Here is a 113,217-nt window from a genome sequence, read left to right as displayed (position 1 = left end):
GCGGGCACCGGAGAACGGCGGAGCTCCTCCACGATCGGGTCGTCGGTGCCGTCCGGTTCGACGACGATGCGGGCGGTGACGGTCGCGAGCCGCGCGTGCCGGTCCAGCAGGTCCGCGGCGCCGGACAGTGAGCCGGGCGCCCACCAGGAGTCGTCGTCGCAGAAGGCCACGTAGGGCGTGCGGACCCGGCGCACCGCCAGGTTGCGGCCCACGGCGCCGAGGTTGCGGCCGGGGCTCAGCAGCTGGACGTCCGGGTGGCGGCGGGCGACGGCCGGGGAGGTGCCGTCGGTGGAGCCGTTGTCGGTGACGATCGCCGGGGGCCGTTCCGGAAGCTCGGCGAGCCGGTCGAGGGTGCGCAGGAGTTCCGCGCGGCGGTTGTGGGTGATGACGACGACCGTCGTGCGGGGGTCGTTCATGCGGCTGTTCCGTCGAGGGTGCGGGCGGCGCGTTCCAGGTACGGCGGCAGCGTCCGGCGGTCGCGCAGCGCGGACGGCAGGCGTGCCAGCGTCTCGCGCAGGGCACTCCGGGCGGCCTTGTCGTGGCGGGCGGCGAGGGCCAGATCGCGGGTGCGGGCGAGCGCGTAGGGCAGGGGGCGGCGCAGCCAGGCGGTCAGCAGCGCGTTGCGGCGCAGGACGGCGTCACAGTGGGCGCGGGGCGCGGGGGACGGGTGGTGGTGGGCGACGACGTCGGGGCAGTGGGTGACGCCCCAACCGCGGGCGGCGAGGTCGTAGGCGAGCGGGGTCTCCTCCCCGCCGAAGAAGATCACCCGGTGGAAGCCGCCCGCGTCCAGGTAGGCCTCGCGGCGGGTGACGGCGGCGCAGGCGAGGAAGCCGAGCACCTGGGTGCCGGGCAGGTCGGTGGCCGGGCCCAGCGGGGAGCCGGCCAGGACGTCGTCGAGCGGGTCGGGGGTCTCCTCCGGGCCGACGAGGATGCGGGCGGCGATCAGGCCGAGCCGCGGGTGGGCGTCGAAGTGGCCGGCCGCCCGGCTCAGCGCGCCCGGCGCCCACCACGAGTCGTCGTCGCTGAAGGCCACGTACGGGGTGTCGAGGGCGCGGACGCCGTCGTTGCGGGCGAGGGCGCCGCGGTTGCGCGGGAGGGCGAGGACGCGCACCTGGGGGAAACGGCGGGCGAGCATGGCGCGGGTGTCGTCGGTGGAGGCGTTGTCGACGACCAGGACGGGGGGCCGCTCGGGCAGGTCGAGGAGGTGCCGCAGCACGACGGCGAGACCGTCCGAGCGGTCGCGGGTGGCGATCACGATTCCGACGCGGGCGTCACTCATGGGCATGGTCGAGGAGGAGGGGAAGGGGACGGGGGGTGGGGCCGGGTTCCGGCAGGGCGTCGAGGGCGCGCAGCACCTCGTCGGGCCGGATGCGCAGCAGCGCCGGGTCGGCGGTGCGGCCGTGCGGGTCGCCGTCCGGGCCGGGATGCCACAGGGCGCGGTGGCGGGGACCGCCGGGCGGGCCCCAGCGGCTCGGCGGCACCGGACCGAACAGGGTGACGGAGGGCGTGGCGTGGGCGACGGCGAGGTGCGCGATGCCGGTGTCGCCGCTGACCACGGCTCGGGCCTCGGCGACCAGGGCGGACAGCTCGTCCAGGGGCGGGGCGCCGGCGGACAGGTCGGCGCCGGACAGGCCGGCGAACTCGGCCAGCCGGGCGACCAGTTCGTCCTCGCCCGGTCCCCCGGTGGCGACGACCCGGTGGCCTGCCGTGCGCAGGGTGCGCGCGACGGCCGCGTACCGCTCGACGGGCCAGCGGCGCGACGGCGCCCCCGCGCCCGGGTGCACGACGACGGCGCCGGGCGCCGGGGACGTGGCGTGCGGGCGGGGCAGCAGCAGGTCTCCGGGGTCGGCGTCGATGCCGTAGGACCGCAGCAGACGGCACCAGCGGTCGCGTTCGTGCTCGTCCGCGTACCAGGCGGGGCCGTCGATCTCCGGCGTCTCCGGGTGTGCGAAGGCGAGCAGTCGCCGTGGGCGCAGTCCGGTGAGGAGGCGGTGGCTGGGCGGCCCGTTGCCGTGCAGGTCCACGGCGACGTCCGGGGGCGGCCCGCTCCAGTCGAGGCGGTGCGGTACGGCCCGGCCCGGCGCGGAGGCGGGCAGCAGCCGGTCGACGGCGCCCGTGGCCGCGGCGACCGGCGCGAGCCCGGCGGGCGCGGCCAGCACCAACTCGTGCCCCGGGAAGGCACGGCGCAGCGCCCGCAGCGCGGGAACGCCGGCCAGCAGATCACCGAGGCCGAGCGCGCGCAGGACGAGGATACGGGGAGAGGCGATGGTCATGGGGCGCCTGCCACAGGGGGTACGGGAACGGACAGGACGGGGGCGGGGGCGGGGGCGGGGCCGGCCGCGGGCACGGACACCGGGCGGGAGGCGGGGGCGAGCACCGGGCGAGCCGCGGGGACGGGCACCGGGCGGGAGGCGGAGGCGAGCACCGGGCGGGCCGCGGGCACGGACACCGGGCAGGGGGCGGGGCGGGGCACCGGGCGAGCCGCGGGGACGGGCACCGGGCGGGCCGCGGGGACGGGCACCGGGCGAGCCGCAGGCACGGACACCGGGCAAGGGGCAGGGCCGCGCACCGGGCGAGCCACAGCCACGGACACCGGGCAAGGGGCAGGGCCGCGCACCGGGCGAGCCACAGCCACGGACACCGGGCAAGGGGCAGGGCCGCGCACCGGGCGAGCCACAGCCACGGACACCGGGCGGGCGGCGGGGGCGGCGGGGGCCCGGCACCCGGCAGCGACGCGGGCACTGCACCCTCCGGGGACAGCGACATCACGCCCGGCGGCTACGGCGGCCCTGCGCCCGGCAGGGGCAGCGGCACCACGCCCGGCGGGGGCCTGGCGAGGGTGACGGGGATGTGCGGCGTCCCTCGTGTTCGTCGCGGTCGCCGCCGGCGTCACGGTCCCCGTCGCGGTGGTCGGCGTCCGGGCGGTCGGCGGCGTCACGTCGTGCCTGCCGCGCGGGTGAGCAGGGACGTCGAGGAGCGGCCGTCCAGGTACGGCAGCAGGACCGCCTGACCGCCCCACTCCTCCAGCAGCGCGGCCTCCGGGAGGTCGGCGCCGGCGTAGTCGCCGCCCTTGACCCAGACGTCGGGCCGCAGTGCGGCCAGGAGACGTTCGGGGGTGTCCTCGTCGAACACGGCGACGGCGTCGACGCAGGCGAGCGCGCGCAGCACCCGCACCCGGTCGGCGAGCGGATTGACCGGACGGCCCGCGCCCTTGCGTCGCCGCACCGAGGCGTCGGAGTTGACGCACACCACCAGGCCGTCCCCGAGCCGCCGGGCCGCCTGGAGCAGTCCGACGTGCCCGGCGTGCAGCAGGTCGAAGCAGCCGCCCGCGGCGACCACGGTGCCCTGGGCGGCGCGGATCCGGGCGGCGAGGGCGAAGGGGTCGTCGCCCGGAGACGGCTCCCCCGGCGGCGAGGCGTCGGAGGGCTCGGCGGTGACGGCACCCGCGCCGCCCGCGCCGACGAATCCGGTCGCCTCCGCGACGGCGCCCTCGACGGCCTCCCCGACGAGCAGACCGTCCGCCAGCAGCCCGGCCGCCGTCGCCGCGAACCGGTCGCCCGCACCGCAGGTGTCCGAGCCGTGCGCGGCGGGCGCGGGGAAGAGCAGGGGATGCTCGCCGTACGTCAGCAGCGCGCCGCGCGCGCCGAGGGTGACCGTGACGGCGACGGCCCGCCAGCGGCGTACGAGTTCGGCGGCCTCCCGTGCGACGCGCCGCAGGTCGTGCTCGTGCCCGGCGTCGTACGGGTCGGGCCCGTGCCCGGCGTCGCGCGGATCGGTGTGGTGCCCGGCGCCGTACAGGTCATGCCCGTGCCCGGCGCCGCGCGGATCGGTGTGGTGCCCGGCGCCGTACGGGTCGGGCCCGTGCCCGGCGCCGTACAGGTCATGCCCGTGCCCGGCGCCGCGCGGATCGGTGTGGTGCCCGGCGCCGTACGGGTCGGGCCCGTGCCCGGCGCCGTACGGGTCGGGCCCGTGCCCGGCGCCGTACAGGTCATGCCCGTGCCCGGCGCCGCGCGGATCGGTGTGGTGCCCGGCGCCGTACGGGTCGGGCCCGTGCCCGGCGCCGTACGGGGCAGGCCCGTGCCCGGCGGCGCCGCACAGTGTCCCGGCCTCCTTCTCCGCCGGTGTGACGAGCCGCGTCCCCGGCACCGGCGGCCCGCCGCGAGGGTGCGGGTCCCAGACGAGCGGGCGGCGTTCGGCCAGCGTGTCGCGCAGGGCGTCGGCGGTGCCGCGGCCGTAGTCGGAGACCAGCACGGCGCCCGCGCGGCGCACCGCGTCGCGGGCGGCCTCGGTCGCCTCCCGCACCCGGCCGCTGCCGCGGTCGAGGCGGGCCACCGGACGGCCCTGCGCGAGGACTCGGGTCTTCTCCGGCAGCGGGCCGGTCAGCGGGACCGGGACCAGCCGCAGCCAGGGATCGAGCAGACGGCGCAGCTCACGGCTCGCCGGGTCGTCGCCGAGCCCGGTGACCAGCGTGACGTCGCGGCCGTCGCGGGCGGCGAGGTAGGCGGCCAGGGCGGCGCCGCCCGGCCGGAGGCGTTCGGCGCAGTCGGCGACCACGGGCACGGGCGCGTCGGGCGCGAGCCGGTCGGCGTGCCCGGTCACGTCCCGGTCGAGCAGCGCGTCGCCGACGACGAGCAGCGGGGCCGGTCCGCTCACGGCATCCCCCTCTCCAGTGCCGCGTCGAACGCGGCGCAGATCATGTGCACCGCCACGAGGTGCAGTTCCTGCACGGTCGCCGCGGAGGCCGCCTCGACGCACAGCGCCTCGTCGCTGCCCGCGGTGAGCGGGTTCGGCGCGGGACCGGTCAGCGCCCACACCACGAGGCCCGCCGCACGGGCCGCGTCCGCGGCCGACGTCAGGTTGGCGCTGGCGCCGCTGGTGGACAGCAGCATCAGGACGTCGCCGGTGCGGCCGTGGGCGCACACCTGGCGGGCGAACACCTCGTCGACGCCGTAGTCGTTGGCTATGGCGGTGGTGCTGGAGGTGTCGGCGTGCAGGGCGATCGCGGAGAACGGCGGCCGGTCGGTGCGGTAGCGGCCGACGAGTTCGGCGGTGAGGTGCTGGGCCTGGGCGGCGCTGCCGCCGTTGCCGGCGGCCAGCAGTCGTCCGCCGCCGCCCAGCACGTCGGAGAGTCGCCGTCCCCACCGCTCGGTGACGTGGGCGGAGGCGCGGAACGCACCGAGTGCGTCGAGGAGTTCGTCGCAGTGTTCGGTCACGGGCGGGTGCACGGTCATCAGGCCACCTCCTTCGACAGCGGGTGCGCGGCGAGGACCTGGCGGTAGACCTGTTCGGTGCCGTCCGCGACCCGCTGCCAGGTGAAGCGGGCCAGGACCCGGTCGCGGCCCGCCGCCCCGCAGCGGCGCCGCAGTTCCCCGTCGGCGAGGAGTTCGCGTACCGCCGCGGCGATCGCCCCGGGGTCCCCCGGTGGCACCAGGCGTCCGGTGCGCCCGTCGGCGACCGTGTCGCGGTGTCCGCCGACATCGGTGGCGACGACGGGCACGCCGCACGCCATCGCCTCCAGCGGCACGATGCCGAACGGCTCGTAGGCCGGGGTGCACAGGACGACGTCGGCACTGCGGATCAGGGCGGGCATGCGGGCCGGGTCGACGGCACCGAGGAGCCGTACCCGCTCCCCCGGACCGGCCCGGTCGGCGAGCCGCCGCAGCCGCCGTGCCTCGGGGTCGGCGCCGAGCCGGCCGGGCTCGGGGCCGCCCGCGACGAGGAGTTCGGCGTCGGGGATCCGGCCGAGGGCCCGGATCGCCCGGTCGAAGCCCTTGCGGGGGACGAGCCGGCCGCAGGCGAGCAGCCGGTGGCGCGCCCGGCGGGCGGGAACACCGGTGTCGCCGTCGCCCGTGGGGCGGAAGTGGCCGGTGTCCACGCCGCACGGCACGACCGACACCTGCCGGGGCGGCACGCCCAGTTCGGTCAGCTCGTGCACCTCGTCGGTGCAGGTGGCCAGGACCCGGTCGCAGGTGCGGCCGAGTTGCCGTTCGATGCCGATCCGCTCGTGCGGGCTGGTGTCCCGGCGCCCCTGGTGGCGGCGCTTGACGGTGCCGAGCGCGTGGAAGGTCTGGACGACCGGGACGCCGTGGCCGTGCGCGCCGAGCTGGGAGGCCATGCCGGACATCCAGAAGTGGGCGTGCGCCACGTCGGGCCGGTCGTGGCCCCAGACGCGGGCCAGGTGCGCGCCGAAGGCCGGCATGTGCGGGAACAGGTCGTCCTTGGGGAGGGGCGAGGGCGGTCCGGCCGGTACGTGCTCGACGACGGCGCCACCGGGCAGCCGCACCCGGTCGGGCAGGTCGGCCGCGTTCCGGCGGGTGTAGACCGTGACGTCGTGGCCGCGTCGCGCCAGTTCCTCGGCGAGGCGGGCGACGTACACGTTCTGGCCGCCGGCGTCGGGGCCGCCGAGCGCGGCGAGCGGACTCGCGTGTTCGGACACCATGGCGATCCTCATCGGGTCACCTCCTTCAGCAGCCGCTCCCAGTCGTCCAGGAAGCGGGTCAGTCCGTAGCGGGCCAGGGCCGCCGCCCGTGCGCCGTCGCCGACCGCGCGGGCGTGCAGCGGGTCGGCGACGAAGTCCCGTACGGCGTCGGTGAGCACGTCGATCCGGTTGGAGACGACCCCGGCGCCGTCCGGCACGGCCTCGGCGACCTCGGTGGTGGCGAGCGCGACGACGGGCATGCCGAGGTGCATCGCCTCCAGCAGGGACAGGCCGAGGGACGTCCAGCGGACGGGGTGGACGTAGACGCGGCGCCGGGCCATCGCCGCGTGCAGGTCGCGCTGGGCGAGTTCGAAGGTCTGGGTGTTCGGCAGCCGCAGCCGGTCGGTGGCCATGCCGAAGACGTCCAGCGGGGCCGCCTCGGCGAACACCGGCAGCAGGTCGGTGCCGGTGGTACGGCCGCGCCGGACGGGCTCGTTGACGACGACGGCCGCCCGCTCCAGCTCGCCGGTCCAGCGGTGCCCGGGGTCGACGACACCGTGCTCGACGACGGTGGTCTCGGTGGAACCGGCGTCCCACATCAGGCGGTTGAAGTGGGTGACGTGGACGAGGGTGACGCCGGGGACGGCGGCGGCCGGGTGGCGGGTGTCGGGCACGTCGCCGTGCGGGGCGTTGTGCTCGACGTACACCAGGGGCGGGCGGCGGCCCAGCCACTCGTCCACCAGGGCGAGTTCGTGCGGGCGTTGCAGCACCGCCACGTCGACGTCCGCGTCCCGCAGCTTCTCCGGCGGCAGTTCGACGACGGAGTCCGGCCAGTCGTACGTCCGGGCGCGGCCCAGGCCGTCCGGTCCGCGGCCGGGCGTGACGGGGACGAGGTAGGTGTGCGGGCCCTGCACGAAGGACGTGGTCCACGACCCGTGCACGTGCCAGAGCAGGATCCTCATGTCTCCCCCACGATCTTGTCGACGGCGGCGACCACGTCGTGCGCGGTGACCGTGTCCAGGCACGGATGGCCGGGCACCGGGCAGGTCCGGGCGCGAGTGCCCGCGCACGGGGCGTCCTGGTCGCCGAGCAGGACGTACGGCACCCCGTACGGCCGCCAGCGCTCCGCCGGCACGACCGGCGCGAACAGGGAGACGACGGGGGTGCCGACGGCCGCGGCGAGGTGGGCCGGGCCGGTGTTGCCGGTGACGACGGCGGCGGCGCCGGCGAGGACACCGGCCAGTTCCGTGGCGTCGGTGCGGCCGGCCAGGTCGAGGGCGTGCTGCCCGGCGACGTCGGCGGTCAGGCCGCGCTCGCCGCTGCCGCCGGTCACCACCACGCGGTGTCCGGCGGCGGCCAGTTCGCGCACCGCCTCGGCGGCGCGGCCGGGGCTCCAGGTGCGGGCGGGGACGGCGGCGCCGGGGTGCACCACGACGTACGGGCCGGGGCCGGTCAGCCGGGTCGTGCACGGCGGCGGGAGGACCCGCAGGCGTCCGTCGTCGGCCGGCGGGAAGCCGGCCGCCTCGGCGAGGTGCAGGGCGGCCTCCGCCTCGTGGGCGCGCGGGGCGCGGTGGTGGCGCACGTCGAGCAGCGAGCCCGGGTAGTCCTCGCTGTCCGCGGCCATGTGCGCGACGCCGGCCAGCCGCAGCAGCAGTGCGGTGGGCAGCGGGGACTGGTGGAACGAGGTCAGGATCAGCGCCGTGTCGGCGTCGATCATGTCGATGAGCTGCTCGATCTCGCCGCGGCCGACGGGCGGGGGCGTCAGGCCCACCCAGGGCGCGTCCCAGACGAGGACGTCGTGCACGCCGGGCAGCAGCCGGGCGGCCGGTGCGCCGCGCGGCCCGCACAGCAGGGTGACCCGGTCGGCGCGGGCGGCGACGGCGCGCACGGCGGGTCCGGCGAGCAGCACGTCGCCGAAGCTGTCGAGGCGGGTGACCAGTGCCTTCATCGCGTCCTCCGGCCGGTGTCGAAGGCGTTCGCGATCGGGCGTTCGTCGGCGATCACGCGCCCCCGCGGCGGCCCGGCCAGCACCGCCCGCACGGCCGTGGTCAGGTCCGGCGCCACGTGGTCGGCGCGGGCCGTCTCCTCGGGGCGGGTGCGCGCGTTCGGCACCAGGATCCCGTGGGCTCCCGCCCGGCGGGCGGCCTGCACGTCGGCCTCGATGTCACCGACGACGACGCAGCGCTCGGGCGGGGTGCACAGCCGTCCGCACGCCCACAGCACCATGCCGGGCTCCGGTTTGCGGCAGTGGCAGCCGTCGTCGGGGCCGTGCGGGCACACGGCGAAGACGTCGAAGGGGCCGAGGAGGTCGTCGACGCGCCGGTTGACGCGGCGGACGTCGGCGGCGGTGAGCAGGCCGCGCGCGACGCCGGACTGGTTGGTGACGACGCCGGTGCGGATGCCGTGGGCGCGCAGCAGGCGGAGCGCCTCGCGGGCGCCGGCGACCGGGCGCACCCGCTCCGGGTCGGCGTTGTAGGGGACGTCCTCGACGAGGGTGCCGTCGCGGTCGAACAGAACGGTCCGCACGGCGGACGGCCCGTCGAGGGTGCCTGCGGACGGCCCGTCGCGGGTCACGGCGGGGTCGGGAGTGGTCTCCTGGGTCACGGCGGACGGCCCGTCGCGGGTCACGGCGGGGTCGGGAGTGGTCTCCTGGGTCACGACGCCACCTCCGGCCAGGCCGGGGCGGAGCGGTGCCGCCACCGCCCGCCGAGCCAGTACCAGGTGGCCGCGGGCGGAATGAGCGCGCTGGTCGCGAGCATGGTGACGACCTCCTCACGGGTGCGCGGCCCGGGGGCGATGCGCGCCCACGCGAACTCGCCGGTGCCGACGGCCCAGCCGGCCGCGCAGGCCGCGGCCGGCCGCCGGTACCCGGCGGCGGCGAGCAGGCACGCGGCGGCGCCGGCGGCGGTGACGGCGAGGTGGGAGCGCAGCCGGCCGCGCGGGGCGTACGCCCTCTCCCACCAGTCGGGGCCGTGCAGGCGGCGCATGAGCGCGTCGTCGGCGTTGCCGCGCTGGGCGTGCAGGGAGACCCAGCGGGAGGCGGGGCGGACCGGGTGGCGCGTCGTGCGGCGGCCCTGCCGGATGCGCCAGCCGGCGTCGAGGACGCGCAGCGCGAGGTCGGCGTCCTCGCGGAAGGCGCGCCGGAAGCGCTCGTCGAAGCCGCCGACGTACTTCAGCGCGTCGGTTCGGTAGGCCATGTCGGCGGTGATCCAGCGGGCCTGCGCGAGTCCCGCGGTGCCCCGTTCCCAGTCGGTGGGGCGGCGCTCGCCGGGCAGCGGTACGGCGATGACGCCCTGGACCCCGGCGGTGTCCGGGGAGGCCTCGGCGAGGTCCTCGGCGAGCTGGGCGCACCAGTGCGGGCCGACCTGGACGTCGTCGTCGAGGAAGGCGACCCAGGGCGCGGTGACCCCGCGCAGGCCGGTGTTGCGGGCGGCGGCCGGGCCGCGGCCGCCGCTGTGCAGCACGACGGTGCGCTCCCGCAGGTCGCCGAGGACGCTGAGGGGGTGCGCCAGCGCGGCCGGGTCGGGCGCGGGACCGGGCCGGTCGTCGACGACGAGGATCTGCTCGGGCCGGGGTCCGGTCGCGGCGGCGAGGGCCGCGAGGCAGTCGGCGAGGGTGTCCCGGACCAGGGTGGGGATCACGACGGCGTAGTCGGTCATCCGAACGCCCTCCCCCGGCGTACCGCGTACGGTCCGACGGCGAGCAGGTCCACGGGCGCCGAGCCGAAGCACTCCAGGGCGTCGCGCGGGTCGTCGACCATGGGCCGGCCGGCGGTGTTGAGGCTGGTGTTGACCACGACCGGCAGTCCGGTGCGCCGCTCGAAGGCGGCGAGCATCCGCGCCACCAGGGGTTCGTCGCGCTCGTCGACGGTCTGGATGCGGGCGGTGCCGTCGACGTGCACCACGGCGGGGACGCGGTCGCGCCATTCGGCGGCGACGTCGTGCACGAACAGCATGTACGGGCTGGGCAGCGGGCCGGTGAACAGCTCGCCCGCCCGCTCGGCGCGCACCATGGGCGCGACCGGGCGGAACTCCTCGCGGCCCTTGACGTGGTTGAGCCGTTCCAGGTTCTCGGCGCGGCCCGGGTGGGCGAGCAGGGAGCGGTGGCCGAGCGCGCGCGGCCCGTACTCGCTGCGGCCCTGGAACCAGGCGACGATGCCGTCCCGGGCGAGTTCCTCGGCGACCGCCTCGGCGATGTCGTCGGGGCGCTCGTACGGCACGGCCGCCCGGTCGAGCCAGGCGCGCAGTTCCTCGTCGCTCCAGCCGCGGCCCAGGGCGGCGGTGGGCATGGGCCGCGGGACGTCCTCGTTCGCGGCGAGGTGCAGGGCGCCGCCCAGGGCGGTCCCGGCGTCGCCGGCGGCGGGCTGCACCCACACGTGGCGGTACGGGCCGCGCGCGGCGATCTTCGAGTTGGCGACGCAGTTGAGGGCGACGCCGCCCGCCATGGCCAGTGCCTCGCCGCCGGCCTCGCCGTGCAGCCAGTGGACGAGTTCGAGCAGCACCTCCTCCAGGACGGCCTGGGTGCTCGCCGCGAGGTCGGCGTGGTCGCGGGTCCACGGCTCGCCCGGCGCGCGGGGCGGGGCGAGGACGGACCAGTCGACGCCGCGGGCGCGGAAGCCGCCGTCGCCGGTGGCGTGGACGTGCTCGCGCAGCCGGGGCAGGAAGCGGGGGGTGCCGTAGGAGGCGAGGGCCATGACCTTGTACTCGTCGCTGCTGCGCAGGAAGCCGAGGTGCTCGGTCAGGTCCTCGTAGACCAGGCCGAGGGAGTCGGGCAGCGCCTGCGCGGCGAGGGTGTCGAGCTTGCCGTCGCGGTAGCGGCCGGCCAGGTGGGAGGCGGCCTCGCCGCGGCCGTCGAGGACGAGGACGGCACTGTCCGGGTACGGGGAGGCGGGCGCGGCGCTGGCGGCGTGCGCCACGTGGTGCGGGACGAAGACCACCCGGTCCGGGTCGAGGCCGGGCAGCGCCTCGGCGAGGAACCCGGGGGCGCGGCGGGCGTACTCGAGGCGCAGCGGGTCCCAGGGGTCGTCCAGGCCCAGGTCGCGGGCCGGGCGGGCCAGCTCGGGGTCGAAGGAGTAGGCGACGGCGTCGAGTTCCTCCGGCCGCAGGCCCGCCTGGCGCAGGCACCAGCGCGCGGACAGCTCGGGCAGCTCCCAGGCCGAGAAGGGCAGCGGGCGCTTGCCGTGCTTGCGGCGGCTGAACCGCTCCTCCTCGGTGGCGGCCACGGTGCGGCCGTCCACCACCACAGCGGCGGCCGGGTCGTGGAACAGGGCGTTGATGCCAAGGATGTGCATGGCGCGGGCTCCGTCACGGGCGGCGTGTGCGTGCTGTGCGTTGCGCCGGGTGCCAGGGAGAAGCTGCCTCAAACACTTGGAGACAACTCGCCATAAAAGCCGCACCGATTTTCACTCCGGGTGACTGTCGGATCACCGGACCCGCGCCGTGCGTTCGAGGGGCGCGGGACGGGCCCGTCCGGGGGCGCTCGGCGGGGGCGCGCGTGAGCCCGGACAACCCGGTGAACTGCCGGTGATACCGGGTCGAGCAGCCCGGATTCCCTACGATCGGGCCGTGGCCACCTTCCTCCTCGAACGCACGGCGCCGCTCCCTCCCCACGAGGCCTGGCGGCGCCTGACGGAATGGCCTCGCCACGGCGAGGTGGTTCCGCTGACCCGAGTCACCGTGACGACTCCGCCGCCGACGCGCGTGGGCACGCTCTTCGTGGCCCGTTCGGGCATCGGCCCGCTCGCCTTCGACGACCCCATGGAGGTCACGGTGTGGCGCCCGCCGACGCCGGACACGCCGGGCCTGTGCCGGCTGGAGAAGCGGGGCCGGGTCGTGACGGGGTGGGCCGAACTGGAGGTCGGCCCGGGACCGGGCGGCCACAGCCGCGTGCGCTGGCACGAGGAACTGGACGTCCGTCCGCTCCCCGGCCTCCTCGACCCGGTGGTCGCGCGCACGTCGCACCACGTCTTCGGCCGCGCGGCCGACCGCCTGCTACGACGCCCGTGACACCCGCCCCGGACACCGCCCGCCTCACGGCCGCGACACCGGCGCCGGAGCCGAGCCGTTCCCGTGCGTCGTCCGATCGCGGCCCGCACGGCAAGCACCTCGCACTGCTGGGCCGTAGCCGGAGGGCCGCTGTCGACCGCCCGGCTGGGCGCACTGCCGGTGATCGAGGGGACCGTGATCCTCCTCCGGGCCGAGCGCCTGCCCAGCGGCGCCACCCCCAAGCCGGTATGGCTGTGGTGGTCGGGCACCGACGCCATCGCTGCCCAGGTCGACCTGCTCCGGCAAGCCTTCCTGCGGCGCTTCGACATCGAACACACCTTCCGCCTGTTCAAGCAGACCCTGGGCTGGACCTGTCCGAAGATCCGCACCCCGGAGGCCGCCGACCGCTGGGCCTGGCTGCTCCTCGCGGCCTTCACCCAGCTCCGGCTCGCCCGCCCGCTCGCCGCTGACCTCCGCCGGCCGTGGGAGAAACCGGCCCCGACCGACAGACTCACCCCCGCCCGGGTCCGCCGCGACGTCCGGCACCTCCGCCCGAAGGCCATCTGTCCCGCCGGAGCACCGAAACCCTCCCGCCCCGGTCCCGGACGACCACCCGGACGCAAGAACACCCGGCCGAGCCCACGCCACGACGTCCACACGGTCCGCAGAACAGGCATCACGCAACCGAAAGCGAAGAAGTCGCTCCTCGGTGCACGGGACCGTCGTGGTGGATCGGGGTGGGGGTTCCGGTGAGGGGCCGGCCGGTGCCGCCGCGCCGGGCGGCGACGATCTCCGCCGCTATCGACAGGGCCGTCTCCTCCGGGGTGCGGGCGCCCAGGTCGAGGCCGATCGGTGAGCGCAGGCGGCGCAGTTCCGCGTCGGTGGCGCCGGCTTCCCGCAGCCGCCTGTCACGGTCGAGGTGGGTGCGGCGGGAGCCCATCGCGCCGACGTAGGCGACCGGGAGGCGCAGCGCCAGCCGGAGCAGCGGTACGTCGAACTTGGCGTCGTGGGTCAGCACGCACAGCACCGTGCGGGCGTCCACGGGCGTCCGCTCCAGGTACCGGTGCGGCCAGTCGACGACGATCTCGTCGGCCTCCGGGAAGCGGGCCCGGGTCGCGAAGACCGGCCGCGCGTCGCACACGGTGACGTGGTGGCCGAGGAACTTGCCGACGCGGACCAGGGCCGCCGCGAAGTCGATCGCGCCGAAGACGATCATCCGGGGTGGCGGAACGCGGGACTCGACCAGGACCGTGAGCGGCGTGCCGCAGCGCGAGCCCCGCGCGCCGAGCTCCAGGGTGCCGGTGCGGCCGGCGGCGAGGAACGCCGACGCCTCGGCGGCGACCGTGCGGTCCAGGTCCGGATGCCCGCCGAAGCCGCCCTCGCGCGTGCCGTCGGCGCGGACCAGCAGGGCGCGGCCGGTGAGGTCCGCCGGGCCCGACACGACCCGCGCCAGCGCCGCCGCCCGGCCGTGCGCGGCGTCGGCGAGCGCGGAGACGAACACCGGGCGGGCCGGGTCGGCGGCCGGTACCGGCGTGACCAGGACGTCGATGACGCCGCCGCAGGTCAGGCCGACGGCGAAGGCGTCGTCGTCGCTGTAGCCGAAGCGTTCGAGGACGCTTCGGCCGTCCCGCAGGGCCTGCCGGCACAGCTCGTACACCGCGCCCTCCACGCAGCCGCCGGAGACCGAGCCGACCGCCGTGCCGTTGGCGTCCACCGCGAGGGCGGCGCCCGGTGCGCGCGGGGCACTGCCGGTGACCGCGACGACGGTGGCCACGGCGAAGTCGCGCCCCTGCGCCACCCACCGGTCCAGTTCCTCGGCGATGTCCAGCATCTGACGGGCTCCTCGGCTCTCACGCGGTTCCGGTGAGGTGCTCGGGCCGTACCGGTGTCCGGTTCAGCTCCAGTCCGGTCGCGGCGCGGATCGCCGCGAGGACGGCCGGGGTCGACGACAGGGTGGGCGCCTCGCCGACGCCGCGCAGCCCGTACGGGGCGTGCTGGTCGGCGAGTTCCAGCAGGTCGACGGGGATGGCGGGGGTGTCGAGGATGGTGGGGATCAGGTAGTCCGTGAAGGAGGGGTTGCGCACCTTCGCCGTCACCGGGTCGACGACGATCTCCTCCATGACGGCGATGCCCAGCCCCTGCGCGGTGCCGCCCTGGATCTGGCCGACGACGGACAGCGGGTTGAGTGCCTTGCCGACGTCCTGGGCGCAGGCCAGCTCGATCACCTTCACCAGCCCGAGTTCGGTGTCGACCTCGACGACGGCGCGGTGCGCGGCGAAGGAGTACTGGACGTGGCCGTTGCCCTGGCCGGTGTGCCGGTCGAAGGGTTCGGTGGGCCGGTGCCGCCACTCCTCCACCGCCTCCACGGCCTCCTCCCCGAGGACGTCCGCCAGGTCGGCGAGGACCTCGCCGCCGTCGGTGACGACCTTGCCGCCTTCGAGCAGCAGTTCGGCCGTCGCCCAGGCCGGGTGGTGGGAGCCGAACTTGCGGCGCCCGATCTCCAGCACCTTCTCGCGCACCAGCTCGCAGGCGTGCTTCACGGCGCCGCCGGTGACGTAGGTCTGCCGCGACGCGGACGTGGAACCGGCGCTGCCCACGCCGGTGTCGGCCGGGCGGATGGTGACCTGGGCGACGCCGAGCTCGGTGCGGGCGATCTGCGCGTGGACGGTGACGCCGCCCTGGCCGACCTCCGCCATGGCCGTGTGCACGGTGGCGACGGGCTCGCCGGCGACGGCCTCCAGGCGGACGCGGGCGGTGGAGTAGTCGTCGAAGCCCTCGGAGAAGCCGACGTTCTTGATGCCGACGGCGTAGCCGACGCCCCGGACGACGCCTTCGCCGTGCGTGGTGTTGGACAGTCCGCCGGGCAGCTGCCGTACGTCGACGCCCTCGCTGGACTCCCACGCGCGTTCCGGCGGCATCGGCATCGCCTTGACGCGGCGCAGGAGTTCGGCGACCGGGGCCGGGGAGTCGACCGGCTGCCCGGTCGGCATCAGGGTGCCCTGTTCCATGGCGTTCAGCCGGCGCAGCTCCACCGGGTCCATGCCGAGCCGCGCGGCCAGCTTGTCCATCTGGGCCTCGTAGGCGAAGCACGCCTGGACCGCGCCGAAGCCGCGCATGGCGCCGCAGGGCGGGTTGTTGGTGTAGAGGGCGAGGGCCTCGATGTCGACGTCGTCGACCCGGTAGGGGCCGACGCCCAGGGAGGCGGCGTTGCCGACGACTGCCGGGGACGCGGAGGCGTACGCGCCGCCGTCGAGCACGATCCGGCACTTCACGTGCGTCAGCCTGCCGTCCGCGGTGGCGCCGTGCTCGTAGTGCAGGCGGGCCGGGTGGCGGTGGACGTGGCCGAAGAAGGACTCGAAGCGGTTGTAGACGATCTTGACGGGCCTGCCGGTGCGCAGGGCCAGCAGGCAGGCGTGGATCTGCATCGACAGGTCCTCCCGGCCGCCGAAGGCGCCGCCGACGCCGGCCAGCGTCATGCGCACCTTCTCCTCGGGCAGGCCGAGCACCGGGGCGATCTGCCGCCGGTCGGAGTGCAGCCACTGGGTGGCGATGTAGAGGTGGACGCCGCCGTCCTCCTCGGGCACCGCGAGGCCGGACTCGGGTCCGAGGAACGCCTGGTCCTGCATGCCGAAGTGGTAGTCGCCGGTGACCACGACGTCGGCCCGCCGCGCGGCCCCGGCGGCGTCGCCGCGGACGACGGGCTGGCGGTGCAGGACGTTCGGGTGCGGGACGTGCCGGGCGTGGTGGTCGGTGCGGTGGTCGTGGACGAGGGGCGCGTCGGGGGCGGTCGCGGAGGCCTCGTCGGTGACGACGCGCAGCTCGCGGTACTCGACCTCGAGCTTCGCGGCGGCGCGGCGGGCGGTCTCCGGGTGGTCGGCGGCGACGATCGCGACGGGCTCGCCGTGGTGGCGGACCTTGCGGTGGGCGAGGACGGGGGTGTCCCGGACCTCCAGGCCGTAGTGGGTGACGTCGGCCGGCAGGTCGTCGTACGTCATGACGGCGTGCACGCCGGGGATCGCCAGGGCCTCGGCGGTGTCGATGGAGACGATCTCGGCGTGCGCGACGGTGGAGCGCAGGATCTGGCCCCACAGCATGTCCTCGTGCCACAGGTCGGACGAGTACGCGAACTCGCCGGTGACCTTCAGGGTGCCGTCGGGCCGGAGGGTGGACTCGCCGATACCGCCCTCGGTGCGGGACTGCTGGGTGAGTCCGGTGGGGGCGCCGGCGGGGGTGCCGCCGCGGGCGCCGGTGCGGGCGCCGGTGCGGGCGCCGGTGCGGGTGTCTCCCGTTCGGGCGGTGCCGGAAGTGGGGGTGGGCACGGTTCAGGCCCCCTCGCTCTGCCGGGCGGCCGCGAGGCGGACCGCGTCCATGATCTTCTCGTAGCCGGTGCACCGGCACAGGTTGCCCGAGAGGGCCTCGCGGATGTCCGCGTCGGTGGGGTCCGGGTTGCGCTCCAGCATCTCGTCGGCGGCGACCAGCAGGCCGGGCGTGCAGAAGCCGCACTGGACGGCGCCCGCGTCGAGGAACGCCTGCTGCACGGGGGCGAGAGCGGTGCCCTCTCCGGCCCGGGGGACGCCGTCCCCCGGCTGCTCCGGGCCGGTGCCGCCTGCGCCCGTCCCCCGGGAACGCCGGGCGGCGTACTCCGCCAGGCCCTCCACGGTGAGGATCTCGCGGCCCTCGGCCTGGCCGGCGGCGACCAGGCAGGCGCACACCGGCACGCCGTCCAGGCGGACCGTGCACGAGCCGCACTCGCCCTGCTCGCAGGCGTTCTTCGAGCCGGGCAGGCCGAGCCGCTCGCGCAGCACGTACAGCAGGGACTCGCCCTCCCATACGTCGTCGGCCTCCTGCGGGCGGCCGTTGACGGTGAAGGTGACGCGCATCAGGCTGCTCCCTCCGTGCCGGCGGCGGTGGCGCGGTACGACTCCCAGGCCCAGGTCAGCGTGCGGCGGGCCATGACGCCGACCGCGCGGCGCCGGTAGTCCGCGGTGCCCCGGACGTCGTCGATCGGGTTGCAGGCGGCGGCGCACAGGCCGGCGAACTCCTCGGCGACCGACGGGGTGATGATCCGGCCGTTGTCCCAGCAGCCGCCCTCCTCCAGGGCCGCGGCCAGGAACTCCTCGGCGGCCCTGGCCCGGACGGGGGTCGGGGCGGCCGAGCCGATGCCGATGCGGACGGTACGGGTGCGCGGGTGCAGCGCGAGGCCGAAGGCGCAGACGGCGATGACCATCGCGTTGCGGGTGCCGACCTTGGAGTACTGCTGCGGGCCTTCGGCCTTGCGCACGCGCACGCTTCTGATCAGTTCGTCGGGGGCGAGTGCGTTGCGTTTGACCCCGGTGTAGAACTCGTCGACCGGGATCAGCCGGGTGCCGCGCACCGACTCCGCCTCGACCTCCGCACCGGCCGCCAGCAGGGCGGGGTGGGCGTCGCCGGCCGGGGATGCGGTGCCGAGGTTGCCGCCGACACTGCCGCGGTTGCGGATCTGCGGGGAGGCGACCGTGTGCGCGGCGAGGGCGAGTCCCGGCAGTTCGGCGCGCAGGTTCTCGATGATCCTGGTGTAGGGGACGGCGGCGCCGAGCCGGACCGTCTCCTCGCCGGTCTCCCACTCGTGGAGGTCACCGATGCGGCCGAGGTCGAGGAGGTACTCGGGCCGGCGGTGGTCGAAGTTGATCTCGACCATCACGTCGGTGCCGCCCGCGATCGGCACGGCGGTGGGGTGCTCCGCCTTCGCGGCGAGCGCCTCCTCCCAGCTGGCGGGGCGAAGGAAGTCCATGACGGCCTCTCGTTCGTCTCGGGGGCGTACGGATCGAGCCGGATCCGGTGCGGCGGGCTGGGCTCGTCATGTGCTGTTGACGCGGAGTGCGGTCAGTACACAGCGCCTTGCTCCACCGGGGTCAGTCACGGAAGACATGAAGGAGTTGGCTGGCCACGGCGGTCATCTTGTAGATTCATATGAACAGAGGACCTCAGTAACCTCATCGTCTTCCCACGGAAACGCGGGAAACAACCCGGCCAACGGCCACGCGGCTCGCGCACCGGCTCGCGCCGCGCCCTCCCCTGTCCCCACCCGGACCCTCGCAGGTCTCGAGACGAAGATCGGCGGCGACGAGAATGCGGCTGCGCGCACTGCTGGACACCGACGCGCTGGGCCTCAGGCTGCTCGGCGGCGAGGACGAGCTGGACCGCACCGTGCGCGGCGTGATGACCACCGACCTGCGCGATCCCAGCCGCTACCTCTCGGGCGGGGAGCTGGTGCTCACCGGCCTGGCGTGGCGCCGGGACGCGGCCGACTCCGAACCGTTCGTGCGGATCCTGGTGCAGGCCGGGGTGGCCGCGCTCGCGGCCGGCGAGGCCGAACTCGGGAACGTGCCCGAGGACCTGGTCGTGGCGTGCGCACGGCACCGGCTGCCGCTGTTCGCCGTGCACGAGTCGGTGGCGTTCGCGACGGTCACCGAGCACGTCGTGCGCCAGGTGTCCGGCGAGCGCGCCGGGGACCTGGCGGCCGTGGTCGACCGCCACCGCCGGATGATGACCTCGGGACCGGCGGGCGGCGGCCCGGACGTGGTCCTCGACCTGCTCGGCTCCGATCTGGACCTGCGGGCCTGGGTGCTGTCCCCCACCGGCCGGATCGTCGCGGGTCCGAAGAGCGCGGCCCCCGCGCCGCCCGCGGACGTCTGCGCCCGGCTGGCGGCCGAGCACCTCGCCGCGTCCCGCACCGGTCGGCGCGGACCCCACCGGGTGACGCTCGGCCCGGCGACGTACTCGCTGTTCCCCGTGCGCAGCAGCGGCCGCGCCCCGCACGCCTCGCGGGACGTGCGGGAGACGGTGCTGTCGGACTGGCTGCTGGCCGTCGAGGCGGACGCCGCGGACTGGCCCCCGGAGCGGCTGGACCTGCTCCAGGGGGTCACGCAGCTGATCGCGGTCGAGCGCGACCGGCGGGACGCGGCGCGCACGGTACGGCGCCGGCTCGCGCAGGAGGTGCTGGAGCTGGTGCAGACGGGCGCGGTGCCCGCCGAGATCGCCGCCCGGCTGAGGGTGGCGGCGCCGGTGCTGCTGCCCGGCCTCGGGGCCGCCCCGCACTGGCAGGTCGTGGTGGCGCGGGTCGAGTGGGAGCAGCGGGGCGCCGGGGCCGGTGCGGAAGGGTCCCCGGGCTCGGGCTCGGGCTCGGGTGCCGCGCCCCCGGCCTCGGCCGAGGACGGGGGCGGGGGCGGGGGCGGGGGCGGGGGGCGTCCGGCCGGCGAGATCGACACCGGCCCGGTCGCCCAGGCGCTGCTGGAGGAGATCCTCGTCGACCCGGTGTCCACGGGCGTCGAGCCGTCCGCCCGTATCGCCGTGGCCCACGCGGGCGACGAGGCGGTCGCCCTCGTTCCGCTGCCCGCCGTCTCCGTCGAGCACGACGGCTCCGAGGCCGGGATCCTCGCCGAGGCGCTCCTGGAGTCCGTGCGCGAGCCGCTGTCGGCCGGTCTCGACGACGACGGGCGGGTCACGCTCGGCGTCAGCGCGGCCGTGCACTCGGCGGAGGGCCTGCGCGGCGCGCTGGAGGAGGCACGGCACGCCCGCCGGGTGGCGGCGGCCCGGCCTGGCCGGGTGTGCGCGGCCGGGCACCAGGAGCTGGCCTCCCACGTCCTGCTGCTCCCCTTCGTCCCCGACGACGTCCGGCGCGCCTTCACCGCCCGCCTGCTGGACCCGCTGCGCGAGTACGACCGCCGCCACCGCGCGGAGCTGATCCCCACCCTGGAGGCGTTCCTGGACTGCGACGGCTCCTGGACGCGCTGCGCGACCCGGCTCCACCTGCACGTCAACACGCTGCGCTACCGGGTGGGGCGGATCGAGCAGTTGACGGGCCGCGACCTGTCCCGGCTGGAGGACAAACTCGACTTCTTCCTGGCGCTGCGGATGAGCTGAGGCCGGCGCGGGAAGGAACGAGGCGGCACCAAGTGCCGCCCGCGTCCCACGACTTTGTGAAATCCTTCACCCAGCCCCTTGGCCCGACGTGGTGATTGGTGCTGGAATGCGGCCACCACTCAACAGCTCGATGGCGTGCTCGGGGAGGGCAATGTGGCGTATACCGCCATGTCTGGTAACGGAACGACCGCTGGTGACGATCCCCTCCAGACCGCGGTATGGCGGTTGCGCTCACGCGCCTGCTGGGCCGATGCGGCGGCGCTGCTGAGACCGGACACCCCGGCGACCGCGCTGCAGCGGGCGGCGCTCATGGTGGAGAAGTGCCTGTACACCGAGCAGGGGTGGGAGGAGGCCGAGGACGCGCTGCGCACGGCCGAGGCGCTGGCCCAGGACGACGAGGAGCGGGGCGCCGCCGCTTGTGAACGCGGGCAGCTTGCGTACGCGGCCACGCTGCACGGAGTGCGCGACCGGGCCGATGAGGCGCGGGCCGCGCTCGGGCGGGCGGCGGCGCTGATTCCGCCGGGGGCGGCGGGGCGGGCGGTGCTGGACTTCCGGCGCGGGCTGCTCGCCGAGAACCTCGCCCACTCACCGCAGGCCGCCCGTGCGGCGTACCGGCGGGCGCACGCGGGGGCCACCGCGCACGCCGACCCGCTGCTGCTGTCGTTCACCTGGCGGCACCTCGCCGGGCTGGCGCTGCGCGACGGGGAGCTGGCGGAGGCGCGGCACGGTTTCGCCGAGTCGCTGCGCATCCGGGAGGAGCTGGGCTACCTGGTCGGGACGGCTCCCGCGCTGGCGTCCCTGGCCGACGCGGAGGTGGAACCGGAGGCCTCGCGGCTGCGCGAGGAGGCGCGGCGGCTGTACCGGCTGCTGGGCGGTGTGCCGACGTGGCTGGCCCGGCAGCTGGCGCCTCCGGCGGCGACGGCATGACGCACCTGCCGGGCCGAAGATGGGACTGAGAGGAAGCTGAGAGGTTTCTGTGCCAGTCTGGCGCCGCCCCGACCCCCCTTGGAGGAACGCCTGATGAGCACCATCAACGGCCTGCCCGCCCATGTTCTCCTGGTCCATCTCGTCGTCGTGCTCGTGCCGCTGACCGCCCTGGCGCTCGTGGTGGGCGCCATATGGCCGCAGGCCGCTCGCCGTATGGGCCTGGTGCTGCCGTTGCTGGCCCTGGTGACGCTGGGGAGCGTGCCGCTGGCCACGGAGGCCGGTGAGTGGCTGGAGGAGCATGTCACCACCAGTGCCCTGATCCGGCGCCACACCGAGCTGGGCGACGGGCTGCTGCCGTGGGTGGTGGGCCTGTTCGTGCTGGCGGCGGTGGTCTGGTGGACGACCCGCCGGACGCCCGCCGAGGGGAGCGCGCCCCGCTCCGCGACGATCGTGCGCGTGGCGGCCCTGGTGCTGTCGGTCGTGGTGGCGGCGGGCGCCGTCGTCGACGTCTACCGCATCGGCGACTCCGGCGCGAAGGCGGCCTGGACGGGCGGCTTCTCGAAGTCCGCGACCGATTCGGGCGACGGCGACGACTGACCACGCCCCCTCCGACGCCGGTCCGCACCCCCCGGTCGGACCGGCGTCGGCGTGTCCGCACCCCCCGGTCGGACCGGCGTCGGCGTGTCCGCTCCCCCGGCACCGCCCGAATCCGACGGGCCGCGCGGGACCGGGCCCGCCCCGGGCAGCACCGGCGCCCGGCGGGCCGTGCCCGTGAACGTCAGGGGTGCCGGATCGATCAGGAATCGAGAAGCCCGGTCAGCGAAGCCGCTCTAGCCTGATCGCCATGGACATCACCATTCACACGGCTTGGCTTCCGCACGACGACCCGGACGCGTCGCTCGCCTTCTACCGCGACGTCCTCGGCTTCGAGGTCCGCAGCGACGTCGGGCAGGGCAGGATGCGCTGGATCACGGTCGGCCCGGCCCGTCAGCCGGGCACGTCGATCCTGCTGGCACCGCCCGCGGCCGATCCCGGCATCACCGAGGACGAGCGCCGCACGATCACCGAGATGATGGCCAAGGGCACCTACGGCTGGATCCTGCTGGCCACCCCGGACCTCGACGCCACGTTCGAGAAGGTGCAGGCCGGTGACACCGAGGTCGTCCAGGAGCCGACCGAGCAGCCGTACGGCGTCCGCGACTGCGCGTTCCGCGACCCCGCGGGCAACCTGATCCGCATCCAGGAGCTGCGCTGAGCCGTGCGGGTGTCGATGCGGCCGTGCGGGCCGGCATCGGGACCACCCATGAGGAACACGGCGGCGCACCGGTCCCACGGGCCGGTCCACACCCGGAGGGAAGGGTTCTCATGTGTCAGCCCGAGTGGCGGCAGGCACGCGTCCAGGCGCAGCGCCTGGCCGATCTCGCGCGGCTGCGGCGCGTGCGCGACCGGATCGACAGGGAACACGCGCAGCCGCTGAACGTGGAGAAGCTCGCCCGTGATGTGAACATGTCCGCCGGGCACCTGAGTCGGCGGTTCCGGGCCGCCTACGGCGAGTCGCCGTACGCGTACCTGATGACGCGTCGCATCGAGCGGGCGACGGCGCTGCTGCGGCGGGGCGACCTCAGCGTCACCGAGGTCTGCTTCGCGGTCGGCTGCGCGTCGCTGGGCACGTTCACCACCCGCTTCACCGAGCTGGTCGGCATGCCGCCCGGGGCCTTCCGGCGCCGGGCGGCGGATACGGCGGCCGGCCGTGCCGACGCCGCGGGTGCGGCCCGCGACACGGGGTCGGCGATCATGGTGGAGGGGATGCCGGCCTGCGTGGCGAAGCAGGTCTCGAGACCGGTCAGGAATCGAGAAGCCCCGGCGCCCGCGCAGCCCCTGGCGTGATGGTCATGGCTACCACCACCTCCGCCGCCGTCGGCACGTCCCTGGCATCCGTCACCCTCGAGGTGGCCGCCCCCGCGGCCGCCCGCCGCTTCTCCGGCGCGTTCGGCGTGGACACGTACATCCGGCTGCGGGCGTCCGAGGCGCCCTCGACCGGATTGCGCGGCTTCACCCTGGCGCTCACGGTGTCCCGGCCGGCCACCGTCGACGGCTACGCCGGCGCCGCCGTGGACGCCGGCGCCACGGTGCCGAAGCCCGCCGCGAAGTCGCTGCGGGGCTACGGCGGCGTCGTCCGGGCCCCGGACGGGACGAATTGGAAGATCGCGGCCTCGGCGAAGAAGGACACCGGTCCCGCCGCCCGCGAGATCGACGAGGTCGTCCTGCTGATCGGCGTCGAGGACGCGAAAGCCGCCAGGCAGTCCTACGTCGGCCGGGGCCTGACCGTGACCAAGAGCTTCGGCGGCAAGTACACCGAGTTCGCCGCCGGCCGGTACAGCCCCGTCAAGCCGGCACTGTACAAGCGCCGCGGCCCGGCCAGGGACCTCGGCGTCCCCGCCGACGGCACCGGCTCGCACCGCATCGTCCTCGCAGCACCGCCGGCGCCTTCACCGACCCGGACGGATTCGTCCGGGAGGCTGCCGCGCCGCTCGCCCCCCCCACGCCGTCCTGACCCCCGTCCCCGCACTCCCGCCCCGCCCGACCCCCGTACGAGAGGAACGCGCCATGCCGTCCACGAAGTCGTCCGCCGAGGACTCCGGCACGCCCGCCGAGAAGTACAGCGGCTTCACCGCCGAGGAGCGGGCCGCGATGCGGGAGCACGCACGAGAGGAGAAGAAGGCCGCGGCGCGGCGCGGTTCGTCCCGGGCGGAGAAGGAGGCGGCGGCGGAGCGGGACGTGCTCGCGAAGATCGCCGAGATGCCGGAGGCGGACCGCCTCCTCGCCGAGCGGATCCACGAGATCGTCAGGACCGCCGCTCCGGACCTCGCGCCCAGGCTCTGGTACGGGATGCCCGCGTACGCCCGGGACGGCAAGGTCGTCTGCCACTTCCAGAGCGCGGAGAAGTTCAAGTCGCGGTACGCCACGCTCGGCTTCAGCGACCAGGCGGCACTCGACGACGGCTCCGTGTGGCCGATCGCCTACGCCGTGCGGGAGCTGACCGCGGCCGACGAAGAACGGATCACCGCGCTGGTCAGGAAGGCGGTGGGCTGAGGCCGGCCGGGGCAGGACACCCGAGCGGGACCGGTGGCCGACGACGCGGGCGCGGGTCTCCTGCTCGGCGGCCCGGCGGGCGTGCCCCGGTCCGGGGAGGAGATCCGCCCCGAACGAAGCGGAGCCGGCAGGGCGGCAGCCTTCGGGCCCGCGCACGGTGCCGTCCGGCCGGGTGGCTCGACGGCGATCGGTCGCCCGGTGCCGGCCCGCGGAACGCCACGCCGCGCCATGCCGCGCCCGCGCCCGCCGCGCGGCGGGTGCGGGTGCGGGTGCGGGCGCGGGCGCGGGCGCGGGGTTCAGGGGTGGCGTGGCCGGGTGGGTGGCGGGGCGGCGAAGTGGTCGCTCACCACGGTTGCCAGCACGTCCGGATCGCCGGCGATCAACGCGTCGAGCAGCGCCGTGTGCTGCGCCGCGTCGGCGAGCAGTTCGGCGCGGACACGGGGCGTCGGAGGGCCGCCGAGCGGCCACTGGACGCGGCGGTGCAGGTCGTCCGCGATCCGGACGAGCTGCTCGTTGCCGGACAGGGCCAGCACCGCCCCGTGGAACGCCCGGTCCGACTCCGCGTAGGCGGCACGGCAGCCGGAGGACGCCGCGCGGACGGTCGCCTCGGCGAGCGGCCGCAGCCCGGCCCAGCGCTCGACGGGCACCGTACGGGCCAGCCGCGTGATCACCGGCGCCTCGATCAGCGCCCGTATCTCGGCCAGTTCGGCCAGCTCCCTGGCCCCCCGCTCGACCACCCGGAAGCCGCGGTTGGGCACCACCTCGACGGCGCCCTCGGTCGCGAGCCGCTGCATGGCCTCCCGCACCGGCGTCGCGGAGACCCCGAACCGGTCGCCGAGCGCGGGTGCCGAGTACACCTCGCCGGGCGTCAGCTCGCCGGTGACCAGCGCGGTGCGCAGCGCGTCGAGGATCTGCCCGCGCACGGAGGCCCGCTGGACGACCGGACGGGAGCGGGGCAGCGGCGTCTCACCGTGCGTGTGCTCGCCCCGGGCGGCCCCGGATCCGGCCCCGGCCGCGCCGCCCTGGAACCGCTCCCGGCTCCGGTCCCGGTGCCGATCCTGACCCCGGTCCCGGTTCACGTCCGCAGCCGCCGGCTGCGGCGGCACCCGGAACCCGCCCGCGCCGGCTCCCGGAACACCCGTCTCCGCGGAGCCCTGCGCTCTTCGGCTCACGGGGGCCTCCTCCGGACGTTTCGGTACTTGAGGTCATTACGGCGAGTTGTCACTCGCCCGTCAAGCACCATAGGCGCCCAGGCCGTCAGTTCAAATTACGACCCCGCCGGGTAAGGTAAGGCTTACCTTTCATCCGCTTCCCGATCGGTGGTCCCGCATGCCCGCGCAGCCGTCGCCCCTCACGGACGCGTACACCCGTCTGACCGAGGTCTTCCCCGGATTCGCCGTCCGGGAGCTGGGCCCGGGCGAAGAGGCCCCCCGAGGCGGCGGATGGGTCGCCGCCGCCGCGCTCGCGGCGGGCGGCGCCGAACTCGACGCGTTCCTGGCCCGGGACGACGCCCAGGTGCGGCGCGACTACGGCCGCCCGGCGCGCCCCGACGTCCTGGCGAGCTTCGGCCTGCACCGGTACGCCTGGCCCGCCTGCCTGCTGATCACCGTCCCCTGGTTCCTGCACCGCAGGGTGCCCCGCTTCCCCGTGACGCACGTCTCCTACGACCGCACCGCCCCCGGCCTCTCCGTGGGCCGCATGGCGGTGCGCCCGGCCGGCTTCGCCTGCCTGCCGGACGACCCGGCGGCCGCCCTGCCCGGCGCGCGGGTGGTGGCCGGCGAGGAGGAACTGCGGGAGCGGGTGCGGGCCGCGGTGGCCGAGCACCTGGAACCCGTCCTCGCCGGATTCGGTCCGCGCATGCGGCGGCGCGGCCGGGCCCTGTGGGGCACGGCGACCGACGAGGTCGTGGAGGGCCTCTGGTACGTCGCCCACCTGTTCGGCGAGCAGCGGCGGGCACGGCGGGAGCTGGAGGCGCTGCTGCCGGGCGCGACCCGGCCGTACGTCGGCTCGGCGGCGTTCCGGGAACTGGCCGGACCGGACGGCGAGTCGCTGCCCACCCGGGACCGGGCGAGCTGCTGCATGTTCTACACCGTGCGCCCCGAGGACACCTGCGCCACCTGCCCGCGCACCTGCGACGCCGACCGGGTCACCAGGCTGCTCGCCGCGACGAGTTGAGGGACCCTCGGGTACGAACGCGCCGGGTATCCCGTAAGATCAGCGGCGAACGGGACCGCCCCACGGTTACAGGTGATTCACAACTTCCTCACTTGCCGCAGGAACTTTCCGTGGAACCACTCGTACGGGTAGTCTTATTCGAACTCAACTCCCGCCCCTCAAGCGGCAGTTCGAGCAGAACGCCGCCCTGGGCACTCCCTTGCGCTTCCTTGGCGGCCTCTTGCCCCGAAACCCCATGAGGGCCGGCGGGAGTGGGCCACTATGGCGGGCGTTACGCCCTATCCCAATGCAAGGGACCCTGATGAGACTGACCGACATATCGCTCAACTGGCTGCTTCCGGGCGCCGTACTGCTCCTGGGCATGCTGGTGGCGGTGGCGGTGCTCACGCGCAGCAAGCGGTCCGGGGAGCACGCGAAAGCAGAGGACTCGTGGGAGCGCAGCGAGGAGCGCCGCCGGCGCAAGGAGGCCATATACGGCACCGCCTCCTACGTCCTGCTGTTCTGCTGTGCGGCGGTGGCCGCCGCGCTCTCCTTCCACGGACTGGTCGGCTTCGGCGAGCAGAACCTCGGCCTCTCCGGAGGCTGGGAGTACCTGGTGCCGTTCGGCCTGGACGGTGCGGCCATGTTCTGCTCCGTCCTCGCGGTGCGTGAGGCCAGCCACGGTGACGCGGCCCTCGGCTCCCGGATCCTCGTATGGACGTTCGCGGGCGCCGCTGCCTGGTTCAACTGGGTGCACGCGCCCAGGGGCCTCGGCCACGACGGTGCCCCGCAGTTCTTCTCCGGCATGTCCCTCTCGGCGGCCGTCCTCTTCGACCGCGCGCTGAAGCAGACGCGCCGGGCCGCGCTGCGCGAGCAGGGTCTGGTGCCGCGTCCGCTGCCGCAGATCCGCATCGTCCGCTGGCTGCGCGCCCCCCGCGAGACCTACAAGGCCTGGTCGCTCATGCTCCTGGAGGGTGTGCGCAGCCTCGACGAGGCCGTCGAGGAGGTCCGCGAGGACAAGCGGCAGAAGGAGGAGAACCGGCTGCGCCGGCGTGAGGCCGACCGCCTGGAGCGCGCCCAGCTCAAGGCCATCAGCCGGGGCCACCGCGGCTTCGTGGGCCGGGGCGGACGACAGGTCGAGGCGCTGGAGCCCGCCTCGGCCTCTACGGAGCCTGCCCTATCGGCGCCGGAGTCCTTGCCCGTACGCGCCAGGCCCTCGCTGCAGCCCGTCCGCAAGGCCGGTACTGAACCGGTCACCGTCGACCTCACCGCGGAGGACGACACCATGGCTCTGCCCCGCCTCGACTCCCTCGAGCGCAAGCTGAAGGACCTCGAGCAGCAGTTCGGCTAGCAGCGGTCCGGCCGACCACGGCCTCATGGGAAGGGGGCGTGACCTTCGGGTCACGTCCCCTTCCCGTTGTTCACGCCCTCTTCCCGTGCACGTCCGCATCCCGTGCACGTCCGCTTCCCGTGCACGTCCGCTTCCCGTGCACGTCCGCATCCCGTGCACGTCCGCTTCCCGTGCACGTCCGCATCCCGTGCACGTCCGCTTCCCGTTCAGGCCGCCTCCGCCGCCAGTTCGAACCACACCGACTTGCCGACCCCGTGCGCCCGTACGCCCCACGCGTCGGCGAGGGACTGCACCAGGACCAGGCCCCGGCCGTTCGTGCCCTCGTCGCGGTCCGGCACGCGCATCCGGGGCCGGCGGGCGGCGAAGTCCCTCACCTCCACCCGCAGTCCGCAGGGTCCGACGGTGGCCGTCAGGACCGCGTCGCGGTCGGTGTGGACCAGTGCGTTGGTGACGAGTTCGCTGGTGAGCAGCTCCGCTATGTCGGACCGCCCGGGTCTGCCCCACTGCCGCAGCAGTTCCCGCAGGGCCCTGCGCGTCTCGGGGACCGCCTTCAGGTCCGCGTGTCCGAGTCTGCGCCGGAGCCGGGACGGCTCCGCCTCTTCCGCGCGGCCGTGGGCCGCCTCCTGAGCCGTGGTGATCGAGGGAACCCCGACCGCCGTGGACCCGCCCCCTCGTGCCTGCCTCTTCATGTCCCCCGCCCGCGTGCCGAGTCCGGTCCCCTCCTGGTCGAACACGTTCACGGGATCCATGCCCGATCGGGCAGACGGCAGTCATGCCGTCCGCCTCACGGTGGGGCATCCGGCCGCGGGGGCAGGGATTTCGGACACGGGACGACGCCGGAGGCGGCGATGTCCGGGCCGCCGCGGAGACCGCCGCCGGCCCGGGGCGGCGGCCGCCCCGGGGACCGAGCGGACGGGCGGGCGCCGGAGGACACCGGAACGTCTCCCGGCCGGATCCCCGCCGCCGCCCGCCACCGGCCTCCCACGGCCGTCGAAACTGGCCGGAATCCATCGCCAGCAGCGGCGGCGGCCGGGCGGAGTCAGGGGCGCGGGATGTTGCGGAGGTTGGAGCGGGCCATCTGGACCATGCGGCCCACACCCCCGTCCAGCACCATCTTCGACGCCGACAGGGCGAAGCCGGTCACCATCTCGGCGCTGATCTTGGGCGGGATGGACAGCGCGTTGGGGTCCGTGACGACGTCGACGAGGGCGGGTCCCTTGTGCCGGAAAGCGTCCTTCAGGGCGCCCGCGAGCTCCTTGGGCTTCTCCACGCGCACACCGTGGGCGCCGCAGGCGCGGGCGACGGCCGCGAAGTCGGGGTTCTTGGCGGTGGTGCCGTAGGCGGGCAGCCCGGCGACCAGCATCTCCAACTCCACCATGCCCAGCGAGGAGTTGTTGAACAGGACCACCTTCACCGGCAGGTCGTACTGCACCAGGGTCAGGAAGTCTCCCATCAGCATGGAGAATCCGCCGTCCCCCGACATCGACACCACCTGCCGGCCGCGGTCGGTGAACTGGGCCCCGATCGCCATCGGCAGCGCGTTCGCCATCGAGCCGTGGGTGAAGGAACCGATGACGCGGCGGCGGCCGTTGGGCGAGATGTAGCGGGCGGCCCAGACGTTGCACATGCCGGTGTCCACGGTGAACACCGCGTCCTGGTCGGCCACTTCGTCCAGGACGGCGGCCACGTACTCGGGGTGTACGGGCACGTGCCGGTCGACCTTGCGGGTGTAGGCGTTCACCACGCCTTCCAGCGCGTCCGCGTGCTTCTTCAGCATCCGGTCCAGGAAGCGGCGGTCGGTCTTCTCCCGCACCCGCGGGAGAAGACAGCGCAGCGTCTCCCGGACGTCGCCCCACACCGCGAGGTCCAGCTTCGAGCGCCGGCCGAGGTGTTCGGGCCGGACATCGATCTGGGCGATCCGCACGTCGTCGGGCAGGAAGGCGTTGTACGGGAAGTCGGTGCCGAGCAGGATCAGCAGATCGCACTCGTGGGTGGCCTCGTAGGCGGCGCCGTAGCCGAGCAGGCCGCTCATGCCGACGTCGTACGGGTTGTCGTACTGGATCCACTCCTTGCCGCGCAGCGCGTGCCCGACCGGGGACTTGATCTTCCCGGCGAACTCCATGACCTCGGCGTGCGCGCCCGCCGTGCCGCTGCCGCAGAAGAGGGTGACCTTCCCGGCCCGGTCGATCATGTCGACCAGCCGGTCGATCTCGGCGTCGCCGGGGCGGACCGAGGGCCGGGCGGTCACCAGGGCGGTCTCGGCGGCCTTCTCCGGGGCAGGCTCCGCGGCTACGTCGCCGGGCAGGGTGACGACGCTGACGCCGGACCGGCCGACCGCGTTCTGGATGGCGGTCTGCAGCAGGCGCGGCATCTGCCGGGGGTTGGAGACCATCTCGCTGTAGTGGCTGCACTCGCGGAACAGCTGCTCGGGGTGGGTCTCCTGGAAGTAGCCCAGGCCGATCTCGCTGGAGGGGATGTGCGAGGCGAGGGCGAGGACCGGGGCCATGGAGCGGTGGGCGTCGTAGAGGCCGTTGATGAGGTGGAGGTTCCCGGGGCCGCAGGAGCCGGCGCAGGCGGTCAGCCTTCCGGTGATCTGGGCCTCCGCTCCGGCGGCGAAGGCGGCGGTCTCCTCGTGGCGGACGTGCACCCAGTCGATGGCGGCGTTGCGGCGCACCGCGTCGACGACCGGGTTGAGGCTGTCGCCGACGACTCCGTAGAGGCGTTGCACACCGGCGCGGACGAGGATGTCGACGAACTGTTCGGCAACGTTCTGCTTGGCCATGGCGCTCTCGTGCCCCTTCGCTCTCCGACGATCCCCGCGTCCATGAATGCACAGCCGGGGCGCTCACGCCTCCCAGACGGCCGCCGCCGTGCGGTCGTCGGCGTAGCCCTTGACCCTGACCTGGGTGTCGGCGAGGAAGGCGGCGAGACCGGGCGGGCTGGACCCGGCCCACCGGCCGGTGAGGTAGCGGCACAGGTCGGGTTCGCCGCGCAGCGGCTCCGCGAGTCCGTCGGTGCACATCAGGAGCGTGTCACCGGGGCGGGCGAGGGAGGCGCGGAAGCGGAAGGGTTCGCGGGGCGGCTGCGGGGCGGGCTCGTACGGGTTCGGCGGGGTGGGGATGCCGAGGTCCATGGTGAGCCGGTCGCCCTCGGGCGTCTCGGCTGGCGACGAGCCGAAGCCGACGACCGGTTCGCCGCTGACCTCCGCGACGCGCGGCTCGAGGTCCTGCCACTCGCCCTCCCGGAGCCGGAACAGGCCGCCCGCGCCGACGCCGAAGAACACGCGGATACGGCAGTCGGGGTCGGCGGGCAGCAGCAGACAGCGCAGGGTGGCCGAGTACGCGTCCGGTTCGACGCCCTGTTCGGCGGCGCCGGCCCGGAGCTTGCCGAGGCTGCGGTCGGTGAGACGGTGCAGGCCGGACTTCAGGTCACCGCGCCGGGCGGCCCGGATGTCCTGGGAGAGGCGCGCGTGACTGCGGCCGACGGCGCGGGCGATCCAGCGGCAGGCCTCGGCGGCCGCCCGGTGCGCCTCCGGGGCCGCGCGGACGCCGGTCGCCATCGCGACCAGGACCAGGGCCTCGGCTCCGGTGCCGAAACGGGCGGTGAGCAGGGCGTCGCGGCGCGGCTCGCCCCGGTAGCGCGCGGAGTCGCCGCGCAGCGAGACCGCGCGCAGGGTGCAGACGCCGTACCGCGCGCCGTCCAGCACGGTGTCCGGTACCAGGGCGTCCGGTTCGTCGGGGTCGGCGGCCGGCAGGGCGGTCGGCTCGGGGTCGTAGGTGGGCGGGCCGGAACCGATGTGGTCGACGGGGTGCGGGGGGACGGCGAGTGCGGCCGGTGGGGCTCCCGGGGCCCGTGGGGGCGAGGGGGTCGGTGCCATCGGGGCGGCGGCCTGACCGGAGGAAAAGAAACCGGCCTCGGGGGCAGGGGCTCCGGGGGGTCCGGTTTCGGGGGCGCGGGGATCCGTCTCGGGGGCAGGGGAGCCGAACGTGCCCGCGCCGTGCGAAGTGGCGCGCTGCGGCGGCAACGCCGCCGGTCCGGGCGGCGCGGCGGGCGAGGGTTCCCGCCCGGCGCGCGGGTCCCCGGCCCCGGCGCCCGGTGGAGTCCCCGGCCTCGGGGGCAGCCCCGGCTTCGGCGGCGTCCCCGGCGGTGGGGGCGTCCCCGGCCGCGGAGGGGTCTCGGGCCGCGGGGGTGTTTCGGGCCGCGGGGGTGTTTCGGGCGCCCCGGTCCGCTGCGGGGGGACCTTGTCCCCGTCCCGGTCTCTTTCCCCGTCCCGGTCTCTTTCCCCGTCCCGGTCTCTTTCGCCGTCCCCGTCCCCGTCCGCGTCGTGCACGCCGGTGCCGCCCCCCACGGTGCCCGCCGCGGAGGCGAACCGGTCGTCCAGGGAGTCGCGCTCGGCCGCGGGGCCCGTGTCCTGGGTCGATTCCTCGTACAACTGCCGCCACCAGTCGTCCTCGTGACCGGTGGGCCTTCCCCCCTGCTGGCTCATGCCCTCAATTGTCCACCGCACCGGCCCCGGGAAAACGGGGCATCGGGAAAATCCGCCTCCCCGGCGCCGGCCTGCCGCGCCGCCGCGGCAACGGGAGCCCGGTCAGGGCGCCAGCCCGGCGGCTCGCAGGTGCTGCACGGCGTAGGAGCGCCAGGGACGCCAACTGTCGGGGACGTCCAGGCCCGGCGGGGCCACGTCGGGGTCGCCCAGGGCACGGGTGCGGACCACGGCGACCGTGCGGGCGTCCATGGCGGGCAGGGCGAGCAGCACCGCCTGCGCCTCGTCGCGGTCGGCGCCCGCGTCCAGGTGTACGGCGCCGTCGGCGAGGGCGGCGGCGAGGGCGCCCAGGGTGCCGTGCGGCTCGGCCTCCGCGAGGACGGCCGGTTCGGGGAAGAGGTGGGTGAGGCTGCCGCTGGGCGCGTCCAGTGCCTTGCCGTACCGCCGCACCAGGTGCGCGGCCGCCGTCCGCCCCACCAGGGCCCGTACCGCGAGCTCCTCCGGGTCGGCGGCGCCGGGCGACCTGAGCCCCGGGCGGGCGGCGACCAGCGGGGCGAGCCGCTCGTCGGCGCCGAGCCGCTCGTCGACGGCGTACGGGTCGGCGTCCAGGTCGAACAGGCGCCGCAGCCGCTGCACGGCGGTGGTCAGGTCGCGGGGGTCGGTGAGGTGCAGGCGGGCGTCCAGCCAGCCGCCCGGATGGGCGGCCGAGCCGGACACCGGGCCGCCGGCCCGTTCGTCGACCGCGGCGATGCCGGTGCCGTGCGGGAGGCGGAGGGTACGGCGGTACGTGCGCCGCCCCGGCGTCCCGCTCACCTCCTCGACACCGGGCACGGCCTCGCGCTCCAGCAGGTCGAAGACGGCGCCGGACCGGTACGGGCCCCGGTGGGCGAGCCGCAGCGGTATCGCGCCCGCCAGGACGGCCGCGCGCCGCGCGGTCCGGCCGCCGCGCGGCGACGCCTCCCGCAGCCCGCTCGGCGTCGAGGCGTACACGGCGCGCATCGTGTCGTTGAACTGCCGCACACTGGCGAAGCCGGAGGCGAACGCTATCTCGGTGACCGGCAGGCCGGTGGTCTGCAGCAGCAAGCGCGCGGTGTGCGCCCGCTGGGCGCGGGCGAGGGCGACGGGCCCGGCGCCGAGTTCGGCGGTGAGCTGCCGCTGCACCTGCCGGGCGCTGTAGCCGAGCCGGGCGGCGAGACCGGCGACGCCCTCCCGGTCGACGACGCCGTCGCCGATCAGCCGCATGGCGCGGCCCACCACGTCGGCGCGCGCGTTCCAGTCGGCCGAGCCGGGCACGGCGTCCGGCCGGCACCGGCGGCAGGCCCGGAACCCCGAGCGCTGCGCGGCGGCGGCCGTCGCGAAGAACCGGACGTTGCACCGCTTCGGGGTCACCGCCGGGCAGCTGGGCCGGCAGTAGATGCCGGTGGTCTCGACGGCGAAGAAGAACTCCCCGTCGAACCGGGCGTCCCGGCTGCGCACCGCCTCGTACCTGGCGTCCTCGTCCGTCATGATGTCCAGTCTCGGCGCCTTCGGTACCGCACGGCCAGCGGAAATCGGACGTCACGCTTCACTGCTCTGGTCCTCCCTGCTCTGATCTTCCCTGCTCTCGTCTTCGGTGCTCTCGTCTTCAGTGCCCCGGTCGCGGGTCCGCGGTGGCGGCGGGCAGTTCCACGGTGACGCGGATCCCGCCGGCGGGGCGCGGGGCGATGGTGAGCGTTCCGTCGTGGGCGTGGGTGATGGTCTTGACGATCGCCAGGCCGAGGCCGACGCCCGCGTGGTCGGTGCGCACGCGCTCGGTGCCGCGCCGGAACGGTTCGGTGAGGGTCGAGGTGAGCTGTGGGGCGAGCTTCTCCCCGGTGTTCTCGACGGTGAGCACCACGGTGCCCGGGCCGAGGCCGGTGTTCACCCGCACGGCGCCCTGTCCAGGCAGGTTGTGGACGATCGCGTTGTGCACGAGGTTCATGGTGAGCTGCAGCAGCAGCGCCCGCGATCCGGCCGTGGGGGCGATGTCGCCGCAGGTCTCGACGGTGACGCCGTGCTTCTCCGCGAGGGGCAGGAGCGTCTCGGCGGCTTCTTCCGCCATGAGGGACAGGTCGACCCGTTCACGGGTGAAGGACCGCTGCTCGGCGCGGCTGATCAGGAGCAGCGCCTCGGTGAGGTCGATCGCCCGGGTGTTGACCGCGTGGAGGCGGTCGAGGAGTTCGCCGGTGTCGTGGTCCGGGTCCGTGCGGGCCACGTCGAGGAGTGCCTTCGAGACGGCCAGCGGGGTGCGCAGTTCGTGGGAGGCGTTGGCCGCGAACCTCCGCTGTTCGGCGACGTGTGCTTCGAGTCGCGCGAGCATCGCGTCGAAGGCGTCGGCGAGTTCGCGGAACTCGTCCTTGCGGCCGGGCAGTCGGATCCGGTGCGAGAGGGATCCGGTCGCGGCGGTGCGGGTGGCGTCCGTGATGCGGGTCAGCGGGGCGAGCATGCGGCCGGCCAGGATCCACCCTCCGAGGAGACCGAAGAGCAGCAGGAACGCCAGTACGGCGGCTGCCCTCGGGGCGAAGACGTCCAGCAGGACCGACCGGATGGGGAAGACGCCGTTCGTCAGTTCGTCGTCGCCGGGGTTGATCAGCATCGCGCGGTCGGGGACGTGGCGCAGGAGGAACGCCCACACCGCCGCCAGCAGCAGCACGCCGGCGAGCACGAGGAACCCTGCGTAGCTGAGGGTGAGTCTGAGGCGGACGCTCGGTCCGGGCGTCCTATCCACGGTCTCGTCCCCCGTCTACGGGCTCAGGCTGGGCGTCGATGCGGTACCCGACGCCCGGCACGGTGGCGATGACCCAGGGTTCGCCGAGCCGCTTGCGCAGGGCCGAGACGGTGATGCGTACCGCGTTGGTGAAGGGGTCGGCGTTCTCGTCCCACGCGCGTTCCAGGAGTTCTTCGGCGCCGACGACACCGCCCTCGGCGCCGACGAGGACTTCGAGCACCGCGAACTGCTTCCTGGTCAGCGCGACGTAGCGGCCGTCCCGGTGGACCTCTCGGCGGAACGGGTCCAGCCGCAGGCCCGCGATCTCCCGCACGGGAGGCCTGTGGTGGGCACGTCTGCGGTCGAGGGCCCTGAGCCTGAGCGCGAGTTCCTGGAGTTGGAAGGGTTTCGTGAGGTAGTCGTCGGCGCCGAGCCCGAACCCGGAGGCCTTGTCGTCGATCCGGTCGGCCGCGGTGAGCATGAGGATCGGCATGCCGCTGCCGGAGGCGACGATGCGTGCGGCGATCTCGTCGCCGGACGGTCCGGGGATGTCGCGGTCGAGGACGGCTATGTCGTAGGCGTTGACGCTCAGCAGTTCCAGGGCGGTGTCGCCGTCCCCCGCGATGTCGGCGGCGATCGCTTCCAGGCGCAGGCCGTCGCGAACGGCTTCCGCCAGATACGGCTCGTCCTCGACGATCAGCACACGCATGCCGTCGAGGCTACGAGCCGCCGCGTATCGGCGGCATATCGAAAACCCCATACGCGCCGGCAACACCGGGCTGCCTTGACTGGCGGCATGACGCGAAACCCGTCACCGGCCCGCCCGGCGACCCGCCGCCCCCTCCGCCCTTCCACGACGTACCGGAACCGGCCGTCCTGGCGCGCCCGCGTCCGCCGGGCGGTCGGCGGAGTCCTCCGGCCGGGGCCCTGGAAACGCGGCCCGGTGTTCGCCGCGGCGGCGCTGCTGCTGGGTCTGATCCTGCTGCTGCACGCGGAGATCCCGAACCGGATCGGGGGTCTCGGCAGCCTGGTGGAGACCTTCCTGCCGTGGTTCGGCCTGATGGTCCCGGTGCTGCTGGCCGGGGCGCTGTGGCGCCGCTCCGCCTCCGCGGTGGCCGCGCTGCTGCTGCCGGCCGTCGTCTGGTTCGACCTCTTCGGCGGGCTGCTCGGCGACAAGTCCCGCCCGGGCGGCGACCTCACCGTGGTCAGTCACAACGTCGGCGCCGACAACCCCGACCCGGCCGGCACCGCCCGCGACCTGGCCGCCTCCGGCGCGGACGTGCTGGCGCTGGAGGAACTGACCCCGCGGGCCCGGGGCACCTACGAGCGGGAGCTGGCGAAGACGTACCCGTACCACACGGTGCAGGGCACGGTCGGGCTGTGGAGCAGGCTGCCGCTGTCGGACACCCGGCCGGTCGACGCCGGGATGGACTACGGACCGCTCGCGGCCACCAAACCGGCCGACGTCAAGCCGGCCGACAACCGGGCGCTGCGCACCACCGTGGCCACGGGCCGGGGGCCGCTGGCGATCTACGTGGCCCACCTGGGGTCCGTACGGGTGAATCCCCGGTCGGGTTTCGCGACGGCCCAGCGGGACCGGGGCGCGCGGGCGCTAGGCGAGGCCCTCGCGGCCGAGCGGAACGGGCGGGTGGTCCTGCTCGGCGACCTGAACGGCACCCTGGACGACCGCGCGTTCGCCGACCTCACCGCACGGATGCGCTCGGCCCAGGACGCGGCCGGGGACGGCTTCGGCTTCACCTGGCCGGCGAAGTTCCCGGTGGCGCGGATCGACGAGATCCTGGTCCGCGGCGTTGCGGCGGACAGCTCGCGGGTGATGCCGACCACCGGCAGCGACCACTTGCCGGTGGCGGCCCGAATCAGCTGGTGAACCGCGCATCCTGCCGGACGGCAGGCAGCCCGGGGGCAACGGGCGCGGCCGGCGGTGAGGGCGGTCGCGCCCGGCGGTGAGGGCGCGGCCCCACCACCGGACTCGCGCCCTCACCACCGAAGTCGCGGCCCCACCACCGAAGTCGCGGCCCCACCACCGGAGCCGCGGCCTCACCTCACCGCCGGTTTCCCCGCTTCGCCTCCATCGCCGCCCTCCCCTCGGCGCCCCGGCGCTTCCACTCCCGGCGCAGTTCGGCGCGGACGCGGGCGTCGGTCTTGGCCACGATCCGCTGGTTCTCCCGCATCAGCTTGCGGTAGCTGTCCAGCCGCCGGGCGGGAAGCTCACCGCTGTCCACGGCGGAGCGCACCGCGCAGCCCGGTTCGGCCTCGTGCGCGCAGTCGTGGAAGCGGCACCGTGCGGCGAGTTCCTCGATCTCGGTGAAGACCTGCCCGACCCCGCCGCCGGCGTCCCAGAGCCCGACGCCCCGAAGCCCCGGGGTGTCGATGAGGACGCCGCCGCCGGGCAGCGCGAGCAGGTTGCGGGTGGTGGTGGTGTGCCGTCCCTTGCCGTCGACGTCCCGGGTGGCGCGCACCTCCATCACGTCGGCGCCGAGGAGCGCGTTGGCGAGGGTGGACTTGCCGGCGCCGGACTGGCCGAGCAGCACGGAGGTGCCGCCGGAGACGGTGGCGACGAGGACGTCGAGGCCGTCCCCGTCCAGGGCGCTGACCGCCAGCACGGGCACGCCGGGCGCCGACAGTTCCACGTCCTGCACGAGGTGGGCGCGGGTGACCGGGTCGGGCACCAGGTCGGCCTTGGTCAGCACGACCAGCGGCTGCGCCCCGGACTCCCAGGCCAGGGCGAGGAACCGCTCGATGCGGCCGAGGTCGAGCTCGACGGCGAGCGACACGGCGACGATGGCGTGGTCGACGTTGGCGGCGAGGATCTGTCCCTCGGACCGCTTGGAGGAGGTGGAGCGCACGAACGCGGTGCGGCGCGGCAGGTACGTCCGCACGTAGCGCGGGTCGCCGGCGGGTTCCACGGCGACCCAGTCGCCGGTGCACACGACCCGCAGCGGGTCGTGCGGGGTGACGAAGGCGGTGTCGGCCCGCAGGACGCCGTCGGCGGTGACGACGTCGCACTGGCCGCGGTCGACGCGGATCACCCGGCCGGGCAGCAGTCCTTCGGTGTCGTACGGGGCGAACGCGGTCGCCCATGCCTCGTCCCAGCCGTAGGGAGCGAGCGCGGAGAAAACTGGAGAAGCGGAAGAAGCGGAGCGGGAAGTCAAGGGGGAACCCTTCACAGGGTGGCCCCGGCGAGGTGTCTGGTCGTCAGCCGGCGGCCACGGAGGTGGACGTGATGAGCTGGATGCGGGCAGCGCCCATCGCAGTGACAGTCATCGGTCAACACCTCCTCATCGCTCGTACGGTCGCCCCCGAGGGCGGACCACGCGGACCACTCGGCCAACAGCGCAGACGCTACAGCCCCTCACCGACCACCCGCCACCGGTTTTCCGCGGCTGTCCGAGCCGCCCTGCCGGACGGCGGGGCCCGGACCGTCGGCGGGGCCGGGCCGTCGGCGGGGCCGGACCGTCGGCGGCCGGGCCTCACCCGGCCGGCATGATGCGGTGCCGGCCGGCCGGTCCCCCGGCACCGCGAGTGGCTCAGGTGGAGCGCCCGGCCGGACCCGTACGTCAGCCGGCTTTCGCGCAGGCGTGTCCGTTGAGCTCGAAGTGGTACGGCGGAGAGTTCCTGCTCTGCCAGGAGGCGAGGAAGCCGAAGGTGAGGGTTCCCCCGGCGGGGACGGACCTGTTGTAGTCGGCGGCGGTGGCGGTGACGCGGGAGCCGTTCTGGGCGAAGCTCGCGTCCCACATCTGGCCGACCCTCTGGCCGTCCCGGAACGACCAGGCCACGCGCCAGCCGTCGAGGGCGTCCTCGGTGGTCACCGAGACGGTGGCCTGGAAGCCGTCGGGCCAGGAGTTCACCAGGTCGAAGGCGGCCGTGCAGGTCGCGTCCCCGCCGGACGGCGCGCCGCCGCCACCGGCCGTGGACTCGGAGGTGCCCTGCGGTTCCGGGTCCGGATTGTGGTCGCCGCCCGTCGGCGTCGCGGTCGCGGTCGCGGTCGCGGGCGCCAGGGTGGGCGCGGTGGCCGAGGCGGACGAACCGGCGCCGGGCGGCAGGGACGGGTTCGGGACCGCGACCGGCTGCCGGTCGGACGTGTCGGCGGTGGCGGCGTCGTCGTCCGCGCCGCCGAACGGCATCATCGACACGGCCAGCGCCACCAGCGACACCAGGACGGCCGCGGCGAGGAGCCCGTGGCGCACCAGGCGGGCCCGCTGCGCTCCGGGCCGCGGTTCGCGGTCCTCGCCGTCGGCCTGCTCCGGCCGCCCGGCGCCCAGGCGCACCTCGGCGGCGCGGCGGCGGCGCTCCAGGTAGGCCAGGCCGCCCCAGCCGATCACGCCGCCGGCCAGGGCGGCGGGCAGTTGCCCGCCGTGCGGGCGCAGGCAGGCGGCGGCCTCGGCGCACTCCACGCACGTGGCGAGGTGGCGCGAGAGGTCGGCGGGGATGTCGGCGGCGGGCGACCGGGTGACGGCGTCGAGGAGGCGGGCGTAGCTGCGGCAGCTCGCGTCCATCGGCGTGTCGAGGTGGTTGCGGTGGCAGCGGTCGCGGAACAGGCCGCGCACCTGGTCGAGTTCGCCGCCGACGGCGGCCGGGTCGAGGCCGAGCCGGCGGGCCACCACGGACCGGGGCAGCGCCTCCACCTCCGCCAGCCACAGCAGCGTGGCGTCCGCCTCCTGGAGGTCGCGCAGGCCGCGCAGGGCGAGCGGGCGCTGCAGCGGGGGGCCGTTGTAGCGGGCGGCCTTGTCGGAGTTGAGCCACAGCCGCAGGTCGGGGTCGAGGTCGTGGCCTCGTCCGGCGGCCTCCCAGGCCGCCGCGGTGGTGCGTACGGCGGTCAGCATCCGCGGGATGGCGGGCAGTCGGGACGGGCGGCGGCCGGTGCCTCGGGCGGCGCCGGCGTCGGCGGCGCGGGCCTCACCTGTACCGAGTGCGAACGCCTCCCTGGCCAGCTGCGTGGCAGCGGCGGATCCGGAGGTGCACAGATCGGCGTAGGAAAGCACCGCGTCCCAGCACTCCGAGAAGAGCGCGGCCTCAGCGGCGCCCTTCGGGGTCGGCAGGTCGAGCATGGGTCTCCTGCATCCACAAGCGAGGTCAACTCACCATACTGGCAACGGAGTTGGGGGGAACCTCGGGGCAGAGCAAGAGCTTTTCACGTTTTCCACACAACTGACAAGCGGTTGCTTGGCATCCGGTAACCGGTTGCCGGCGGTTGCCCGTCGAGGGCCCCCGCCGTCCGCCGCGACCGGGTCACACCTCCGCGGGTTCGTCCGCCGCTTCGTCCGCCGCCGCTTCGTCCGCCGGGAGGCTGTCCATGAAGGAGCTGACGGAGAAGACGGCACGGCCGGGTCCGGGCGGGCCGTAGCCGGGCGGGGAGGACAGGCCGAAGTCTTCCATGGTGGCGCGGTAGGCCTCAAGCAGGCGGATGTGGTACTCCAGCGGGGCGCCCTGCGGATTGGCCTTGCCGAGCGGGGTCGTGGGCTCCGGGCACCAGGTGGTGAAGCGGGGCGTGATGCCGTGCGACATGAAGAAGCGCAGGCCCTCGGTCGTGGACGCGATGGCCTCGTCGACCGTGGTGAAGCCGAAGGGCTCGGCCATCTCCACGCCCGCCACGAAGTTGGGGATGACGTTGCGCGCGCCGAAGACGTCGGCGGAGTCGAGGATCCTGCGGTGCCACTCGTCGCGGCCCACGTAGCGCTCCTTGCCGGGGCAGTACAGCTCGAACAGGCGGCGGTCCCACACCTCGAAGTTGGGGTGGTAGATCTGCACGCCGTAGTCCTTGAACCGCTGCACGTCCGGCTTCGGCAGCGCCTGCGCGACGACCTTGCCGATCCAGCGGCCCGGGAAGCGCTCCTCGATGGCCTTGGCGTAGTGGCCGTAGAAGTCGGCCTCGTCGCGCCCGGCGACGGTCTTGGTGATCGCACCGCCGGTGAGCGTGTAGGCGGTGGAGGCCTTCTGGGTGTCGTAGCGGTCGATGATCTCCAGCGCCTCCAGCACCTCCTCCACGTCCTTGACGCCGGTGTACGGGCGCCCGGCCGCCTTGTGCTGGCGCCAGTTGTGGTTGATGTCGCAGTACTGGCACTCCTCCTTGGCGCCGAAGTACTGGCAGACACGGAAGACGGTCAGGTAGATCAGGTAGCCCCACTGGATGGTGGGGGCGACCTCCATCACCGACTTCCCGCTCGCGAGGGTGTGCCGGTAGTACTCGGGCATGGGCGGCACGCCCACGTCGGAGATCCGCCTGCCGTCGAGGTAGAGCCCGAGCACGCCCTCCTCGTCGGCGGCGACGCGGTACGGCGAGGACGGGTTGACGCGCACGGAGACGACGGTGCGGCGCAGGCCGTACGGGCCGCCGGTGAGGATGATCTCCTCCGGCGGGCGGCGGAGCGCGGCCTCGCCGAGTTCGGGCAGGGTGCCGTGGTCGAAGGAGAAGATGAAGTACGACTTCGGCTTGACCTCGCCGCCCTCGTTGTCGCTGAGCGCGGACGGGTCGAAGGCGACACCGCCGCGCAGCAGGTCCTCCTTGAAGACGGCTTCCCGCGGCACGTGCGGGAACCGCTCCATCAGATCCTCGACCAGCGCGGTACGGCTGCCCATCCCGACTCTCCTCAACGCTCGGACATACGACTCCTCACGGTAGCCCCCGTCTCGGGGTCAGCCGTGCCGGGTCCCCCCGCGCCGTACGACGTGCGCGGGCGGGGCGATGTCCGGGGGCAGCAGCGGGTCGGCCACGGGGGCGCCCCACATCGAGGTCAGCGGCAGGGTGCCGGCCCACAGGCCGAGCCCCGCGTCGGGTCCGTCGCCGTCGTCGGGGGCGCCGGCGCGGATCTTGACGGAAGCCTGTTCGAGGCTGAGGGCGAGCAGGACGGTCGCGGCGAGTTCCTTGCGGCTGGGCTGCCGGGCGTACGCCCACTGCCCCGGCGCCGAGTGCTCGGTGAGCCGGCGCAGGCCCTCGAGTTTCTCGTCGGGGTCGGTGACCTTGCGGGGGATGCCGTGGATCATCGCGCTGCGGTAGTTGACGCCGTGCTCGAAGACGGACCGGGCGAGGACCAGCCCGTCGACGTGCGTGACGGTGACGCAGACCGGGGTGTCGCCGGCGAGGCTGCGGCTGGCCACGGAGCCGTGGACGTAGAGCTCCCGTTCGTCCCGCCCGTACACGGTCGGCACGACCATCGGCCGCCCGTCCACCACCACTCCGAGATGGCAGACGAACCCGGCGTCCAGGATCGCCTCCAGGTCGGCCCGCTTCCGGCTCCCCTGCTCGCGCAGGCGGCGGTGCCGGGTCACATCGGTCTCGGGAAGGACGGCGGGCAACTGCGTGGACGTCATGCGCCGCAGACTACCGATTCCGTACGAGACTGACCATCATCAAGTCGATAGCATCGCCAGGACTTGCCCAGCACAACGAAATCCGCATCAACACCACGGCCGCCGACGCGTGCCGCAGCGCCTCGGATCCCGGCTCCGCGCCTCCGTGGACCGGACGCCGCCCCTCACGCCTCCCGCTCCAGCGTCGTCGGGTCCACCGCGTGCGCCAAGCCCCGGCCCGCCACCAGGCGCTCGGCCTCCGCGGCCACCGACGCGCCGAGGCGGGCCAGCTCGTTGCCCTGGGAACCCGCGAGGTGCGGGGTGACGAAGGCGCCCGGCAGGTCGAGCAGGGGGGAGTCCGCGGGCAGCGGCTCGGGGTCGGTGACGTCGAGGATCGCGGTGAGGCGGCCGGCGCGCAGTTCACCGGCGAGGGCGTCGTGGTCGACGAGGGCTCCGCGCGCGGTGTTGATCAGCACCGCCCCGTCCGGCATCAGGGCCAGCTCACGGCGGCCGATCATCCGGTGCGTCTCGGGGGTGGCGGGGGCGTGCAGCGTGACGGTCCGCGAGGTGCGCAGCAACTCGTCGAGCGGCAGCAGCGGGACGCCGAGCGCGGCGGCGCCGGCCTCGTCCACGTAGGGGTCGGTGAGGCTCACCCGCAGGTCGAAGGGGCGCAGCAGTTCGATGACGCGACGGCCGGTCCGGGAGGCGCCGATCACGCCGACGCGGCGGCCGTTGTTGCCGATGCCGGGGACGAGGCCCCAGCCGGGCGAGGCACGCTCGGCGCGCAGGCGCTCGCGCCGGGCGAAGACGTCCTTGCCGGCCAGCAGGATCACGGCGAGGGTGTACTCGGCGACCGGCACGGCGTTGACGTCGGCCGCCGAGGAGACCGCGACGCCGCGCCGCCAGAGCTCGGGGGTGACGAAGCCCTTGACCGAGCCGGCCGTGTGCAGCACCGCGCGCAGCCTCGGGGCGGCGTCGAGGACGGCCGCGTCCAGCCGGGGGCAGCCCCACCCGGTGACGAGGATCTCGGCGCGGGCGAGTGCCTCGCGGACGCCCGGCGCGGTGAGGTCCTCGGCCACCACGCCGGGGTCGATGTCGACGCTCGCCCGCAGCCGGGCCAGCACCTCGGCGGGGAAGACCTGGGGAACGTTCACGGCGGTCATGGCGAACAGGGCGTGCGGACGCTCGGGCAAGGCGAGTGACCTTCCGGTGGGGAAACCGCTTCCCACGGTAGGTGGCGGCGGATGAGAGGGTCAACGCACACGCACTTCCGCGGGAGGGACGGCAGGGATGTCGGAGACGGTCACCAACTGGGCGGGCAACATCACCTACACGGTCGGGGAGTTGCACCGGCCGCGCTCGCTCGACGCACTCAGGGCCCTGGTGGCCGGCAGCCGGAAGGTGCGGGTGCTCGGCAGCGGGCACTCCTTCAACCTGATCGCCGAGCCGGGCGCCGGGGGCGTCCTGCTGTCGGTCGCCGGCCTGCCGCCCGAGATCGACGTGGACCGGGCGGCCCGTACGGTGCGGGTCTCGGGCGGCGTCCGGTACGCCGAACTGGCGCGCGCGGTGCACGCCCACGGGCTGGCGCTGCCCAACATGGCGTCGCTGCCGCACATCTCGGTGGCCGGGTCGGTCGCCACCGGCACGCACGGCTCGGGGATCGCGGGCGGCTCGCTGGCGGCGCCGGTGCGCGAGGTGGAGCTGGTCACGGCGGACGGTTCGACGGTGCGGATCGCCCGCGGCGACGCCCGCTTCGGCGGCGCCGTGACCTCCCTCGGCGCCCTCGGCGTCGTCACCGCCCTCACCCTCGACCTGGAGCCGGCGTACCGGGTCGAGCAGTACGTCTTCACCGAACTGCCGCTGGTGGGGCTGGACTTCGGCGAGGTCGCGGCCTCGGCGTACAGCGTCAGCCTGTTCACCGACTGGCGGGAGCCCGGCTTCCGTCAGGTGTGGCTGAAGCGGCGCACCGACCGGCCGGCGTCCGCCTTCCCCTGGGCCGCGCCCGCCACCGAGCCGATGCACCCGGTGCCGGGCATGCCCGCGGCCAACTGCACCGAGCAGTTCGGGGTGCCGGGGCCGTGGCACGAGCGGCTGCCGCACTTCCGGGCCGAGTTCACCCCGAGCAGCGGGGACGAGCTGCAGTCCGAGTACCTGCTGCCGCTGCCGCACGCCCTCGACGCGCTGCACGCGCTCGACGCCGTCCGGGCCCATGTCGCCCCCGTCCTGCAGACGTGCGAGGTGCGCACGGTGGCCGCCGACGCGCAGTGGCTCAGCCCGGCGCACGGACGTGACTCGGTCGCGCTGCACTTCACCTGGGTGGCGGACACCGCGGCGGTACTGCCGGCCGTGCGGCGGGTGGAGGAGGCGCTGGACGCCTTCGGCGCGCGGCCGCACTGGGGCAAGCTGTTCACCGTCCCGGCGCCCGCCCTGCGCGCGAGGTACCCGCGGCTGCCCGACTTCCGGGACCTGGCGACCGCCCTCGACCCCGGCGGCAAGTTCGCCAACGCCTTCGTGCAGGATGTGCTGAGCCTCTGAGACCCTCCGGCCCTGCACCGTCCGGCCTGGGGCGCACCCGGCCGGGCCTGCGCGGGACCGCGCCGGGCCACAGCTGAGCCGGATCGGCCCCGCACTTTCTTCAGCCCCTTCCCTAACCCTTGTCGAAGGTCTCCCGGCAGGAGCTGGCGGCCGCCACCGGGCTCAGCCGCAACTGCCCGAGCCGCCCGCGGAGGCGGCCGGCGGCGCGGAGACGCGGTGGACGGTGCGGGCGCTGCTGGCCGCCGGCACCGCGTGGGCGCCCCGGGGGCACGAGGTGGCGTGGGGCCAGGTACCGGTGGCGGCGCGTCCGGCGCCGTCCGTCGCGGCCACCGCCCGCCCCGTCCTCGCCGAGCGGCTGATCACGCTCGGTCCGGCCTCCTTCGGCGCCCGCACCGGCGCGCTGCGGGCCGTCGGCGGCGTCCAGGTCACCGGCCTGCGGCTCGAACGTCTGGCGGGCGCCCACCGACAACGACGACGGCGCCTCCTGGCAGAGCGACGTCCGGTTCGGGCCGCTGTGGCGCGAGTTCGGCCTGCGCCGCATGCGGCACCGGCTGGACGCCGTGGAGCCGGGCGACGACGCGCTCACCGTGCGGACCCGGGTGGCGCCGGCCGCCTGGGAGGTGGGCCTGGACGCCGTGTACCGCTGGACGTCCGACGGCAGCCGGCTGCGGCTGACGGTTTCGGTGACCCCCGAGGGGGACTGGACGGTGCCGCTGCCGCGGCTGGGCATCCGCTTCGGCCTGGCCGAGGCGGACTCGGTGACGTGGCACGGCGGCGGCCCCGGCGAGGCGTACCCCGACACCAGGCCGGCGTCCCGCCTGGGCCGTTGGACGTCCACGGTCGACGACCTGCAGACGCCGTACGTCCGGCCCGCCCGCAGGAGAACGGCGCCCGCGCCGACGTCCGCTGGGCCCGGCTCGGCGGCCTGCGCGTCGACGGCGACCCGGAGTTCTCCTTCACACCGCCCGGCGCTGGACGACCGAGCAGCTGGACGCGGCCCGGCACCTGAGCGACCTCACCCCGGGCGACACCGTGTGGGTCAACCTCGACCACCGCCAGCACGGCATCGGCTCCCAGTCCTGCGGTCCCGGCCCGTTGCCGCGGTACTTCCTGCACCCCGAGCCGACGGAGTTCTCGTTCGTCTTCTCGCAGGCCGACTGACCCGGACGCCCTCGGCACCGCCGCGGCCGGCCGGCCGCGGCGGTGTCCCGTACCGCTCAGCCGCGCAGGGTCGTCAGCCAGGCGGTCAGCAGGTCGTTGACCTGTTCGGGGCGTTCCTGCTGGATCCAGTGGCCGCAGCCGTCGAGGATGTGCGAGGACACCAGGCCGGGCAGGGTGGTGGGGTACGCGTCGATCGCCTCGGCCAGCCAGGTGGTGGAGGCGTCCAGTGCTCCGCCGACGAAGAGGGACGGCTGGGTGAGGGGCTTGCCGTGGAAGTCGGCGAGGTCCTCCCAGTCCCGGTCCATGTTCCGGTAGCGGTTGAGCGCGCCGCGCATACCGGTCCGCTCGAACTCCCCCGCGTAGAAGTCGAGTCCGTGCTCGCCGAGCCAGGCGGGCAGCCGGCCGGCGGGGAACCGGTCGCGCAGCCTCCCCCCGCGGCTGACGAAGTGCGGGTCCGGGGCACCGGGTGCGGGCATGGTGTCGCCGGAGAAGGCGGCGTAGAAGCCGGCCAGCCAGCCGCGGACGTCGGGTTCGATCTCGGCCTCCGCCCGGCCGGGCTCCTGGAAGTAGGAGACGTACAGCTCCTCGTCCCCGCCCATCCGGGCGAAGACCTCGCTGGGCCGCGGACCGCCGGGTGGCGTGTAGGGGACGCTGAGCAGTGCGACCGCGCGGAAGACGTCCGGTCCGAGGAGGGCGGAGTGCGCGGCGATGCCCGCCCCCCAGTCGTGCCCGACGATCACCGCGGTCTCCTCGCCGAGCGACCGCACCACGGCGACGCTGTCCTCGACCAGGTCGAGCATCCGGTACGCGGCCACCTCCTCCGGCCCGGAGGAACGCCCGTAGCCGCGGACGTCGACGGCGACCGCGCGGTGGCCGGCCGCGGCCAGCACCGGCAGCTGGTGGCGCCAGGAGTACCAGGACTCGGGGAACCCGTGCACCAGCAGCACCAGCGGCCCGGTGCCCTGCTCCACCAGGTGGATCCGGCCGGCGGGCGAGGGGACCAGACGATGGGTGGGACCCGTGGCCCGGGCGGACTGCGGCATGGCTCCTCCGTGCTGTCGATTCCGTACCGTCGATCCGGCTGCGGGTGTCGGGTGCGCATGACGATCCTTCGGCAGGAACGCGGGCCGCCGCGAGGGCTGTTGCCGGTTCGGCAAAATCCCGGAGCCCGGATCCTGGAGCCAGATCCCGGAGCCGGATCCCGGAGCCCGGATCCCGGAGCCCGGATCCCGAAGCCGGATCCCGCAGGCCAGGCGCCGCCTGCGTGCACTAGGGTTCGGCCTAGGAACCCTAGGTTCATTCCGGAGGTCGCCCATGGCCCGCGCTGGACTCACCGCCGAGCGGCTCGTCGCCGCGGCCGCCGACCTCGCGGACGAGGCCGGGTTCGAGAACGTGACCCTGTCCGCGCTGGCCCGGCACTTCGGGGTCAAGGACGCGAGCCTGTACTCGCACGTGCGGAACCTCCAGGACCTGCGCACCCGCCTGGCGTTCTACGCCGGGGCGGAGATGGTCGACCGGATCGCCGCGGCCGTCGCGGGCCGGGCCGGCAAGGACGCGCTGGCGGCCTTCGCGGGCGCCTACCGCGCGTACGCCCTGGAGCGGCCGGGCCGTTACGCCGCCACCCAGATACGGATCGACCAGGCCCTCGTCGCCGCCTCCCCCGTCCTGGCCCGCACCGCCGAGATCACCTACGGCATGCTCCGCGCCTACGGGCTGGAGGAACCCGACCTCACCGACGCGGTCCGCCTGCTGCGCAGCACCTTCCACGGCTACTGCGCCCTGGAGGCCTCCGGGGGCTTCGGCGCCCCGCGCGACGTGCGCAGGTCCTGGGACAGGGCCGTCGACGCACTGCACGTACTGCTGGAGAACTGGCCGCGAGGGGACGAGGACCCGGGCTGAAGTCCACCACGACGACGAAGGCGGCCCCCTGGCCGGCGGTGACGCCGGGCAGGGGGCCGTTGACGCGATCGGGCTGTGGCGGCCGGCCTGCGTCAGCCGTCGTTCTCCGCCGACGGGATGAACGCGTCCGGCACGTTCCGCGGAGCGTAGATCTTCTTCTCACCGGGGTAGGGCTTCGTCCAGTCGTACCGCTCGTACCAGGCCGGGCTTCGAGCCCGCCGGGTCGAGGCCGGTGGACGGTTCGTCGAGGACGAGCCGCCGGGGCTCGGTCAGCAGGGCGGCGGCGAGTCGAGCCGCTGGCGCATGCCGAGCGAGAAGCCGCGGGTACGGTCGTCGGCTACACCGGTGAGGCCGACCTCGTCGAGTACGTCGTCGATCGCCGCCGAACGCGTGTCGTGGCCGCGGAGTGCGGCCAGCGCGGCGAGGTTCTGCCCGGGGTGAGCGAGGGGTGGAGAGCGGGACCGTCCACGAAGCCGGCGACGCCGTCGGGGGCGTCGAGTGCCCGCCCGGCGGGCGTGCCCAGCACCTCCAGGCGACCGCTGTCGGCGACCGAGAGCCCCAGCAGGGACGAGCAGGGTCGTCTTCCCGGCGCCGTTCGGCCCGACCAGGCCGTGATTCCGCCCCTGCGCCACGTGCAGGTCGATGCGGTCGAGCGCGATGACGTCACCGAAACTCCTGGTGACGTCGTGAGCCCGGATCGCGAGGAGTTCTTCCATGGGTCCCTTAGTCCATCTCCATGGTTCGTCGGTCCCTCGCCGGTGATGAGTCCCAACTGGCGTGATACCCACGAAAACGTCAACTCTGCCAAGCCTCACCACGCGGTGCTGTCTGACGCGGTGCTGACGCGCCGCTGTGTGACGGGTCGCCACGGCGTCCGGCCTGCGCGATGTCCGCGTACGACGGTGTCCGGCCCCGCGGGGTCCTGCCCGCGCGGATGTCAGCCACCGCGTCCAGGGCGGCGCCCAGCGCCCGCCGGTACAGCAGGGAGCCGAGGCTGACGCGGCGCACGCCGAGGTCGGCCAGGCGGGGGACGGCGGGACCGGCGGGCGAGTAGAGGACGTTGAGGGGCACGTTCAGGTGACGCACCAGGGCGGCGATCCGCCGGGGGTCGGTCAGGCCGGGCACGAACACGCCGTCGGCGCCCGCCTCCTGGTAGGCGTCGAGGCGGCGCAGGGTGTCCGTGCCGTCTCCCTCGCCGAGCCAGTGGGTGTCGGTGCGGGCGTTGACGAAGAGGCCCGGCGCGGCGGCCTTCACCGCGGCGATCTTCGCGGCGTGCCGCCGGACGGGGCCGAGACCGTCCTCCACGTTGATGCCGACGGCGCCGACGGCCGCCAGTTGCCGCGCGAACTCCCCCACGTCGTCGGGGTCGTCGCTGAAGCCGCCCTCGGCGTCGACCGACAGCAGGAACGGCTCACTGCCGAGGACGAGGGCGAGCCGGAGGGTCTCGTCGCGGGTGGCCGACGCGCCGTCGGGCAGTCCGGCGGCCGCGGCGACACCCAGGCTCGTCGTCGCGACGGCCGGGAAGCCCAGGGCGGCCAGCGCGACGGCCGAGGCGTGGTCCCAGGCGTTGGGCAGCAGCAGGGGCTCGTCGGCCCGGTGCAGGTCGGCGAACGCGGTCACGACAGGTCTCCGAGCGCGTCGGCGTAGTACGTGGATCCCGCGAGGTGCAGGGCCAGTTCGCGGAAGCTCCAGCCCTGCCCCGGCGAGTGGTCGAGTCGGTCGTCGCCGAGGGCGTCGAGGCGGTTGGCCCAGATGCGGGCGAGCCGGGTGAGCCGACTGCGGGCCTCGTCGAGATCCTGCCGGGTGAAGGGGGCGAGGTCCGCCTCGACCGTCATGGCGGACGCGTGCCAGTGGTCCGGCTGCGGCTCCTCGCCCGCCAGGCGGGCCTCCATCTCGGCCAGGTGGTCGACGAGGTGGTCGGCGACCCGGCGGATCGCCTTGTGCGGGGTGTACACACGGTCGTCGGCCGGTACCGGTCTGCCGTCCCAGTGCGTCCAGGTCGCGGCGAGGGCGAGAACGTGCTCGACCATCCCGACGACGGCCTGCGCGGGCGTTTCCTGCGCGCTGTCACTCATAACGCCACGCTAGGGGCCGGTCGTTTCGGCCCAGGCCGAAGCGTCGGTGCTGGGCCGAGCTCCGGCCTCCGGAAGGGGCCGGACACCGGCCTCCGGGGAAGGCAGGAGATGGTCCAGCGGAAGGCCGGCCGGCGTGTGCGGGCTGAGAGCACGGTCGTCGGGCGGCAGTTCCACGGGTTCTCCTTCGGCGTCGGCTCTGTTCCGCCGGCTTCCCACCGGCGGCTCATCGAGGATCTCTTCGGCGGCTCTTGCCCGGGGATCTCTTCCCCCCACCGGCCGGTCAGGCCTGGGGCGCCCCGGTTCCGGTCGGGACGCCCCAGGGTCTCAGCCCACCCGCACCAGCCGCTCGGGCACCAGGTGCCGGGCGACGAGTTCGTCGCGCACCAGGCCCGCGTACACGGTCGCGCCGTGCAGGGAGGTGTGGGTGTTGTCCTTCTTCTCGTCGCAGAGACAGATCGACTTGGAGCCTTCGACGCCGAGGGACTCCACCAGCGCCTTGGTCCTGGCCGTGAGGCCGACCAACGGTACGCCCTCCGCGGCCGCGACGGACCGGACGAAGGCGGGATGGTCCACGCCCGGCCCGTTGACCGGCAGCGCGGTGTCGTTGTTCAGGGTGCCGTCGTAGTTGGACCAGCGCCGCACGACGGGTGTCACCAGCACCGGTTCACCGCCCTTCTCCCGCACGCCCCCCACCAGCGTCTCCAGGTCGGCGCGGTAGGTCGCCTCGTCGGCCGTCTTGTCGTTGTGGACGAGCTGGATCGGAACCAGATCGCCGGGGCGGATCAACGGCTGTACGGTACCCCACAGTTGTGTGTTCCCCAGGTAACTGACAGTACTCTCATCGGAATCCGCTAAGACATCGTCACATTTGGGATGCTCGGCAGTCTGCGCTGTGTGGTGATGGTCGAGCGCATGGTTCCGGACGAGTTGTGGGAGTTGTTCCAGCGGGTGGTCCCACCTGCTCCGTCACGGCCGCAGGGCGGCGGCCGGCGCCGGTACGGGGATCGCGAGGTGCTGGCCGCGATCATCTTCGTGGCCACGACGGGCTGCACCTGGCGGCAGTTGCCGCCCGTCTTCGGCCCGTCGGGACCGACCGCGCACCGGCGTTCCACCGGCCGACCTCCAGCGGGTACCCCTCGGCTCCGTGCGATCCACCGGCCAGGACGATGTCGCCGGCCGCAGGTGTGCCGGTGCCCCCGGTCACGGCGTGGCCGGTGACCGACTGCAGGTCGTCGGCCAGGAGGTCGGCGGTGGTCTGCAGCGACGATGTCTTCACGATCACTCGTGAGGTGCCGGTGAAGTTGTAGCTGGCGGATCCGGCACCCCGCTGCTGGACGCCGGAACAGTGGCAGGCGGGGGGCCGCGGCGTGTGCCGTGGTGGGGACCACAGGCATGATCGCTCCACTGAGGCCGAACCGTGCGTCCCGGACGGGACACGGCGGGGAGGCCACGTCCGGGGTGCAGGTTCGAAGGCTGTGCACGTGCGGTGGGGAGGGGAGTGCGGCACCGCGCGGGAGAGGTGGTCCGCGGTTCCTGGGCATGGCGGGATCGCCCTTCGGCTCGGATGTCGGTGTGCGGTGTGCCGCGCCTGCGGGGCAGTGACGGCTGGTGCATGGCCCCGGTGCGACGGTGTCGTAGGCGAGCCGACGGCCTGCCGGGATCAGGCAGGGTCGACTGCCGTGCCCAGGAGGAGCTCCACGGCGGCTGCGGCACTCACGCGGGAGGCGCCGTTGGTGGCGATGTAGTGGTGGTGGGCCGGGGCGTGCGGGGCTCCCATCTCGATCAGGACGGCGTCCGGGTGGGCGGGAAGCAGCTGCGACAGCGTCGCCGTGATCCAGGGATGGCGGTGCGCGTCGCGTACGACGAGCACCGGCTGGTGGTCGGCGGAGGTCAGTATCGTGGGCGGGACTTCGTCCTCGGTCAGGCGCAGGACCCGCGTCGCGGGGATCTGCCGGGCCAGCAGCTGTCCGATCCCCCAGCCGATCTCGCCCACGACCTCGGACGTCGGCGGGCTGAGCTCGATGACCGCGGCCGGCCGGGTGAGCCGCACCGTGCCGGTGGCTGTGATGGCACGCCGGGCGGCGGCAAGGCCGATGGCCGGCTCTACAGGCCCGGGGGCTTGCGCGGTCGCCCACGCCGCGAGCCGGGCGACACGCTGTGCCGCTTCGTGCAGCCGCTGCTCCGGCAGCCGCCTGCCGATGACGGCGTCGGTCAAGGCAGCACGGATGCGACCGGTGCGTGAGTCGCCGTTGGCGACTCCGACGCACAGAGCGTCCGCACCTGCCGCGATCGCCCGCTCGGCGGTCTCCACCACGCCGTATCGCCCGTAGACGGCTTGCATCTCCAGTGAGTCGGTGATCACCACCCCGTCGTAACCGAGCTCCTGGCGCAGCAGTCCGGTCAGCACAGCCGGGTTGACGGTTGCCGGCAGGTCTCCGTAGGCATCGACGACGATGTGCGCGGTCATGATGCTGGCTGTGCCCGCCGCGATCGCGGCCCGAAAGGGCGGCAAGGCGTCGGCTTCGAAGGCGACTCGGTCCTGATGAATGCGCGGCAGCTCCAGGTGCGAGTCGGTGAGTGTGTTGCCGTGGCCGGGAAAGTGCTTGGCGCAGGCGGCGACCGTTCGGCTCTGCAGGCCGGTGACGAACGCGGCGGTGTGACGCGACACCAGATCGGGGTCGGCTCCGAAGGCCCGCGTGCCGATGACCGGGTTGCTGGCGGCGGTGTTGACGTCCGCGACGGGGGCGAGGTTCCAGTTCACGCCCACGTTGGCGAGTTCCGCACCGATCTGCTGGGCCACGGCCTGAGTGACGGAGGTGTCGTCGACGGCCCCCAGGGCCAGTCCGCCCGGCCAGCGACTGCCCTGGGCGATGTCCAGGCGGGTCACGTCCCCGCCCTCCTCATCGATGGCGATCAGCAACTGTGGGTTCTCTGACCGGAGCTGCGCGGTCAGCTGGGCCAGTTGTTCGCGGTCACGCACGTTGCGGTGATAGAGCACCACTCCCGCGAGTCCCTCGGCGATGCGCCGTCTCACCCAGTCGGGGGCAGTCAAGCCCTCGAAGCCCGGGAGTATGCAGGCCATGGCCAATTGGTCCGGTTTCATCCTTTAACAGCTCCTGCGGTCAGGCCTGCGGCGATCTTGCGTTGGATAGCGACGAAGAAGACGACAACAGGCAGGGCGGTCAGGGTCGACGCAGCCATCAGCGGTCCCCAGGCGGTGCCGTTTCGCGTCGTGAAGGCGGCCAGCCAGACGGTCAGGGTGCGGTTTTCGGGACTGGACAGGAGCACGTATGCCAGGAGGTACTCGTTCCACGCCTGAATGAACGCGAAGATCGACGTGGCGACCAGCCCGGGCGCGACGAGGGGAAAGATGATCCTGCGCAGGGCCCCGAACCGCGTGCAGCCGTCCATCATCGCCGCCTCTTCCAGTTCGGCCGGGATGTTGACGATGAACCCGCGCAGGGTCCAGATCGCGAACGGCAGCACGAACGTGAGGTAGGTGATGACCACGCCCGGCAGCTTGTTCGTCTGGCCGGCGTCGTTGAGCAGCAGGTAGATCGGGATGATCATCGCGGTCATCGGGATCATCTGCACGATCAGGAGCATCAGCAGGAACGCCTTGCGCCCGAAGAAGGAGAACCGGGCAACGGCGATGGCCGCGAAGAACGCGACGGCGAGCGAGATCGCCACGGTGGCGGTGACGATGATCGCGCTGTTGACCACGGCGTCGATGAAGTGGGGGCGGTGTATCGCGCTGGTGAAGTTGGCGAGCGTGGGCCGCTGCGGGATCCACTGCGGATCCACCGAGAGGATGTCGGTCCCCGACTTGAACGCCGTGGCGATCATCCAGTAGATGGGGAAGAACAACACCACCGCGACGACGATGGCACTGGTGTTCGCCAGTATCAGCCGCAGGCGCCGCCTGACACTGACGGGACGGTTGCTCATGTGACCTCTCCCGCTTGGGCCATGCGCCGTACGTAGACCATGCTCGCGCCCATCAGCATCAGCACCATGACCACGGCCATGGCAGCCCCGGTGCCGTAACTGCTGCTGCCGAAGGACTGGGTGTAGGAGTAGACCCCGAGCAGGTAGTAGCTCTGGCTGGGCTGGTTTCCGTTCATGACCCAGACCTGGTTGAAGACCTGGAAGTCCCAGATGACCGACAGCAGGGTCAGCAGGGTGAGGACAGGCCCGATGGCCGGAAGGGTCACGTTGCGGAATGCCTGCGGGCCGCTTGCGCCGTCGATGTGCGCCGCCTCGAGCAGCTCGGACGGGACCTGGCTGATCGCGGCATGCAAGGTGATGGTCACGAACGGCAGGGCGCCCCACACGACGACGGCGGTGATGACACCGAAGCCGGACCAGGGGTTGTCGAACCAGCTGTGGTGTCCCAGCCCGAACAGCTTGTTGACGATGCCGTACTGGTAGTCCACCAACCACAGCCAGACGGTGATGGCCACGATGCCGGGCGTGGCCCACACGAACACCAGCACCGTGGTCAGCACCAGCCGGGCCCAGTGACTGATGCGGTTCATCAGCTGCGCCAGCGCCAGCCCGATGCCGATGGTGAGCGCCACGTTCACCGTGGTGAACGCCACAGTGCGGAAGGTGACTTGCCAGAAGAAGGAATCCGATAGGATGGTCGAGTAGTTCTTGAAGCCGACCCATTGGCTCTCGCCCGTGAGCAGTTGCCGCAGTCCGTACTGCTGGAACGACACTTCCAGCAACCGCAGCAGCGGATAGCCGAGGATCAGCAGCATCACGGCCACCGCAGGCGCCATGAGCAGGTAGGGAAGTGCCTGTCCTCGGTGTCGCCGCTGGTCGGTGGAGTGCTGGGCTCGACGTTGGCGGGCGTTCACTGGCCCGAGTTGAGGGTTGTGCCGATCTCGTCACTGGCCTTGCGCGCGGCCTTCTGGATGTCCGCACCGTTCAGGATGTCGACCACCATGTTGGTGAGGACACCGCGCTGCTCCACCGATCCCCAGCCTTCGGCGACGGGCACGAACCAGCTCGACTTGGCCGACTCGGCGAACGGGCGGGCGTCCGCCGGGACCTCGCTGATCAGCGTGGTGCTGTTGGGCACCAGGTTCTTGCGTGCGATCTGCGTCTCGTTGGCGGTGTTGGTGAAGATCGCCATCCAGGCGCGGGCCAGGTCCTGGTTCTTGCCCTTGGCCGGCGCGGCCAGGTTCGAGCCGCCGATGAACGCCGGCATGGGCTGCCCCGCCTTGACGCCGGGCATCGGGAAGGCGCCCAGCTTGCCGGCCAGCTTCGGATTGCCGCCCTGTTCCGGGTCGGTGATGGCGTTCAGTTCACGGCCCAGGCCGTAGATCATGGCGGCGTTGCCCTGCGCGAACGTCTGGTCCTGGGTGCTGTCGTCACCGCGGCGGTCGGCCTTGGACAGCTTGATCACCAGCTCCTTGAACTTCGTCAGACCCGCGACGGCCTGCGGCGAGTCCAACGTGCCCTTCCACTTCCCCTCGGACTTCACCGCCACGTGGCCGCCGAAGTTCTCCACAAAGGCTCCGGGGCCGGCCCAGTTGTAGCGGCCGGGCATGTAGAACGCGGAGAAGTTCTGGTTCTTCGCGTTCGCTGCGGCCAGCTTCCGCCCGTCGGCGATCAGCTCGTCAATGGTCGACGGCAGCTTGGTGATTCCCGCCTTGGCGAACAGGTCCTTGTTGTAGATGACCGCGCGGCTGCCGCCGTAGTAGGGGACCCCGTACAGCTTGCCGTCGTAGGTCGCCGAGTCGGTGAGGGACTGCACCCAATGAGCCGAGTTCGGGAACTTCCGCTTGTGCGGGGTGAGATCCGCGAAAGCCCCTGCCGCCATGTAGCGGGCCATCTCGGTGTTCCCCAGCTCCACCACGTCGGGCGGGGTGGAGCCGGCCAGTGCGGTGTCCAGCTTCGTGAGGTGATCGGCCCAGGTCTGGGTTTCCACCTTCACACTGACGCCGTACTTCGCCTTGAACTCCTTGTTGGCCGCCGCCAGCATCTGCGGCCACGTCTGCGACGCCTCCGGCTGCAACCACACGGTGATCGACGAGGGCTTGGACGACGCCTCCTGCGAGCTGGAGCAGCCCGCTACGGCACCGGCCACCAGGCCCAGCACTGTGGCAACCGCGATCGCTCTGGATCTCTTGCTCATGAAAGTTCCTCCTGATGCGATGCCGACCCGTTTTCGGGTACGGCGAAGTACAGCTGTGGGACACAGGTGTTGTTTCCACCCAGAACCGGCTCGGGTGGTGATGTGCGGCGCTTACGCCGTCAGGACGGGCTGTCAGCCCGAGTCGTCAGTCCGCGGCACCGGGACCAAGGCGGCTTGACACCAACCGCGCGGCGCAGTCCCGGACGCCCACCGCGAGTGCGCCCGTCAGCACCGACGTGTCGCCCAGTGCGGAAATCTCCAGCCGAGGGGGATAGTGCACACGGTCACGCAGGTGGCTGCGGATGTCGTCCACCACGTCCTGGCAGCGCACACCGATGCCACCGCCCAGAACCACCAGCTCCACGTCGTTGATCCGCGCGATGGGAATGAGGTACTCCGCGATCCTGCGCGCCTCTTCACCGACCACGGCCTGCGCCGCGGCGTCTCCCGCCTCGGCTGCGGTGAAGATCTCCTCCGGCGAGGAAACGGCCAGGCCATGCCGTTGCGCTAAGGTCTGCAACGCGTGAGCCGCCGGGCTTTCGGTGTCCCCCGGCATGTCGACCTCGCCGGCCGCACCATGACGCCCTCGGTAGAGCTCCCCCCGCAGCACGAGTCCCGCGCCGACGCCCGTACCGATGGACAAGAACACGAAGTCGTCGCAGTCGGCCGCCAGACCCCGCCACTGTTCTCCGATCGCGGCGAGGTTCACGTCGTTCTCGACCCGGACGGGGTGGCCGAGCGACGCCTCCAGCGACTCCACGATCTGATAGCTCTCGACACGCTGGGGATTGAGCCGCCACACCCGGCCGTTGTCCGGGTTGACGACACCGGGGACACCGACGACTGCGGCCTCCAGTTGCATGGCGGCCACACCCGCCTTGTCCAGCAGTCGGTCACGCAGCTCGGCCGCGGCCTGCGGCAGTTCCGCCGAGTCCAGGCCTGCGTGACGGACAGCTTCCTGGGCACGGACCTCACCGTCGAGATCCACCAGTGCGCCCCGCAGATGCAGTCCGCCGACATCGAGGCCGAAGACGAAAGCGGCCTCGGGGATGGTCTCGAAGGTGTTTCCGCGCCGCCGCGGCCTGCCGTCGGCAGGCTCCACCTCCCGTACCAGCCCCACGTCCAGCAAGTCCTGCAGGACGTTCGACACAGTCGGCTTGGCCATGCCGGTCACACGCGCCACTTCGGCACGCGTTACCGGCCGAAGCCGGCGCACCGTCTCCAGCACCGTCTGGGCGTTCATCAGCCGCAGCAGCGGCGCACTCGCACTCTGTGTCACAACCTCACCGTAGTAATACTGAGTTACAACGACAAGAGGTGGCTCAAAAGTACCGCCTAGTAACTTCTGGCGGCGGTGAAGAAGACGATGCGAGAGCGGGCCGGACGGGCACGCCTGCCGACCGGCCGGGATGCCTCTACGTTCGCCGAAGTCGCCTCGGGCCGCGCCCGGCGGGGGTCCCAAGACCCGGCCGGCTTGATGTCGAACCGCTCCGGGTCTGACGATGTCGTGGCTTGGCGGCTGCCGCCGTTTGCACCGCCGCTACGAACGCAAGGCCGAGCACTTCCTCGCCTTCACCGCCATCGCCTGCAGCCTCATCTGCTACCACGGACTGACCAGATGAGACGACGGCTTAGGCGGCGGAGCAGCGGAGCAGTTGTCGATGCCGAACGGCCGGCCGGCGTCGTGGGCCTGGGCGGCCGGTACGGCCGTCATCACGAACGCGGAAAAGTCATGGGTGCGGGAATGAGGAGGTCAACGGGTTGGGGCTGGATGGACAGAGAGCGCTTTCACGGCCCTGGCCCCGCCCGAGGCGCCCGCCGGATCAGCCGCATCCCCCATGGTGGGCACTCTGTTCGCTTACCGGACACGCACGGTTGCCGCGCGCCCCTTCGACTAGCGTCGGGGCATGACCAGCACCGTCCCGTCCTCCCTCGCCGAGGCCGTCTCCGCCGGCCGCGCCGTCGTCCTCGACGGCGGCATGTCCAACCAGCTCGAGTCCGCCGGGCACGACCTGAGCGACGAGCTGTGGTCGGCGCGGCTGCTCGCCGAGCGTCCCGAAGCGGTGACCGAGGCGCACCTCGCCTACTTCCGCGCGGGCGCCGACGTCGCGATCACCGCGAGCTACCAGGCCACCTTCGAGGGGTTCGGGAAGCGCGGCATCGGGCGGGACAGGGCGGCCGAACTGCTCGCCCTCAGCGTGGAGTCGGCCCGTGAGGCGGCGCGGCGGGCGGACGCCGGGCGCCCGCTGTGGGTGGCGGCCTCGGTCGGCCCGTACGGCGCGATGCTCGCGGACGGCTCCGAGTACCGCGGCCGGTACGGGCTGAGCGTGGCCGAGCTGGAGGCGTTCCACCGCCCGCGCGTCGAGGTGCTGGCCGCGGCCGGTCCCGACGTGCTCGCGCTGGAGACGGTGCCGGACGCCGACGAGGCCGCGGCGCTGCTGCGGGCGGTGCGCGGGCTCGGGGTGCCGGTGTGGCTGTCGTACAGCGTGGACGGCGACCGCACCCGCGCCGGGCAGCCCTTGGCGGAGGCGTTCGCCCTCGCCGCCGACGCGGACGAGGTGATCGCGGTCGGCGTCAACTGCTGCGCCCCGCAGGACGTGGCCGCCGCCGTCGCCACGGCCGTCCGGGTCACCGGCAGGCCGGCCGTCGCCTACCCCAACAGCGGCGAGTCGTGGGACGCCGCGGCCCGCTCCTGGAAGGGCGACGCCACCTTCTCCGCCGACCAGGTGAGGGGCTGGCGGGAGGCCGGGGCGCGGCTCATCGGGGGGTGCTGCCGGGTGGGGCCGGAGGCGATCGCGGGCATGGCGGCAACGCTGCGGGCGGGCTGACGGGTCGCCGGTCACGATCACCGGTCCCGGTCCCGGTCCCGGTCCCGCTCCGCCGGTCACCGGTCCCGCTCTACCGGTCACCCGTCACGCTCCACCGGTCGCCGGTTCGGGGAATCCGTCACCGGGCGACGGTCACCGGCGGCGTGAGTCGCCGGCGGCGGCTTCGACCACCGCCCGAGCGCCCGACCCGCCCGACCGCCCCCGCATCAGCCCTCACGTCCGCCGGACGGTACCCGGCAGCCGCAGCCGTCGTACGGCCGACCGCGGCTCCGCGTCCCGGGCGGGCGAGCCGTCGGCGGAAGCCGCCGCCATCGCGGGAGCCCGTGACGGAGCACGCGAGGGACCGTCCGCGGAGCCGGTCCACAGGGCCAGCGCCGCGTCGCGCGGGCCGTACGCGGTGCGCGGCTCACCCGCGCCGAAGACCCGCACCGGGTGGGAGGCGTCCCAGGGCTGCCAGCCCGGGTCGCCGTCGGTCACGAAACGCACCCAGGCCCCGTGCATCGCGTCGGCGAGATCCTGCGGCGCGCCCTCGCCCGCCAGCCTGGCCGACTCGGGCACGTGGCCGGTGTCGAAGACGAAGCCGAGTTCCAGCGCATGGCAGGCGCCCAGGCCCGGCAGCAGCGAGGGCCAGGCGAACTCGTAGAGGTACGACGCGCCCGTCCGGGAGTCGGCCAGCCGCTGCAGCGGGCCGCGGAGCAGGTGGTCGGTGACCATCTGGCCGACGATCTCGGCGGCGCCGGCGTCCGGGTACAGGGCCCGGTAGCCGCGGGGCACCTCGGCGCCGCAGCGGCAGCGGGCCATCGCGCCGGCCAGGGCGACCGCGCCGAGCCGGTCGACGCGTTCCAGCAGCCCGCCGGGCACCAGCCACAGCCGGTACTCGTCGCTCGTCCAGCCCATCAGGAGTTCGACGCCCGCCGCCGCCTCGCCGGCCGCAAGCGCCTGAAGGGGGTCGCGGGGAACGACGTCACCGTCGACGACGACGCCGAAGGCGGGGCCGCCGAGCACCGGGCCGCTGAGCCGGCCCACCTCGGCCTGGGTGCGCAGCAGCAACTCGCGGTCGACCTCGGCGAAGGCGGCCGCGGTGGCCGGGACCCGCAACCGGGTCGCCATGCGGCGCACCATCCGCCGCACCTTGTCCCGGTCGGAGGTCTCCGGCGGGCCGCTCTGCAGCACGGCGCGCCGCACGAGCCCCTGTGCCTGCGGGGCGGCGAGCAGGGCCCCGGCGCTGATCGCCCCGGCCGACTGTCCGGCCAGGGTGATGCGGGCGGGGTCGCCGCCGAAGGCCCCGATCGACTCGTGCACCCACTTCAGCGCGGCGAGCTGGTCGCACAGGCCGGGGTTGGCGGGGGTGTCCGGGAAGAGGCCGTAGCCCTCGACGCCCAGCCGGTAGTTGACCGAGACGCAGACCACGCCGTCGCGCGCGAAGGTGCGGCCGTCGTAGACCGGCACGGCGGAGGATCCCCTGGTCAGGGCGCCGCCGTGCAGCCACACCAGCACCGGAAGCCGTGCGCCGGGGCCCGGCTCGGGGGTCCAGACGTTCAGGTTCAGGCAGTCGTCGCCGGGCACGACCGGGTCGGACAGGTACTTCTGGAAGGCCTCGGAGTACGGCGGTTTCGGCGGCGTCGGCCCGAAGCCGCCGGCGTCCCGCACGCCCTCCCAGGGTTCGGGCGGCACCGGTGGCCGGAACCGGCGCGGCCCGAACGGGGGCGCTGCGTACGGGATGCCCCGGAACACCGCGATCCCGTGCTCGAAGCGGCCTCGCACGGCTCCGTACGGCGTGCTCACCACGGGGCCCTCGGGGATCTCCACGGAGTCCAGGGGGCCCACGGGGTCCACGGGGTCTGTCTGGTCTGCCGTCATCGCGCCACCAGCCTCCTCACCGCGCCACTGCACCGCGCACAACCAGAGCACCACACCCGCGCCCGGTATTCCGGCCGGAGCGGGACATGCCCGTGTTCGAGGCTCCGAATGTCACTTCGGACACGTCACAGGCGCACATCGCCCGCGTTTCGGCTGTCCGGGGCCGCGGAGAGCCGCCGGAGCCGCCAACTCCGGCCTCTTCCCGAGATCTTGTGGCGAACCCAGGGCAAGAAGCGCTTACCCCCCGATGGCCCTCGGCGGGCCGGAGAGGTGGTTTCCCGATGGGCCGAACGGGGAGTGCGAGCACATCCTCCGGTCCGACGCCGGCCGTGGTGGCACGCGAGGCCGGAGTGTCCGTGCCGACCGCGTCCAAGGTGGTCAACGGCCGCGAGGACGTGGCTCCGGAGACCCGCCGCCGGGTCATGGAGACCCTGGACCGGCTGGGCCACGTCCGCAGGCCCCGGTTCGACGCGGGGCGTGCGCCGGGCCTGGTGGACCTCGTCGTGCAGACGCTCGACACGTCCGGGGCGGGGGCGGTGCTGCCGGAGGGGAGTCGGCGGCCCACGACGCGGGGCTGGGGGTGGTGGTGTCCGCGGGGCCGACCCGGACGCGGGGCGGCCGGCCGGAGCGCGGCCGGCTCGACAAGCTGATCGCGCGCGGCTCGGCGGGGGTGCTGGGCAACCTGGCCGACCTGACGCCGCCGCGGTACTCCTGGCTGGTGGAACGCCGCATCCCGTTCGTGATGATCGACCCGGCGGTCGAACCGCCGTCCGGCGTGGTGTCGGTGGGCGCGGCGGTCGAGCGAACCGGCAGGGCGGCGTCACGGCGACCGAGCACCTGCTCGCCCTCGGCCACGAGCGGATCGCGGTCGTGGCGGGGCGGCGGCACACGGTGTGCGGCGACGCCCGGGTCGCCGGGTACCGCTCGGCGCTCGCGTCGGCGGGTATACGGCACCGCCCCGAGTACATCCGTCACACCGGCGCCGACGAGGGCGCCGCCGGCCGCCGCGTGCTGGACCCGAGCGGGGTCTGCGGGTGCCCGACGACATCAGCGGCGTCGGTTTCGGCGACCTGCCCGAGTCCCGCCGGATCGCCCCGCCGCTGACCACCGTCCGCCAGCCGGTGTCGGAGATCGCGGCGACCGCTCTCCGCCTGCTGGTCCGCATGGTGGACGGCGAACGCCCGGAGAGCACCCGCACGGAGCTGTCGACCCGACCGGTGGAACGGTCGAGCACGGCAGGTCCGTCGGTCCGGGGCCGAAAGGGCTTCCGCTGACGCGGACTCCGGCCCTATCGTCTGAGCCCGTGATCAACGACGGCGTTCCGCTGCCCCCGACGGTCTACCGGCTGGCCAAGGGGCGCGTATGGGCCATGCTGGCCGGCTCCCTGGCCTTCGTCGCTCTGGGCGTCGTTTTCCTGGTCGCCCACAGCACCGTGCAGATGTTCGTGGCCGGGGTGCTGGCCGTGCCCTTCTTCGGGCTCTGCGCGGTGATCATCGCCCAGCGCCTGTTCCGCGACCGGCCGGAGCTGGTGCTGGACGACGCGGGGGTGGACCACGTGAGCCTGGGCCGGCTCGGCTGGGACGAGATAGCCGCCGTGCGGATACGCGAACACCGGGTACGTCACACCACGCACCGGTTCATCGAGCTGGTGCTGCACGACCCGGGCGCCTATCTGGCCCGAGCGCCCAAGCTCGTCCGCCGCACCGCGGCCATGAACGTACGACTCGGCTTCGGTCCGGCCAACATGGCCACGAACACCCTGTCGGTGCCGCCCGAGGCGGTCCTGGACGCGATGCGGCGCCACCGTCCCGGACTGGCGGTACTGGACTGACCGCGCCGGCCACCCGGGCCGACCGCACGCACTGACCGTCCGCTGACCGCGAGCGGGGCAGCCGCCTGGGCGGACGCCCCCCTCACGGTCGCGGCCCGACCTCGCGTGGGCCCTCGCGTCACCTTCGCCAGAACAGGTGGTGCGTCACGCCGCTCGGGCTGGGCACGACCTCCAGGTGGAAGCGGTCGAGCAGTTCATCGGGGGACTCCCACAGCCGCAGTCCGGACCCGAGCTCCACCGGCGCGACCGCCACGTGCATGGTGTCGACGAGTCCGGCGTCGAGGAACTGCCGGACGGTGGTGACCCCGCCGCCGAGTCGGACGTCCTTGCCCCGCGCCGCTTCCCGCGCCCGTTCGAGCACCGTGGCCGGGTCGCCGTCGACGAAGTGGAACGTGGTGTCGGAGAGCGTGAACGACGGACGCTCGTGGTGAGTCATGACGAACACCGGCGTGCGGAACGGCGGCTCCTCCCCCCACCAGCCGCGCCAATCGTGGTCCTGCCAGGGCCCGCGCTGCGGCCCGAACTTGTTGCGGCCCATGATCTCGGCACCGATGTTGCGTGCGAAGTCCCGCGTGAAGTAGTCGTCGAGGCCCCGGCTCCCCCCGGAATCCGTGCGCATGGGCCAGCTCGCTGTCGCTCCGGCCCAGGAGAACAGCCGCTCGGGACGGTCGAGGCCGAACGGCAGTTCGAGACTCTGGTGCTCACCGGCACCGATTCCGTCGGTCGAGACGTTGAAATTCATGACTCTCAGCAGTTGATCCATGTGCTTCCTCGTGTCTCCTCGTCGAGCGTCGGACACCATGACGTCGAACGGGACGCGGCCGGATCGACAGCGGCCCACGACTTTCTCCCTGCCTAGGCTCTCCTTCCTCCCCGCCGTTACCCGGGAGGTAATGGCACCGGGCTGTCGGCCCCGACGAGAATGCCGGTCTCACCGCGTCAGCCGGACGCGGACGCCGGATCGGAGTGATGAGTCGTGTCCACACCCACACCCGCACCCGCACCCGCACCCGCACCCGCACCCGCACCCGCACCCGCGACCACACTCACGACCACCCGCGCCGTCGTGGAGGAGTTGCTGCGCCGGATCGGCGAGGGCGATCCGGAGCGTGTCGCCGAGATGTACGCCGAGCGGTGCGACTGGAAGCTGAACTGGCCGGAGGCCGAGCACGGCCGGACCGCCACCCCGTGGATCCGTCACCGTTCCACCCGTGCGGACGCCGCCGCCCACTACCGCGAACTCGCCGAGCACCACGAGCCCGGGCAGGCGGCGACCGAGCTGGAGCGCGTCCTCGTCGACGGCGGCGACGCGGTGGTACTCGGCGAGATCCGCCAGACCGCCCGCTCCACCGGACGCGCCTATCGCGCCCGCTTCGCCCTGCACCTCACCGTCGAAGACGGCCTGGTCACCCGGCACCACGTCTACGAGGACAGCCTCGCCGTCGCCCGGGCGTTCACCCCCGAGGGACCGGGCCGGCCTGCCTGACAGGCGTGGACGGCAGGCCGAAGAGGTGGGGGTTCAGGCCCGCGCCCTCCGTCAGCCGCGCCGCCCACCCGATGCCGCCCCGCAGGTGGGCGAGGAAGTCGGGGTCGGCGTAGGCGTCGGCGGCGTGGCCGAGCGCGGTGCAGAAGACGCGGCCCCGGCCCTGCTCCCGGCACCAGGCCGGCGGGTGGTCGCCGCCCATGCGTCCGCCCTCGTACGACGATTCGTCGGCGCGCAGCAGGATCCGTGCCGCGCCGCGCGGGTTGGAGCGGAAGTCGTACCACTCGTCGGTGAACTCCCAGACGGGGGGCAGGTGTCGGGTGGCCGGACGGCCACGCTCCGCCACGATCACCCGGCCCGGCCGGCAGTCGGGGTGCCGGTCGAACCCGGCCCCGAGGAGTCCGCCGTAGTACGGCCGGCCGTACTCCGTGCAGGCCGCCGCGTGGACCCCCGGCGAACCCGTCGCCCGCCGCCACGTACCCGGCCAGCCGCCGTCTCCCGGCCCGGGGTGAGGATGTCCCCGCTGGTGGAGAGGAACACAACGGCCGCGCACGCCTCCAACGGCCCTTCCAGAGCGGCGGGATCCTCGCTGTGCTCCACCTCGAAAACGCCCGGCGCCCGTACGGCTGCGACGGCGGCCGGAATCGAATCGTGCCGGTAGTCGGCGGTGCGCGTGTGCACCGGGAGTCGGCGCGCCAGGACACCCGAGCCTGGAGAAGGCCGGGGTCACCTCAGTTCCATGAGGATGTCGGCGCGGGCGTAGTAGTCGGCCACCGGGAGACGGTCGCGGGTGATCCTGACGAAGCCGGCTTCCTCGTACAGGTGGACGGCGGGGGCCAGCTTGTGGTTCGTGCCGAGGAACAGCCGGGCCGCACCGAGTGCCCGGGCACGGTCGATCGCTGCGGCTATGAGCCGGCGGCCGATGCCGCGGCCCTGCGCGGCGGGGGCCACGGCCATCTTCGCCAGCTCGAACACGGTGTCCGGATGGGCCAGCAGCGCGATGCATCCGACCACGGCACCGCTCTCCCACTCCCGTGCCAGGAGCACATCGCCACCCGGTCCCACGATGCGGCCGAACGGATCTCCGAGAACCGCACGGTCCGCTTCCTGGAGGGTGAACAGGCGGGAGATCCACTCCTCGTTCAGGGCACGGAACGCGTCGGCATCACTCGGTGAGGCCATCGAGGAGACCACGGCAGGAGGAGAGGGGTGCGGCATGGGGCGGGCTTCCCTTCGGATGTGGCTTCCCGCCAGCCTCCGGCCCCGCACACCCATATGTCCAATACCGGCATCGGCCCGTATCGATAACCTGGAGATATGGATCAGCGCGTCGAGCTCCGCCACCTGCGGTACTTCCTGGCCGTGGCCGAGGAACTCCACTTCGGCCGTGCCGCGCAGCGGCTGAACATCGCTCAGCCCGCCCTTTCCCAGCAGATCAGGCAGCTCGAGAAGGCGGTCGGTGTGGAGCTGTTCCGGCGGACCTCTCGAAGCGTCCGTCTCACGGACGCGGGAGCCGCGTTCCAGCCCCGGGCGAGGGACCTGCTGGGCCGTCTGGCGGCCGACCTCGACGAGGCCGGCCGGGTCGGCCGCGGCGAGGCCGGCCGCCTGGACGTCGCCTTCATCACCTCCGCCACCGCCATCGTCAGCGAACGGCTCCGTGAATTCGCCCGCTGCCGCCCGGACGTCCAGGTCAGACTCCACGACGGCTTCACCGTCGATGTCCTGGCGGCGCTGGAGCGCGGCACCGCGGACATCGGGATCGTGCGGGACGCCGAGAAACGGGACGACATCGACCTCTCCCTGCTGGCGACGGAACGGTTCGTCGCCGTCGTCCCCGCGGACCACCCCGCCGCGACGGCCGATCGTACGGACCCGGCGGCACTGGCCGCTGACCCGCTGATCCTTTTCCCGCGTTCGGCGGGAGCCCGGGCGTTCGACGTGAACACACGGCCGTTGCGGGACGCCGGCGCCGACGTCCGGGTCGCGCAGGAGTGCTCGAACTGGCACACCATCGTCATGCTCGTCGCCGCCGGCCTCGGCGTCACCATCGCCCCCCGCAGCGTCACGACGCTGCTCCCCGCGGGCGCCCGACGTCTCGAACTCGACGGGCCTCCCACCAGGAGCCGTATCTTCCTGGCCACCCGCCGAGGAGACGACCGTCCCCTCGTCCAGGCCTTCAAGGCGGCATCCGAGTCCGTGGCAGGCCGCCAATAGGTCAGACGGATGCCGTCCTGCCCTGGTGGGGCATGCTCCAGCCTTCGGCGAGTCGCGACGGGTGGACGTTGTGTCCGCCGCCGAAGAACTCGCAGAACTTCATGATCAGCGGGTCCCATCCGATCGGGTCCACGTAATGCGTCCCCGGGATGACCAGGTCTTCCTCGACGTGCGCGCGCAGGACCTCGACCTGGAAGGCGGTGGCGTACGGAGCGGGGGCGCCGAAGGGGTGGGCCGCGACGACCCTGCACTCCAGCTGGACCGGGCATTCCGCGACCCGCGGGGCCCGGACCAGGTCCGATGCCTGCTCGGTCAGCCCCGCGGCCGCGAACTTGTCCGGCACGTACCGGTAGCCCTGCTTCACCTTGTGATCCGGCACCACCCGCTTCCCGGTGGTGAGCGCGATCCGGTCGACGGCGTCGACCATCGCCGACGAGGGCAGGTTGAGCACGCATTCACCGTCCCGCAGCAGGTTCGCCGTGGTCTGGCCACTGTTGCCGAGCCCGAGCATGCAGGACTGGCCCAGCCACCACGCGGACGACATCGGCGCGAGGTTCGCCGTGCCGTCTTCGTTGCGGGAACTGATCAACACCACCGGAGTACCGAAGTAGAGGACCTTGAGGCCGGGGACGACATGCATGAGACGCGCCTTTCGCAGAGAGCCGGACGACGGACCCGCGATGGGGAACACGAGCCGTGCCCGACTCTCCCCGTAGCGGGACCACCTTCGCTGGCGGCAACGCGACATCGCGTTACGGCGGCGCGGACCCTGCCTGCGGGCAAGGGGAAGTGAGCGGCGGAGGCCCCCTGTTATGGTGCGCCCGTGTCATCGATCAAGCAGTTCCAGGTCACCTTCGACTGCGCGGACCCCGAGCGCGTCGCTCGCTTCTGGTGCGAGGTGCTGGGGTACGTCGTATCGCCCCCGCCGACGGGGTTCGCCACGTGGGCGGATTTCAACCGCTCCCGGTTTCCCGAGGACGAGGGTTCATGGCTCGCCTGCGGTGACCCCTCGGGTGCGGGCCCGCGACTGTTCTTCCAGCGCGTCCCCGAGGGCAAGGTCGTCAAGAACCGGGTGCATCTCGACGTGCGGGTCGGCACCGGGCTCGTGGGTGAGGAGCGCCTGGCCGCGCTCGAAGCCGAGTGCGCACGGCTGCTCCCGCTCGGCGCGGTACGCGTGCGGCTGCTGTACGACGGCACCGATTCGTGCATCGTGATGCAGGACGTCGAGGGCAACGAGTTCTGCCTCGACTGAGCGCCCGTCCCCCGGGGACGTGCGTCGGAGGGACGATCCCGCTCGGGAGCGTAGTCTCGGGAGCGTAGTCTCGATGGCGATGAACGCCATCCCCGCACGGCTGGACCATCTCGTCCTCGCGACCCCCGATCTGGCGTCGACCGTCGCCGACTTCGCCCGGCGCACCGGTGTGGAGCCCGCTCCCGGGGGTGCGCACGTCGGCCTGGGTACCCGCAACCACCTCGTCTCACTGGGCGGTTCGCGCTACCTGGAGATCATCGGCCCGGATCCCGCGCAGGGCGGGCACACCGGGCCCCGCCCGTTCGGCGCGGACGCGCTGCCCGCCGCGCGCACCGTGACCTGGGCCGTCAGCCCACCCGACCTCGATGCCGCGGTCACCGCCGCCCGCGCCCGCGGCTACGACCCCGGATCCGTCCGGCCGATGAGCCGCCGCCGCCCCGACGGCACCCTGCTCCGATGGCGCCTCACCGACGGCGACACCCAGCACCCCTCCGGCCTCGTGCCCTTCCTCATCGACTGGGGCTCCGCCGTCCACCCCACGGCCACCGGCCTGCCCGTCACACCGCTGCTCCGCCTGTCGGCCACCGCCCCCGACCCCGACGAGATCCGGCCGCTGCTGGCCGCCGTGGACGCCGAACTCGACCTCGCGGAAGGACCGGTGGGGATCACCTTCACCGTGGACACGCCCCGGGGACCGGTCACCTTCCGTTGACCGACCCAGCCGTCGGGGTGTCCGTTTCCTTCAAGACCGCGGGTGGGCGCGGTGCCTACCGTGGCCGCATGACTCCACGATTCGCTGTGATCGGCCTGGTCGTCTCGGACCTGGCCGCGTCTCTCGCCTTCTACCGCCGCCTCGGGCTCGAGTTCCCCGAGGGCTCCGAGGAGCAGCCGCACGTCGAGGCCGAGCTGCCCGGCGGGCTGCGGCTCGCGTTGGACACCGAGGAGACCGTTCGGTCCTTCCACGCCGGGTGGGAACCGCCGACCGGTGGCGGGCGGGTGTCGCTCGCCTTCCGGTGCGGGTCGCCCGCGGAGGTGGACGCCTTGTACGAGGACCTGGTCGGCGCGGGTCACCACGGGGAACTCAAGCCGTGGGACGCGGTCTGGGGGATGCGGTACGCGGTGGTGCACGACCCCGACGGCAACGGCGTCGATCTGCTGGCCGAGCTACCGGCGGCGCAGTAGCTCACGGAGGGGCAGGCCCGCCAGAGCCTTCACGTCCCGCGCCAGGTGCGCCTGGTCGGCGAAGCCGGCCAGGGCCGCGGTCCGGGCGAGGGGCACGCCGTCGCGGGCGAGGCGGAGCGCCCGCTGCAGGCGCAGCACGCGGGCCAGCGTCTTCGGGCCGTAGCCGAACGCGGTCAGGGCGCGGCGGTGCAGGCGGCGTGCACCGAGGCCCAGCGCGTCGGCGGTCGCGCCGACGGGGCGGCCCGCGTCGAGGGCGGTGACCAGCCGCCGCAGCAGCGGGTCGGGCGGCCCGGCGGCCGCGGCGAGCGACAGGGCCGCTTCCTCCAGACCGCGTGCCGGGTCGGCGGCGGCGTTCACCAGGTCGGTGAGGCCACGGGTCCGCGCGGCCGGCCACAGGTCGGCGAGGTCCACGCGGCGGTCGCGCAGCTCGTGCGCGGGGACGCCGAGCAGCGCGGGCGCGGTCCCGGGGTAGAAGCGGACGCCCGCCCAGCGCGTGCCCGGGACGCCCTCGACGGCGTACGCGCGGGTGTCGGGTCCGGCGATCAGGAGCCGGCCCTCGTGCCAGAGCAGGTCCATGCAGCCGTCGGGCAGCACGCGGGCCGCCCCGTCGCCGGGCCCCACGTCCGGCCGCACGCTCGGCCGCACGTCCGGCCGCGCGGTCGGCCGCGCGCTCGGCGCCGTGTCCGGCGGCACGCTCGGCCCCGCGTCCGGCCCCGCGTCCGGCCCCGCGGTCGGCCCCGCGTCCGGCCGCACGCTCGGCCCCACGTCCGGCCCCGCGGTCGGCCCCGCGTCCGGCCGCACGCTCGGCCCCACGTCCGGCCCCGCGTCCGGCCCCACGTCCGGCCCCGCGTTCGTCCACACGCTCTTCCACAGGACGGCGCCGGGCAGCCGGCACGGTCTCTCCGCGTACACGTGCGCCAGGCTACGCCGCCGGGCGGGCGGTGCGTCCGGTGCGCGCCGCGGACCGGCTACGGGCCCTCGTGCTTGTGCGGGTGCGGGTGCGGGTGCGGCGGGTGGGTGCTCTTGACGTGGGTGCGCAGGCGGGAGGTCACGTCCTCCGGGGGCAGGAAGCGCGACCAGCGTTCCGGGAACTCCGAGGGCATGTCCGGGTCGTCCGGGTCGGGCTCGTAGCCCGCGGCGGCGCGGGCCGCCTGCTCGGCGAGCTGCGCCTCCCGCAGCCGCTCGTTCGCCGCGCGCGCCGCGGCGGTGGCGGCGGCCGGCCACACCCGGTCGATCGCGGCGTTCACCGCCGCGCCGACCAGCACGGCGAACGCGGACACACCGATCCACAGCAGCACGGCCACGGCCGCGGCGAGGGAGCCGTAGATCGTGGCGCCCTCGATGGTGTGGGTGATGTAGATGCGCAGCAGGAAGCTGCCCAGCACCCACATGGCGAGGGCGACCAGGGCGCCGGGCACGTCCTCGATCCAGGGGGAGCGCACGGGCACGGACACGTGGTAGAGCGTCGTCAGGAAGACGATGGACAGCACGATCACCACGGGCCAGTACAGGACCTGCACCAGCGTCTCCGACCACGGCACGATCCGCACCACCGCGTCGGGGCCCGCGACCATCAGCGGCAGCGCGACCGAGCCGATCAGCAGCGCCACGATGAACAGCAGGAACGACATCACCCGGGTCTTGACGATGCCGCGGACGCCGTCGAGGCCGTACATCACCGTGATGGTGTCGACGAAGACGTTCACCGCGCGGGAACCGGACCACAGGGCGAACAGGAAGCCCACCGAGATGACGTCGGGTCTGCCGCCCTTGACCACGTCGTGCAGGATCGGCTCGGCGATCTCGGTGACACCCTTGTCCGACAGGACGGTGCGGGACGCCTCCAGGAGGTTGTTCTCCAGGCTGGTGATGGTGTCGGTGCCGGTCCAGGAGTCGACGTAGCCGAGCAGCCCGATAAGGCTGAGCAGCAGCGGCGGCACGGACAGCAGGGTGAAGAAGGCGGCCTCGGCCGCGAGCCCGAGGATGCGGTACTCCATGCAGGAGTTCACGGTGTCCTTCAGCAGCAGCCAGGCCGTCCTCCGTTTGGAGACGTTCCGGTAGAGGGCGCGCGCCCGGTGGAGACGACCGGAGGGCCTCTGCGGGGGTTCACTTGCCTGCTGCACAAACCAAAGGTATCCGCCCTGACCAGGTGCACTCATCCCCTGTCGGCCGGGTAGGTTCACAGACATGGCAGGCAGCACGCACACCGTGACCAACCAGCCCCCGCCCCTGTCCGGCTACGACGTCTACACCGCCGACCGCGCCCTGACCGCGGCCGTCGAACGGCACCTCGACCCCGCCCTGCTCGGGGAAGCCCGCGGCGAGCTGGCCGCGCTCGGCCGGTCGGCCGGCTCCGCTCAGGTGCAGGAGTGGGGGGCCCAGGCGAACGAGAACCCGCCCCGGCTGCGCACCCACGACCGCTACGGCCACCGCGTCGACGAGGTCGACTTCCATCCGGCCTGGCACCGCCTGCTCGGCAAGGGCGTCGGGGCCGGGCTGACCGCGGCCTGGGTCCGGCCGGGCGGCCATGTGCGCCGGGCCGCCGCCTTCCTGGTGTGGACGCAGGTGGAGGCCGGCAACCTGTGCCCGTTGTCGATGACGCACGCGGCCGTGCCCGCCCTGCGTGCCGAGCCCGCGCTCGCCGCCGAGTGGGAGCCGCGGCTGACGTCCATGATCTACGACCGCGAGCTGAGGCCCGCCCGCCTGAAGGCCGGGGCGCTGTTCGGGATGGGCATGACGGAGAAACAGGGCGGCAGCGACGTGCGCGCCAACACCACCGCCGCGCGGCCGCTGGCCGAGGCCGGGACCTACGAGCTGACCGGGCACAAGTGGTTCTGCTCGGCGCCCATGTCGGACGGGTTCCTGGTGCTCGCGCAGGCGCCGGAGGGCCTGACCTGCTTCCTCGTCCCGCGGGTCCTGGAGGACGGCGCCCGCAACCCGTTCCTGCTCCAGCGGCTGAAGGACAAGCTCGGCAACCGTTCGAACGCCTCCGGCGAGGTGGAGTTCGACGGGACCTGGGCCCGCCGGGTGGGCGAGGAGGGGCGCGGGGTGCGCACCATCATCGACATGGTGGCGGCGACCCGGCTGGACTGCGTACTCGGCTCGGCGGGTCTGATGCGGCAGGCGGTGGCCCAGGCGGTGCACCACTGCTCGCACCGCGAGGCGTTCGGCGGCCGGCTCGCCGACAAGCCGCTGATGCGCAACGTGCTGGCCGACCTGGCGGTCGAGTCCGAGGCGGCGACCACCCTCGCGCTCAGGCTCGCGGCCGCCTGCGACGACGGCGGCGAGCAGGAGCGGGCGCTGCTGCGGATCGCGGTGCCGGCCGCGAAGTACTGGGTGACCAAGCGCTGCGCTCCGCTGGTGGTCGAGGCGGCCGAGTGCCTGGGCGGCAACGGGTACGTGGAGGAGTCCGGGCTGCCCCGGCTGGTACGCGAGTCGCCGCTGAACTCGGTCTGGGAGGGCGCGGGCAACGTACAGGCGCTGGACGTGCTGCGGGTGCTGCAACGGGAGCCGCGGGCCCTGGACGCCTTCCTGCGGGAGGTGGGGACGGCGCGCGGCGCCGATCACCGGCTCGACAAGGCGATCAAAGACCTGCTGACCGAACTCGCCGACCTGGACGGCATCGAGGGACGGGCCCGGCGGCTGACCGAGCGGCTCGCGCTGGTGCTGCAGGGCTCACTGCTGGTCCGGTTCGCGCCGCCGGAGGTGGCGGACGCGTTCTGCGCCGGCCGGCTGGGCGGCGACGGCGGCGCGGCCTTCGGGACGCTGCCGCACACCCTGGACCTGGCGTCGGTCGTGGAACGGGCGCGTCCGGTGTCCTGACCGGGTGGTCCCGCCGTACGGGGAGTGGTCCGGAGTACCGGAGTCGTCCGCGGCGCGGGGCCCGTCTGCGGGGCGGGCGGCGGTGCGGGGCCGGGCGGCGGCGCGGGGGTGGTGCTGCGCCGACACGGCACCACCCCCGCCCATCGGCCTGTTCGAGGCCGCGAACGCCGCTCGGGACGGCGTGGCTCAAGTCTCGACCGGGCCCGCAGCCGTTCACCAGGGTTGCAAGGGGTTGCAACTTGCTGCTGTCTGTATGCGGACTGTGCGCGTCCGGCGACGACACCCGGGCACCATGAGACGGACAGCCGGAACGGGCTGTAGGCTCCCGCCGCCGGAACGACGCGGGAACCGGGGTCCCGAGCGTTTCTCGCAGGAGGGTCATCAGTGGCGCTGTCGCCGACGGATGTGACGCAGCTCGCCGCGGTCGACGCGGCACGTGCGGCGCGGGTGCTGAGCGAGGTCCGCTCCGCCGCGATCTCCGGGCAGCGGGCCCCCGTCCCGCCGCGGCCGGTGATCGGGCAGTCCTGGGCCCGGATGATGCGCCGGGGCGTCGATCCCGAGCGCGACCGCCGGTCGGGGCTGCTGTCCCCGGAGGAGGTGCGGCGGCGGCGGGAGTCCACGGCGCTGCGACACGTCATGCCGGTGCTCAGGGAAGGGCTGGTGTCGGTCGCCGACGCCGCCCACCACATCATGGTGGTCGCCGACGACGAGGGACGGGTGCTGTGGCGGGAGGGCAGCGCGCCGGTGCTGCGCAAGGCCGACGGGCTCGGTTTCGAAGTGGGCGCCGACTGGGGCGAGGGGGTCGTCGGCACCAACGGCATCGGCACCCCGGCGGTGGTGCGCCGGCCGGTGCAGGTGTTCGCCGCCGAGCACTTCGTGCGCTCCCTGACCACCTGGACCTGTACCGGCGCCCCGATCACGGACCCGCGCGACGGTCGCCTGATCGGCGTCGTGGACATCAGCGGGCCGCTGGAGACGATGCATCCGGCCACGCTGGCCTGGGTCGACTCGGTGGCCAAGCTGGCCGAGGCGCGGCTGCGCGAGCTGCACCTGGCCTCGCTGGAGCGGCTGCGGTCGGTGGCGGCGCCGCTGCTGGCCAGAATGGGCGGCCGGGCGGTGGCGGTGGACCAGGACGGCTGGACGGCCGCGGTGACCGGGATGCCGTACACGAACCGGATCGCGCTCCCCAGGTCCCTGTCGCCGGGGCGCCGGTGGCTGCCTCCGCTCGGCCTGTGCTCGGTGGAGCCGCTGGCCGGGGGCTGGCTGATCGGGGCCGTGGACGGGGACGGGCCTGCTCCGTGGGGTGCCACCCAGGTCGTGCTCGACCTCGCCCAGCCGCGCCGCTGGTCGGTGACGGTGACCGGCGGCGCGGGCTCCTGGAGCCGTGAACTGAGTCCGCGGCACGCCGAGTTGCTGTACCTGCTCGCCCTCGACCCGGCGGGCCGCAGCGCGGCTTCGCTGGCCGAGGACGTGTTCGGCGACCCGGCCCGGACGGTGACCGTCCGCGCGGAGATGTCCCGGGTGCGCCGCTACCTCGGAGCGCTGCTGGAGCATCGGCCGTATCGTTTCTGCGAGGACGCGGAGGTGCAACTGGTGCTCCCCGGCGACCCGCTGGACCTGCTCCCCCACTCCACCGCCCGCACGATCGCCCGCCACCGCACGACCGCCCCGGCCCCCACCGCCTGACACCCGCACCGCCTGGCTCCCGCACCGCCTGACACCCGCACCGCCTCGCACCGCGACGACACCGGCCGGCGCGGGCCGGCGGGCCGTCCCACGGGCGGGTGAACCGGCGCGGCACGCCGGGCCGCCCCACGGGCGCGCCGCCGCGCGGGCCGATCGGGCCCGCCGTTCCCGCGGCGGCCGCGGAGGGCGGTGTCCCTCCTCCCCGCCGCCCCGCGACCACGGCGACCGGCGACCGGCGACCGGCGACCGGCGACCGGCGACCGGCGACCGGCGACCGGCGACCGGCGACCGGCGAGCGTACGACGACCGCGAGCGCACGACGACCACGACGACCACGGCGACCGACGCCCGCGAGCGCACGACGACCACGGCGACCGACGACCGCGAGCGCACGACGACCACGGCGACCGACGACCACGGGCACACGACGACCACGGCGACCGGCAACGGCGCGGCACGGCGACCAGCGCCGACACGGCGACCGGCGACGGCGCGGCGCGGCGCCCAGCGCGGAAGGGTGACCGTCCCGGCCGTCGCGGGTCAAGAGTTCCGCGCAATTGCGGGGTCTTCGTCCGCGAGCGGTACCGGCTGCCGTAGCATCGTGCCTCGGGCCACCCCAGCTGCTCCTGGAGCAACGTACGGATCAACGGGCGCAGTTGGCCCGTCTCGGGAGGTTCGATGAAGCAGCGTGGCAGGCACCGCAGGCGCAAGCGCGGCACAGCGCTGCGCGCTTTCCTGGCCGGGACCGCCCTCGCGCTCACCGCCGCCGCCACCATGATCAGCGCCTCGCAGGCCACGGTCTCGCACGATCCGGGCGCCCTCAGACCGCTGGCGGCGTCCACCGGACCGCGCCTGACGGAGCACCTCGTGCCGCGGCGCACGCTCGACCGGCTCGCCTCCGCGATGGGCAGGCCCGTCGGCGTGCGCGCCGTCCTCGACGACGCCGACCGGGCCCTGCGCTCCGCGGACGACTGTACGTCCGAGGAGCGCACGGCCCTGCCCGTCGAACCGGCGGCCACCCGCGCGTACTGCTGGGACGCCGCCGACACGCGCGGCTGGCGGGCCGGCGCGGTGACCAGCTCCGGGGACGCGGACGACGACGGTCACTGGGGTGCGGACCGGGTGCTGCTGTCCGGCTGGTCGCACGACACCGGCCGCGCGGAGCGACCCGGCGTCGCACGGGTCGCCTTCGTCGACGCCGGCGACCCCGACCACCTCACCTACGCCTGGGCGCTGCTGGCGGTCCCGACGGACGGCGGCCGCGACTACCGGGGCCTGGCCTCCCCCGTCACCGGCATGGTCTGGTACCAGGGCAAGCTGCTGGTCACCGCCGTCGACGGCGTCTACGTCTACGACATGCACCGCATCCAGCGGGCCACCGTCGACGGCGGCACGGCCGGCCGGGTGCGCGGCGGCTGGTCGGCGTACGGAGCCCGGTACGTGCTGCCCGCCGTGGGCTCCTACCGGCCCACCGGCGCGGCCGGTGCCGCGGGCGCCCTGCGCGGCGCCGCCCTCGCCCTCGACCGCAGCACCGCGCCCGACAGCCTGGTCGCCGGCGAGCGGGTGCCCGCGGGCAGCGACCGCGCCACACGCCTGTGGCGCTACGCCTTCAGCACGGCCCAGGACCGCGCCGGGCTGCTGGCCACCGACGGCACCGGCCGGGCGGACGTGGACCAGGCCTACGAGACGAAGGAGACCGGCGTCCGGGGCGTACTGGCGTACCGTTCCGCCTGGTTCCTCAGCCGGGGCGCCGACAGCCCGGACGGGCACGGCACGCTGTGGCGGCAGGACACCGACGGCGCGAAGGCCACCCGGTGCGGCTCCGACGAGAGCCGGCACTGCTGGAGTCCGCAGGCCGGCCCCCTGTCCTACTGGGCGGAGACCGGCGAGCTGTGGTCCCAGTCGGGACGGGTCCTGTTCGCCCTGCCGCTGACCTCCGTCGACGGATCCCTGGGCTGACAGGGCCCGTCCGTTCCTCCGCAGCCTCCGTCGGCGACGGAGGCTGCGGAGGAACCGGCGGGGCCGGGGGTCAGCTCTTGAGCGTGCCTCGGTACCCGACCGGACCCTCATCGGGGAACTGCGCCGTCCCCTGGAACCGGGAACCGCCGTCGAAGAACGTGACGCTGCCGTTCCCCATGGGGCCCGACCACGAGATCTGGGTTCCCTCGGCGGGAGGCGCGTCGACGATCTGTTTGCGGTTGATGATGTCGAGACGCAGGTCGGTATCCGCGTGCCACTGCCCTTCCGCGCCACCCCACTGGATCTCGGTGCTGTACGTGGCCATGTCTCCTCCGTATGTCGGCCGGGCACACGAAACGACGCCCGGTGGTCGAATGCTGATCCGGCGAGAGAGCCGGGAATCCTCGGGACATCGCCCGGGCACTTCCGTCAGTGCGCAGGGCGCCCCTCGGCGCCTGGCGCGGCGCCCTGCCCTCATTCAATACCGGAGCCGCACCCGGCGCATCTCAGCTCGTCCCGCACCCCGATGCGCTCGTTCGCCGGCCGACCGCGGTCAGCTCCGGCCGGCCGGGTCAGCAGGCTGCGCGCGAGACGAAGGGCCGTGCTGCTTGATGTGTTCGACGGCCGTGAGGCGCAACGGGGGGCCGTGGTGCGGTGGTTCGGGCGGATGGCGTTCCGCGTTCCTGCGGTGCCCGGTCAGGGCCTCGGACTCGAAGCCGCTCCGCCCCGGGGGAAGCGGCCACTCCGGCCCGGCCGTCGCCGCCCGCTCCCCCGCCGGGGACGAATCGACAGATCCCCGGAACGGATGGTTCCCTGGCGGGCATGACCACCATGCCCGTGACCACCTGGTCCCTGGAGCAGACCGCCCCGACGGACCTGCTCCCCGCCGCGGTCCCCGACGGGGACGTCCGTATCGTCCGCTCCGAGGTCCCCTGCCCCGAGTTCAGCCGCTTCCTGTACGCCTCCGTCGGCGGCGACATCCGCTGGACCGACCGCCTCGGCTGGACGTACGCCCGGTGGGAGCAGCAGCTCGGCCTGCCGGGCGTGGAGACGTGGGTGGCCTACGACCGGGGCACCCCGGCGGGCTACGTGGAGCTGGAGCCGCAGGACGACGGGGTCGTGGAGATCGCCTACTTCGGCCTGATCCCCGCCTTCCGGGGCCGCCGCATCGGCGGTCACCTCCTGTCCCACGGCGCCGCGCGCGCGTGGGACCTCGCCGACCGCTGGCCGGGGCTCGCGCACACCAAGCGGGTGTGGCTGCACACCTGCAGCAAGGACGGCGAGCACGCCATGGACAACTACCTGCGCCGCGGATTCCGGCTGTTCGACACCAAGGTCGAGGAGGAGCCGGAGGTGGCCGCCCCCGGCCCGTGGCCCGGCGCCTTCACCGGCTGACCTGCGCGTACACAGGCCGTTTCCCAGCCATGTGACCAGCGACACCCTTGTCCCGCAGTGCGAGACAAGGGTGTCCGCATGATGGATAAAGCTGGACTGTGTCCAGATCTCCATGCCAGGCTTCCGTCATGCCTGGAACTGGAATTGCCTTGGTGAGTCGGCGGCACGTCGACCTCGGCCGCATGTCCAGCGCCATCTGTCCGGCGAGCTGACAGCCCCAGCACCGCCCGACTTCCCCGGATCTCACCGGGTCTCAACGGAGTTCTCCGACCTCGTCGGCGCATCGTCGCGCCGACGGCGCACACGTATGCCCATGCGCGTGTATGCGCAGATCAGAGCCGCTTTCCCGCCTGTCCCGAAGGACGTGTCAACCATGGCCGCCACCCCACAGAACCCTGCCGCCGCGCCTGTCCGCCGCAAGGTGAGCCGTCACCGCGGTGAGGGTCAGTGGGCCGCCGGGCACCACACCCCGCTCAACGGCAACGAGCAGTTCAAGAGGGACGACGACGGTCTCAATGTGCGGACACGCATTGAGACGATCTACTCCAAGCGGGGGTTCGACTCGATCGATCCCAACGACCTGCGTGGGCGCATGCGTTGGTGGGGCCTGTACACCCAGCGCAAGCCCGGGATCGACGGCGGCAAGACCGCGGTCCTGGAGCCGGAGGAGCTGGACGACGAGTACTTCATGCTGCGCGTGCGCATCGACGGCGGCGCTCTGACCACGCAGCAGCTGCGTGTCATCGGCGAGGTCTCGCAGGAGTTCGCGCGCGGCACCGCCGACATCACCGACCGGCAGAACGTCCAGTACCACTGGATCCGCATCGAGGACGTCCCCGAGATCTGGAACCGGCTGGAGGGCGTGGGCCTGTCCACGGTCACCGCCTGCGGCGACACCCCGCGCGTGATGATCGGCTCCCCCGTCGCCGGCATCGCCGAGGACGAGATCATCGACGGCACGCCCGCGCTGGAGGAGATGAAGCGCCGCGTGCTGGGCAACAAGGCGTACTCGAACCTGCCGCGGAAGTTCAAGACGGCCATCTCCGGCTCGCCCGTGCTGGACGTGGTCCACGAGATCAACGACGTGGCGTTCGTCGGCGTACTCCACCCCGAGCACGGCCCCGGCTTCGACCTGTGGGTCGGCGGCGGCCTGTCCACCAACCCCAAACTGGGCGTTCGGCTGGGCACTTGGGTGGCGCTGGAGGACGTCCCGGACGTCTACGAGGGCGTGCTGTCCATCTTCCGCGACTACGGTTACCGGCGGCTGCGCAACCGCGCCCGCCTCAAGTTCCTGGTCGCCGACTGGGGGCCGGAGAAGTTCCGCCGGGTGCTGGAGGACGAGTACCTGCACCGCAGGCTGACCGACGGTCCCGCCCCCGAGCAGCCCCTCCAGCAGTGGCGCGACCACATCGGCGTGCACCGGCAGAAGGACGGCCGCTACTACGTCGGCTTCGCCCCGCGCGTCGGCCGCGTCGACGGCGCCACCCTGACGAAGGTCGCCGACCTCGCCGAGGCGCACGGCTCCGGCCGGGTCCGCACCACCGTCGAGCAGAAGATGATCGTCCTCGACGTCGAGCAGGAGCAGGTCGACTCGCTCGTCGAGGGCCTGGAGGCGCTGGACCTCACCGCCCGGCCGTCCTCCTTCCGGCGCGGCACCATGGCCTGCACCGGCATCGAGTTCTGCAAGCTCGCCATCGTCGAGACCAAGCAGCGCGGCAGCTCGCTGATCGACGAACTGGAGCGCCGCCTCCCGGAGTTCGACCAGCCCATCACCATCAACCTCAACGGCTGCCCGAACGCCTGCGCCCGTATCCAGGTGGCGGACATCGGTCTCAAGGGCCAGCTCGTCCTCGACGACAAGGGCGAGCAGGTCGAGGGTTACCAGGTGCACCTCGGCGGCGCGCTCGGCCTGGAGGCCGGGTTCGGCCGGAAGGTGCGCGGCCTGAAGGTCACCGCCGACGAACTGCCGGACTACATCGAGCGCGTGCTGAAGCGGTTCCAGGCCGAACGCGAGGACGGCGAGCGCTTCGCCGCCTGGGCCGCCCGCGCTTCCGAGGAGGCACTGTCGTGAGCGAGCGGGCCGCACCGTTCTACTGCCCCTACTGCGGCGACGAGGACCTCCGCCCGAACGAAGAGAGCCACGGGGCCTGGGAGTGCGCGGCGTGCAACCGGGCCTTCCGGCTGAAGTTCCTCGGGCTGCTCGCCCGGGGCCTCCAGCACGACGACGCAGGGGGAGAGCGGACATGACGACGATTCAGGAAGACCCGACGGCAGAGGACTTGAAGGCGCTGGCCGAGCAGGCGGGCCGGGACCTGGAGGACGCCTCCGCGCTGGAGATCCTCCAGTGGGCCGCCGAGAACTTCGGCAAGCGCTTCTGCGTGACCTCCTCGATGGAGGACGCGGTGGTCGCCCACCTCGCCTCCCGCGCCCTGCCCGGCGTGGACGTCGTGTTCCTCGACACCGGCTACCACTTCCCGGAGACCATCGGCACCCGCGACGCGGTCGAGGCCGTGATGGACGTCGACGTCATCACGATCACGCCGCGGCAGACGGTCGCCGAACAGGACGCCGAGTACGGCCCGAAGCTGCACGACCGCGACCCCGACCTGTGCTGCGAGCTGCGCAAGGTGCGGCCGCTGGAGGAGGGCCTGCGCGGCTACCTGGCGTGGGCGACCGGTCTGCGCCGCGACGAGTCCCCGACCCGCGCGAACACTCCGGTCGTCGGCTGGGACGAGAAGCGGCGGAAGGTCAAGATCTCCCCGATCGCCCGCTGGACCCAGGACGACGTGGACGCCTACGTCGCCGAACACGGCGTCCTCACCAACCCGCTGCTGATGGACGGTTACGCCTCCGTCGGCTGCGCGCCCTGCACCCGCCGGGTCCTGGCGGGCGAGGACGCGCGGGCCGGCCGTTGGGCCGGCCGTGCCAAGACGGAGTGCGGGCTGCACGCATGACGACGACCACCGAGACCCAGGAGAACCACGTGACCACCGGAGCCACCGTCTGGCTCACGGGTCTGCCGAGCGCCGGCAAGACCACCATCGCGTACGAGCTGGCCGCCCGGCTGCGCGAGGAGGGCCACCGCGTCGAGGTGCTGGACGGCGACGAGATCCGCGAGTTCATCTCGGCGGGCCTCGGCTTCAGCCGCGAGGACCGGCACACCAACGTGCAGCGCATCGGCTTCGTCGCCGAACTCCTCGCCCGCAACGGCGTGAAGGCGCTCGTCCCGGTGATCGCACCGTACGCCGACAGCCGCGAAGCCGTCCGCAAGCGCCACCAGGACAGCGGGGCGCCGTACGTCGAGGTGCACGTGGCGACCCCGGTCGAGGTGTGCTCCGTCCGTGACGTGAAGGGCCTGTACGCCAAGCAGGCGGCCGGCGAACTGTCCGGTCTCACCGGGGTCGACGACCCCTACGAGGAGCCGGAGACGCCCGACCTGCGCATCGAGTCGCAGCACCAGACCGTCCAGGAGTCCGCGGCCGCGGTGCACGCGCTGCTCACCGAAAGGGGACTGGCATGACGACGACCGTCGCCACCGTGGCGGAGGACACGGACAGCCCGTACGCGCTCTCCCACCTCGACGCGCTGGAGTCCGAGGCGGTGCACATCTTCCGGGAGGTGGCGGGCGAGTTCGAGCGGCCGGTGATCCTGTTCTCCGGCGGCAAGGACTCCATCGTCATGCTGCACCTGGCGCTGAAGGCGTTCGCGCCGGCGCCGGTGCCGTTCTCGCTGCTGCACGTGGACACCGGGCACAACTTCCCCGAGGTGCTGGAGTACCGGGACCGCACGGTCACCCGGCACAACCTGCGGCTGCACGTGGCGTCCGTGCAGGAATACATCGACCGGGGTGTCCTCAAGGAGCGCCCCGACGGCACCCGCAACCCGCTGCAGACGCTGCCGCTGACGGAGAAGATCCAGGGCGAGCGGTTCGACGCGGTCTTCGGCGGCGGGCGCCGCGACGAGGAGAAGGCCCGCGCCAAGGAGCGGGTGTTCTCGCTGCGCGACGAGTTCTCCCAGTGGGACCCGCGCCGCCAGCGCCCCGAGCTGTGGAACCTCTACAACGGCCGCCACGCGCCCGGCGAGCACGTCCGCGTCTTCCCGCTGTCCAACTGGACCGAGCTGGACGTGTGGCAGTACATCGCCCGCGAGGGCATCGAGCTGCCGGAGATCTACTTCGCCCACGAGCGCGAGGTGTTCCGGCGGGCCGGCATGTGGCTGACGGCCGGCGAGTGGGGCGGGCCGAAGGCGGGCGAGACCGTGGAGAAGCGGCGGGTGCGCTACCGCACGGTCGGTGACATGTCCTGCACCGGCGCCGTCGACTCGGACGCGACCACGCTGGACGCCGTGATCGCCGAGATCGCCGCCTCCCGGCTGACCGAGCGCGGCGCCACCCGCGCCGACGACAAGCTCTCCGAGGCCGCGATGGAAGACCGCAAGCGCGAGGGGTACTTCTAATCATGAGCACGATCACGACCGAGGAACTCTCGGCCACCACGCTGCTGCGGTTCGCCACCGCCGGCTCCGTCGACGACGGCAAGTCCACGCTCGTCGGACGGCTGCTGCACGACTCCAAGTCGATCCTCACCGACCAGCTGGAGGCCGTGGAGCGCGCCTCCGCGAGCCGCGGCCAGGACGGTCCCGACCTGGCGCTGCTGACGGACGGCCTGCGCGCCGAGCGCGAGCAGGGCATCACCATCGACGTCGCCTACCGCTACTTCGCCACCGCGCGCCGCCGGTTCATCCTCGCCGACACCCCCGGGCACGTGCAGTACACCCGCAACATGGTCACCGGCGCCTCCACCGCCGAGCTGACGGTGATCCTGGTCGACGCCCGCAACGGCGTCGTCGAGCAGACCCGCCGGCACGCCGCGATCGCCGCGCTGCTGCGCGTCCCGCACGTCGTCCTCGCCGTCAACAAGATGGACCTGGTCGACCACCGGGAGCCGGTGTTCGCCGCGATCGCCGAGGAGTTCACGGCGTACGCGACCGAGCTGGGCGTCCCGGAGGTCACCGCGATCCCGATCTCCGCGCTCGCCGGGGACAACGTCGTGGAGCCGTCCTCGAACATGGACTGGTACGGCGGCCCGACCGTGCTGGAGCACCTGGAGACGGTCCCGGTCAGCCACGACCTCAGCCACTGCCACGCCCGGCTGCCCGTGCAGTACGTGATCCGGCCGCAGACCGCCGAGCACCCCGACTACCGCGGCTACGCGGGCCAGATCGCCGCCGGTTCCTTCCGGGTCGGCGAGCGGGTCACCGTGCTGCCCTCGGGCCGCACCTCGCGGGTCTCCGGCATCGACCTGCTGGGCAGGCCGGTCGACGTCGCCTGGACCACCCAGTCGGTGACCCTCCTGCTGGAGGACGACATCGACATCTCGCGCGGCGACCTGATCGTGCCCACCAAGGACGCCCCGCCGACCACGCAGGACATCGAGGCGACCGTCTGCCACGTCGCCGACGCCCCGCTGACCGTCGGCCACCGGGTGCTGCTCAAGCACGGCACCCGCACGGTCAAGGCGATCGTCAAGGACATCCCGTCCCGGCTCACCCTCGACGACCTGTCGCTGCACCCGCACCCGGGGCGGCTCGTCGCCAACGACATCGGCCGGGTCAAGATCCGCACCGCCGAGCCGCTGCCGGTCGACTCCTACGCCGACTCCCGCCGCACCGGCTCGTTCATCCTGATCGACCCCAGCGACGGCACCACCCTCACCGCCGGCATGGTCGGCGAGTCGTTCGCCTCTCCGGAGCCCGTCAAGGACGAGCCCGAGGACGACGGGTGGGACTTCTGACATGACGGCCACCGACTACTGGTCCACGTTCGCCAAGGAGGGCGGCCGCGTCGGCAGCGGCGACCTCGGCAGCGGGCAGGGCGGAGTGACGCGATGTGTGCGCTGACGTACGCGCACCGCACGCGCGCCCGCACCCCCCACCGCCGTAGACGCAGACCTGCCGACCTCCCGGCCACGACCTGAGGTACGTGACCGCCGGGCCGACGAGAGGAACCCCTCCCGTGCCTGCCACCCATGCCGTCCGCCGCCGCTTCGCGGTCATGGCCGTCCTCCCCCTGCTCGCCCTCGCCGCCTGCGGCTACGGGTCCCAGGCCAAGGACGACGACACCGCGAAGGTCGCCGCCGGCGCCGAGAAGACCGACGGCCTCGACTCCGTCAGGATCGGCTACTTCGGCAACCTGACCCACGCCACCGCACTGGTCGGCCGCCGGCAGGGCATCTTCCAGAAGGAACTCGGCGCCACCAAGGCCGAATACGCCACCTTCAACGCCGGCCCGTCCGAGATCGAGGCCCTCAACTCCGGCTCCATCGACATCGGCTGGATCGGCCCGTCCCCGGCGATCAACGGCTGGACCAAGTCGAACGGCAAGAGCCTGAGGATCATCGGCGGTTCGGCGTCCGGCGGCGTGAAGCTGGTCGTGAACCCGAAGAAGGTCACGTCCCTGAAGGACGTCAAGGGCAAGAAGATCGCCACCCCGCAGCTGGGCAACACGCAGGACGTGGCGTTCCTCAACTGGATCGCCGACCAGGGCTGGAAGGTCGACGCGCAGAGCGGCAAGGGCGACGTCACGGTCGTCCGCAGCGACAACAAGGTGACGCCGGACGCGTTCGAGGCCGGTTCCGTCGACGGCGCCTGGGTGCCGGAGCCGACCGCGTCGAAGCTGGTCGCCGAGGGCGGCAAGGTGCTGCTGGACGAGGCGACGCTGTGGCCGGACAAGAAGTTCGTGATCACCAACATCATCGTGCGGCAGAGCTTCCTCGAGAAGCACCCGAAGGCCGTCGAGGCGGTCCTGAAGGCGTCGGTCGAGACCAACAAGTGGATCGCCGCCAACCCGGACAAGGCGAAGGCCGCGGCGAACAAGCAGCTGGAGGCCGACTCCGGCAAGGCCCTCCCGGCCGCCGTCCTCGACCCGGCGTGGGAGTCGATCCGGATCACCGACGACCCGCTGGCCGCCACCCTGAACACCGAGGCGGCGCACGCGGTCAAGGCCGGCCTGCTGGAGAAGCCCGACCTGAAGGGCATCTACGACCTCACGCTCCTGAACAAGGTCCTGAAGGCCGAGGGCGCGAGCACGGTCGACGACGCCGGTCTCGGCACCGGCTGAGGCAAGTCCGATGAGTATCCAGGAGGTGACGACCATGGCCACGACCACGACCCTCGTCAAGGCCGACGAGACCGTCGACCACGCGGCGCGCCTTGAGCACGTCTCGAAGTCCTTCACGGGGCCGGGCGGGCAGCAGCTGGTCCTGGACGACATCAGCATCGATGTCGCGCCGGGCGAGTTCGTCACCCTCCTGGGTGCCTCGGGCTGCGGCAAGTCCACGCTGCTGAACCTGGTGGCGGGCCTCGACGAGCCGACCGCCGGCACCATCACGACGGACGGCCGTCCGGCGCTGATGTTCCAGGAGCACGCCCTCTTCCCGTGGCTGACCGCGGGCAAGAACATCGAACTCGCCCTGAAGCTCAGGGGAGTTCCCAAGCCCGAGCGGCGCGGCAGGGCCGAGGAGCTGCTCGAACTCGTCCGGCTCAAGGGCGCCTACGGCAAGCGCGTGCACGAACTGTCGGGCGGCATGCGGCAGCGGGTGGCGATGGCCCGCGCGCTGGCCCAGGAGAGCAGCCTGCTGCTGATGGACGAGCCGTTCGCGGCGCTGGACGCCATCACCCGGGACGTGCTGCACGACGAACTGACCCGCATCTGGCAGGAGACCGGGCTGTCGGTCCTGTTCGTCACGCACAACGTGCGCGAGGCGGTACGGCTCGCCCAGCGCGTCGTGCTGCTGTCGTCCCGGCCGGGCCGCATCGCCCGCGAGTGGCGCGTCGGCATCCCGCAGCCGCGCCGCATCGAGGACGCTCCCGTGGCGGAACTGTCCCTCGAGATCACCGAAGTACTGCGTGGGGAGATCCGCCGCCATGGCCAGCACTGAGACGACGACGGCCCAGGACACCGGCAGCGTCGAGGCGGGCCTCGACGCGCTGGAGACCACGGCCACCGGCCGGACCCCGCTGCGGCAGACCGTCGTCGACAAGATCGTGCCGCCGGTCGTCGCGATCGCGGTGGTCCTGGTGGCCTGGCAGTTCCTCTTCGGCATCGTCGACGACCCCAGCAGGCTGCCCTCCCCCTCCGCCGTGGGCGGCCAGTTCGAGCAGGCCTGGCTGGAGGGCACGCTGCTCGGCTACATCTGGACCAGCGTCTCGCGCGGCCTGCTGGGCTTCTTCTTCGCGCTGCTGATCGGCACCCCGCTGGGGCTGCTGGTGGCGCGGGTGAAGTTCGTGCGGGCGGCGCTCGGGCCGATCCTGTCCGGGCTGCAGTCGCTGCCGTCCGTGGCGTGGGTACCGCCGACCGTGATCTGGCTGGGCCTGAACAACTCGATGATGTACGCGGTGATCCTGCTCGGCGCGGTGCCGTCCATCGCCAACGGCCTGGTGTCGGGTGTCGACCAGGTGCCGCCGCTGTTCCTGCGGGCGGGCCGCACCATGGGCGCCACGGGCGTGAAGGGCACCTGGCACATCACCCTGCCGGCCGCGCTGCCCGGCTATGTGGCGGGCCTGAAGCAGGGGTGGGCGTTCTCGTGGCGCTCGCTGATGGCCGCGGAGATCATCGCCTCCTTCCCCGATCTCGGCGTCGGACTGGGCCAGTTGCTGGAGAACGGCCGCAACGCCAGCGACATGGCGATGGTGTTCGAGGCGATCCTGCTCATCCTGTTCGTCGGCATCGCCATCGACCTGCTCGTCTTCAGCCCGCTGGAGCGGTGGGTGCTGCGCAGCCGCGGCCTGCTGGTGAAGGGCTGAACCGCCATGTCCCGACCGGTCCTTCTCGTCGTCGCCCACGGCAGCCGCGACCCACGGCACGCCGCGACCGTGCACGCCCTCGTCGGGCGGGTGCGGTCGCTGCGGCCGGGGCTGCGCGTGGAGACCGGCTTCCTGGACTTCAACGTCCCGTCCGTGCACGGGGTGCTGGAGTCCCTGGCGGCTCAGGGCGTCCGTGACGTGGTGGCCCTCCCGCTGCTGCTGACGCGTGCCTTCCACGCCAAGGCGGACATCCCGGCGGTCCTCAGGGCCGCGCCACCGCGGCTGCGGATCCGTCAGGCGGACGTGCTCGGCCCGTCGCCGCTGCTGCTGTCCGCCCTGGAGCGGCGGCTGTCGGAGGCGGGACTGACGCCCGCCGACAAGTCCTCGACCGGGGTCGTGCTGGCCTCGGCGGGGTCCTCGGACCCGGAGGCGATCGCAGTGATCGCTGATATCGCGCGGGAGTGGCGGCACACCGGTTGGTGCGCCGTGCGGCCTGCGTTCGCCTCCGCGGCACTGCCCCGCACCGAGGACGCGGTGCGCGAGCTGCGGGCGCTGGGCTGCTCCCGGGTGGCGGTCGCCCCGTACGTCCTGGCCCCGGGTTTCCTGCCGGACCGCATCGCGCGGGGCGCGGCGGAGGCGGACGTCCTCGCCGACGTGCTCGGCCCGGCGCCCGAGGTGGCGCGGCTGCTGCTGGAGCGGTACGACGCGGCGCGGGTGCCGCTGGCGGCGGCTGTCGGCGCCTGAGCGCTCCGCCGGGTTCGCCGGGAATCACCGCGCCGGTACGGGCCTCGTTCGTCTGCCGCGCCGTCGTGGCCGGTCGCGCGGTTCCCGGTACCTCTTCGGGGCGCTAGTCGAAGGACAGGGCGCCGGTGCGGGTGCGCTTGAGTTCGAAGAAGTCCGGGTGGGTGGCCAGGACGCGGAAGCTGTCGAAGAGTTCGGCCGCCCGTGCCCCGCGCGGAACCGCCCGCAGCACCGGTCCGAACCACACCGTGCCGTCGACGTGCACGGTCGGCGTGCCGACGTAGCCGCCCGACTCCGGCTCGGCGCCCGCCCGGTGGCTGCGGCGCACCGCCTCGTCGTACGACGGGTCGTGCGCGGCGGCGGCGAGGCCGGCGTCGAGTCCGAGTTCGGCGAGCGCCTCGGCGGTCACGGCGTCGAAGTCGCCGGCCGCGCGTTCGTGGATGCGGGTGCCGAGCGCGGTGTACAGGTCGCGCAGGATCTTCTCGCCGTGCCGTTCGGCGGCGGCGACGGCGACCCGGACCGGGCCGATCGACCGGTCGACCAGGTCGCGGTACCAGTCGGGCAGCTCGTTGCCGGTGTTGTGCAGGTAGAGGCTCATCACGTGGAAGCGGAGGTCGAGCGGGCGTTCCCGCTCGACCTCCAGCAGCCAGCGCGAGGTGATCCAGGCGAAGGGGCAGGCGGGGTCGAACCAGAAGTCGACGCGGGTGGGTGATCCGTTCGTCATGCCCTCGACGCTAGCCGCCAGGTGGTACAGCGTCTCGATCCAATCGGACGCCGTCTCACCGGCCCAATGCGGTGCGGGACAGGCGCGGGTCGCGTCCGCCGGCGGCGAGCGCGCGGTCGAATGCGGGCGCGTCCCCGGGCACCGGCACCGGATCGGCGAAGCCGTCGTACTGCCGGTAGAGGTCGCCGTGTTTCTCGACCACGTCGAGCACGAAGCGGGCCGCCCCGGGCGAGATGCGCAGTTCCTGGCCGGTGACGGTGGCGACGTCCCAGCCGTGCACCGCCATCTCCTTGACGACCAGGGAGGCGATGTCGACGGCGGCCACCTTCGCCATGCCGAGATCGATCTCGCCCTGCCAGGCCGCGGGGTCGGCCCAGGCCGCGACGGCGCGCTGCAGCCGGTCGGCGTACGCCTCGGCCCAGCCGGGCTCCGCGGTGAAGTCGCGGGAGGTCAGCTCCTCGGGGAGCTCCTTGCGCAGCGCGCGGTGCTCCAGGCCGTGGGAGGTGTAGAGGACCCAGTGGTTGACCAGCGCCCGGACGTCCCAGTCGGGGCAGTGGGTGGGTTCGCTCAGCCGGTCCGCCGGGACGCCGCGCGCGATACGGGCGGCCTCGGCGGCGCATTCGGCCAGGTGAGCGTGAATCTCGTCGGTTCCGGGGGTCAGGTCGTCGTGCGTCATGCACACCACGCTAGGGAAAGCCCGCCGAGGACTCTTGAACAAACGCGACACCCGCCCCGGGGGACCCGCTCACAGGGCCACGGCGGTGAGTTCCGCCAGCTTCAGCACGGTGTTCCAGTTGCGGGTCGTGGCGACGACGCCGTCGGTGATCCGCGGCTTCGCGAGGTGTCCGGCGAGCTTGGAGCGGCCGAGGCCGTCGGGCGCGTACAGGTACAGCGCGCGGTCGCCGAGCCGGAACTCCTCCGGCAGGTAGGCGCCCCGGTCGAGCGCGGCGAACCGCTCCTCGTCCACCGGCGCGGAGAAGTAGGTGACGTGGAGCTGCTTGGGCTCCAGGTCGGCGGCGGGGAACGGGCAGGCCGCGGCGACCGCCCGCAGATAGGCGTGGTCGCGCACGATGACGTCGACGCCGAACCCGAAGCGCTGCTCGATCGCCCGCGCGAGCTCGGCGGCCAGGGACTCCTCGTCGCCGTGGCCGGCCGTGAAGACGGCCTGGCCGCTCTGCAGATAGGTCCGCACGCGGTCGTGCCCGAGGCTCTCCACGACCGCGCGCAGCTCGGCCATCGGGACCTTCCGCGCGGACCCCACGTTGACCCCGCGCAACAGTGCCGCATACGTCGTCGCCATCGGCCCACCCTAAGGCCACCCTGAGAGCCCGACGCCGCCTCCGCAAGGGGCGGGACCGGCGGACGGCGGCCGGGTCGCGGCCCGTCTCCCTGATCGCCGTCCCCTAGGAGAACCGGTGAATGTAGGGGGTCGCCATCCTCCCCAGTGGTGAGGGCACGGTGTCCGGACGGATGACCCGGGGCCCCGGCACTTCACCGGGCAGTACGACGAGATGTCCTTATGCGGCCCATACCGTCGTTACGGAAGGGGGCGGCAAGGAGCTGCCACCGCGTACGAAGGGGCAGGCCCGTCATGAAGAACCGAGAGGCGCAGGTACGGGGGTTCGCCGCCCGGGCCGGCGGCTGGAGCGCCCGGCACCGCTGGGCGGCCGTCGGCATCTGGGTGCTGTTCGTCGTCCTGGCGATGGGGCTCGGTTCGGCGGCGGGCCGTGTCGACGTCAAGGACAGCGACCAGCTGAGCGGCGAGACGCACACCGCCGCGAAGATAGTCGAGGACGCCGGGATCGTGGAGCCGGCCGGTGAGACGGTCCTGATCCAGGCCGAGGGGGGCGGACTCAAGGCCACGGACGCCGAGTTCAGGGCCGCGGTCGCGTCGGTCGTCGAGGCCGTCGAGGCCACCGGCAAGGTCACGGACGTGAAGTCCCCGTACGACACGCGCACCATCTCCCGGGACGGCCGCAGCGCGCTGGTGCAGTTCGACATGCGCGGCGACTCCGAGACCGCGGGCGAGCGCGTGGAGCCGGTGCTCAAGGCCGTCGCGGGGGTCCAGAAGGACCACGAGACGCTGCGGATCGAGGAGATCGGCGGCGCCAGCATGATGAAGACGTTCGACGACGCGTTCGGGGACGACTTCCAGAAGGCCGAGTACTCGGCGGTGCCCGTGGCCCTCGGCATTCTGCTCATCGCGTTCGGCGCCCTCGTGGCCGCGCTGCTGCCGGTCGCGCTGGCGATCACCGCGATCATCGCGACGATGGGCCTGATGGGCGTCGTCAGCCATCTGCAGCCGATGAGCGACACCGCCAACTCCGTGATGCTGCTGGTGGGTCTGGCGGTCGGCGTCGACTACTGCCTGTTCTACCTGCGCCGCGAGCGTGAGGAGCGCGCCGCCGGGCGGGACGCGCAGACGGCCCTCAGGGTCGCCGCCGCCACCAGCGGCCGGGCGATCGTCGTCTCCGGTGTCACGGTGTGCGTGGCGATGGCGGGCATGCTGTTCACCGGTCTCGCCGAGTTCGAGGCGATGGGCCTGGCGTCGCTGATGGTGGTGGCGGTCGCCATGGTCGGTTCGGTCACCGTGCTGCCCGCGCTCCTGTCGCTGCTGGGCGAGCGGGTGGAGAAGGGGCGCATCCCCTTCCTGCACAAGGCCATGCGGCGCCGTGCCAGCCGCGGCGACGGGGGCAGCCGGTTCTGGACGGCGGTGCTGCGCGGGGTGCTCGCCAGGCCGCTGGTGTCCGTGCTGGTGGCGGCGGGCGCGCTGCTGGCGATCGCGGCTCCCGCGGTCGGCATGAAGACCCAGAACCTCACGCTGAACCAGGAGTTCGGCGACTCGCTGCCGATCGTGCAGACGTACAACCGGGTCAACGACGCCTTCCCGGGCGGCTCGGAGCCGGCCGAGGTGGTCGTCAAGGCGAAGGACATCAACGCCCCCGAGGTGAAGGACGCGCTCGCCGCGTTCCGCGACCGGGCGATCAGCTCGGGCGCCTCGCGCGGCCCCGTGCAGATCACGCTGCACGACGCGCAGAACGTCGCCTACGTGTACGTCCCGCTGGTCGGCGGCTCCGACCTGGACAAGGCCGGGGCGAGCCTGGAGAAGCTGCGCGACGAGGTGCGGCCGGCCACCCTCGGCAAGGTCGACGGCGTCCAGGCGCCGATCACCGGACAGGTCGCCGGCTCGCACGACTTCAACGACCAGCTCGCCGGCGCGGTCATCCCGGTGTTCGCGTTCGTGGTGGTCTTCGCCTTCGCGCTGATGCTGCTGTCGTTCCGCTCGCTGACGATCGCGATCACCTCGATCGTGCTCAACCTGCTGTCGGTGGGCGCCGCGTACGGCATCCTCGTCGCCGTCTTCCAGCACGGCTGGGGCGCCTCCCTGGTCGGCGCGGAGGGCGTCGGCGCCATCATCACCTGGCTGCCGCTGTTCCTGTTCGTCATCCTGTTCGGACTGTCGATGGACTACCACGTGTTCGTGGTGTCCCGGATCCGCGAGGCGCGCCTGCGCGGCCGTACGACGGAGGACGCGATCCGGCACGGGGTGGTCACCACGGCCGGCGTCGTCACCAGCGCCGCGGTCATCATGGTCGCCGTCTTCGCGATCTTCGGCACGCTGTCCATGCAGTCCATGAAGCAGATGGGCGTGGGCCTCGCGGCCGCGGTGCTGATCGACGCGACGGTCATCCGCGGCGTGCTGCTCCCGGCGGTGATGGCGCTGCTCGGCGAGCGCAACTGGTACCTGCCGCGCTGGATGCACCGGCTGCCCGACCTCACGCACGACGAGTCGGCGGAGGCGGTCGTGCACGACACGCACGGTACGCACGGCACGCGCGACGACGAGGGCGAGCCGGTGACCGTCTGATCCCGTCCGGTCCCACCCGGCACAGCCGGAACCGCGGGCCCGTCGGACTCCCCTCCCCGGGGGCCGACGGGCCCGCGCCGTTTCCCCGGGCGCGCGTACGGCCCGACCCGGGCGCGCGCGTACGGCCCGACCCGGGCGCGCGTACGGCCCGACCCAGGCGCGCGTACGGCCCGACCCGGGCGCGCGTACGGCCCGACCTGGGCGGATGCGACACTGGCCGACGGGCGGCGGGAGTTCCGGGCCGTCCGCGGCGGGCGTACGACGCCCCACAGGGACGAGACACGGAGGCGGACATTGGACGAGGCACGGGCGCGGGAGGTACTGGCCGCGGCAGGGGTGCTGCCCGGCCCGGCGGGGGAGGCGCGGCTGCTCGCCCTGGGCGAGAACGCGGTGTTCGCCGCCGGTGACCTCGTCGTCAAGGTGGGCCGGGACGCCGAACTCCTGGACCGGGCGCGCCGGGAACTGGACGTCGCGCTGTGGCTCGCCGGGGCGTGCGTGCCGGCGGTGCGGGCGGCGCGGCCCGAGCCGCTGCTCGTGGCGGGGCACCCGGTGACCGTGTGGCACCGGCTGCCCGACGCCGTACGGCCCGCAGAGCCCCGGGACCTGGCCGGGCTGCTGCGGATCGTGCACGCCCTGCCCGCCCCGCCGTTCGCCCTGCCGCCGCGCGAGCTGCTGGGCGGCGTGGAACGCTGGCTGCGGCTCGCGGGGGACGCCGTCGACCCGGCGGACGCGGCGTATCTGCGCGAGCGCCGCGACGGTTTCGCGGCGGCCGCGGCCGCCCTCACGCCGCACCTGCCGCCCGGCCCCATCCACGGGGACGCGCTCCCCCGCAACGTGCACGTCGGCCCGGACGGCCCGGTCCTGGTCGACCTGGAGACCTTCTCCGCCGACCTGCGGGAGCACGACCTGGTGGTCCTGGCCCTGTCCCGCGACCGCTACGGGCTGCCCGCCGAGGCCTACGACTCCTTCACCGAGGCCTACGGCTGGGACGTGCGCGAGTGGGACGGCTGCTCGGTGCTGCGCGGCGCGCGGGAGACGGCGAGCTGCGCGTGGGTCGCCCAGCACGCGCCGGGCAACCCGAAGGCGCTGGCCGAGTTCCGGCGGCGGGTGGCGTCGCTGCGGGACGGGGACGAGACGGTGCGGTGGTACCCGTTCTGAGCGCCTGAGCGACAGCTAGCAGGCGTCGGCGTCCCGTTCCTGGATGGTGTCGGCGGCGCGGCGAAGCTCCGCCAGGACCGTGCGGACCGCCGTGCGGGCCGTGCGTTCGGGCCGGTACAGCACGTCGATGTGGCGTCGCGCCCGCACTCCGGCGAGCGGTCTGAGGACCAGCGCGGGATGCGGGCGGGTGGTCCAGCGCGGCATCAGCGCGATGCCGCCGCCGGCCGCCACCGCCTCGGCGACCACCGCGAACTCGTTGATGCGGTGGACCAGTCGCAGCCGCCGTCCGGCCGCGGCGGCGATCGCCTCGACGGTCGCCATCACCGGGAAGCCGTCGTGCACGGTGATCCACGGCTCGTCGGCCACGTCGTGCGGGGTGACGCCGGCCTTCGCGGCCAGCGGGTGCCCGGCGGGCATCGCCACGTCCAGCGGCTCGCGCAGCAGTGTGGTCGCGGACACCGTGCCCGGCCACGGCGGAGCGTGCTCCAGACGGTGGGCGAGGACGAGGTCGTAGTCCCGGGTGAGCCGGGGGAAGTCCTCCTGCGGGACGTCCTCGTCGGCCAGCCGCGGCACCGGACCGCCCGGCCCGGCGAGCGCGCGCAGCAGCGGCGGGAAGAACGCGGAGCCCGCGCTGTGGAACGCCGCCACCGACACCTCCGCGTCCGGCCGGGCGACGAACTCCTCCACGGTGTGCCGGGCCCGCGCGAGCGCGGTCTCCACCTCGGCCGCCGCGCCCGCCAGCGCCTGCCCGGCGTCGGTGAGCACCAGCCGCCGGCCCTGGCGCTCGGTCAGCGGCACGGGGATCGCCCGCTGCAGCAGCCGCAGTTGCTGCGAGATCGCCGACGGGGTCACCAGCAGCGCGTCGGCGACCGCCGTGACACTGCCCAGTTCGCCGAGCTCCCGCAGGATCCGCAGCTGCCGTTCGTCCATGGCGGCAAGTGTAGGCCCACGATGTAGAACTCCTAAAAGATCCTTTTAGGAGGTGGCTCTGGGCTTCACGGTGGTCCGTGGTGCACCGTGGGCGGGTGTCCGACGTCCGCCGTACCGATGCGGTACTCCTCCTTGTCGCGCTCGTCTGGGGTTCCAGCTACCTGTCCGCCCAGACCGCCACGGCCGCGCTGCCCGTCCTGCTGGTGCTGTTCGCCCGCTACGCCCTCTCCGCGCTCGCCTGTCTCGCGCTCGTCGCCGGCCGGCGGCGCGGGCCGCGGCGGTGGACGCGGGAGGAGGTGCGGGCCGGGGTGCCGCTGGGGCTCACCCAGGCCGCGGTCCTCGTCGTGGAGACGTACGGCGTCGCCCACACCACCGCCGCCAACGCGGGCCTGATCATCAGCCTGACCATCGTGCTCACCCCGCTCCTGGACCGCGGCGGCCGGCGCGGCACGCTGCCGCCGTCGTTCTTCGCGGCGGCCGGCGTGTGCGTGCTGGCGGTCGCGCTGCTGATGTCCGGCACCGGCTTCCACGCGCCGCGCCTCGGTGATCTGCTGATGCTCGGCGCCGCACTGGTGCGGGCGGTGCACGTGGCGCTCGTCGGCCGGCTCACCGCGGGCCGGGCGATCCGGCCCGCGCAGCTGACGACCGTGCAGACCCTCGTCGGCACGGCGCTGTTCCTCCCCGCCGCCGCCTCCGGCCTGCCGGCCCTGACCGGCGCCGGGCCGGCGATCTGGGCCCAGTTGCTGTATCTCGCCCTGTTCTGCAGCGTGTTCGCGTTCCTCGCCCAGACCTGGGCCGTGCAGCGCACCTCCGCGAGCCGGGCCAGCCTGCTGCTGGGCACCGAACCGGTCTGGGCCGTCGCGGTGGGCATCGCCCTCGGCGGCGAACACCTCACCCCGCTCACCGCCCTCGGCGCCACCATGATGGTCGCCGGCACCTACTGGGGCCAGTCCGTGGAACGCACCCACCGCACCGCGCCCCCGGACGGCACCGACACCCGCACCCGCGACACCCCCGACGCCACCGACGCCACCGACACCCCCGGAACCCAGGACGCCACCAACACCCGCGACGTCCGCGACACCCAGGACGAGGACCTCCGATGCCGGACCACGACACCTACCAGCGTCTGATCTCCCTGCTCGACGACTCCCGCGTCGACTACAAGCTCATCGACCACGAGCCCGAAGGCGCCACCGACACCGTGAGCGCGCTGCGCGGGCACCCGGCGTCCGAGGCCGCGAAGTGCATCGTGCTGCGGGTCAAGGTCGACCGCCGCACCACCCGGCACGTCCTCGCGGTCGTCCCCGGGGACCGGCGCGTGGACCTGGACGCCGTACGGACCCTGTTCGCGGCACGGTACGCCGGGTTCAGCGACGCGGAGACGGCCGAGCGGCTGGCCCGTGCGGTGCCCGGCAGCGTGCTGCCGTTCAGCTTCGACCCGGATCTGGAACTCGTCGCCGACCCGGAGGTGGTGGCGCGGGCGCACCTCTACTTCAACGCCGCCCGCCTGGACCGCTCGCTGCGCATGTCGGGCGCGGACTACGCCCGGGTGGCGCTGCCCCGCGTGGCGCCGATCGCGGGTCCCGCGCCCGCCTGACGGAAGAGGAGGACGACGGGCGAGCGGACGACGGGCGGTGAGTGACGGGCGGGCGGACGACGGGCCGTGGGTGACGGGCGGGCAGGTCACACGGTCTCGTCCGCCGGTTCGCGCAGCGGCCACGTCCCGTCCACCACCGCCGCCGAGTCCCCCTTGCGGCGCAGGAACGACTGGAAGTCCGCCGCCCACTCGGCGTACCACTCGATCTGACGGCGGTGCAGCTCCGCCGGGCCGAGGGCCGCGATCTTGGGGTGGCGGCCGGCTATCGCGCGGGCCAGACGGGCCGCGGCGAGCGCGTCGGCGGCGGCGTCATGGGCGGCGTCCAGCGGGACGCCGTACTCCGTGCAGACCGCCTCCAGGTTGCGCTTGCCGCGCCGGTAGCGGTCGACCCAGCGGTCGATGGTGTACGGGTCGACGACCGGAGCGGGGTCGCGCCCGCCGAGGCGGTCCCGCAGCGACGGCAGCCCGTGCCGGCGCAGCTCCGCGGAGAGCAGGCTCAGGTCGAAGGCCGCGTTGTAGGCGACGACCGGCACGCCCGCCTCCCAGTACCCCACGAGGACGTCCGCCATGGCGTCCGCGACCAGGTCGGCCGGCCGGCCCTCGGCGGTCGCGCGCGCGTTGCTGATCCCGTGCACGGCCACCGCGTCGGCCGGGATCTCCACGCCCGGGTCCGCCAGCCACTCCCGGCGTCCCAGCGGCTGCCCGTCCCTGACCTCGATCACGGCCCCCGTGACGATGCGTGCCTCGCGCGGGTCCGTCCCCGTCGTCTCCAGGTCGAAGCCGACCAGCAGCTCCCGGTGCCAGCCCATCGGCGGCCCCCCTTCTCGTGGTGCTCTCCCCCAGTGGCCTCCACCATCGCACGGGCCACTGACAATCGGCGGACCGCGTTCCGCTCGCACCGGGTTCCGCCCGCCTGCGGGACGGTTCAGGACACCGGCCGCGAGTCCGTCCAGGCCAGCTCGAACTCCTCGCGATAGGTGGGGAAAAGCCCGGAATCGATCGCTTCGTCCCGTTCGCCCGGCTTGACCATCCGGCTGCCGTTGCGCAGCACCAGTACCGGCGCCTCCATGCCGCGCGAGCGCCGCAGGTAGGACTGCACGACGGCGACGCCGTCCGGGCCGTCCCCGTCGACGAGGTAGGCCGTGAAGCGCGGCGTCTCGTCGTACACCTGGATCTCGAAGGCGCCCGGGTCGCGCAGCCGGGAGCGCACCCGCCGCATGTGCAGGATGTTCATCTCCACCGCGCGGCTCAACTCGCCGCGCTTCATGCCCAGTTCCCGCTCACGGCGCTTGACGGCGCTGGACGCCGGGTTCAGGAACAGCAGCCGGACCCGGCAGCCGGCGTCGGCCAGGCGCACCAGGCGGCGGCCGGAGAAGTTCTGCACGAGCAGGTTGAGGCCGATGCCGACGGCGTCGATGCGGCGGGCGCCGCCGAAGATGTCCTCAGCGGGGAACTGGCGCATCAGCCGCACCCGGTCGGAGTGCACGGCGACCACGTCCGCGTACCGGTCACCGACCAGGTCCTCCACCGCGTCCACCGGCAGCCGGAGCGCGGACGGCACGTCGCCGCCCGTGCCGAGTGTCTCCAGCAGCCTGGCCGAGGCCCGCTCGGCCTGGTTGAGGACGGCCTCGGACAGGGCCCGGTTGCGGGAGACGACGTTGCGGGTGACCTCCAGCTCGTCCAGGGCCAGTTCGACGTCCCGGCGGTCGTCGACGTACGGCTGGAAGCACGGCCAGTGCTGCACCATCAGCTCGCGCAGCTGGGGCAGGGTGAGGAAGCTCAGTGTGTTGTCGTCGGCCGGGTCGAGCAAGTAGCCCTTGCGGCGGCTGACTTCGCGTACGGCGACCGCCCGCTGCACCCATTCCTGGCCGGCCGGCCCGGCCGCGGCGACGACCCAGTCGTCGCCGTGGACGGGTTCGTAGACCGGCCGCAGCACCGCGGCCACGACCGCGCGCATCCGCTGTTCGACGAGGTTCAGCCAGATGTACGCGCGGCCGGCCCGCTGGGCGCGTGTCCGTACCTCACGCCAGGCGTCGGCGTCCCAGTCCAGCTCCGGCCCGATGGACGTCGTCTCCATCGGCCGGGCCAGCGACACCGTGCCGGGCGGGGTGTCCGTGGAGTTCCCCTCGTGACCCTCGTCACCAGGGGGCAGCTCCAGCCCTCCCGAGCCCACCCGCGCACCGCCTTCCGCTCCCCGGGCACTTCCCGTCCCAACGATCAAGGAAGCCTACTCCGGGAGCGGTCGGCGGTGCAGCCGGATGGACAGGGTGGTTCTCAACTACGCGGACGCCAGTGGCCGTTCTGCCACCCGAGCTCGTCCGGAGTGAGCGGATTCATAGCCGTGACGTCCCTCGGGGCGATGGCGAACCCCTGCCAGTGGATCGGCATGGGCTGCTGGTCCTCGTCCCGGGCTATGTGGTGGAAGCCCACATTCATCCACACGATCGGGTGAGTGAGCGTCTGCCCATTGACCCACGTGTCGACGGATTTGCCCGAACCGGCGGGGCAGCCGCCGGTGTTGTTGCTGGCGAACTGCTCGCACTTGTTGTACTGGGTGAAGTAGACGTCGTGCTTGGTGAAGCCGCGCCCCGGGTACCGGGTGGTGGTTCCCGGCACGATCTCGTACGAGCGCGGGTGCCCGTCCTTGTTCTTGCCGGTCGCGCTCACCACGCGCCACCAGCGGTAGGTCTTGGCGTCGCCCGCGAGTTCCTTGGTGACCTTGGTGCGGGTGGTCTTGTTGGTCGGGGCCTGCTGGCCGCGGGCGGGCGCGGTGACCTTGGAGTCGTACTGCTCGACCTTGGTCTTGGAGGAGCCGTCGAGGCCGAAGTCGAGCCGCCAGAAGACGTTGTGGCTGTGACTGGTGGCGTAGGCCTTGGCGCCCTTGCCGATGGGCCAGCCGCGGCCGTCGCCGGCGTCGTAGTCGTCGTAGGAGAGGCTGCCGGTGGCGCCGACGTTCATGTCGACCGTGCCGTCGTCCTGGAAGCGCCACTCGGTCATGTACTCGTACCAGCCGACCTGGTTGACCGTGTAGACGAGGAGGTCCGTGCCCTGGGCCTGGTAGACCTTGTTGGCGCTGTCGCCCTGCATGCGGTAGGCGTGGCCGCGGGAACGGGTCGTGGTGCACAGGCCGTTGACGTTCGGGTGCTGCGGGTCCCAGGCGTCCGGCACCTTGACCGTCTTGATGGTGCCGCCGGGGCACTCGCCCGGCGCCAGGTTGACCAGGCCCTGGGCGAAGCCGAAGCCGGTCAGGTCGTCGTACTCGACGCTGCCGTCGTCGTAGGGGACGTCGATCTGGGCCAGCCGGGCGCTGTTGAGCACCTTGATCGGGGCGCTCTCGCCCTTGGGCTGGTAGGAGACGTCGTTCAGGACGAGGCCGGCCTTGCTGTCGTAGCGCCAGCACATCCGCCAGGTCGTGCCGCCGGCGAGCTTCTGCTCGATCTTGTAGGAGGCGCTGCAGTCGGCGGCGGCAGCGGCGGCTCTCGGCTGGGCGGCAGCGGCGGTCCTCGGCTGGGCGGCCGCCGGCCCCGCGCCGGCCGTCGCGCCGGCGGCCAGCGCGGCCACCGACAGGCCCACGGCCGCACGCGTGCGGACGCGGCCGGTTCCCCGCGGCCGGACGCCGCCGATCGAACTCTCTGTGCGCATGAAGAAGTGACTCCCCTGCAGGAGATGCGGGTCGGAAAAGTGGACGGGCCGCGGCTCAGCGGCGGTCGAGCTCGGCGACCTTGCGGGCGCTCAGGTCGATCACGATCGAACGGGCGTCGATCCACGGGCCGTTCTTGACCTTCGGGAACAGCCGCACGCAGCGGTGCTCGCCGCACCGGTCGAGCACGGCGGGCCGGGCGCCGGGGACCGCCCGGTACACCGCGCCGTTGAACAGCAGCTGGTCCGGGGAGGTCAGTTCCTTGCCGGTGGCGTCCTTGTAGTCGGCGCGCAGGCCGGCGCCGAGCGGGTCGGCGATCAGCAGCCGGGCCGCCTCGGCGTTCTCGGCACGGCTCAGCGGCGGCTGCACGCCGTGCTGGACACCGGTCCGCACCACTTTCCCGGTGTCGAGGTCGACGGTCCTGGTGACGAGCGTGTCGTTCTTGTAGTCGTAGAAGGTGACGTCGGCGCGGCGCGGCGCGTCCGCCCCGGCGTCCGCGTCGTCCGTGTTCTCGGGGTCCGCGAGGTCCACGGTCAGGCGCTGCGCGCCGCGCTCGCCCTCGACGTCCTCGGCGCCGCTCAGCGGCTGCCGGCCGGCGGCGAGCCGCTCGGCCCGCGCGATCTCGTCGTCGGTCAGCGGGTCGCCGCCCCTGCCCCGGTCCCCCTCGGCGGGCGCCTGCTCGACGACGCCGGGCCGGACCGCGCCGTCACCGGCCTGCTGTCCCGCCTGCCGCGCCGCCCGGTCGCCCGCCCCGGTCCCCCCGCCCTCGTCGGCCCCCGCCGTCCCCGGCAGCGTGACCGCGGCCATCACGGCGGTCCCCGCCGCCGCGACGGCCGCACCGGCCACCACCTTGCCCAGATGACGGTGCACTGATCCGCGCACATTTCCCCCTGCTCCCCCTGGTCACGGGAGTGTCTGTCTGCCCCACCGGTTCGGCATACCGCGTATGCACTGGTCGACCGGTAAGAGGGACGTAAGTCATAGGTGGTTCCCTCACTTTCCGGGAGACTCGAAGTGAAGGCGCCACCGAGGGCGCGCTCCACCTGAAAGAGTCGTATCCATGCAGGTCTGGCCTGGCGAGGCGTATCCGCTCGGTGCCACGTACGACGGCGCCGGCACCAACTTCGCGGTCTTCACGGAGGCCGCGGACCGAGTAGAGCTGTGTCTGCTGCACGACGACGGCTCGGAAACGGCGGTGGAACTGCGCGAGAGCGACGCGTTCGTACGGCACGCGTACGTGCCCGGGATCATGCCCGGGCAGCGTTACGGCTTCCGTGTGCACGGCCCGTACGCCCCCGAGCGCGGGCTGCGCTGCAACTCCGCGAAACTGCTGCTCGATCCGTACGCGCGTGCGATCAGCGGCAAGGTGCGCTGGGGCGAGGAGGTGTACGGCTACCACTTCGACGCGCCCGACAGGCGCAACGACCTCGACTCGGCGCCGCACACCATGACGTCGGTCGTGGTCAACCCGTACTTCGACTGGGGCGACGACCGCCCGCCGAGGCGCGGCTACCACGAGACGGTGATCTACGAGGCCCACGTCAAGGGCCTCACCATGCGGCACCCGGGGCTGCCCGAGGAACTGCGCGGGACGTACGCGGGGCTCGCGCACCCGGTGATCATCGAGCACCTGGTGGAGCTGGGGGTGACGGCGCTGGAACTGATGCCGGTCCACCAGTTCGTCAACGACCACCGACTGGTCGACATGGGCCTGAACAACTACTGGGGCTACAACACGATCGGGTTCTTCGCCCCGCACAACGCGTACGCCTCCTGGGGCGACCGCGGCCAGCAGGTCCTGGAGTTCAAGTCGGCGGTGCGGGCGCTGCACGAGGCCGGCATCGAGGTCATCCTCGACGTGGTCTACAACCACACCGCCGAGGGCAACCACCTGGGGCCGACGCTGTCCTTCAAGGGCATCGACAACGCGCAGTACTACCGGCTGACGGACGATCCCCGGTACTACATGGACACCACGGGCACCGGGAACTCCCTGCTCATGCGGTCCCCGCACGTCCTGCAACTGATCATGGACTCGCTGCGGTACTGGGTCACCGAGATGCACGTCGACGGCTTCCGCTTCGACCTCGCGGCCACGCTCGCGCGGCAGTTCCACGAGGTGGACCGGCTGTCGTCGTTCTTCGACCTGGTGCAGCAGGATCCCGTGGTCTCCCAGGTGAAGCTGATCGCCGAGCCGTGGGACGTCGGCGAGGGCGGCTACCAGGTGGGCAACTTCCCGCCGCTGTGGACGGAGTGGAACGGCAAGTACCGCGACACGGTGCGGGACCTGTGGCGCGGCGAGCCGCGGGCGCTGGCGGAGTTCGCCTCCCGGCTGACGGGGTCCTCGGACCTCTACCAGTCCGACGGCCGCCGTCCACTGGCCTCGATCAACTTCGTGACCTGCCACGACGGCTTCACCCTGCACGACCTGGTGGCGTACAACGACAAGCACAACGAGGCCAACGGCGAGGACAACCGGGACGGCGAGAGCCACAACCGGTCCTGGAACTGCGGCGCCGAGGGCGAGACCGACGATCCGGGGATCCTGGAGCTGCGGGCCCGGCAGATGCGCAACTTCGTCGCCACGCTGATGCTGTCCCAGGGCGTGCCGATGATCAGCCACGGCGACGAGTTCGCGCGGACGCAGGGCGGCAACAACAACGCCTACTGCCAGGACAACGAGATCGCCTGGCTGCGGTGGCCGGACACCGGGACGCAGGGCGGCGGGAACCAGGGCGGCGGGACGCAGGGCAGAGGCAGACAGGGCAACGGGGCCCGGGACGGCGGGTCCCAGGGCGGCGGGACGCAGGGCGGCGGGACGCCGGATGCCGGGCTGCTGGAGTTCGCGCGGGCGATGGTCTGGCTGCGCAAGGACCACCCCGTGCTGCGCAGGCGCCGCTTCTTCCACGGACGGCCCGTGGAGGGCACCCACGACGACCTGTCCGACATCGCCTGGTTCACTCCCGAGGGCAGGGAGATGACCCAGCGGGACTGGGACTCGGCGCAGGCGTCCGCGCTGACGGTGTTCCTCAACGGCAACGCGATCTCCGAGCCGGGCCCGCGCGGGGAGCGCATCACCGACGACTCCTTCCTGCTGATGTTCAACGCCTCGCCGAAGGCGCTGGACTTCGTGGTGCCGGTGGACCACGGCCGGCAGTGGCAGGTGGTGGTCGACACCGCCCGCACGGACGGGGTGCCGCCGGGCACCGGGCAGAAGGTGCAGGCCGGCGACCGGCTGACGCTGGTCGACCGGAGCCTGACGGTGCTGCACCGGCCGGTGTAGCGGACCCGCGGCAGGACCGCGGCCGGGGAGCGGACGGTGAGCGGACGGTGACACGAAGGGCGGCTGGGCGGGTACGTAGCTTTCCATGACATCTGAGCGACCCGACCTCGCGGTGCCCACGGCGACCTACCGGCTTCAGTTGCAGCCCGACTTCCCCTTCGCGGCCGCGGCGGCCGCGGTGCCGTACCTGGCCTCGCTCGGCGTCTCGCACCTGCACCTGTCCCCCGTGCTGGAGGCGGTGCCGGGCTCGATGCACGGCTACGACGTCGTCGACCACGCGCGCGTGCGCGAGGAGCTGGGCGGCGAGGAGGGCCTGCGCGCGCTGGCGCGCACCGCGCGGGAGCACGGGCTGGGCCTGGTGGTGGACATCGTGCCGAACCACATGGCGATGTCCCCGCGCCACAACCACGCCCTGTGGGAGGTGCTGCGGGAGGGCCCGAAGTCGTCGTACGCGCGGTGGTTCGACATCGACTGGGAGGCGCAGGGCGGGCAGGTGCTGCTGCCGGTGCTCGGCGGTCCGCTCGGCGAGGAGATCGGGCGGCTGCGGGCCGACGGGGACGTCCTGCGCTACTACGACCACGTCTTCCCGCTGCGGGAGGGCACCGCGGACCTGCCGCTGCCGCAGCTGCTGGACGCCCAGTGGTACCGGCCGGCGTGGTGGCGGCTGGCCCGCACCGAGCTCAACTACCGGCGGTTCTTCAGCATCTCGGAGCTGATCGGGGTGCGGGTGGAGGACCCGGAGGTGTTCGAGGCCACGCACGCGACCGTCCTGCGGCTGCTGCACGAGGGCGTGATCGACGGGCTGCGGGTGGACCACCCCGACGGGCTGGCCGACCCCGACGGCTACCTGCGGCGGCTGCACGAGGCGACCGGCGGCCGCTGGACGGTCGTGGAGAAGATCCTGGCCGACGGGGAGCGGCTGCCGGCCTCCTGGCCCGTGGCGGGCACCACCGGCTACGACGCCCTGCGGCACGTGGACGGCCTGTTCACCGATCCGGCCGGGTCCGAGGAGCTGCTGGGCCGGTACCGGCGCTTCGCGGCGCCGCAGCCGGACCGCGGCGGGGACTGGGCGGCGACGGTGCGGCGGGCTGCGTACAAGGTGCTCACGCACGAGCTGGCCACCGAGATCGACCGGCTGACCCGGGCGGCGGGCCGGGTGTGCTCGACGTCGCCGGACCCGGCCCTGCGCGACCGGGCGCCCTGGGCGCTGCGCACCGCGCTGGAGGAACTCCTGGTGCGCCTGGAGGTGTACCGGCCCTACGCCTCCGGCGACGCCGCCGCGGTCGTCACCGAGCAGGCCGCGGCCGAGGCGCGGCTCGCCTTCGTGGTGCCGGAGGAGGCGGAGGCGGTGGACGTCGTGCGCGGCCTGGTGCTCGGGCGGTACGGCGACGGGCCCGAGCACGTGGAGTTCCGGGCCCGGTTCGCGCAGACCGCGTCGGCGCTGCGCGCGAAGTCCGTGGAGGACACGGCGTTCTACCGCTATGTGCCGCTGCTGTCGGCGACCGAGGTGGGCGGCGAGCCGGGCCGCCCCGCGGTGTCCCCGGAGGACTTCCACGCCTACTGCGCGCGCCTGCAGCGCGACTGGCCGGCGACCGGGACGGTGGTGTCCACGCACGACACCAAGCGCAGCGCGGACGTGCGGGCGGCGCTGGCGGTGCTCACCGAGTGCCCGCAGCGCTGGGCGGACGTGCTGACGGAGGTGACGCACGGCGGCACGTCCGCGCCGGACGCACAGCTGGCGTGGGCGGCGTGGCAGACGGTGTTCGGACTGGGTCCGGCGGACGGGGAACGGGTGCGGGGCGCACTGCTGAAACACGTGCGCGAGGCCGGGCTGTACACGAGTTGGACGGAGCGGGAGGCGGCCTACGAGGACGCGGTGGCGGCGTTCGTCGCGGCGGGGCCGTGCGGCGCGCCGGGTGCGCACGTCGCCGCCCTCCGCCGGGCCCTGGAACCCCACATCCGGGCGAACGTCCTGGGCACCGCGCTGGTGCACCTGACGATGCCGGGCGTGCCGGACGTCTACCAGGGCACGGAGGCCGAGTACCGGGCGCTGGTGGACCCGGACAACCGGCGGGCGGTGCGGTTCCCTCCCGAGGATCCGGGCGACAAGGGCGCGGTGTCGGCGGCGGCGCTGCGGCTGCGCGCCCGGCGGCCCGGCGCCTTCGGGTCCACGGCCGGCTACGAGCCGCTGGCCGCCGAGGGCGCCGCGGCGGCGCACTGCGTGGCGTTCGCACGCTCCGGCGAGGTCGTCACCGCCGTCACCCGGCTGTCGCTGGGGCTGGCCCGCGCGGGCGGCTGGGGCGGCACCGGGCTGTCCCTGCCGCCGGGCCGCTGGTCCGACGTGCTGTCCCCGGAGCGCCGGTTCGCGGGGCAGGTGCGCGTGGCGGAGCTCTTCGAGCGCCTGCCGGTGGCGTTGCTGGAACGGGTGGACGAAGCCGGCTGAACGGACGCGCGCACCGGCCCCGCACCGTCCCGGTCACGGCACGTCGCGGCCACGGCACCGCGGGGGCCGCCGCGCCCGCCGGGCCCACGGCACGCACGAAGGCACGCTCCGGCCACCGGCCGCAGCCGATGCCGGAACGGGTGGACGAGGCGGGCCGGCTGAACGGACGCACGCACCGGCCCCGCACGGTCGCGGCCCCGACACGGAGGGGACCACGTCCCCCTCCGCGCACGCCGGGGCGCGGCACGCGCGCGGAGACGGTCGCGCGGGACCGTCGGAGCGCCGGAGCGCCGGAGCGCCGGGCAGTACCACGGGGCTGTCCGGCGGGCTGTCCGCCGGGTGGTACCGGCGGGCTGTCCGGCGGGCCGGGCCTCCGCCGGGCGTGCGGTCCGGTGGCCGGTCAGTCGTCGTCGAGGGCGAACACCGTCCCCGTGCGGGCTTGCAGCACGCAGGAGTTGGCGAAGGTGTGGGTGTAGTCGATCGGGCGGCCGTGCCACTGTCCGCGTGCCCGGACGGTCACCGGGGCGTAGACCATCGGGCACGGGGTGTTCCGCGCCGGAAGGGCGCCGATGTCGCCGTCGACGGCGGCCAGGTCCGCGCACGCCTCGGCGGCGCGGGCGTGGCCCTGGGGCGGGTCGCACAGCAGCAGGGCATCGCGTGCGGCGCCCGCGGAGGCGTCGCGTGCGGCTCCGGCGGTGGCGTCGCCCCGGGCGACGGTGAGGTAGAGCCATTCGTCCGGGGCGTGGTGCCGGGCGGCCGCCTGTGCGGGGGCGGCGCCGGCGAGGAGGAGGGCGGCGGCCACGAGAACGTCCCGTACCGCTTTCGCCTTGAGGCTGGTCGTCATTCCCCATGCATCGGCACGGCGGCCTGCGCACCCCAGCCCGGCTCACCCGAACGGGAGACGGCGGGCGCGTGCCGGGCGGCCAGTTCGAACGCCGCGTGCACCACCCGCGTCTGGTATTCGACCTGGCGCGCGACCGGTATCCAGCGTGCCGAGCAGCCGTCGCGGTAGTCGGCGCACCACTCGTCGATGAGCCGGTCCAGCTCCGGCAGCGCCCCGGCCGGGTCGCGCCCGGCAAGCGTCAGGAGCTGGTGCAGCAGTCCGGCCGTCCGCAGGGCGACGCGCCGTCCGGCGATGCGCAGGGCGGCCAGGTGGGCGGTGCTCAGCGGTGGCAGCGGGCGCGCGACGTCCGCGACGTCGGGGTCCCAGGTGTCCGCGAGACGGGGGGAGACCAGCAGGTAGTCGTCCACCGGGGCGAGCAGGCGGGCCGCGTCGGGCACGTCCGCGAGGTACGGCCGGATGCGCGCGAGCAGCCGCCCCAGCAGCCGGGTGTCGCGCCGCAGCGTGCGGCCGGCGGTGCGCAGCAGGGCAGCCGCGTCGGCGGGCGGGGAGCCGTCCTCGACGGCGGCGACCCCCCACATGGGCGCCTCCACGACCGCCGTCACGGTGCCGTACCGGTGCGGGTGGTACCAGGTCGACTCGACGGCCGCCTCGGTGATCGCGGCGACCAGGTCGCCGGGCTGCGGCGGCGGGATGTGGTGGACGGCGGGCCCCAGAGCCGGCCAGTACAGGGTGTCGTACGGGCCGAGCTCGCGCGGGACGCCCAGGCGGGCGGCGGCCTGCGCGACGCGCGGGGCGAGTCCGGGCAGGTCGTCGGTGAGCTCGACGAAGCCGCCGCCGACGTCGACGCCGTGCAGGGAGCACTGCAGGAAGGGGCGCAGTTCGTCCTGGACGGCGAGCAGGGCGCGGGTCTCCGGCAGGGCGGCGGCCGCCGCGCCGGCGGGCAGCCATTCGGGCTGTTCCAGGAAGCCCGGCCGGAAGAAGTTCCGGAAGTACCGGCCGAGCGTGTACGGGCCCTTCAGCCATCCCTCGTTGCGGCGCAGGCCGTCGGGGTCGAGGCACAGCAGCAGGTTCCAGGTGGCGTCCGCGCCCTCGGTGAGCAGCGGGTCGGCCAGCGCCCTTTCGGCCAGCCGCAGGGCGGTCGCGCCGCCGACCGGCTCGTTGGCGTGCGGCCCGGCGACGACGAGGGCCTGACGGCTGCCGTGCCCGACGGACAGCAGCCACATGGGCGTGCCGGCCCGCGAGGTGCCGACGCGGCGCAGCCGCGCGTCCCCGGGACGGCGCGCCACCAGCGCCGCGGCGCGGGCCCCCAGCTCGTCCACGGTCGGGTAGCGGAGGAGGGGCGTCAAGGCACACCTCCACTATGCGGCGCCGCCGGTCTCACCAGGGGTACATGGCGTACGCACAGTCAGTCACGAGTTGCGGGGTACGTCAACACCGCGGAGAGGAACGCGATTTGCGCCGTCACGGCAGGCAAGCGCCGCGTCATGTTCAGGCCAACGCTGGACGCTCCGGGGCCGGAGCCTGAGCCAGGCCGGGGCCGGGCCTGAGCCTGAGTCGGAGTCGGAGTCGGGACGGGCCGCTCAGTCGGCCGCGAGCCGGAACGACATCGTGCCGAAGCCGACCTGGTCGCCCTCGCGCACCACGGCCGCGCCGATGACGCGCCGGCCGTTGACGGTCGTGCCGTTGGTCGAGCCGAGGTCGCGCAGCACCCAGGTGCCGCCGTGCCGGCTGAGTTCCGCGTGCACCCGCGAGACCGTCTCGTGGGTCAGGCGCAGCCCGTTGACCGGATCGCGGCCTATGCGCAGCGGGTGGCCGTCGCCCGGGTGGGGCAGCAGCAGCTTGGGCAGCCGCTCGATCTGCCAGGCCCGGCGCAGCCGTACGGTGAATCCGGAGACCGCCTCGACCGTGCCGAACACCACGCGCGAGAAGCGGCTCTCCCGTTGCAGGTCGGCGGTGAGCGCGGCGAGCTCGTCGGCGCGGCGGGCGGCGAGGGCCAGTTCCATGCGGCGGACGAACGTGTCGTGCGACAGCCGTCCCATGGCGACGCCGTCGCGCAGCACCTGCAGCGCCTTGTCGCGCTCCGCGTCGGAGAGCCGCGCGGGGTAGGTGGAGAACTCGAAGGACGACGTCACGTCCGTGATTGTCGGTCAGCGGACCAGCGGGTGTCCAGAAGACGGGAAAGTCGGGAGGACGGCCGCCCACGCGCACGCGTGGCGACGACACTCGCCGCGAAAGACGGGATGCGAGGGCGGATCGATCTCGTTTCAAGCACCATGGACGGGCTACATCACGGTGAGCAGACGAAGGGGAACCGTCCGTGCAGTTCGAGGTGTGGGCACCGAAGGCCGGCCGTGTGACGCTCCATTGCGACGGCGCCGCGCGCGCGTTGGAGCGCGATCCCGAGCGGGCGGGGTGGTGGCTCGGCGAGGCCGAGGCACGGGACGGCTCGCGGTACGGCTTCGCCCTCGACGACGGCCCCGTACTGCCCGACCCGCGCTCCCGCCGGCAGCCGGACGGACCGGACGGCCTGAGCGCCGTCGTCGACCAGGGCCGCTACGCCTGGCGCACGGAGTGGGCCGGGCGCCCGCTGCCCGGCGCGGTCCTGTACGAGCTGCACGTCGGCACGTACACCCGCGAGGGCACCCTGGACGCGGCCGCCGAACGGCTCCGGCACCTCGTCGACCTGGGCGTCACGCACGTCGAGTTGATGCCCCTGTGCCCCTTCCCCGGCCGGCACGGCTGGGGTTACGAGGGAGTCTCGCTGTGGGCCGTGCACGAGCCCTACGGCGGGCCCGAGGCGCTGAAACGGTTCGTCGACCGGGCCCACGAACTCGGCCTCGGCGTGGTCCTGGACGTGGTGCACAACCACCTGGGCCCGTCGGGCAACTACCTGCCGGAGTTCGGCCCGTACTTCACCGACACCCACCACACCCCCTGGGGCGTGGCCGTGAACCTGGACGCCCCGGGGTCGGACGAGGTGCGGGCCTACCTGCTGGGAAGCGCTCTGGCGTGGCTGCGCGACTACCGGCTCGACGGGCTGCGCCTGGACGCGGTGCACGCGCTGAAGGACACGCGCGCGTGCCACTTCCTGGAGGAACTGTCGACGGCCGTCGACGGCCTCGCGGCGGAGACGGGCCGCCCGCTGTTCCTGATCGCCGAGTCCGACCTGAACGACCCCAGGCTCATCACCGCCCGCGCGGAGGGCGGCCTCGGGCTGCACGCGCAGTGGAACGACGACTTCCACCACGCCCTGCACACCGCGCTGACCGGCGAGTCGCAGGGCTACTACGCCGATTTCGCGCACGCCGGCCTCGGGGCGCTCGCCCGGACGCTGACGAACGGCTACTTCCACGACGGCACGTACTCCAGCTTCCGCGGCCGGCACCACGGGCGTTCCCTGGACCGCACCCGGGTGGCCGGTCACCGGCTCCTCGGCTACAGCCAGACCCACGACCAGGTCGGCAACCGCGCCCAGGGCGACCGGCTCGCCGCCTCCCTGCCGCCCGGCCTGATCGGCTGCGCGGCCACCCTCACGCTGACCGCGCCGTTCACGCCGATGCTGTTCATGGGCGAGGAGTGGGCGGCCGGCACTCCCTGGCAGTTCTTCACCGACCACACCGACGCCGAGCTCGCCGAGGCGGTACGGCGCGGCAGGCGACGGGAGTTCGCGGCACACGGCTGGGCCGAGGAGGACGTGCCCGACCCGCAGGACCCGGCGACCCGGGAGCGCTCCTGCCTCGACTGGAGCGAACCCGAGCGGGAGCCCCACGCGCGTGTGCTGGCCTGGTACCGGCGGCTGATCGCGCTGCGGCACGAGCAGCCCGACCTCACCGACCCCGACCTGGCCGACATCAAGGTGGCCCACGACACCGCGGAGCGCTGGCTCGCCTTCCGTCGCGGTGACGTCCGGGTGGCCGTCAACCTCGCCGAGAAGCCGGCCGCGATCCCCCTGGGACCCCGGCGGGCGCGTGTGCTGGCCGCGTGGGAGCCCGTCGAGCCGCCCGGCGCGGACGGAGTGCTGCACGTGCCGGCCCAGTCGAGCGTGGTGCTGCTGCAGGGCTGACCGACCACACCGACGCCGAGCTCGCCGTGTCGTCCCGGGTTTCAGAACCCGTCGTCCGAGCCGTCCTCGCGCAGCTCCGTCGCCCGTTCCAGGAGGATCGCCTCCCAGGCCCGCCGCAGCTGGGTCCGCAGCAGCGGCAGCGGGCCCGCGTCCTGGCCGCCGAGGCGTGCGGCCAGCCGGATCACCGTGTCGCAGCGGGCGAGCCACAGGCCGCGCAGGCAGGGCCGGGCGCCGTAGCCGGCCAGGGTGGCGGCGCGCACGGCCGCCGGGGAGCCGACGGCGAGAGCGAGGCCGGCGATGTCCTCGGCGGGGTCGCCGACGGCCGCGCCGGACCAGTCGAGGACCCCGCGCACCCGCCCGTCGGCGGTGGTCACCAGGTGCTCGCCCCTGAGGGCGTGGTGGACCAGGACCGCGGTGCCGGACTGGGCGGCGAGCTGCGCCGCGGCCGGACCGGTCAGCTGGGCCATCCGGCCGGAGTCGAACTCGTCGGCGGCGCGGAGTCGTTCGGCCGCCTGCACGGCCATCCGGCGCAGCGCCTCCAGGGAGCGCGGAGCGGTGCGCGGGACGCCGAGCGTCTCGGCCTGCCGGACCGGCACCTCGCGCAGCCCGCCGAGCAGCCCGGCGAGGTCGGCCTCGCCGACGGCCGACACGTCGTGCTCCTCCGCCGTGCCGCCGGGCAGCTTCGCGTCGAGCGTGTACGTCAGCCCGGGCGCCCACTCGCCGCGCGCCACGCTCGTCGGCACGGTGACCGGCAGGTGGGGCCGGACCAGCTCGCGCAGCCGCAGCTCGCGGCGCTGGCGGACGACGGCCTCACGGTCGAGGGCGAGACGCAGCACGTGCCTGCCGCCGACCCACCAGGTCGAGTGCCCGCCGCCCTCGGTGACGGGCCGTACCTCGGGTCCTGCGGTGCCCGTGCCGTCCGCGCCCTCCTTGAGCAGGGTGCGGACCAGCCGGCGGACGGTGTCCGCGGTGGGTGTCGGTGCCTGGGTCATGGTCGCGCCGTCGTCGTCGGGGATGTGCCGGTCTTCCGGGGTGGTTCACTCCACTATGGCCATCTCCCGGGTGGTGGTGTTCAGGCGGCGGCCGCCGTCCTCGGTGACCGTGACGATGTCCTCGATGCGCACGCCGAACCGGCCGGGCAGGTAGACGCCGGGCTCCACGGAGAAGCACATGCCGGGCACGAGGGGCTGCCGCTCGCCCTCGATCATGTACGGCGGCTCGTGCGTGGTGACGCCGATGCCGTGGCCGGTGCGGTGGATGAAGTACTCGCCGTATCCGGCGTCGGCGATGACCGCGCGGGCGGCCCGGTCGACGTCCTGGCAGGGCACGCCGGGACGGACCGCGCGGAAGCCCGCCTCCTGGGCCTCGCGTACGAGGTCGTGCACCCGGCGCTCCTCGTCGGTGGGTTCGCCGACGTGGACGGTGCGGGAGGTGTCGGAGCCGTAGCCGTCCTTGAGGCCGCCGAAGTCGAGGACGACCATGTCGCCGCGCTGGATGACGCGGTCGCCGGCCTCGTGGTGGGGGTCGGCGCCGTTCGGGCCGGAGGCGACGATGGTGAAGTCGACCTGCTCGTGGCCGTACTGCCGCAGCAGGGCGGCGAGGTCGGCGGCGACCTCGGACTCCCGGCGGCCGCCGAAGGTCACCTTGCGGATCTCCTCGAACGTCCGGTCCGCGGCCGCGCCGGCGGCGGCCAGCAGCCGCAGTTCGGCGGCGTCCTTGACCCCGCGCAGCATCGGCAGGGCTTCGGTGAGGGAGGCGTAGGAGGTGCCGGGCAGCGCCCGCTGCAGCCCGAGCAGGTGCATCGCCCAGGCGTTGTCGCTGATGCCGAAGCGTCCGTCGACGGCTAGGAGGGCGGCGGTGGCGGCGTACGGGTCCTTGCCGTCGGTCCAGTCGCGCAGGCTCATGGCGGGCGCGCCGGGGGCCTTGGCGGCGTCCGGGGCCTCCAGGGTGGGCACGACGAGGACGGGGGTGCGTCCGGGGGCCAGGACGAGCAGGGTGAGCCGTTCGGTGACCGGGGGCGCGTATCCCGTGAGCCACACCATGTCCGGCCCCGGCGCCACCAGGAGCCCGGCGAGACCCGCGTCGGCGGCCGCGGCCGCGGCGCGCTCCATGCGGGCCCGGTAGTCGTCGGCGGTGAAGGGCGAGGTCGTGCTGCCGGTCATCCGGGCCTCCTCGAGCAGGTGAAGGGATCACTGTGTCACGCTCAGCATCCTGCCCGTACGCGGGGAACGGCGCGAGCCGGTTACCCGGTTCCGCGGGTGTTTCCCGTCCCGCGGGGCGGGTCAGGTCACGACGCCGGGCACGACCGTCAGCTCCTGCCGGGCACCGTTCCGGTGGCGCACCGTCAGCGTCACCCGGGAGCCGGGGCGGGTCCGGGCGACGGCGGCGGCGAGGTCGGCGGCCGAGCCGACGGGGTTACGGCCCAACGCGAGGAGCACGTCACCCGTGACGAGGCCCGCCGAGGCGGCCGGACCGGGGACGTGGACGGCGACCACCAGCGCGCCGGTCTTCCTCTCGTCGCCCCTGCCGTCGATGGCGTCCGTGCGGGTCACGGCATCCAGGGCGTCCACGGCCTCCACACCGAGGGTCGCGGGCGCGGCGACGGGCGCCGCGCCCGGTGCCGACGGGGCGGGCGGCGCCGGGCGGGCGGGGGACGGCGCCGCCGGGGCCGCGTGGCGTCCCGCGCGGGCGATTCCGTCCAGGCCGGCCGGGCCGATCGCCGTGGCGCCGAGGATGCCGAGGCCGACCCCGGACAGCAGCAGGACCGTCCCGGCGATCAGCCCGGAGAGCACGGCCCTGAGCCGCCGGAGCCGCCTCCGGGTGGCGTGCGGACGCCGGGCGGGGGGTGGCACGGCCGCCGAGCCGTCGCCGGGCGGGCGGCCGGGCAGCGGCTTGGGACGCAACGCGGTCTGTTCCATCGAAGGCCTCCGGCTGACGCGGATCGGTTGCGCCGGGTGCCCTACCCGGCGGACCGGCGCGCGACGAGCCACGAACGAGTGAGACTGCCCAGGGGCGGAACCGGGTCACGGCCCGCGACCGCGGGCAGGGGCCGGTCGCGGCCAGTGCCGTGAGGTTGCGTACGTCGGCACACCGTGGCACGTCGAGGGGCGGAAACGGGCCCGCCCTTCGCAGCCCACAGTCGAGCCGACGGGGGTCGCTGAGTGCGCCATGGCGCAGTGCCGGCGGCTGCGACCCAGGGCGGCAGCACGACCCGCACGCCGGGCCGCCCGACGAGCCCGCCCGCCGGACCGACAACAGGCACCCGCCCCGGGCTCCGGCGCGTCCGGCCGACAGACACCGGCAGGGCACCGGGACGCCGACCGGAGCACCAGGCCGGGCAGGCGCGGCCGGGCCGGCAGCACGACCCGCAGCCGGGCCGCCCGACGAGCCCGCCCGCCGGACCGACAACAGGCACCCGCCCCGGGCTCCGGCGCGTCCGGCCGACAGAC

The 113,217-nt window shown here is 73.9% G+C and carries 99 protein-coding genes and 10 pseudogenes (1 of these 109 running past the window's edge); 49 read left to right on the top strand and 60 right to left on the bottom strand.

Translation table 11 applies throughout. The features are described 5' to 3' along the window. The 11 genes from VKA29_RS18100 to VKA29_RS18050 form a co-directional block, all read right to left on the bottom strand. Positions 1-416, bottom strand: the 5' end (the start) of a protein-coding gene (locus VKA29_RS18100; RefSeq protein WP_324786869.1) for a glycosyltransferase family 2 protein. 481 nt of this gene lie to the left of the window's left edge; only the first 416 of its 897 coding nucleotides appear in the window; its start codon is at positions 414-416; the stop codon falls past the left edge of the window. Then, positions 413-1,279, bottom strand: coding sequence for a glycosyltransferase family 2 protein (locus VKA29_RS18095; RefSeq protein ID WP_324786868.1), 867 nt, complete (start codon positions 1,277-1,279; stop codon positions 413-415). Before VKA29_RS18095 ends, VKA29_RS18100 begins: the two co-directional genes overlap by 4 nt. Beyond that, a complete protein-coding gene (locus VKA29_RS18090) occupies positions 1,272-2,273 on the bottom strand; it encodes a glycosyltransferase family 9 protein (RefSeq protein ID WP_324786867.1) in 1,002 nt (333 codons plus the stop codon). Before VKA29_RS18090 ends, VKA29_RS18095 begins: the two co-directional genes overlap by 8 nt. 661 nt (positions 2,274-2,934) lie before the next feature. Continuing rightward, the gene (gene rfaE2, locus VKA29_RS18085) at positions 2,935-4,653 is read right to left on the bottom strand and encodes a D-glycero-beta-D-manno-heptose 1-phosphate adenylyltransferase (RefSeq protein WP_324786866.1); all 1,719 of its coding nucleotides are present in this window, start codon (positions 4,651-4,653) and stop codon (positions 2,935-2,937) included. Further along, on the bottom strand, positions 4,650-5,231 hold the full coding sequence (locus VKA29_RS18080) for an SIS domain-containing protein (protein WP_324786865.1): 582 nt from the start codon (positions 5,229-5,231) through the stop codon (positions 4,650-4,652). Before VKA29_RS18080 ends, rfaE2 begins: the two co-directional genes overlap by 4 nt. Next, entirely contained in the window at positions 5,231-6,451 is a 1,221-nt protein-coding gene (locus tag VKA29_RS18075; RefSeq protein ID WP_324786864.1) for a glycosyltransferase, read from the bottom strand. Before VKA29_RS18075 ends, VKA29_RS18080 begins: the two co-directional genes overlap by 1 nt. Next, positions 6,448-7,380 (bottom strand): glycosyltransferase, encoded by a 933-nt coding sequence (locus VKA29_RS18070; RefSeq protein WP_324786863.1) that lies wholly within the window; start codon positions 7,378-7,380, stop codon positions 6,448-6,450. Before VKA29_RS18070 ends, VKA29_RS18075 begins: the two co-directional genes overlap by 4 nt. Continuing rightward, the gene (locus VKA29_RS18065) at positions 7,377-8,366 is read right to left on the bottom strand and encodes a glycosyltransferase family 9 protein (RefSeq protein ID WP_324786862.1); all 990 of its coding nucleotides are present in this window, start codon (positions 8,364-8,366) and stop codon (positions 7,377-7,379) included. Before VKA29_RS18065 ends, VKA29_RS18070 begins: the two co-directional genes overlap by 4 nt. Beyond that, complete coding sequence (locus tag VKA29_RS18060) at positions 8,363-8,992, bottom strand: HAD family hydrolase (protein ID WP_324786993.1); 630 nt, start codon at positions 8,990-8,992, stop codon at positions 8,363-8,365. The genes VKA29_RS18065 and VKA29_RS18060 overlap by 4 nt, the downstream gene beginning before the upstream one ends. An 80-nt stretch (positions 8,993-9,072) precedes the next feature. Next, positions 9,073-10,077: a glycosyltransferase family 2 protein gene (locus VKA29_RS18055; protein ID WP_324786861.1), complete on the bottom strand. Its 1,005-nt coding sequence runs from the start codon at positions 10,075-10,077 to the stop codon at positions 9,073-9,075. Continuing rightward, positions 10,074-11,708: a carbamoyltransferase gene (locus VKA29_RS18050; RefSeq protein ID WP_324786860.1), complete on the bottom strand. Its 1,635-nt coding sequence runs from the start codon at positions 11,706-11,708 to the stop codon at positions 10,074-10,076. Before VKA29_RS18050 ends, VKA29_RS18055 begins: the two co-directional genes overlap by 4 nt. A 274-nt stretch (positions 11,709-11,982) precedes the next feature. On the opposite strand from VKA29_RS18050, the gene VKA29_RS18045 reads away from it, so the two are divergent. Beyond that, positions 11,983-12,423 carry an SRPBCC family protein gene (locus VKA29_RS18045; RefSeq protein ID WP_324786859.1) on the top strand — a complete coding sequence of 147 codons (441 nt, stop codon included), beginning with the start codon at positions 11,983-11,985 and terminating at the stop codon, positions 12,421-12,423. Between the two features lie 147 nt (positions 12,424-12,570). Further along, a pseudogene (locus VKA29_RS18040) lies at positions 12,571-13,155 on the top strand (transposase); the annotation flags it as partial. Here the strand turns inward: VKA29_RS18040 and VKA29_RS18035 are convergent. The 4 genes from VKA29_RS18035 to VKA29_RS18020 form a co-directional block, all read right to left on the bottom strand. Further along, complete coding sequence (locus VKA29_RS18035) at positions 13,079-14,233, bottom strand: XdhC/CoxI family protein (RefSeq protein WP_324786858.1); 1,155 nt, start codon at positions 14,231-14,233, stop codon at positions 13,079-13,081. The pseudogene VKA29_RS18040 and the gene VKA29_RS18035 sit on opposite strands and share 77 nt — an antisense overlap. Before the next feature lie 19 nt (positions 14,234-14,252). Then, positions 14,253-16,580, bottom strand: a complete 2,328-nt coding sequence (gene pucD, locus VKA29_RS18030; protein ID WP_324786992.1) for a xanthine dehydrogenase subunit D — start codon at positions 16,578-16,580, stop codon at positions 14,253-14,255. A gap of 144 nt (positions 16,581-16,724) precedes the next feature. After that, on the bottom strand, positions 16,725-17,282 hold the full coding sequence (locus VKA29_RS18025) for a (2Fe-2S)-binding protein (RefSeq protein WP_324786857.1): 558 nt from the start codon (positions 17,280-17,282) through the stop codon (positions 16,725-16,727). After that, positions 17,282-18,172, bottom strand: a complete 891-nt coding sequence (locus tag VKA29_RS18020) for an FAD binding domain-containing protein (RefSeq protein WP_324786856.1) — start codon at positions 18,170-18,172, stop codon at positions 17,282-17,284. The genes VKA29_RS18025 and VKA29_RS18020 overlap by 1 nt, the downstream gene beginning before the upstream one ends. 338 nt (positions 18,173-18,510) lie before the next feature. On the opposite strand from VKA29_RS18020, the pseudogene VKA29_RS37030 reads away from it, so the two are divergent. The 8 genes and pseudogenes from VKA29_RS37030 to VKA29_RS17985 all read left to right on the top strand — a co-directional run. Next, positions 18,511-19,512 (top strand): annotated as a pseudogene (locus VKA29_RS37030) (PucR family transcriptional regulator ligand-binding domain-containing protein); the annotation flags it as partial. Between the two features lie 120 nt (positions 19,513-19,632). After that, positions 19,633-20,304 (top strand): annotated as a pseudogene (locus tag VKA29_RS37025) (PucR family transcriptional regulator); the annotation flags it as partial. Positions 20,305-20,457: 153 nt separating this feature from the next. Next, the gene (locus VKA29_RS18010; RefSeq protein ID WP_324786854.1) at positions 20,458-21,231 is read left to right on the top strand and encodes a hypothetical protein; all 774 of its coding nucleotides are present in this window, start codon (positions 20,458-20,460) and stop codon (positions 21,229-21,231) included. A 93-nt stretch (positions 21,232-21,324) separates the two neighbouring features. Then, positions 21,325-21,828, top strand: coding sequence for a DUF2231 domain-containing protein (locus VKA29_RS18005; protein WP_324786853.1), 504 nt, complete (start codon positions 21,325-21,327; stop codon positions 21,826-21,828). A gap of 247 nt (positions 21,829-22,075) precedes the next feature. Further along, positions 22,076-22,486, top strand: coding sequence for a VOC family protein (locus VKA29_RS18000; RefSeq protein ID WP_324786852.1), 411 nt, complete (start codon positions 22,076-22,078; stop codon positions 22,484-22,486). A 110-nt stretch (positions 22,487-22,596) separates the two neighbouring features. Continuing rightward, the gene (locus tag VKA29_RS17995; protein ID WP_324786851.1) at positions 22,597-23,118 is read left to right on the top strand and encodes a helix-turn-helix transcriptional regulator; all 522 of its coding nucleotides are present in this window, start codon (positions 22,597-22,599) and stop codon (positions 23,116-23,118) included. Then, positions 23,118-23,785 (top strand): annotated as a pseudogene (locus VKA29_RS17990) (glyoxalase). The gene VKA29_RS17995 and the pseudogene VKA29_RS17990 overlap by 1 nt, the downstream one beginning before the upstream one ends. A 53-nt stretch (positions 23,786-23,838) precedes the next feature. Further along, positions 23,839-24,324, top strand: a complete 486-nt coding sequence (locus VKA29_RS17985; RefSeq protein ID WP_324786850.1) for an iron chaperone — start codon at positions 23,839-23,841, stop codon at positions 24,322-24,324. Positions 24,325-24,620: 296 nt separating this feature from the next. On the opposite strand, the gene VKA29_RS17980 is transcribed toward VKA29_RS17985, so the two are convergent. Continuing rightward, complete coding sequence (locus VKA29_RS17980) at positions 24,621-25,496, bottom strand: GntR family transcriptional regulator (RefSeq protein WP_324786849.1); 876 nt, start codon at positions 25,494-25,496, stop codon at positions 24,621-24,623. A gap of 157 nt (positions 25,497-25,653) precedes the next feature. On the opposite strand from VKA29_RS17980, the gene VKA29_RS17975 reads away from it, so the two are divergent. Both VKA29_RS17975 and VKA29_RS17970 read left to right on the top strand, forming a co-directional pair. Then, entirely contained in the window at positions 25,654-26,499 is an 846-nt protein-coding gene (locus tag VKA29_RS17975; protein ID WP_324786848.1) for a (2Fe-2S)-binding protein, read from the top strand. Positions 26,500-26,800: 301 nt separating this feature from the next. Next, positions 26,801-27,829, top strand: coding sequence for a DUF2637 domain-containing protein (locus tag VKA29_RS17970; RefSeq protein ID WP_324786847.1), 1,029 nt, complete (start codon positions 26,801-26,803; stop codon positions 27,827-27,829). A gap of 206 nt (positions 27,830-28,035) precedes the next feature. Here VKA29_RS17970 and VKA29_RS17965 read toward each other — a convergent pair whose 3' ends face one another. The 6 genes from VKA29_RS17965 to VKA29_RS17940 all read right to left on the bottom strand — a co-directional run bounded on the left by VKA29_RS17965 (position 28,036) and on the right by VKA29_RS17940 (position 35,746). Further along, a complete protein-coding gene (locus tag VKA29_RS17965) occupies positions 28,036-28,518 on the bottom strand; it encodes an ATP-binding protein (protein ID WP_324786991.1) in 483 nt (160 codons plus the stop codon). A 350-nt stretch (positions 28,519-28,868) separates the two neighbouring features. Beyond that, positions 28,869-30,611, bottom strand: coding sequence for a pyruvate dehydrogenase (locus tag VKA29_RS17960; protein WP_324786846.1), 1,743 nt, complete (start codon positions 30,609-30,611; stop codon positions 28,869-28,871). Between the two features lie 63 nt (positions 30,612-30,674). Further along, a complete protein-coding gene (locus tag VKA29_RS17955) occupies positions 30,675-32,315 on the bottom strand; it encodes a protein phosphatase 2C domain-containing protein (RefSeq protein WP_324786845.1) in 1,641 nt (546 codons plus the stop codon). Positions 32,316-32,417: 102 nt separating this feature from the next. Next, on the bottom strand, positions 32,418-33,818 hold the full coding sequence (locus VKA29_RS17950; protein ID WP_324786844.1) for a DNA-3-methyladenine glycosylase 2 family protein: 1,401 nt from the start codon (positions 33,816-33,818) through the stop codon (positions 32,418-32,420). A gap of 118 nt (positions 33,819-33,936) precedes the next feature. Further along, positions 33,937-35,058 (bottom strand): HAMP domain-containing sensor histidine kinase, encoded by a 1,122-nt coding sequence (locus VKA29_RS17945; protein WP_324786843.1) that lies wholly within the window; start codon positions 35,056-35,058, stop codon positions 33,937-33,939. Beyond that, positions 35,051-35,746, bottom strand: a complete 696-nt coding sequence (locus VKA29_RS17940) for a response regulator transcription factor (RefSeq protein WP_324786842.1) — start codon at positions 35,744-35,746, stop codon at positions 35,051-35,053. Before VKA29_RS17940 ends, VKA29_RS17945 begins: the two co-directional genes overlap by 8 nt. An 87-nt stretch (positions 35,747-35,833) precedes the next feature. On the opposite strand from VKA29_RS17940, the gene VKA29_RS17935 reads away from it, so the two are divergent. Then, the gene (locus tag VKA29_RS17935; RefSeq protein WP_324786841.1) at positions 35,834-36,925 is read left to right on the top strand and encodes an endonuclease/exonuclease/phosphatase family protein; all 1,092 of its coding nucleotides are present in this window, start codon (positions 35,834-35,836) and stop codon (positions 36,923-36,925) included. A gap of 175 nt (positions 36,926-37,100) precedes the next feature. Here VKA29_RS17935 and rsgA read toward each other — a convergent pair whose 3' ends face one another. The 5 genes from rsgA to VKA29_RS17910 form a co-directional block, all read right to left on the bottom strand. After that, positions 37,101-38,210 (bottom strand): ribosome small subunit-dependent GTPase A, encoded by a 1,110-nt coding sequence (gene rsgA, locus VKA29_RS17930; RefSeq protein ID WP_324786840.1) that lies wholly within the window; start codon positions 38,208-38,210, stop codon positions 37,101-37,103. Positions 38,211-38,615: 405 nt separating this feature from the next. Continuing rightward, positions 38,616-40,106, bottom strand: coding sequence for a cellulose-binding domain-containing protein (locus VKA29_RS17925; RefSeq protein WP_324786839.1), 1,491 nt, complete (start codon positions 40,104-40,106; stop codon positions 38,616-38,618). 181 nt (positions 40,107-40,287) lie between these two features. After that, a complete protein-coding gene (locus VKA29_RS17920; protein WP_324786838.1) occupies positions 40,288-41,634 on the bottom strand; it encodes a radical SAM protein in 1,347 nt (448 codons plus the stop codon). Positions 41,635-41,691: 57 nt separating this feature from the next. Beyond that, positions 41,692-42,366, bottom strand: coding sequence for a pyridoxamine 5'-phosphate oxidase family protein (locus VKA29_RS17915; RefSeq protein ID WP_324786837.1), 675 nt, complete (start codon positions 42,364-42,366; stop codon positions 41,692-41,694). Positions 42,367-42,530: 164 nt separating this feature from the next. Beyond that, entirely contained in the window at positions 42,531-43,538 is a 1,008-nt protein-coding gene (locus VKA29_RS17910; protein WP_324786836.1) for a hydroxyacid dehydrogenase, read from the bottom strand. A gap of 97 nt (positions 43,539-43,635) precedes the next feature. On the opposite strand from VKA29_RS17910, the gene VKA29_RS17905 reads away from it, so the two are divergent. Both VKA29_RS17905 and VKA29_RS17900 read left to right on the top strand, forming a co-directional pair. Further along, positions 43,636-44,880, top strand: coding sequence for a D-arabinono-1,4-lactone oxidase (locus tag VKA29_RS17905; RefSeq protein WP_324786835.1), 1,245 nt, complete (start codon positions 43,636-43,638; stop codon positions 44,878-44,880). 160 nt (positions 44,881-45,040) lie between these two features. Beyond that, positions 45,041-46,041, top strand: a pseudogene (locus VKA29_RS17900) (beta-galactosidase small subunit family protein); the annotation flags it as partial. 56 nt (positions 46,042-46,097) lie between these two features. Here VKA29_RS17900 and VKA29_RS17895 read toward each other — a convergent pair. Beyond that, positions 46,098-47,084, bottom strand: a complete 987-nt coding sequence (locus VKA29_RS17895; protein ID WP_324786834.1) for an alpha/beta hydrolase — start codon at positions 47,082-47,084, stop codon at positions 46,098-46,100. 271 nt (positions 47,085-47,355) lie between these two features. Here VKA29_RS17895 and VKA29_RS17890 point away from each other — a divergent pair, with 271 nt between their 5' ends. Next, positions 47,356-47,940, top strand: a complete 585-nt coding sequence (locus tag VKA29_RS17890; protein ID WP_324786833.1) for a TetR-like C-terminal domain-containing protein — start codon at positions 47,356-47,358, stop codon at positions 47,938-47,940. 269 nt (positions 47,941-48,209) lie between these two features. On the opposite strand, the gene VKA29_RS17885 is transcribed toward VKA29_RS17890, so the two are convergent. The 4 genes and pseudogenes from VKA29_RS17885 to VKA29_RS17870 all read right to left on the bottom strand — a co-directional run. Continuing rightward, complete coding sequence (locus VKA29_RS17885; RefSeq protein WP_324786832.1) at positions 48,210-48,656, bottom strand: ATP-binding cassette domain-containing protein; 447 nt, start codon at positions 48,654-48,656, stop codon at positions 48,210-48,212. Between the two features lie 79 nt (positions 48,657-48,735). Beyond that, entirely contained in the window at positions 48,736-49,560 is an 825-nt protein-coding gene (locus VKA29_RS17880; RefSeq protein ID WP_324786831.1) for an isocitrate lyase/phosphoenolpyruvate mutase family protein, read from the bottom strand. Continuing rightward, on the bottom strand, positions 49,557-50,015 hold the full coding sequence (locus VKA29_RS17875) for a hypothetical protein (protein ID WP_324786830.1): 459 nt from the start codon (positions 50,013-50,015) through the stop codon (positions 49,557-49,559). Before VKA29_RS17875 ends, VKA29_RS17880 begins: the two co-directional genes overlap by 4 nt. 324 nt (positions 50,016-50,339) lie before the next feature. Next, a pseudogene (locus VKA29_RS17870) lies at positions 50,340-50,867 on the bottom strand (carbohydrate esterase); the annotation flags it as partial. 48 nt (positions 50,868-50,915) lie between these two features. Here VKA29_RS17870 and VKA29_RS17865 point away from each other — a divergent pair. Then, positions 50,916-51,128 (top strand): annotated as a pseudogene (locus tag VKA29_RS17865) (transposase); the annotation flags it as partial. On the opposite strand, the gene VKA29_RS37020 reads toward VKA29_RS17865, so the two are convergent. The 6 genes from VKA29_RS37020 to VKA29_RS17840 all read right to left on the bottom strand — a co-directional run bounded on the left by VKA29_RS37020 (position 51,040) and on the right by VKA29_RS17840 (position 57,439). Beyond that, positions 51,040-51,291 (bottom strand): hypothetical protein, encoded by a 252-nt coding sequence (locus VKA29_RS37020; RefSeq protein WP_420718515.1) that lies wholly within the window; start codon positions 51,289-51,291, stop codon positions 51,040-51,042. The pseudogene VKA29_RS17865 and the gene VKA29_RS37020 overlap by 89 nt on opposite strands. A gap of 384 nt (positions 51,292-51,675) precedes the next feature. Continuing rightward, positions 51,676-53,097, bottom strand: a complete 1,422-nt coding sequence (locus tag VKA29_RS17860) for a glycoside hydrolase family 3 protein (RefSeq protein WP_324786829.1) — start codon at positions 53,095-53,097, stop codon at positions 51,676-51,678. Positions 53,098-53,114: 17 nt separating this feature from the next. Continuing rightward, positions 53,115-53,963 carry a carbohydrate ABC transporter permease gene (locus VKA29_RS17855; RefSeq protein WP_324786828.1) on the bottom strand — a complete coding sequence of 283 codons (849 nt, stop codon included), beginning with the start codon at positions 53,961-53,963 and terminating at the stop codon, positions 53,115-53,117. Further along, positions 53,960-54,799, bottom strand: a complete 840-nt coding sequence (locus VKA29_RS17850) for a sugar ABC transporter permease (protein ID WP_324786827.1) — start codon at positions 54,797-54,799, stop codon at positions 53,960-53,962. The genes VKA29_RS17855 and VKA29_RS17850 overlap by 4 nt, the downstream gene beginning before the upstream one ends. A gap of 74 nt (positions 54,800-54,873) precedes the next feature. Further along, the gene (locus VKA29_RS17845; RefSeq protein WP_324786826.1) at positions 54,874-56,160 is read right to left on the bottom strand and encodes an extracellular solute-binding protein; all 1,287 of its coding nucleotides are present in this window, start codon (positions 56,158-56,160) and stop codon (positions 54,874-54,876) included. A 145-nt stretch (positions 56,161-56,305) separates the two neighbouring features. Then, a complete protein-coding gene (locus tag VKA29_RS17840) occupies positions 56,306-57,439 on the bottom strand; it encodes an ROK family transcriptional regulator (RefSeq protein WP_324786825.1) in 1,134 nt (377 codons plus the stop codon). A gap of 220 nt (positions 57,440-57,659) precedes the next feature. On the opposite strand from VKA29_RS17840, the pseudogene VKA29_RS17835 reads away from it, so the two are divergent. Together VKA29_RS17835 and mmuM are read left to right on the top strand one after the other, a co-directional pair. Beyond that, positions 57,660-57,782, top strand: a pseudogene (locus VKA29_RS17835) (IS5/IS1182 family transposase); the annotation flags it as partial. Positions 57,783-58,067: 285 nt separating this feature from the next. Continuing rightward, entirely contained in the window at positions 58,068-58,988 is a 921-nt protein-coding gene (gene mmuM, locus VKA29_RS17830) for a homocysteine S-methyltransferase (RefSeq protein ID WP_324786824.1), read from the top strand. Positions 58,989-59,201: 213 nt separating this feature from the next. On the opposite strand, the gene VKA29_RS17825 is transcribed toward mmuM, so the two are convergent. Then, positions 59,202-60,776, bottom strand: coding sequence for a carboxylesterase/lipase family protein (locus VKA29_RS17825; protein WP_324786990.1), 1,575 nt, complete (start codon positions 60,774-60,776; stop codon positions 59,202-59,204). 428 nt (positions 60,777-61,204) lie between these two features. On the opposite strand from VKA29_RS17825, the gene VKA29_RS37015 reads away from it, so the two are divergent. The 3 genes and pseudogenes from VKA29_RS37015 to VKA29_RS17815 all read left to right on the top strand — a co-directional run bounded on the left by VKA29_RS37015 (position 61,205) and on the right by VKA29_RS17815 (position 62,679). After that, positions 61,205-61,498, top strand: coding sequence for a hypothetical protein (locus VKA29_RS37015; RefSeq protein ID WP_420718514.1), 294 nt, complete (start codon positions 61,205-61,207; stop codon positions 61,496-61,498). A gap of 220 nt (positions 61,499-61,718) precedes the next feature. After that, positions 61,719-62,122: pseudogene (locus tag VKA29_RS37010) on the top strand (substrate-binding domain-containing protein). Between the two features lie 29 nt (positions 62,123-62,151). After that, on the top strand, positions 62,152-62,679 hold the full coding sequence (locus VKA29_RS17815) for an STM3941 family protein (protein WP_324786823.1): 528 nt from the start codon (positions 62,152-62,154) through the stop codon (positions 62,677-62,679). Positions 62,680-62,797: 118 nt separating this feature from the next. Here the strand turns inward: VKA29_RS17815 and VKA29_RS17810 are convergent, their stop codons facing one another. Further along, complete coding sequence (locus VKA29_RS17810; protein ID WP_324786822.1) at positions 62,798-63,442, bottom strand: dihydrofolate reductase family protein; 645 nt, start codon at positions 63,440-63,442, stop codon at positions 62,798-62,800. Between the two features lie 303 nt (positions 63,443-63,745). Here VKA29_RS17810 and VKA29_RS17805 point away from each other — a divergent pair, with 303 nt between their 5' ends. After that, complete coding sequence (locus VKA29_RS17805; RefSeq protein ID WP_324786989.1) at positions 63,746-64,165, top strand: nuclear transport factor 2 family protein; 420 nt, start codon at positions 63,746-63,748, stop codon at positions 64,163-64,165. 58 nt (positions 64,166-64,223) lie between these two features. Here the strand turns inward: VKA29_RS17805 and VKA29_RS17800 are convergent. Both VKA29_RS17800 and VKA29_RS17795 read right to left on the bottom strand, forming a co-directional pair. After that, positions 64,224-64,861, bottom strand: a pseudogene (locus VKA29_RS17800) (ThuA domain-containing protein); the annotation flags it as partial. Between the two features lie 27 nt (positions 64,862-64,888). Further along, positions 64,889-65,380: a GNAT family N-acetyltransferase gene (locus tag VKA29_RS17795; protein WP_324786821.1), complete on the bottom strand. Its 492-nt coding sequence runs from the start codon at positions 65,378-65,380 to the stop codon at positions 64,889-64,891. Between the two features lie 99 nt (positions 65,381-65,479). On the opposite strand from VKA29_RS17795, the gene VKA29_RS17790 reads away from it, so the two are divergent. Beyond that, positions 65,480-66,376, top strand: coding sequence for a LysR family transcriptional regulator (locus VKA29_RS17790; protein WP_324786820.1), 897 nt, complete (start codon positions 65,480-65,482; stop codon positions 66,374-66,376). 1 nt (position 66,377) lies between these two features. Here the strand turns inward: VKA29_RS17790 and VKA29_RS17785 are convergent, their stop codons facing one another. Next, positions 66,378-67,016 (bottom strand): flavin reductase family protein, encoded by a 639-nt coding sequence (locus VKA29_RS17785; protein WP_324786819.1) that lies wholly within the window; start codon positions 67,014-67,016, stop codon positions 66,378-66,380. Between the two features lie 183 nt (positions 67,017-67,199). Between VKA29_RS17785 and VKA29_RS17780 the strand changes: the two genes are divergently transcribed. From VKA29_RS17780 to VKA29_RS17770, 3 genes are all read left to right on the top strand, one after another. Further along, positions 67,200-67,628 (top strand): VOC family protein, encoded by a 429-nt coding sequence (locus VKA29_RS17780; protein ID WP_324786818.1) that lies wholly within the window; start codon positions 67,200-67,202, stop codon positions 67,626-67,628. A gap of 79 nt (positions 67,629-67,707) precedes the next feature. Then, positions 67,708-68,340, top strand: a complete 633-nt coding sequence (locus VKA29_RS17775) for a VOC family protein (RefSeq protein WP_324786817.1) — start codon at positions 67,708-67,710, stop codon at positions 68,338-68,340. A gap of 68 nt (positions 68,341-68,408) precedes the next feature. Next, a complete protein-coding gene (locus VKA29_RS17770; protein ID WP_324786816.1) occupies positions 68,409-68,810 on the top strand; it encodes a VOC family protein in 402 nt (133 codons plus the stop codon). On the opposite strand, the gene VKA29_RS17765 is transcribed toward VKA29_RS17770, so the two are convergent. Both VKA29_RS17765 and VKA29_RS17760 read right to left on the bottom strand, forming a co-directional pair. Further along, complete coding sequence (locus tag VKA29_RS17765; protein WP_324786988.1) at positions 68,793-69,455, bottom strand: DUF6597 domain-containing transcriptional factor; 663 nt, start codon at positions 69,453-69,455, stop codon at positions 68,793-68,795. The genes VKA29_RS17770 and VKA29_RS17765 overlap by 18 nt on opposite strands. A gap of 323 nt (positions 69,456-69,778) precedes the next feature. Continuing rightward, positions 69,779-70,933, bottom strand: coding sequence for a YihY/virulence factor BrkB family protein (locus VKA29_RS17760; RefSeq protein ID WP_324786815.1), 1,155 nt, complete (start codon positions 70,931-70,933; stop codon positions 69,779-69,781). 64 nt (positions 70,934-70,997) lie between these two features. Here VKA29_RS17760 and VKA29_RS17755 point away from each other — a divergent pair, with 64 nt between their 5' ends. The 3 genes from VKA29_RS17755 (at position 70,998) to VKA29_RS17745 (ending at position 76,277) form a co-directional block, all read left to right on the top strand. Continuing rightward, a complete protein-coding gene (locus VKA29_RS17755; RefSeq protein WP_324786814.1) occupies positions 70,998-72,632 on the top strand; it encodes an acyl-CoA dehydrogenase family protein in 1,635 nt (544 codons plus the stop codon). A 384-nt stretch (positions 72,633-73,016) separates the two neighbouring features. Beyond that, positions 73,017-74,318: a helix-turn-helix domain-containing protein gene (locus tag VKA29_RS17750; protein WP_324786813.1), complete on the top strand. Its 1,302-nt coding sequence runs from the start codon at positions 73,017-73,019 to the stop codon at positions 74,316-74,318. A gap of 678 nt (positions 74,319-74,996) precedes the next feature. Next, complete coding sequence (locus tag VKA29_RS17745; RefSeq protein WP_324786812.1) at positions 74,997-76,277, top strand: hypothetical protein; 1,281 nt, start codon at positions 74,997-74,999, stop codon at positions 76,275-76,277. 70 nt (positions 76,278-76,347) lie between these two features. Here VKA29_RS17745 and VKA29_RS17740 read toward each other — a convergent pair whose 3' ends face one another. Further along, positions 76,348-76,602 (bottom strand): hypothetical protein, encoded by a 255-nt coding sequence (locus VKA29_RS17740; RefSeq protein ID WP_324786811.1) that lies wholly within the window; start codon positions 76,600-76,602, stop codon positions 76,348-76,350. 497 nt (positions 76,603-77,099) lie between these two features. Between VKA29_RS17740 and VKA29_RS17735 the strand changes: the two genes are divergently transcribed. The 12 genes from VKA29_RS17735 (at position 77,100) to VKA29_RS17680 (ending at position 87,218) form a co-directional block, all read left to right on the top strand. After that, positions 77,100-77,672: a GNAT family N-acetyltransferase gene (locus VKA29_RS17735; protein ID WP_324786810.1), complete on the top strand. Its 573-nt coding sequence runs from the start codon at positions 77,100-77,102 to the stop codon at positions 77,670-77,672. Positions 77,673-77,800: 128 nt separating this feature from the next. Beyond that, positions 77,801-77,884 carry a putative leader peptide gene (locus VKA29_RS17730; RefSeq protein ID WP_310739661.1) on the top strand — a complete coding sequence of 28 codons (84 nt, stop codon included), beginning with the start codon at positions 77,801-77,803 and terminating at the stop codon, positions 77,882-77,884. A 161-nt stretch (positions 77,885-78,045) separates the two neighbouring features. Then, positions 78,046-79,743, top strand: a complete 1,698-nt coding sequence (locus VKA29_RS17725) for a nitrite/sulfite reductase (protein WP_324786809.1) — start codon at positions 78,046-78,048, stop codon at positions 79,741-79,743. Next, on the top strand, positions 79,740-79,919 hold the full coding sequence (locus VKA29_RS17720; protein WP_324786808.1) for a hypothetical protein: 180 nt from the start codon (positions 79,740-79,742) through the stop codon (positions 79,917-79,919). Before VKA29_RS17725 ends, VKA29_RS17720 begins: the two co-directional genes overlap by 4 nt. After that, the gene (locus tag VKA29_RS17715; RefSeq protein WP_324786807.1) at positions 79,916-80,626 is read left to right on the top strand and encodes a phosphoadenylyl-sulfate reductase; all 711 of its coding nucleotides are present in this window, start codon (positions 79,916-79,918) and stop codon (positions 80,624-80,626) included. The genes VKA29_RS17720 and VKA29_RS17715 overlap by 4 nt, the downstream gene beginning before the upstream one ends. Beyond that, entirely contained in the window at positions 80,623-81,192 is a 570-nt protein-coding gene (cysC, locus tag VKA29_RS17710) for an adenylyl-sulfate kinase (protein WP_324786806.1), read from the top strand. The genes VKA29_RS17715 and cysC overlap by 4 nt, the downstream gene beginning before the upstream one ends. Next, on the top strand, positions 81,189-82,127 hold the full coding sequence (cysD, locus tag VKA29_RS17705; protein WP_324786805.1) for a sulfate adenylyltransferase subunit CysD: 939 nt from the start codon (positions 81,189-81,191) through the stop codon (positions 82,125-82,127). Before cysC ends, cysD begins: the two co-directional genes overlap by 4 nt. Positions 82,128-82,129: 2 nt before the next feature. After that, entirely contained in the window at positions 82,130-83,464 is a 1,335-nt protein-coding gene (locus VKA29_RS17700) for a sulfate adenylyltransferase subunit 1 (RefSeq protein WP_324786804.1), read from the top strand. Positions 83,465-83,685: 221 nt separating this feature from the next. Next, positions 83,686-84,789, top strand: a complete 1,104-nt coding sequence (locus tag VKA29_RS17695; protein ID WP_324786802.1) for an aliphatic sulfonate ABC transporter substrate-binding protein — start codon at positions 83,686-83,688, stop codon at positions 84,787-84,789. Between the two features lie 10 nt (positions 84,790-84,799). Continuing rightward, positions 84,800-85,609 (top strand): ABC transporter ATP-binding protein, encoded by an 810-nt coding sequence (locus tag VKA29_RS17690; RefSeq protein WP_324786800.1) that lies wholly within the window; start codon positions 84,800-84,802, stop codon positions 85,607-85,609. Further along, complete coding sequence (locus VKA29_RS17685) at positions 85,596-86,474, top strand: ABC transporter permease (RefSeq protein WP_324786799.1); 879 nt, start codon at positions 85,596-85,598, stop codon at positions 86,472-86,474. The genes VKA29_RS17690 and VKA29_RS17685 overlap by 14 nt, the downstream gene beginning before the upstream one ends. A 6-nt stretch (positions 86,475-86,480) precedes the next feature. Continuing rightward, on the top strand, positions 86,481-87,218 hold the full coding sequence (locus tag VKA29_RS17680) for a sirohydrochlorin chelatase (protein ID WP_324786798.1): 738 nt from the start codon (positions 86,481-86,483) through the stop codon (positions 87,216-87,218). A 103-nt stretch (positions 87,219-87,321) separates the two neighbouring features. Here VKA29_RS17680 and VKA29_RS17675 read toward each other — a convergent pair whose 3' ends face one another. The 3 genes from VKA29_RS17675 to VKA29_RS17665 form a co-directional block, all read right to left on the bottom strand. Continuing rightward, complete coding sequence (locus VKA29_RS17675; RefSeq protein ID WP_324786797.1) at positions 87,322-87,939, bottom strand: DsbA family protein; 618 nt, start codon at positions 87,937-87,939, stop codon at positions 87,322-87,324. Positions 87,940-87,994: 55 nt separating this feature from the next. Then, the gene (locus VKA29_RS17670) at positions 87,995-88,615 is read right to left on the bottom strand and encodes a TIGR03086 family metal-binding protein (protein WP_324786796.1); all 621 of its coding nucleotides are present in this window, start codon (positions 88,613-88,615) and stop codon (positions 87,995-87,997) included. A gap of 69 nt (positions 88,616-88,684) precedes the next feature. After that, complete coding sequence (locus VKA29_RS17665; RefSeq protein ID WP_324786795.1) at positions 88,685-89,239, bottom strand: DUF1697 domain-containing protein; 555 nt, start codon at positions 89,237-89,239, stop codon at positions 88,685-88,687. A 291-nt stretch (positions 89,240-89,530) separates the two neighbouring features. On the opposite strand from VKA29_RS17665, the gene VKA29_RS17660 reads away from it, so the two are divergent. Together VKA29_RS17660 and VKA29_RS17655 are read left to right on the top strand one after the other, a co-directional pair. Then, complete coding sequence (locus VKA29_RS17660; protein ID WP_324786794.1) at positions 89,531-91,807, top strand: MMPL family transporter; 2,277 nt, start codon at positions 89,531-89,533, stop codon at positions 91,805-91,807. Between the two features lie 294 nt (positions 91,808-92,101). Continuing rightward, positions 92,102-92,965 (top strand): aminoglycoside phosphotransferase family protein, encoded by an 864-nt coding sequence (locus VKA29_RS17655; protein ID WP_324786793.1) that lies wholly within the window; start codon positions 92,102-92,104, stop codon positions 92,963-92,965. 15 nt (positions 92,966-92,980) lie between these two features. On the opposite strand, the gene VKA29_RS17650 is transcribed toward VKA29_RS17655, so the two are convergent. After that, positions 92,981-93,895 (bottom strand): LysR family transcriptional regulator, encoded by a 915-nt coding sequence (locus VKA29_RS17650; protein WP_324786792.1) that lies wholly within the window; start codon positions 93,893-93,895, stop codon positions 92,981-92,983. Between the two features lie 95 nt (positions 93,896-93,990). Between VKA29_RS17650 and VKA29_RS17645 the strand changes: the two genes are divergently transcribed. Both VKA29_RS17645 and VKA29_RS17640 read left to right on the top strand, forming a co-directional pair. Continuing rightward, positions 93,991-95,028, top strand: coding sequence for a DMT family transporter (locus tag VKA29_RS17645; RefSeq protein ID WP_324786791.1), 1,038 nt, complete (start codon positions 93,991-93,993; stop codon positions 95,026-95,028). Next, entirely contained in the window at positions 94,998-95,495 is a 498-nt protein-coding gene (locus tag VKA29_RS17640) for a YbaK/EbsC family protein (RefSeq protein ID WP_324786790.1), read from the top strand. The genes VKA29_RS17645 and VKA29_RS17640 overlap by 31 nt, the downstream gene beginning before the upstream one ends. Positions 95,496-95,581: 86 nt before the next feature. On the opposite strand, the gene VKA29_RS17635 is transcribed toward VKA29_RS17640, so the two are convergent. The 4 genes from VKA29_RS17635 to VKA29_RS17620 form a co-directional block, all read right to left on the bottom strand. Further along, positions 95,582-96,304 (bottom strand): 3'-5' exonuclease, encoded by a 723-nt coding sequence (locus VKA29_RS17635; protein ID WP_324786789.1) that lies wholly within the window; start codon positions 96,302-96,304, stop codon positions 95,582-95,584. A gap of 116 nt (positions 96,305-96,420) precedes the next feature. Next, entirely contained in the window at positions 96,421-97,668 is a 1,248-nt protein-coding gene (locus VKA29_RS17630) for an SAV2148 family HEPN domain-containing protein (protein ID WP_324786788.1), read from the bottom strand. A 101-nt stretch (positions 97,669-97,769) separates the two neighbouring features. Continuing rightward, the gene (locus VKA29_RS17625; RefSeq protein ID WP_324786787.1) at positions 97,770-99,137 is read right to left on the bottom strand and encodes a copper amine oxidase; all 1,368 of its coding nucleotides are present in this window, start codon (positions 99,135-99,137) and stop codon (positions 97,770-97,772) included. Between the two features lie 55 nt (positions 99,138-99,192). Further along, positions 99,193-100,017 (bottom strand): Tat pathway signal sequence domain protein, encoded by an 825-nt coding sequence (locus VKA29_RS17620; RefSeq protein ID WP_324786786.1) that lies wholly within the window; start codon positions 100,015-100,017, stop codon positions 99,193-99,195. A gap of 178 nt (positions 100,018-100,195) precedes the next feature. Between VKA29_RS17620 and glgX the strand changes: the two genes are divergently transcribed. Together glgX and treY are read left to right on the top strand one after the other, a co-directional pair. Continuing rightward, positions 100,196-102,418, top strand: coding sequence for a glycogen debranching protein GlgX (gene glgX, locus VKA29_RS17615; RefSeq protein WP_324786785.1), 2,223 nt, complete (start codon positions 100,196-100,198; stop codon positions 102,416-102,418). 85 nt (positions 102,419-102,503) lie between these two features. Next, positions 102,504-104,861, top strand: coding sequence for a malto-oligosyltrehalose synthase (treY, locus tag VKA29_RS17610; RefSeq protein ID WP_324786784.1), 2,358 nt, complete (start codon positions 102,504-102,506; stop codon positions 104,859-104,861). A gap of 400 nt (positions 104,862-105,261) precedes the next feature. Here treY and VKA29_RS17605 read toward each other — a convergent pair whose 3' ends face one another. The 3 genes from VKA29_RS17605 to VKA29_RS17595 all read right to left on the bottom strand — a co-directional run bounded on the left by VKA29_RS17605 (position 105,262) and on the right by VKA29_RS17595 (position 107,837). Beyond that, complete coding sequence (locus VKA29_RS17605) at positions 105,262-105,705, bottom strand: SSI family serine proteinase inhibitor (RefSeq protein ID WP_324786783.1); 444 nt, start codon at positions 105,703-105,705, stop codon at positions 105,262-105,264. Beyond that, positions 105,702-107,024 carry a M14 family zinc carboxypeptidase gene (locus tag VKA29_RS17600; RefSeq protein WP_324786987.1) on the bottom strand — a complete coding sequence of 441 codons (1,323 nt, stop codon included), beginning with the start codon at positions 107,022-107,024 and terminating at the stop codon, positions 105,702-105,704. The genes VKA29_RS17605 and VKA29_RS17600 overlap by 4 nt, the downstream gene beginning before the upstream one ends. A 261-nt stretch (positions 107,025-107,285) precedes the next feature. Further along, positions 107,286-107,837 (bottom strand): DUF1707 and FHA domain-containing protein, encoded by a 552-nt coding sequence (locus VKA29_RS17595; RefSeq protein WP_324786782.1) that lies wholly within the window; start codon positions 107,835-107,837, stop codon positions 107,286-107,288. 185 nt (positions 107,838-108,022) lie between these two features. On the opposite strand from VKA29_RS17595, the gene treZ reads away from it, so the two are divergent. Beyond that, entirely contained in the window at positions 108,023-109,768 is a 1,746-nt protein-coding gene (gene treZ, locus VKA29_RS17590; protein WP_324786781.1) for a malto-oligosyltrehalose trehalohydrolase, read from the top strand. Positions 109,769-109,809: 41 nt separating this feature from the next. Here the strand turns inward: treZ and VKA29_RS17585 are convergent, their stop codons facing one another. The 3 genes from VKA29_RS17585 to VKA29_RS17575 all read right to left on the bottom strand — a co-directional run bounded on the left by VKA29_RS17585 (position 109,810) and on the right by VKA29_RS17575 (position 112,686). Then, the gene (locus VKA29_RS17585; RefSeq protein ID WP_324786780.1) at positions 109,810-110,760 is read right to left on the bottom strand and encodes an aminoglycoside phosphotransferase family protein; all 951 of its coding nucleotides are present in this window, start codon (positions 110,758-110,760) and stop codon (positions 109,810-109,812) included. Positions 110,761-110,805: 45 nt separating this feature from the next. Continuing rightward, complete coding sequence (locus tag VKA29_RS17580) at positions 110,806-111,930, bottom strand: aminopeptidase P family protein (protein WP_324786778.1); 1,125 nt, start codon at positions 111,928-111,930, stop codon at positions 110,806-110,808. 120 nt (positions 111,931-112,050) lie between these two features. Next, on the bottom strand, positions 112,051-112,686 hold the full coding sequence (locus tag VKA29_RS17575; RefSeq protein ID WP_324786777.1) for a PDZ domain-containing protein: 636 nt from the start codon (positions 112,684-112,686) through the stop codon (positions 112,051-112,053). Positions 112,687-113,217: the final 531 nt, after the last annotated feature.

Source organism: Streptomyces sp. H51, from assembly GCF_035656535.1.
Classification (GTDB): domain Bacteria; phylum Actinomycetota; class Actinomycetes; order Streptomycetales; family Streptomycetaceae; genus Streptomyces.
Note: the sequence above shows the minus strand (reverse complement) of the source record. Positions and strands in the feature narration are given on the sequence as shown.

Bases quoted from the DNA above. Each gene is read 5' to 3' on its own strand.
- VKA29_RS18095 (WP_324786868.1), bottom strand. From the start codon at position 1,279: ATGAGTGACGCCCGCGTCGGAATCGTGATCGCCACCCGCGACCGCTCG.
- VKA29_RS18090 (WP_324786867.1), bottom strand. From the start codon at position 2,273: ATGACCATCGCCTCTCCCCGTATCCTCGTCCTGCGCGCGCTCGGCCTC.
- VKA29_RS18080 (WP_324786865.1), bottom strand. From the start codon at position 5,231: ATGACCGTGCACCCGCCCGTGACCGAACACTGCGACGAACTCCTCGAC.
- VKA29_RS18075 (WP_324786864.1), bottom strand. From the start codon at position 6,451: ATGAGGATCGCCATGGTGTCCGAACACGCGAGTCCGCTCGCCGCGCTC.
- VKA29_RS18070 (WP_324786863.1), bottom strand. From the start codon at position 7,380: ATGAGGATCCTGCTCTGGCACGTGCACGGGTCGTGGACCACGTCCTTC.
- VKA29_RS18065 (WP_324786862.1), bottom strand. From the start codon at position 8,366: ATGAAGGCACTGGTCACCCGCCTCGACAGCTTCGGCGACGTGCTGCTC.
- VKA29_RS18055 (WP_324786861.1), bottom strand. From the start codon at position 10,077: ATGACCGACTACGCCGTCGTGATCCCCACCCTGGTCCGGGACACCCTC.
- VKA29_RS18050 (WP_324786860.1), bottom strand. From the start codon at position 11,708: ATGCACATCCTTGGCATCAACGCCCTGTTCCACGACCCGGCCGCCGCT.
- VKA29_RS18035 (WP_324786858.1), bottom strand. From the start codon at position 14,233: ATGCTGGACATCGCCGAGGAACTGGACCGGTGGGTGGCGCAGGGGCGC.
- VKA29_RS18025 (WP_324786857.1), bottom strand. From the start codon at position 17,282: ATGCGCGTCACCTTCACCGTCAACGGCCGCCCGCAGGAGGCCGACGAC.
- VKA29_RS18020 (WP_324786856.1), bottom strand. From the start codon at position 18,172: ATGGACTTCCTTCGCCCCGCCAGCTGGGAGGAGGCGCTCGCCGCGAAG.
- VKA29_RS18005 (WP_324786853.1), top strand. From the start codon at position 21,325: ATGAGCACCATCAACGGCCTGCCCGCCCATGTTCTCCTGGTCCATCTC.
- VKA29_RS18000 (WP_324786852.1), top strand. From the start codon at position 22,076: ATGGACATCACCATTCACACGGCTTGGCTTCCGCACGACGACCCGGAC.
- VKA29_RS17995 (WP_324786851.1), top strand. From the start codon at position 22,597: ATGTGTCAGCCCGAGTGGCGGCAGGCACGCGTCCAGGCGCAGCGCCTG.
- VKA29_RS17985 (WP_324786850.1), top strand. From the start codon at position 23,839: ATGCCGTCCACGAAGTCGTCCGCCGAGGACTCCGGCACGCCCGCCGAG.
- VKA29_RS17975 (WP_324786848.1), top strand. From the start codon at position 25,654: ATGCCCGCGCAGCCGTCGCCCCTCACGGACGCGTACACCCGTCTGACC.
- VKA29_RS17970 (WP_324786847.1), top strand. From the start codon at position 26,801: ATGAGACTGACCGACATATCGCTCAACTGGCTGCTTCCGGGCGCCGTA.
- VKA29_RS17965 (WP_324786991.1), bottom strand. From the start codon at position 28,518: ATGAAGAGGCAGGCACGAGGGGGCGGGTCCACGGCGGTCGGGGTTCCC.
- VKA29_RS17960 (WP_324786846.1), bottom strand. From the start codon at position 30,611: ATGGCCAAGCAGAACGTTGCCGAACAGTTCGTCGACATCCTCGTCCGC.
- VKA29_RS17955 (WP_324786845.1), bottom strand. From the start codon at position 32,315: ATGAGCCAGCAGGGGGGAAGGCCCACCGGTCACGAGGACGACTGGTGG.
- VKA29_RS17950 (WP_324786844.1), bottom strand. From the start codon at position 33,818: ATGACGGACGAGGACGCCAGGTACGAGGCGGTGCGCAGCCGGGACGCC.
- VKA29_RS17940 (WP_324786842.1), bottom strand. From the start codon at position 35,746: ATGCGTGTGCTGATCGTCGAGGACGAGCCGTATCTGGCGGAAGCCGTT.
- VKA29_RS17935 (WP_324786841.1), top strand. From the start codon at position 35,834: ATGACGCGAAACCCGTCACCGGCCCGCCCGGCGACCCGCCGCCCCCTC.
- VKA29_RS17925 (WP_324786839.1), bottom strand. From the start codon at position 40,106: ATGCTCGACCTGCCGACCCCGAAGGGCGCCGCTGAGGCCGCGCTCTTC.
- VKA29_RS17920 (WP_324786838.1), bottom strand. From the start codon at position 41,634: ATGGGCAGCCGTACCGCGCTGGTCGAGGATCTGATGGAGCGGTTCCCG.
- VKA29_RS17915 (WP_324786837.1), bottom strand. From the start codon at position 42,366: ATGACGTCCACGCAGTTGCCCGCCGTCCTTCCCGAGACCGATGTGACC.
- VKA29_RS17905 (WP_324786835.1), top strand. From the start codon at position 43,636: ATGTCGGAGACGGTCACCAACTGGGCGGGCAACATCACCTACACGGTC.
- VKA29_RS17895 (WP_324786834.1), bottom strand. From the start codon at position 47,084: ATGCCGCAGTCCGCCCGGGCCACGGGTCCCACCCATCGTCTGGTCCCC.
- VKA29_RS17890 (WP_324786833.1), top strand. From the start codon at position 47,356: ATGGCCCGCGCTGGACTCACCGCCGAGCGGCTCGTCGCCGCGGCCGCC.
- VKA29_RS17885 (WP_324786832.1), bottom strand. From the start codon at position 48,656: ATGGAAGAACTCCTCGCGATCCGGGCTCACGACGTCACCAGGAGTTTC.
- VKA29_RS17875 (WP_324786830.1), bottom strand. From the start codon at position 50,015: ATGAGTGACAGCGCGCAGGAAACGCCCGCGCAGGCCGTCGTCGGGATG.
- VKA29_RS17860 (WP_324786829.1), bottom strand. From the start codon at position 53,097: ATGGCCTGCATACTCCCGGGCTTCGAGGGCTTGACTGCCCCCGACTGG.
- VKA29_RS17855 (WP_324786828.1), bottom strand. From the start codon at position 53,963: ATGAGCAACCGTCCCGTCAGTGTCAGGCGGCGCCTGCGGCTGATACTG.
- VKA29_RS17850 (WP_324786827.1), bottom strand. From the start codon at position 54,799: ATGGCGCCTGCGGTGGCCGTGATGCTGCTGATCCTCGGCTATCCGCTG.
- VKA29_RS17845 (WP_324786826.1), bottom strand. From the start codon at position 56,160: ATGAGCAAGAGATCCAGAGCGATCGCGGTTGCCACAGTGCTGGGCCTG.
- mmuM (WP_324786824.1), top strand. From the start codon at position 58,068: ATGACCAGCACCGTCCCGTCCTCCCTCGCCGAGGCCGTCTCCGCCGGC.
- VKA29_RS17810 (WP_324786822.1), bottom strand. From the start codon at position 63,442: ATGGATCAACTGCTGAGAGTCATGAATTTCAACGTCTCGACCGACGGA.
- VKA29_RS17795 (WP_324786821.1), bottom strand. From the start codon at position 65,380: ATGCCGCACCCCTCTCCTCCTGCCGTGGTCTCCTCGATGGCCTCACCG.
- VKA29_RS17790 (WP_324786820.1), top strand. From the start codon at position 65,480: ATGGATCAGCGCGTCGAGCTCCGCCACCTGCGGTACTTCCTGGCCGTG.
- VKA29_RS17785 (WP_324786819.1), bottom strand. From the start codon at position 67,016: ATGCATGTCGTCCCCGGCCTCAAGGTCCTCTACTTCGGTACTCCGGTG.
- VKA29_RS17775 (WP_324786817.1), top strand. From the start codon at position 67,708: ATGAACGCCATCCCCGCACGGCTGGACCATCTCGTCCTCGCGACCCCC.
- VKA29_RS17770 (WP_324786816.1), top strand. From the start codon at position 68,409: ATGACTCCACGATTCGCTGTGATCGGCCTGGTCGTCTCGGACCTGGCC.
- VKA29_RS17755 (WP_324786814.1), top strand. From the start codon at position 70,998: ATGGCAGGCAGCACGCACACCGTGACCAACCAGCCCCCGCCCCTGTCC.
- VKA29_RS17745 (WP_324786812.1), top strand. From the start codon at position 74,997: ATGAAGCAGCGTGGCAGGCACCGCAGGCGCAAGCGCGGCACAGCGCTG.
- VKA29_RS17740 (WP_324786811.1), bottom strand. From the start codon at position 76,602: ATGGCCACGTACAGCACCGAGATCCAGTGGGGTGGCGCGGAAGGGCAG.
- VKA29_RS17735 (WP_324786810.1), top strand. From the start codon at position 77,100: ATGACCACCATGCCCGTGACCACCTGGTCCCTGGAGCAGACCGCCCCG.
- VKA29_RS17730 (WP_310739661.1), top strand. From the start codon at position 77,801: ATGCCTGGAACTGGAATTGCCTTGGTGAGTCGGCGGCACGTCGACCTC.
- VKA29_RS17725 (WP_324786809.1), top strand. From the start codon at position 78,046: ATGGCCGCCACCCCACAGAACCCTGCCGCCGCGCCTGTCCGCCGCAAG.
- VKA29_RS17715 (WP_324786807.1), top strand. From the start codon at position 79,916: ATGACGACGATTCAGGAAGACCCGACGGCAGAGGACTTGAAGGCGCTG.
- cysC (WP_324786806.1), top strand. From the start codon at position 80,623: ATGACGACGACCACCGAGACCCAGGAGAACCACGTGACCACCGGAGCC.
- cysD (WP_324786805.1), top strand. From the start codon at position 81,189: ATGACGACGACCGTCGCCACCGTGGCGGAGGACACGGACAGCCCGTAC.
- VKA29_RS17700 (WP_324786804.1), top strand. From the start codon at position 82,130: ATGAGCACGATCACGACCGAGGAACTCTCGGCCACCACGCTGCTGCGG.
- VKA29_RS17690 (WP_324786800.1), top strand. From the start codon at position 84,800: ATGAGTATCCAGGAGGTGACGACCATGGCCACGACCACGACCCTCGTC.
- VKA29_RS17685 (WP_324786799.1), top strand. From the start codon at position 85,596: ATGGCCAGCACTGAGACGACGACGGCCCAGGACACCGGCAGCGTCGAG.
- VKA29_RS17680 (WP_324786798.1), top strand. From the start codon at position 86,481: ATGTCCCGACCGGTCCTTCTCGTCGTCGCCCACGGCAGCCGCGACCCA.
- VKA29_RS17675 (WP_324786797.1), bottom strand. From the start codon at position 87,939: ATGACGAACGGATCACCCACCCGCGTCGACTTCTGGTTCGACCCCGCC.
- VKA29_RS17670 (WP_324786796.1), bottom strand. From the start codon at position 88,615: ATGACGCACGACGACCTGACCCCCGGAACCGACGAGATTCACGCTCAC.
- VKA29_RS17665 (WP_324786795.1), bottom strand. From the start codon at position 89,239: ATGGCGACGACGTATGCGGCACTGTTGCGCGGGGTCAACGTGGGGTCC.
- VKA29_RS17660 (WP_324786794.1), top strand. From the start codon at position 89,531: ATGAAGAACCGAGAGGCGCAGGTACGGGGGTTCGCCGCCCGGGCCGGC.
- VKA29_RS17650 (WP_324786792.1), bottom strand. From the start codon at position 93,895: ATGGACGAACGGCAGCTGCGGATCCTGCGGGAGCTCGGCGAACTGGGC.
- VKA29_RS17640 (WP_324786790.1), top strand. From the start codon at position 94,998: ATGCCGGACCACGACACCTACCAGCGTCTGATCTCCCTGCTCGACGAC.
- VKA29_RS17635 (WP_324786789.1), bottom strand. From the start codon at position 96,304: ATGGGCTGGCACCGGGAGCTGCTGGTCGGCTTCGACCTGGAGACGACG.
- VKA29_RS17625 (WP_324786787.1), bottom strand. From the start codon at position 99,137: ATGCGCACAGAGAGTTCGATCGGCGGCGTCCGGCCGCGGGGAACCGGC.
- glgX (WP_324786785.1), top strand. From the start codon at position 100,196: ATGCAGGTCTGGCCTGGCGAGGCGTATCCGCTCGGTGCCACGTACGAC.
- treY (WP_324786784.1), top strand. From the start codon at position 102,504: ATGACATCTGAGCGACCCGACCTCGCGGTGCCCACGGCGACCTACCGG.
- VKA29_RS17605 (WP_324786783.1), bottom strand. From the start codon at position 105,705: ATGACGACCAGCCTCAAGGCGAAAGCGGTACGGGACGTTCTCGTGGCC.
- VKA29_RS17585 (WP_324786780.1), bottom strand. From the start codon at position 110,760: ATGACCCAGGCACCGACACCCACCGCGGACACCGTCCGCCGGCTGGTC.
- VKA29_RS17580 (WP_324786778.1), bottom strand. From the start codon at position 111,930: ATGACCGGCAGCACGACCTCGCCCTTCACCGCCGACGACTACCGGGCC.
- VKA29_RS17575 (WP_324786777.1), bottom strand. From the start codon at position 112,686: ATGGAACAGACCGCGTTGCGTCCCAAGCCGCTGCCCGGCCGCCCGCCC.